This window comes from Embleya sp. NPDC025285 (assembly GCF_055558835.1).
The window spans coordinates 1-111826 of the sequence record NZ_JBVHLU010000003.1 but is presented as its reverse complement, the minus strand read 5'-3'; the positions used below and the strand labels follow the sequence as shown (position 1 = coordinate 111826).

The 111826-nt window shown below is 72.6% G+C and carries 103 protein-coding genes, 2 pseudogenes and 1 riboswitch (1 of these 106 cut by a window edge); of the genes and pseudogenes, 57 read left to right on the top strand and 48 right to left on the bottom strand.

From position 1 onward, the window contains the following. The 4 genes from def to ACZ4FV_RS03270 form a co-directional block, all read left to right on the top strand. A protein-coding gene (gene def, locus ACZ4FV_RS03285; protein ID WP_395865728.1) for a peptide deformylase crosses the window boundary here: on the top strand, window positions 1-165 show its end. The gene continues 381 nt to the left of window position 1, outside the view; 165 of the gene's 546 nt are visible here — the last part of the coding sequence; the start codon falls outside the window, past its left edge; it ends in the stop codon at window positions 163-165. A gap of 6 nt (window positions 166-171) precedes the next feature. Then, window positions 172-1104, top strand: a complete 933-nt coding sequence (gene fmt / locus ACZ4FV_RS03280; RefSeq protein ID WP_395865726.1) for a methionyl-tRNA formyltransferase — start codon at window positions 172-174, stop codon at window positions 1102-1104. Continuing rightward, entirely contained in the window at window positions 1101-2504 is a 1404-nt protein-coding gene (locus ACZ4FV_RS03275) for an RsmB/NOP family class I SAM-dependent RNA methyltransferase (RefSeq protein ID WP_395865923.1), read from the top strand. The genes fmt and ACZ4FV_RS03275 overlap by 4 nt, the downstream gene beginning before the upstream one ends. A 295-nt stretch (window positions 2505-2799) precedes the next feature. Next, entirely contained in the window at window positions 2800-3501 is a 702-nt protein-coding gene (locus ACZ4FV_RS03270; protein ID WP_465321706.1) for a hypothetical protein, read from the top strand. A 167-nt stretch (window positions 3502-3668) separates the two neighbouring features. Here ACZ4FV_RS03270 and rpe read toward each other — a convergent pair whose 3' ends face one another. Then, entirely contained in the window at window positions 3669-4343 is a 675-nt protein-coding gene (gene rpe / locus ACZ4FV_RS03265) for a ribulose-phosphate 3-epimerase (RefSeq protein WP_395865723.1), read from the bottom strand. 188 nt (window positions 4344-4531) lie between these two features. Then, a riboswitch (FMN riboswitch) is annotated at window positions 4532-4675 on the top strand. Between the two features lie 164 nt (window positions 4676-4839). Between rpe and ribD the strand changes: the two genes are divergently transcribed. From ribD to ACZ4FV_RS03225, 8 genes are all read left to right on the top strand, one after another. Next, the gene (gene ribD, locus ACZ4FV_RS03260; RefSeq protein WP_395865921.1) at window positions 4840-5916 is read left to right on the top strand and encodes a bifunctional diaminohydroxyphosphoribosylaminopyrimidine deaminase/5-amino-6-(5-phosphoribosylamino)uracil reductase RibD; all 1077 of its coding nucleotides are present in this window, start codon (window positions 4840-4842) and stop codon (window positions 5914-5916) included. Window positions 5917-5919: 3 nt separating this feature from the next. Then, window positions 5920-6546 carry a riboflavin synthase gene (locus ACZ4FV_RS03255; protein ID WP_020549935.1) on the top strand — a complete coding sequence of 209 codons (627 nt, stop codon included), beginning with the start codon at window positions 5920-5922 and terminating at the stop codon, window positions 6544-6546. After that, the gene (locus ACZ4FV_RS03250; RefSeq protein ID WP_402232271.1) at window positions 6543-7205 is read left to right on the top strand and encodes a nicotinamide mononucleotide transporter family protein; all 663 of its coding nucleotides are present in this window, start codon (window positions 6543-6545) and stop codon (window positions 7203-7205) included. The genes ACZ4FV_RS03255 and ACZ4FV_RS03250 overlap by 4 nt, the downstream gene beginning before the upstream one ends. 29 nt (window positions 7206-7234) lie before the next feature. Continuing rightward, complete coding sequence (locus tag ACZ4FV_RS03245; protein ID WP_465321747.1) at window positions 7235-8569, top strand: bifunctional 3,4-dihydroxy-2-butanone-4-phosphate synthase/GTP cyclohydrolase II; 1335 nt, start codon at window positions 7235-7237, stop codon at window positions 8567-8569. A 192-nt stretch (window positions 8570-8761) separates the two neighbouring features. Continuing rightward, window positions 8762-9253, top strand: coding sequence for a 6,7-dimethyl-8-ribityllumazine synthase (gene ribH / locus ACZ4FV_RS03240; protein WP_395865718.1), 492 nt, complete (start codon window positions 8762-8764; stop codon window positions 9251-9253). Between the two features lie 57 nt (window positions 9254-9310). After that, on the top strand, window positions 9311-9574 hold the full coding sequence (locus ACZ4FV_RS03235) for a phosphoribosyl-ATP diphosphatase (RefSeq protein WP_395865716.1): 264 nt from the start codon (window positions 9311-9313) through the stop codon (window positions 9572-9574). An 83-nt stretch (window positions 9575-9657) separates the two neighbouring features. Continuing rightward, window positions 9658-10521 (top strand): ATP phosphoribosyltransferase, encoded by an 864-nt coding sequence (gene hisG / locus ACZ4FV_RS03230; RefSeq protein ID WP_402232268.1) that lies wholly within the window; start codon window positions 9658-9660, stop codon window positions 10519-10521. A gap of 69 nt (window positions 10522-10590) precedes the next feature. Continuing rightward, complete coding sequence (locus ACZ4FV_RS03225; RefSeq protein ID WP_395865712.1) at window positions 10591-11055, top strand: PH domain-containing protein; 465 nt, start codon at window positions 10591-10593, stop codon at window positions 11053-11055. A 36-nt stretch (window positions 11056-11091) separates the two neighbouring features. Here the strand turns inward: ACZ4FV_RS03225 and ACZ4FV_RS03220 are convergent, their stop codons facing one another. Both ACZ4FV_RS03220 and ACZ4FV_RS03215 read right to left on the bottom strand, forming a co-directional pair. Then, window positions 11092-12834, bottom strand: coding sequence for a pyruvate dehydrogenase (locus tag ACZ4FV_RS03220; protein WP_402232266.1), 1743 nt, complete (start codon window positions 12832-12834; stop codon window positions 11092-11094). A gap of 105 nt (window positions 12835-12939) precedes the next feature. Continuing rightward, a complete protein-coding gene (locus tag ACZ4FV_RS03215; RefSeq protein WP_395865919.1) occupies window positions 12940-14739 on the bottom strand; it encodes an AAA family ATPase in 1800 nt (599 codons plus the stop codon). Window positions 14740-15423: 684 nt separating this feature from the next. Here ACZ4FV_RS03215 and ACZ4FV_RS03210 point away from each other — a divergent pair. The 6 genes from ACZ4FV_RS03210 to ACZ4FV_RS03185 all read left to right on the top strand — a co-directional run bounded on the left by ACZ4FV_RS03210 (window position 15424) and on the right by ACZ4FV_RS03185 (window position 22109). Next, window positions 15424-16599, top strand: coding sequence for a PucR family transcriptional regulator (locus tag ACZ4FV_RS03210; protein WP_395865708.1), 1176 nt, complete (start codon window positions 15424-15426; stop codon window positions 16597-16599). A gap of 138 nt (window positions 16600-16737) precedes the next feature. Further along, window positions 16738-17847 carry a CaiB/BaiF CoA transferase family protein gene (locus ACZ4FV_RS03205; RefSeq protein WP_395865706.1) on the top strand — a complete coding sequence of 370 codons (1110 nt, stop codon included), beginning with the start codon at window positions 16738-16740 and terminating at the stop codon, window positions 17845-17847. 197 nt (window positions 17848-18044) lie between these two features. Beyond that, window positions 18045-18905 carry a DUF3050 domain-containing protein gene (locus ACZ4FV_RS03200; protein WP_395865705.1) on the top strand — a complete coding sequence of 287 codons (861 nt, stop codon included), beginning with the start codon at window positions 18045-18047 and terminating at the stop codon, window positions 18903-18905. A gap of 46 nt (window positions 18906-18951) precedes the next feature. After that, window positions 18952-20067: a M24 family metallopeptidase gene (locus ACZ4FV_RS03195; protein ID WP_402232262.1), complete on the top strand. Its 1116-nt coding sequence runs from the start codon at window positions 18952-18954 to the stop codon at window positions 20065-20067. Window positions 20068-20282: 215 nt separating this feature from the next. Next, entirely contained in the window at window positions 20283-21431 is a 1149-nt protein-coding gene (locus ACZ4FV_RS03190; protein ID WP_395865701.1) for an acyl-CoA dehydrogenase family protein, read from the top strand. A 186-nt stretch (window positions 21432-21617) separates the two neighbouring features. Next, window positions 21618-22109, top strand: a complete 492-nt coding sequence (locus ACZ4FV_RS03185) for a MarR family winged helix-turn-helix transcriptional regulator (protein ID WP_395865698.1) — start codon at window positions 21618-21620, stop codon at window positions 22107-22109. Window positions 22110-22225: 116 nt separating this feature from the next. Here the strand turns inward: ACZ4FV_RS03185 and ACZ4FV_RS03180 are convergent, their stop codons facing one another. Continuing rightward, window positions 22226-22597 (bottom strand): hypothetical protein, encoded by a 372-nt coding sequence (locus tag ACZ4FV_RS03180; protein WP_465321705.1) that lies wholly within the window; start codon window positions 22595-22597, stop codon window positions 22226-22228. Window positions 22598-22784: 187 nt separating this feature from the next. Beyond that, the gene (locus ACZ4FV_RS03175) at window positions 22785-23750 is read right to left on the bottom strand and encodes a hypothetical protein (RefSeq protein ID WP_402232256.1); all 966 of its coding nucleotides are present in this window, start codon (window positions 23748-23750) and stop codon (window positions 22785-22787) included. A 150-nt stretch (window positions 23751-23900) separates the two neighbouring features. On the opposite strand from ACZ4FV_RS03175, the gene ACZ4FV_RS03170 reads away from it, so the two are divergent. Beyond that, window positions 23901-24341 (top strand): Lrp/AsnC family transcriptional regulator, encoded by a 441-nt coding sequence (locus ACZ4FV_RS03170; RefSeq protein ID WP_395865692.1) that lies wholly within the window; start codon window positions 23901-23903, stop codon window positions 24339-24341. A 198-nt stretch (window positions 24342-24539) separates the two neighbouring features. Further along, entirely contained in the window at window positions 24540-26162 is a 1623-nt protein-coding gene (locus ACZ4FV_RS03165) for an amidohydrolase (RefSeq protein WP_465321704.1), read from the top strand. A 56-nt stretch (window positions 26163-26218) separates the two neighbouring features. Here the strand turns inward: ACZ4FV_RS03165 and yczE are convergent, their stop codons facing one another. Then, window positions 26219-26902, bottom strand: coding sequence for a membrane protein YczE (yczE, locus tag ACZ4FV_RS03160; protein ID WP_465321703.1), 684 nt, complete (start codon window positions 26900-26902; stop codon window positions 26219-26221). A gap of 102 nt (window positions 26903-27004) precedes the next feature. On the opposite strand from yczE, the gene yczR reads away from it, so the two are divergent. The 4 genes and pseudogenes from yczR to ACZ4FV_RS03140 all read left to right on the top strand — a co-directional run bounded on the left by yczR (window position 27005) and on the right by ACZ4FV_RS03140 (window position 32633). Beyond that, on the top strand, window positions 27005-28492 hold the full coding sequence (gene yczR, locus ACZ4FV_RS03155) for a MocR-like transcription factor YczR (RefSeq protein WP_402232252.1): 1488 nt from the start codon (window positions 27005-27007) through the stop codon (window positions 28490-28492). Between the two features lie 835 nt (window positions 28493-29327). Next, complete coding sequence (gene lnt / locus ACZ4FV_RS03150; RefSeq protein ID WP_395865685.1) at window positions 29328-31091, top strand: apolipoprotein N-acyltransferase; 1764 nt, start codon at window positions 29328-29330, stop codon at window positions 31089-31091. Continuing rightward, window positions 31088-31843 (top strand): annotated as a pseudogene (locus ACZ4FV_RS03145) (polyprenol monophosphomannose synthase); the annotation flags it as partial. The gene lnt and the pseudogene ACZ4FV_RS03145, both read left to right, overlap by 4 nt. 229 nt (window positions 31844-32072) lie before the next feature. Next, on the top strand, window positions 32073-32633 hold the full coding sequence (locus tag ACZ4FV_RS03140; RefSeq protein WP_395865683.1) for an FxsA family protein: 561 nt from the start codon (window positions 32073-32075) through the stop codon (window positions 32631-32633). Between the two features lie 150 nt (window positions 32634-32783). Here the strand turns inward: ACZ4FV_RS03140 and ACZ4FV_RS03135 are convergent, their stop codons facing one another. The 5 genes from ACZ4FV_RS03135 to ACZ4FV_RS03115 form a co-directional block, all read right to left on the bottom strand. Further along, on the bottom strand, window positions 32784-33158 hold the full coding sequence (locus ACZ4FV_RS03135; protein ID WP_395865681.1) for an RNA polymerase-binding protein RbpA: 375 nt from the start codon (window positions 33156-33158) through the stop codon (window positions 32784-32786). Window positions 33159-33509: 351 nt separating this feature from the next. Continuing rightward, window positions 33510-36029, bottom strand: coding sequence for an ATP-binding SpoIIE family protein phosphatase (locus ACZ4FV_RS03130; protein ID WP_465321701.1), 2520 nt, complete (start codon window positions 36027-36029; stop codon window positions 33510-33512). A 198-nt stretch (window positions 36030-36227) separates the two neighbouring features. Further along, the gene (locus tag ACZ4FV_RS03125; RefSeq protein WP_465321700.1) at window positions 36228-37808 is read right to left on the bottom strand and encodes an ATP-binding protein; all 1581 of its coding nucleotides are present in this window, start codon (window positions 37806-37808) and stop codon (window positions 36228-36230) included. Between the two features lie 98 nt (window positions 37809-37906). Next, window positions 37907-38101 carry a DUF2304 domain-containing protein gene (locus ACZ4FV_RS03120; protein WP_395865676.1) on the bottom strand — a complete coding sequence of 65 codons (195 nt, stop codon included), beginning with the start codon at window positions 38099-38101 and terminating at the stop codon, window positions 37907-37909. 23 nt (window positions 38102-38124) lie between these two features. Continuing rightward, window positions 38125-38475: a hypothetical protein gene (locus ACZ4FV_RS03115; RefSeq protein ID WP_395865675.1), complete on the bottom strand. Its 351-nt coding sequence runs from the start codon at window positions 38473-38475 to the stop codon at window positions 38125-38127. 321 nt (window positions 38476-38796) lie between these two features. On the opposite strand from ACZ4FV_RS03115, the gene ACZ4FV_RS03110 reads away from it, so the two are divergent. Further along, window positions 38797-39255 carry a flavodoxin family protein gene (locus ACZ4FV_RS03110; RefSeq protein WP_395865673.1) on the top strand — a complete coding sequence of 153 codons (459 nt, stop codon included), beginning with the start codon at window positions 38797-38799 and terminating at the stop codon, window positions 39253-39255. A gap of 119 nt (window positions 39256-39374) precedes the next feature. On the opposite strand, the gene ACZ4FV_RS03105 is transcribed toward ACZ4FV_RS03110, so the two are convergent. Then, window positions 39375-40697 (bottom strand): hypothetical protein, encoded by a 1323-nt coding sequence (locus ACZ4FV_RS03105; protein WP_395865671.1) that lies wholly within the window; start codon window positions 40695-40697, stop codon window positions 39375-39377. 331 nt (window positions 40698-41028) lie between these two features. Here ACZ4FV_RS03105 and ACZ4FV_RS03100 point away from each other — a divergent pair, with 331 nt between their 5' ends. Next, window positions 41029-41700 carry an SDR family oxidoreductase gene (locus ACZ4FV_RS03100; RefSeq protein WP_395865669.1) on the top strand — a complete coding sequence of 224 codons (672 nt, stop codon included), beginning with the start codon at window positions 41029-41031 and terminating at the stop codon, window positions 41698-41700. Here the strand turns inward: ACZ4FV_RS03100 and ACZ4FV_RS03095 are convergent. Beyond that, window positions 41669-42199 (bottom strand): GNAT family N-acetyltransferase, encoded by a 531-nt coding sequence (locus ACZ4FV_RS03095; RefSeq protein WP_395865667.1) that lies wholly within the window; start codon window positions 42197-42199, stop codon window positions 41669-41671. The genes ACZ4FV_RS03100 and ACZ4FV_RS03095 overlap by 32 nt on opposite strands. A 114-nt stretch (window positions 42200-42313) precedes the next feature. Between ACZ4FV_RS03095 and ACZ4FV_RS03090 the strand changes: the two genes are divergently transcribed. Next, window positions 42314-42718, top strand: a complete 405-nt coding sequence (locus tag ACZ4FV_RS03090) for a PPOX class F420-dependent oxidoreductase (protein ID WP_395865665.1) — start codon at window positions 42314-42316, stop codon at window positions 42716-42718. Window positions 42719-42810: 92 nt separating this feature from the next. Here ACZ4FV_RS03090 and ACZ4FV_RS03085 read toward each other — a convergent pair whose 3' ends face one another. Continuing rightward, window positions 42811-43287, bottom strand: coding sequence for a GNAT family N-acetyltransferase (locus ACZ4FV_RS03085; protein WP_402232244.1), 477 nt, complete (start codon window positions 43285-43287; stop codon window positions 42811-42813). Window positions 43288-43492: 205 nt separating this feature from the next. Here ACZ4FV_RS03085 and ACZ4FV_RS03080 point away from each other — a divergent pair, with 205 nt between their 5' ends. Further along, complete coding sequence (locus tag ACZ4FV_RS03080) at window positions 43493-44227, top strand: DedA family protein (RefSeq protein WP_395865660.1); 735 nt, start codon at window positions 43493-43495, stop codon at window positions 44225-44227. Between the two features lie 18 nt (window positions 44228-44245). Here ACZ4FV_RS03080 and ACZ4FV_RS03075 read toward each other — a convergent pair whose 3' ends face one another. Continuing rightward, window positions 44246-44479: a hypothetical protein gene (locus ACZ4FV_RS03075; RefSeq protein ID WP_395865658.1), complete on the bottom strand. Its 234-nt coding sequence runs from the start codon at window positions 44477-44479 to the stop codon at window positions 44246-44248. Between the two features lie 263 nt (window positions 44480-44742). On the opposite strand from ACZ4FV_RS03075, the gene ACZ4FV_RS03070 reads away from it, so the two are divergent. Then, the gene (locus tag ACZ4FV_RS03070) at window positions 44743-45720 is read left to right on the top strand and encodes a helix-turn-helix transcriptional regulator (protein ID WP_395865656.1); all 978 of its coding nucleotides are present in this window, start codon (window positions 44743-44745) and stop codon (window positions 45718-45720) included. Window positions 45721-45774: 54 nt separating this feature from the next. Here the strand turns inward: ACZ4FV_RS03070 and ACZ4FV_RS03065 are convergent, their stop codons facing one another. Further along, on the bottom strand, window positions 45775-46617 hold the full coding sequence (locus ACZ4FV_RS03065; protein WP_395865654.1) for an ABC transporter permease: 843 nt from the start codon (window positions 46615-46617) through the stop codon (window positions 45775-45777). Between the two features lie 16 nt (window positions 46618-46633). Beyond that, on the bottom strand, window positions 46634-47419 hold the full coding sequence (locus tag ACZ4FV_RS03060; protein WP_395865653.1) for an ABC transporter ATP-binding protein: 786 nt from the start codon (window positions 47417-47419) through the stop codon (window positions 46634-46636). Window positions 47420-47498: 79 nt separating this feature from the next. Here ACZ4FV_RS03060 and ACZ4FV_RS03055 point away from each other — a divergent pair, with 79 nt between their 5' ends. Both ACZ4FV_RS03055 and ACZ4FV_RS03050 read left to right on the top strand, forming a co-directional pair. Continuing rightward, the gene (locus tag ACZ4FV_RS03055; RefSeq protein ID WP_395865651.1) at window positions 47499-48245 is read left to right on the top strand and encodes a TetR/AcrR family transcriptional regulator; all 747 of its coding nucleotides are present in this window, start codon (window positions 47499-47501) and stop codon (window positions 48243-48245) included. A gap of 73 nt (window positions 48246-48318) precedes the next feature. Continuing rightward, the gene (locus ACZ4FV_RS03050) at window positions 48319-49368 is read left to right on the top strand and encodes a lactonase family protein (RefSeq protein ID WP_395865649.1); all 1050 of its coding nucleotides are present in this window, start codon (window positions 48319-48321) and stop codon (window positions 49366-49368) included. Window positions 49369-49435: 67 nt separating this feature from the next. Here ACZ4FV_RS03050 and ACZ4FV_RS03045 read toward each other — a convergent pair whose 3' ends face one another. Next, window positions 49436-49882 (bottom strand): MarR family winged helix-turn-helix transcriptional regulator, encoded by a 447-nt coding sequence (locus ACZ4FV_RS03045; RefSeq protein ID WP_395865647.1) that lies wholly within the window; start codon window positions 49880-49882, stop codon window positions 49436-49438. 170 nt (window positions 49883-50052) lie between these two features. Here ACZ4FV_RS03045 and ACZ4FV_RS03040 point away from each other — a divergent pair, with 170 nt between their 5' ends. Continuing rightward, window positions 50053-51324 (top strand): MFS transporter, encoded by a 1272-nt coding sequence (locus tag ACZ4FV_RS03040; RefSeq protein ID WP_402232238.1) that lies wholly within the window; start codon window positions 50053-50055, stop codon window positions 51322-51324. 64 nt (window positions 51325-51388) lie between these two features. Next, window positions 51389-52222: an aldo/keto reductase gene (locus ACZ4FV_RS03035; protein WP_395865642.1), complete on the top strand. Its 834-nt coding sequence runs from the start codon at window positions 51389-51391 to the stop codon at window positions 52220-52222. An 8-nt stretch (window positions 52223-52230) separates the two neighbouring features. Here ACZ4FV_RS03035 and ACZ4FV_RS03030 read toward each other — a convergent pair whose 3' ends face one another. From ACZ4FV_RS03030 to ACZ4FV_RS03015, 4 genes are all read right to left on the bottom strand, one after another. Beyond that, window positions 52231-52872: a nucleoside/nucleotide kinase family protein gene (locus ACZ4FV_RS03030; RefSeq protein WP_395865640.1), complete on the bottom strand. Its 642-nt coding sequence runs from the start codon at window positions 52870-52872 to the stop codon at window positions 52231-52233. A 68-nt stretch (window positions 52873-52940) separates the two neighbouring features. Next, window positions 52941-53396 carry a nuclear transport factor 2 family protein gene (locus ACZ4FV_RS03025; protein ID WP_395865639.1) on the bottom strand — a complete coding sequence of 152 codons (456 nt, stop codon included), beginning with the start codon at window positions 53394-53396 and terminating at the stop codon, window positions 52941-52943. Window positions 53397-53464: 68 nt separating this feature from the next. Further along, complete coding sequence (locus ACZ4FV_RS03020; RefSeq protein ID WP_402232236.1) at window positions 53465-53740, bottom strand: hypothetical protein; 276 nt, start codon at window positions 53738-53740, stop codon at window positions 53465-53467. A 123-nt stretch (window positions 53741-53863) separates the two neighbouring features. Then, window positions 53864-54916 carry a questin oxidase family protein gene (locus ACZ4FV_RS03015; protein WP_395865635.1) on the bottom strand — a complete coding sequence of 351 codons (1053 nt, stop codon included), beginning with the start codon at window positions 54914-54916 and terminating at the stop codon, window positions 53864-53866. A 138-nt stretch (window positions 54917-55054) separates the two neighbouring features. On the opposite strand from ACZ4FV_RS03015, the gene ACZ4FV_RS03010 reads away from it, so the two are divergent. The 3 genes from ACZ4FV_RS03010 (at window position 55055) to ACZ4FV_RS03000 (ending at window position 57691) form a co-directional block, all read left to right on the top strand. After that, window positions 55055-55663 (top strand): superoxide dismutase, encoded by a 609-nt coding sequence (locus tag ACZ4FV_RS03010; RefSeq protein WP_020549884.1) that lies wholly within the window; start codon window positions 55055-55057, stop codon window positions 55661-55663. 133 nt (window positions 55664-55796) lie between these two features. Next, the gene (locus ACZ4FV_RS03005) at window positions 55797-56444 is read left to right on the top strand and encodes a helix-turn-helix transcriptional regulator (protein WP_395865633.1); all 648 of its coding nucleotides are present in this window, start codon (window positions 55797-55799) and stop codon (window positions 56442-56444) included. Between the two features lie 278 nt (window positions 56445-56722). Then, window positions 56723-57691, top strand: coding sequence for an NADP-dependent oxidoreductase (locus ACZ4FV_RS03000; RefSeq protein WP_465321697.1), 969 nt, complete (start codon window positions 56723-56725; stop codon window positions 57689-57691). Window positions 57692-57710: 19 nt separating this feature from the next. On the opposite strand, the gene ACZ4FV_RS02995 is transcribed toward ACZ4FV_RS03000, so the two are convergent. After that, window positions 57711-59249 (bottom strand): class I adenylate-forming enzyme family protein, encoded by a 1539-nt coding sequence (locus ACZ4FV_RS02995; RefSeq protein ID WP_465321696.1) that lies wholly within the window; start codon window positions 59247-59249, stop codon window positions 57711-57713. Window positions 59250-59430: 181 nt separating this feature from the next. On the opposite strand from ACZ4FV_RS02995, the gene ACZ4FV_RS02990 reads away from it, so the two are divergent. From ACZ4FV_RS02990 to ACZ4FV_RS02965, 6 genes are all read left to right on the top strand, one after another. Continuing rightward, complete coding sequence (locus tag ACZ4FV_RS02990) at window positions 59431-60258, top strand: isocitrate lyase/PEP mutase family protein (protein WP_395865626.1); 828 nt, start codon at window positions 59431-59433, stop codon at window positions 60256-60258. 132 nt (window positions 60259-60390) lie between these two features. After that, a complete protein-coding gene (locus ACZ4FV_RS02985; protein WP_395865915.1) occupies window positions 60391-60792 on the top strand; it encodes a pyridoxamine 5'-phosphate oxidase family protein in 402 nt (133 codons plus the stop codon). A gap of 103 nt (window positions 60793-60895) precedes the next feature. Continuing rightward, window positions 60896-61510, top strand: coding sequence for a DJ-1/PfpI family protein (locus ACZ4FV_RS02980; RefSeq protein ID WP_395865624.1), 615 nt, complete (start codon window positions 60896-60898; stop codon window positions 61508-61510). A gap of 577 nt (window positions 61511-62087) precedes the next feature. Next, window positions 62088-62507: a hypothetical protein gene (locus tag ACZ4FV_RS02975; protein ID WP_465321695.1), complete on the top strand. Its 420-nt coding sequence runs from the start codon at window positions 62088-62090 to the stop codon at window positions 62505-62507. A 55-nt stretch (window positions 62508-62562) separates the two neighbouring features. Next, entirely contained in the window at window positions 62563-63624 is a 1062-nt protein-coding gene (bioB, locus tag ACZ4FV_RS02970; RefSeq protein WP_465321693.1) for a biotin synthase BioB, read from the top strand. 29 nt (window positions 63625-63653) lie between these two features. Then, window positions 63654-65012: an adenosylmethionine--8-amino-7-oxononanoate transaminase gene (locus ACZ4FV_RS02965; RefSeq protein WP_465321746.1), complete on the top strand. Its 1359-nt coding sequence runs from the start codon at window positions 63654-63656 to the stop codon at window positions 65010-65012. A 131-nt stretch (window positions 65013-65143) separates the two neighbouring features. Here the strand turns inward: ACZ4FV_RS02965 and ACZ4FV_RS02960 are convergent, their stop codons facing one another. Next, window positions 65144-65851: a FadR/GntR family transcriptional regulator gene (locus ACZ4FV_RS02960; RefSeq protein ID WP_465321692.1), complete on the bottom strand. Its 708-nt coding sequence runs from the start codon at window positions 65849-65851 to the stop codon at window positions 65144-65146. Window positions 65852-65995: 144 nt separating this feature from the next. Here ACZ4FV_RS02960 and ACZ4FV_RS02955 point away from each other — a divergent pair, with 144 nt between their 5' ends. Further along, window positions 65996-67264, top strand: coding sequence for an MFS transporter (locus ACZ4FV_RS02955; RefSeq protein ID WP_465321691.1), 1269 nt, complete (start codon window positions 65996-65998; stop codon window positions 67262-67264). Between the two features lie 74 nt (window positions 67265-67338). Here ACZ4FV_RS02955 and ACZ4FV_RS02950 read toward each other — a convergent pair whose 3' ends face one another. The 8 genes and pseudogenes from ACZ4FV_RS02950 to ACZ4FV_RS02915 form a co-directional block, all read right to left on the bottom strand. Further along, window positions 67339-69234: an ABC transporter ATP-binding protein gene (locus ACZ4FV_RS02950; protein WP_395865616.1), complete on the bottom strand. Its 1896-nt coding sequence runs from the start codon at window positions 69232-69234 to the stop codon at window positions 67339-67341. After that, on the bottom strand, window positions 69231-70964 hold the full coding sequence (locus ACZ4FV_RS02945) for an ABC transporter ATP-binding protein (protein ID WP_395865614.1): 1734 nt from the start codon (window positions 70962-70964) through the stop codon (window positions 69231-69233). The genes ACZ4FV_RS02950 and ACZ4FV_RS02945 overlap by 4 nt, the downstream gene beginning before the upstream one ends. Window positions 70965-71419: 455 nt before the next feature. Then, window positions 71420-71629: a hypothetical protein gene (locus ACZ4FV_RS02940; protein WP_395865611.1), complete on the bottom strand. Its 210-nt coding sequence runs from the start codon at window positions 71627-71629 to the stop codon at window positions 71420-71422. Between the two features lie 126 nt (window positions 71630-71755). Next, window positions 71756-72676 carry a branched-chain amino acid transaminase gene (locus ACZ4FV_RS02935; protein ID WP_395865609.1) on the bottom strand — a complete coding sequence of 307 codons (921 nt, stop codon included), beginning with the start codon at window positions 72674-72676 and terminating at the stop codon, window positions 71756-71758. Window positions 72677-72987: 311 nt separating this feature from the next. After that, window positions 72988-74370: an aminotransferase-like domain-containing protein gene (locus tag ACZ4FV_RS02930; protein WP_402232221.1), complete on the bottom strand. Its 1383-nt coding sequence runs from the start codon at window positions 74368-74370 to the stop codon at window positions 72988-72990. Window positions 74371-74443: 73 nt separating this feature from the next. Continuing rightward, window positions 74444-74842: pseudogene (locus ACZ4FV_RS02925) on the bottom strand (SDR family oxidoreductase); the annotation flags it as partial. Window positions 74843-75155: 313 nt separating this feature from the next. Continuing rightward, window positions 75156-76028, bottom strand: a complete 873-nt coding sequence (locus ACZ4FV_RS02920; protein ID WP_395865605.1) for a PaaX family transcriptional regulator C-terminal domain-containing protein — start codon at window positions 76026-76028, stop codon at window positions 75156-75158. 38 nt (window positions 76029-76066) lie between these two features. Next, window positions 76067-76729 (bottom strand): GNAT family N-acetyltransferase, encoded by a 663-nt coding sequence (locus ACZ4FV_RS02915; protein ID WP_395865603.1) that lies wholly within the window; start codon window positions 76727-76729, stop codon window positions 76067-76069. A 161-nt stretch (window positions 76730-76890) separates the two neighbouring features. On the opposite strand from ACZ4FV_RS02915, the gene ACZ4FV_RS02910 reads away from it, so the two are divergent. Next, window positions 76891-77931: an alpha/beta hydrolase family protein gene (locus tag ACZ4FV_RS02910; protein ID WP_465321689.1), complete on the top strand. Its 1041-nt coding sequence runs from the start codon at window positions 76891-76893 to the stop codon at window positions 77929-77931. A gap of 13 nt (window positions 77932-77944) precedes the next feature. Here the strand turns inward: ACZ4FV_RS02910 and ACZ4FV_RS02905 are convergent, their stop codons facing one another. Further along, window positions 77945-78367 carry a MarR family winged helix-turn-helix transcriptional regulator gene (locus tag ACZ4FV_RS02905; RefSeq protein WP_465321688.1) on the bottom strand — a complete coding sequence of 141 codons (423 nt, stop codon included), beginning with the start codon at window positions 78365-78367 and terminating at the stop codon, window positions 77945-77947. 254 nt (window positions 78368-78621) lie between these two features. On the opposite strand from ACZ4FV_RS02905, the gene ACZ4FV_RS02900 reads away from it, so the two are divergent. Continuing rightward, window positions 78622-79722, top strand: a complete 1101-nt coding sequence (locus ACZ4FV_RS02900) for an alkene reductase (protein ID WP_395865597.1) — start codon at window positions 78622-78624, stop codon at window positions 79720-79722. Window positions 79723-79733: 11 nt separating this feature from the next. On the opposite strand, the gene ACZ4FV_RS02895 is transcribed toward ACZ4FV_RS02900, so the two are convergent. The 3 genes from ACZ4FV_RS02895 to ACZ4FV_RS02885 all read right to left on the bottom strand — a co-directional run bounded on the left by ACZ4FV_RS02895 (window position 79734) and on the right by ACZ4FV_RS02885 (window position 83727). Further along, window positions 79734-80171 (bottom strand): CBS domain-containing protein, encoded by a 438-nt coding sequence (locus ACZ4FV_RS02895; protein WP_395865595.1) that lies wholly within the window; start codon window positions 80169-80171, stop codon window positions 79734-79736. Window positions 80172-80787: 616 nt separating this feature from the next. Beyond that, window positions 80788-82569 (bottom strand): LCP family protein, encoded by a 1782-nt coding sequence (locus ACZ4FV_RS02890; protein ID WP_465321686.1) that lies wholly within the window; start codon window positions 82567-82569, stop codon window positions 80788-80790. 465 nt (window positions 82570-83034) lie between these two features. Further along, window positions 83035-83727, bottom strand: coding sequence for a TetR/AcrR family transcriptional regulator C-terminal domain-containing protein (locus ACZ4FV_RS02885; protein WP_402232207.1), 693 nt, complete (start codon window positions 83725-83727; stop codon window positions 83035-83037). A 147-nt stretch (window positions 83728-83874) separates the two neighbouring features. Here ACZ4FV_RS02885 and ACZ4FV_RS02880 point away from each other — a divergent pair, with 147 nt between their 5' ends. The 3 genes from ACZ4FV_RS02880 to ACZ4FV_RS02870 all read left to right on the top strand — a co-directional run bounded on the left by ACZ4FV_RS02880 (window position 83875) and on the right by ACZ4FV_RS02870 (window position 86857). Further along, entirely contained in the window at window positions 83875-84291 is a 417-nt protein-coding gene (locus tag ACZ4FV_RS02880) for a cupin domain-containing protein (protein WP_395865589.1), read from the top strand. Further along, a complete protein-coding gene (locus ACZ4FV_RS02875; RefSeq protein WP_402232206.1) occupies window positions 84288-85736 on the top strand; it encodes an MFS transporter in 1449 nt (482 codons plus the stop codon). Before ACZ4FV_RS02880 ends, ACZ4FV_RS02875 begins: the two co-directional genes overlap by 4 nt. Window positions 85737-86173: 437 nt before the next feature. Further along, a complete protein-coding gene (locus ACZ4FV_RS02870; protein WP_395865585.1) occupies window positions 86174-86857 on the top strand; it encodes a L,D-transpeptidase in 684 nt (227 codons plus the stop codon). A gap of 71 nt (window positions 86858-86928) precedes the next feature. On the opposite strand, the gene ACZ4FV_RS02865 is transcribed toward ACZ4FV_RS02870, so the two are convergent. Next, entirely contained in the window at window positions 86929-87777 is an 849-nt protein-coding gene (locus tag ACZ4FV_RS02865; RefSeq protein WP_395865583.1) for a helix-turn-helix domain-containing protein, read from the bottom strand. A gap of 153 nt (window positions 87778-87930) precedes the next feature. Next, complete coding sequence (locus ACZ4FV_RS02860; protein ID WP_465321745.1) at window positions 87931-88263, bottom strand: TetR-like C-terminal domain-containing protein; 333 nt, start codon at window positions 88261-88263, stop codon at window positions 87931-87933. On the opposite strand from ACZ4FV_RS02860, the gene ACZ4FV_RS02855 reads away from it, so the two are divergent. After that, window positions 88257-89210, top strand: coding sequence for a helix-turn-helix transcriptional regulator (locus ACZ4FV_RS02855; protein WP_395865581.1), 954 nt, complete (start codon window positions 88257-88259; stop codon window positions 89208-89210). The two genes, ACZ4FV_RS02860 and ACZ4FV_RS02855, sit on opposite strands and share 7 nt — an antisense overlap. A gap of 232 nt (window positions 89211-89442) precedes the next feature. After that, window positions 89443-90993 (top strand): PucR family transcriptional regulator, encoded by a 1551-nt coding sequence (locus ACZ4FV_RS02850; RefSeq protein WP_465321683.1) that lies wholly within the window; start codon window positions 89443-89445, stop codon window positions 90991-90993. Between the two features lie 712 nt (window positions 90994-91705). Here the strand turns inward: ACZ4FV_RS02850 and ACZ4FV_RS02845 are convergent. After that, on the bottom strand, window positions 91706-91930 hold the full coding sequence (locus ACZ4FV_RS02845; RefSeq protein ID WP_078974137.1) for a hypothetical protein: 225 nt from the start codon (window positions 91928-91930) through the stop codon (window positions 91706-91708). A gap of 484 nt (window positions 91931-92414) precedes the next feature. Beyond that, window positions 92415-93542 carry a uroporphyrinogen-III synthase gene (locus ACZ4FV_RS02840; RefSeq protein ID WP_395865577.1) on the bottom strand — a complete coding sequence of 376 codons (1128 nt, stop codon included), beginning with the start codon at window positions 93540-93542 and terminating at the stop codon, window positions 92415-92417. Window positions 93543-93858: 316 nt separating this feature from the next. On the opposite strand from ACZ4FV_RS02840, the gene nirB reads away from it, so the two are divergent. Then, the gene (gene nirB, locus ACZ4FV_RS02835) at window positions 93859-96369 is read left to right on the top strand and encodes a nitrite reductase large subunit NirB (RefSeq protein WP_395865909.1); all 2511 of its coding nucleotides are present in this window, start codon (window positions 93859-93861) and stop codon (window positions 96367-96369) included. Next, a complete protein-coding gene (gene nirD, locus ACZ4FV_RS02830) occupies window positions 96366-96773 on the top strand; it encodes a nitrite reductase small subunit NirD (protein WP_402232199.1) in 408 nt (135 codons plus the stop codon). Before nirB ends, nirD begins: the two co-directional genes overlap by 4 nt. A gap of 58 nt (window positions 96774-96831) precedes the next feature. On the opposite strand, the gene ACZ4FV_RS02825 is transcribed toward nirD, so the two are convergent. Next, a complete protein-coding gene (locus ACZ4FV_RS02825) occupies window positions 96832-98271 on the bottom strand; it encodes an FAD-binding oxidoreductase (protein ID WP_465321680.1) in 1440 nt (479 codons plus the stop codon). Window positions 98272-98562: 291 nt separating this feature from the next. Here ACZ4FV_RS02825 and ACZ4FV_RS02820 point away from each other — a divergent pair, with 291 nt between their 5' ends. The 3 genes from ACZ4FV_RS02820 (at window position 98563) to ACZ4FV_RS02810 (ending at window position 102198) form a co-directional block, all read left to right on the top strand. After that, window positions 98563-99885 carry a nitrate/nitrite transporter gene (locus ACZ4FV_RS02820; protein WP_395865569.1) on the top strand — a complete coding sequence of 441 codons (1323 nt, stop codon included), beginning with the start codon at window positions 98563-98565 and terminating at the stop codon, window positions 99883-99885. A gap of 393 nt (window positions 99886-100278) precedes the next feature. Continuing rightward, entirely contained in the window at window positions 100279-101166 is an 888-nt protein-coding gene (locus ACZ4FV_RS02815) for a TIGR03854 family LLM class F420-dependent oxidoreductase (RefSeq protein WP_395865568.1), read from the top strand. Window positions 101167-101541: 375 nt separating this feature from the next. Beyond that, window positions 101542-102198, top strand: coding sequence for an ester cyclase (locus ACZ4FV_RS02810; protein ID WP_395865566.1), 657 nt, complete (start codon window positions 101542-101544; stop codon window positions 102196-102198). 181 nt (window positions 102199-102379) lie between these two features. Here the strand turns inward: ACZ4FV_RS02810 and ACZ4FV_RS02805 are convergent, their stop codons facing one another. From ACZ4FV_RS02805 to ACZ4FV_RS02795, 3 genes are all read right to left on the bottom strand, one after another. Continuing rightward, on the bottom strand, window positions 102380-102802 hold the full coding sequence (locus ACZ4FV_RS02805; protein ID WP_395865563.1) for a hypothetical protein: 423 nt from the start codon (window positions 102800-102802) through the stop codon (window positions 102380-102382). 264 nt (window positions 102803-103066) lie between these two features. Beyond that, a complete protein-coding gene (locus ACZ4FV_RS02800; RefSeq protein ID WP_395865561.1) occupies window positions 103067-103738 on the bottom strand; it encodes a response regulator transcription factor in 672 nt (223 codons plus the stop codon). Next, window positions 103738-104961 carry a sensor histidine kinase gene (locus ACZ4FV_RS02795; RefSeq protein ID WP_402232195.1) on the bottom strand — a complete coding sequence of 408 codons (1224 nt, stop codon included), beginning with the start codon at window positions 104959-104961 and terminating at the stop codon, window positions 103738-103740. The genes ACZ4FV_RS02800 and ACZ4FV_RS02795 overlap by 1 nt, the downstream gene beginning before the upstream one ends. A gap of 434 nt (window positions 104962-105395) precedes the next feature. Here ACZ4FV_RS02795 and ACZ4FV_RS02790 point away from each other — a divergent pair, with 434 nt between their 5' ends. Beyond that, window positions 105396-105713 carry a type II toxin-antitoxin system PemK/MazF family toxin gene (locus tag ACZ4FV_RS02790; RefSeq protein WP_395865557.1) on the top strand — a complete coding sequence of 106 codons (318 nt, stop codon included), beginning with the start codon at window positions 105396-105398 and terminating at the stop codon, window positions 105711-105713. 69 nt (window positions 105714-105782) lie between these two features. Here ACZ4FV_RS02790 and ACZ4FV_RS02785 read toward each other — a convergent pair whose 3' ends face one another. The 4 genes from ACZ4FV_RS02785 to ACZ4FV_RS02770 all read right to left on the bottom strand — a co-directional run bounded on the left by ACZ4FV_RS02785 (window position 105783) and on the right by ACZ4FV_RS02770 (window position 111366). Further along, a complete protein-coding gene (locus ACZ4FV_RS02785; protein ID WP_465321676.1) occupies window positions 105783-107204 on the bottom strand; it encodes an ATP-binding protein in 1422 nt (473 codons plus the stop codon). Continuing rightward, window positions 107201-108910, bottom strand: a complete 1710-nt coding sequence (locus tag ACZ4FV_RS02780; protein ID WP_395865554.1) for an FAD-dependent oxidoreductase — start codon at window positions 108908-108910, stop codon at window positions 107201-107203. Before ACZ4FV_RS02780 ends, ACZ4FV_RS02785 begins: the two co-directional genes overlap by 4 nt. A gap of 193 nt (window positions 108911-109103) precedes the next feature. After that, complete coding sequence (locus ACZ4FV_RS02775; RefSeq protein WP_395865552.1) at window positions 109104-109781, bottom strand: response regulator; 678 nt, start codon at window positions 109779-109781, stop codon at window positions 109104-109106. A 79-nt stretch (window positions 109782-109860) separates the two neighbouring features. Continuing rightward, a complete protein-coding gene (locus ACZ4FV_RS02770) occupies window positions 109861-111366 on the bottom strand; it encodes a sensor histidine kinase (RefSeq protein ID WP_465321675.1) in 1506 nt (501 codons plus the stop codon). 96 nt (window positions 111367-111462) lie between these two features. Here ACZ4FV_RS02770 and ACZ4FV_RS02765 point away from each other — a divergent pair, with 96 nt between their 5' ends. Then, window positions 111463-111732, top strand: coding sequence for a hypothetical protein (locus ACZ4FV_RS02765; protein WP_395865548.1), 270 nt, complete (start codon window positions 111463-111465; stop codon window positions 111730-111732). Window positions 111733-111826 lie beyond the last annotated feature (94 nt).

Sequence of the window (111826 nt, the reverse complement as noted above, 5' to 3'; positions counted from 1 at the left end):
ATCCAGCACGAGACCGACCACCTCGACGGCATCCTGTTCATCGACCGGCTCGACCGCGAGCAGCGCAAGGCCGCGCTCCGCGCGCTGCGCGAGGCCCAGTGGGCCGGGCAGGCGCCGCCGCAGGTCAAGTTCTCCCCCCACGGCACCTTCGGGAAGGCCCTCTAAACCCCCATGCGCCTAGTCTTCGCCGGCACCCCCGAGGTCGCCGTACCCGCACTCGAAGCCCTGCTGGAATCCCGGCACGAGGTGGTCGCCGTCGTCACCCGACCCGACGCCCCCGCCGGCCGGGGCCGCAAGCTCGTCGCCAGTCCGGTGGCCGAGCGTGCCGCCCGGGCCGGGATCGAGATCCTGCGCCCGACCAAGCCGCGCGACCCGGAGTTCCTGGCCCGGCTCGCCGAGATCGCCCCCGACTGCTGCCCCGTGGTCGCCTACGGCGCGCTGCTGCCCAAGGCCGCGTTGGAGATTCCCGCGCGGGGCTGGGTCAACCTGCACTTCTCGCTGCTGCCCGCGTGGCGCGGCGCGGCGCCCGTGCAGCACGCGGTGCTCGCGGGTGACGACATCACCGGCGCGTGCACCTTCGACATCGAGCAGGGCCTGGACTCGGGCCCCGTCTACGGCACCGTCACCGACGAGATCCGTCCCACCGACACCAGCGGCGACCTGCTGGAGCGGCTGTCCCGCTCCGGCGCGCGGCTGCTGGTGGCGACCATGGACGGCATCGCCGACGGCAGCCTGGAGGCGCGCCCCCAGCCGCCGCACGGCGTCACCCTCGCGCCCAAGCTGACCGTCGAGGACGCGCGCGTCGACTTCACCGCGCCCGCCCTGCGGGTGGACCGCGTGGTGCGCGGCTGTACGCCCGCCCCCGGCGCCTGGACCACCTTCCGCGGCGAGCGCCTCAAGCTCGCCCCGGTGCGTCTGCGCGGCGGCGACAACGCGCTGGCGCCCGGTGAGATCGCGGTGGAGAAGAAGGTGGTCCGGGTGGGTACCGGCAGCCACGCGATCGAACTCACCCAGGTCCAGCCCCAGGGCAAACGCATGATGGCCGCCACCGACTGGGCCCGGGGCGCACACCCCGAGCCCGGTGAAACCCTCGGCACGAACTGAGCACCGTGACCAACGCCCCCGCCGCACGCCCCTATCGCCGCCCGCGTCCCGACGCCGCGCGCCTGGCCGCCTACGACGTCCTGCACGCGGTCGGCGAACGCGACGCGTACGCCAACCTGGTGCTGCCCGCGCTGCTGCGCGAACGCAGGATCATCCCGCGCGACGCCGCCTTCGCGACCGAACTCGTGCACGGCACGCTGCGCCGCCAGGGCACCTACGACCAGATCGTGGCGGCCTGCACGGACCGGCCGATCAAGGAGATCGACCCGCCGGTGCTGGACGTGCTCGCGCTCGGCGTGCACCAACTGCTGAGCATGCGCACCCCCGTGCACGCCGCCGTCTCGGCGACCGTGGAGCTGGCCCGCGCGGTCCTGGGCGACGGCCGCGCCAAGTTCGTCAACGCGATCCTGCGCCGGGTGTCCAAGCAGGACCTGGAGACCTGGCTGCGGCAGATCGCGCCGCCCTACGACGAGGACCCCGAGGGCCACCTCGCGGTCCTGCACTCGCACCCGCGCTGGATCGTGCAGGCGCTGTGGGACGCGCTGGGCGCGCGCGGCAACCCGCACGACCGCGCCGCGATGGAGGCGCTGCTCGCCGCCGACAACATCGCCCCGGTGATCTCGCTGGTCGCCCGCCCGGGCCGGGTCGAACTCGCCGAACTCCACGAGGCCGGCGCCACCCCCGGCCGCTGGTCCCCGTACGCGGCCACCCTCCCCGAGGGCGACCCGGCCGGGATCAAGGCGATCCGGGACGGCCGGGCCGCGGTCCAGGACGAGGGCAGCCAATTGGTCGCCGTCGCGCTGGCCAACGCCGAGGTCGAGGGTGCCGAGAGCCGCTGGCTGGACCTGTGCGCGGGCCCAGGCGGCAAGGCCGGCCTGCTCGCGGCGATCGCCACCGGGCGCGAGGTCTCGCTGCTGGCGGTCGAGCGCCGACACCACCGCGCCCGGCTGGTGCGCAACGCGATCGGCCACCTGACCCACCATCAGGTGATCACCGCCGACGGCACCCGGCCGGCCTGGCAGCCCGGCAGCTTCGACCGGGTGATCGCCGACGTGCCGTGCAGCGGCCTGGGCGCGCTGCGCCGCCGGCCCGAGTCGCGCTGGCGCCGCAAGCCCGAGGACATCCCCGAACTGGGCGAACTCCAGCGCGCGTTGCTGCGCAGCGCGGTGGCCGCGGCGCGACCCGGCGGGGCGATCGCGTACGTCACCTGCTCACCGCATCCGGCGGAGACGCGCGTGGTGGTGGACGACATCCTGCGCGCGGGCGAGGCCGAGCTGGTCGACGCCCGGCCGCTGTTCCCGGGTGTGCCGCACCTGGGCACCGGCCCGGACGTACAACTGTGGCCGCACCTGCACGGCACCGACGCGATGTACCTGGCGCTGCTGCGCCGCACGGGCTGAGCACCCGAGGGCCGGCCGGCCGGCGCTTCGCACCCGAGAGCCCGGGCCGGCCGGCGCTTCGCCACGCGCGGATCGGGCCGGCGCGAGGCCCGGGCCGCCACCCACGCGGGCGCCTGTTCACCCACACGCGTCAAGCGATCACCCGTACGGACGGGTGACCCGTGGCTGAATTCGGTACAAGCGGGGCATAACGGCGAGAGCGGTCATCACTTTCGGCTCGGCCGCACCGGTCTCCCTCGGGTCCCAGGAAATCCGAGGGCGACCGGCAGCCGCCACCGCAGGAGCCGCCGCACCCATGTCCACGCTCGCCCCCAGCACCCCGCGCCCCGGCCTGCTCGCCCGCACCGGGGGAGCGGTCCGCGGCGAGTGGGGCAGACTCACCTCGGTTCCGATACGCGAGTTGCGCGCGCACGGCGTGTGGGCGATCCCGCTCACCTGCTGCACGGTGCTGCTGACCCTCGGCTTCTGGCTCGCCTGGCGCACCGCGTGGGGCGGCGACGTGGTGAGAGCCCTGGGCGGCGTGAGCGCGGGCATCCCGCTGCCGCTCGCGCTGCTGCGCACCCCCGTGTCGCTGTTCGTCCCGGCGCCGGACCTGCCGGTGTGGGGCGCCCTGATCCAGGTGCTGATCCTGTTCGGACTGGCCGAACTCGACCTGGGCGCACGGCGAACCCTGGTGATCGCGTACCTGGCCACCCTGTGCGGCACGCTGACCGCGCGGGTGATGATCGCGCTCGGCCCGGACCACCCGCTGGGCATCGACGCCCGACACGGCGACGTCCTGGACACCGGCCCCTCGGCCGCGGTGGTGGGCCTGGTGGTGTGCATCGCGATGGTGCGCCGCGCGCCGATCCTGCTCGCCGGCGTGTGGATCCTGATGATCGTCGAGGTCGTGGTCAAGCCGAACCTGGCCGGCCGCGAACATATCGCCGCGATGGCCGGCGTCGCCGTGTGCACCTGCGCCTACCTGGCCTGGCAACGCCGCAGCGCACCCGCCTGACGCCGGCGCGCGGAAAGGGCCTCCCGCCCCGGCGAGGACGACGAGAGGCCCAACCTTCACTCTTTGTGACGAAGCCCGCGAGGCCCCGGGTGCCCCACGCCGAGGTCGAATCCCGCAGCCCTGTTCACGCAGCGCAACGGGCCGGCGGAAGCGACACCACATCCGCCCTAGTGAGCGCAGCGCTCCGCGGCCCCCGCGGCCAGCGCCCGCAGCCGGTCCACCGCCGCCCCCGGATCACGCCCGTCGAACACCGCCGACCCCGCCACGAACACGTCCGCGCCGGCCTCCGCGCACATCTCGATCGTCTTCGCGGACACCCCGCCGTCCACCTGCAGCCACATCTGCAGGCCGTGCTTGGCGATCAACTGCCGGGTCCGGCGGATCTTCGGCAGCATGATGTCCAGGAAGCTCTGCCCGCCGAAACCCGGCTCGACCGTCATCACCAGGAGCATGTCCAACTCCGGCAGCAGGTCCTCATACGGCTCGATCGGCGTGGCCGGGCGCAGCGCCATCGACGCCCGCGCGCCCTTGGCCCGCAGGTCCCGAGCGAGCTTGACCGGGGCGGTCGCGGCCTCCACGTGGAAGGTCACGCTGCCCGCGCCGGCCTCCGCGTAGGCGGGCGCCCAGCGGTCCGGGTCCTCGATCATCAGGTGCATGTCGATGGGCGTGTCGGTGGCCTTGATCAGGCTCTCGACCACGGGCAGGCCGATGGTCAGGTTGGGGACGAAGTGGTTGTCCATGACATCCACGTGGAGCCAGTCGGCGTTGCGCACCTGCGCGACCTCGTCGGCGAGGCGGGCGAAGTCGGCGGACAGGATGCTCGGATTGATCTGCACGGTCATGCGCACAGAATCTCATCGCCGCCACAGTCCTTCGGCACCGCCTTCGGCCCCCAAGCTGACGACACGTCAGATCATCCACGCCGCAGTCGTGTTCCGGTATACGAACGCACCGTGACGGACGGCACAGGTTGCCCAAGGTCAACGTTGTCGGCCGTCGTGGCACACTTCGAGGTGTACGAAAGTCACGTACGCGCGCTCCGGGGTCGGTGAAAATCCGAACCGGCGGTTACAGTCCGCGACCCGGTCGACGCCCCGCACCCGTGGAGCGACGGCCGGCTGAACCGGTGGAATTCCGGTACCGACGGTCAAAGTCCGGATGGGAGGCAGCGCGCGGCGAGCGACTGCGGCGTGTTCGCGTACCCTCGGTGCGCCCTCATCCCCGCACGTCACTTCGTCGTGCCGTCCTGCCCGAAAACACCCCGGTGCCCCGCGTCGAATCGCGAGGAGGCACGAGGTGCAGGGCAACACCACCCCGCCGGTCGACGAGACCGCCGCGATGCGCCGCGCCATCTCGCTGGCGAGCCGCGCCCTCGGACACACCAGCCCCAATCCCGTGGTCGGCTGCGTCGTGCTCGGCGTGGACGGCACCGTGGTCGGCGAAGGCTTCCACACCCGCGCCGGCGCCCCGCACGCCGAGGTCGAGGCACTGCGCGCGGCGGGATCCGCGGCCCGCGGCGGCACCGCCCTGGTCACCCTCGAACCCTGCTCGCACACCGGCCGCACCGGCCCGTGCACCCAGGCCCTGATCGACGCCGGCATCCGCCGGGTGCGCTACGCGGTCGCCGACCCCAACCCGGCCGCGTCCGGCGGCGGCGCGGTGCTGCGCGCGGCGGGCGTCGACGCCGAGGGCGGCCTGTTGGCCGCCGAGGCCGAGGCGGGCAACCGGGCCTGGCTGACCGCGACCCGACTGGGCCGCCCGCACGTCACCTGGAAGTACGCCGCAACCCTGGACGGCCGCAGCGCCGCCGCCGACGGCAGCAGCCGCTGGATCACCGGCGCCGCCGCCCGCGCGGACGTGCACACCCTGCGCGCGAGCGTGGACGCGGTGCTGGCCGGCTCCGGCACCCTGCTCGCCGACGACCCGCACCTGGCCGTCCGCGAGGTCCCCGACGTCCGGCAGCCGCTGCGGGTGATCGTGGACACGCACGCCCGCACCCCGGCGAACGCCCGGGTCCTGGACGACGCTGCGCCCACCCTGATCGCGGTCGGACCCGACGCGGACGCCGCCCACCTGCCCGAGGCCGCCGTACTGCGCGTGCCGCGCGCCGACGCCGGCCTGGACCTGCCCGCGTTGTTGAAGGAGCTGTACGCGCGCGACGTACGCGCCGTGCTGCTCGAAGGCGGTCCGACCCTGGCCGGCGCGTTCGCCGCGGCCGGCCTGATCGACACCGTCGTGGGCTACCTCGCCCCCGCTTTGCTCGGCGCCGGGCCCGCCGCCCTGGGACCGGCCGGAATCGGCACCATCTCCGAGGTGTTGCGACTGGACGTCGACGACGTCGCGCGCCTTGGCACCGACATCCGCATCACCGCCCGCCCCCGGCCGGAATCCGCCGGCCGAACGAAGGAGTCCTGACGCATGTTCACCGGAATCGTTGAGGAACTCGGCGAGATCGTGGCCATCGAGCGGCTGACCGACTCGGCCCGGATCACCATCCGCGGCCCCGTCGTCACCACCGGCGCCCGGCACGGCGACTCGATCGCCGTCAACGGGGTGTGTCTGACCGTCGTGGACGACAAGGTCGACCCGGTCGAGGCCACCTTCACCGCGGACGTGATGCAGGAGACGCTGGACAAGTCGAGCCTGGGCGCGCTCACCACCGGCGCGCGGGTGAACCTGGAGCGCCCGATGGTGCTCGGCGGACGGCTCGGCGGCCACCTCGTGCAGGGCCACGTCGACGGCACCGGCGAGATCCTCGCCCGCACGCCCGGCGAGGAGTGGGAGGTCGTGGAGATCGCGCTGCCCGCGCACCTGGCCCGCTACGTGGTGGACAAGGGCTCGATCACCGTGGACGGCATCAGCCTCACCGTCGTGCGCGCGCACGACGCGAGCTTCACCGTCAGCCTGATCCCGACCACGCTCGCGCTGACCACGCTGGGCGTCAAGACCGTCGGCGACCCGGTCAACCTCGAGGTCGACATCATCGCCAAGTACGTCGAACGGCTGGGCACACACGGGCTCGGTACACAGGTGAGGGCATCGTGATCGGCTGGCTCAACGACGCCGCGTTCACCGTCGCCGACAAGCCGGTGCCGTGGTCCGACCTGCTCGGCCAGATCGCGTCGCTGGCCACCGTCGGGCTCGCGCTGCGCCGCAACCTGTGGGCGTGGCCGGTGCAGATCCTCGGCGCGGCACTGCTGATCGCCGCCAACACCTCGGTGCACCTGGGCGGCAGCGCGATGCGCAACGTCGTCATCATCATCGCGGCCGGCTACGGCTGGTGGCGCTGGGCCCGCGGCCGGCGCGACACCGGCGAGGTGCAGATCCGCTTCGGGACCGCCCACGAGCGCATCGCGCTTCTCGCGGTGATGGCGGCCGGCACCGTCGGCTTCGCGCTGCTGCTCGAGCGCACCGGCATCTCGTGGGCGCCGTGGCCGGACGCGTACATCTTCGTCGGCTCGGTGGTGGCGATGCTCGCCCAGGCCCGCGGCCTGTTCGAGTTCTGGCTGGTGTGGATCGCCGTGGACATGGTGGGCGTGCCGCTCGCCGTGCAGCACGGCCTGGTGTTCAGCGGACTGGTCTACGGCGTCTTCTTCGTGATGTGCGTCGCCGGACTCGTCGACTGGTGGAACCGCTCCCGGCGGTACCGGGACAACGGGGCTGCCCGTGTGGCAGATCGGCACCTGGAAGGGGCAACGGCGTGAAGACCAGCAGCGAAACCACCGACATCGAGGTGCCGGCGCAGAAGGCGGCGCCCGAGGCCGCAGCGGAGGAACTGGTGCTCGACTCGATCGAGGACGCGATCAAGGCGATGGCCGCCGGCGAGGCGATCGTGGTGGTGGACGACGAGGACCGCGAGAACGAGGGCGACCTGATCTTCGCCGGCGAACTGGCCACCCAGGCGCTGATGGCGTTCATGATCCGCTACTCCTCGGGCGTGGTCTGCGTGCCGATGCGCGGCGCCGACCTGGACCGGCTCAAGCTGCCGCCGATGACCGCCGTCAACGAGGACCGCAAGGGCACCGCGTACTCGGTCTCGGTGGACGCCAAGGACGGCGTGGACACCGGCATCTCGGCGGCCGACCGCACGCACACCGTGCGCCTGTTGGCCGACCCGGACACGGTGGCCGGCGAGCTGACCCGGCCCGGCCACATCTTCCCGCTGCGCGCGGTCGAGGGCGGCGTGCTGGTGCGCCCCGGGCACACCGAGGCGGCCGTGGACCTGGCCGAACTGGCCGGCCTGGCGCCCGTGGGCGTGATCTGCGAGGTGGTCAACGACGACGGCACGATGGCCCGGCTGCCGCAGCTGGTCCCCTTCGCCCGCGAGCACGGCCTCAAGATCGTCACCATCGCCGACCTGATCGCCTACCGGCGGCGCACCGAGCGCACCATCGAGCGGGCCGCGGAGACCCGGCTGCCCACCGCGCACGGCACCTTCCAGGCGATCGGCTACCGCAGCACCGCCGACGGCGTCGAGCACATCGCGCTGGTGGCCGGCGACATCGGCGACGGCGAGGACGTGCTGGTGCGGGTGCACTCCGAGTGCCTGACCGGCGACGTGTTCGGCTCGCTGCGCTGCGACTGCGGCCCGCAACTGGAGGCCGCGCTGGAGCGGGTCACCGCCGAGGGCCGCGGCGTGGTGTTGTACATGCGCGGCCACGAGGGTCGCGGCATCGGGCTGATCCACAAGCTCCAGGCCTACCAACTCCAGGACGCCGGCCACGACACGGTGGACGCCAACCTGGAACTGGGCCTGCCCGCCGACGCCCGCGACTACGGCACCGGCGCGCAGATCCTGGTCGACCTGGGCGTGCGCTCGATGCGCCTGCTCACCAACAACCCGGCCAAGCGCGCGGGCCTGGAGGGCTACGGCCTGGAGATCACCGGCCGGGTCGCGCTGCCCGTGCACGCCACCGCGGACAACCTGCGCTACCTGCTCACCAAGCGCGACCGGATGGGGCACGACCTGCCCTGGCTGGACCCCTCCGACGAGGCCGCGACCGCGCCCTCGGTCGGCGAGGTCGCCGAGGTCGTCGACGCGAAGGGCCACGCGGTCAGCACCGCCTGACCGACCGCGGCCTCACCCGTATCGGTGACACGCGCGCGGCACCGTCCCCGCCGCGCCGATAGGTTCGACCCGCGCGAACCCGTTCGACCCGCTCCACCGGCGAACCCGATGCACCACACCGGCGCACGACTCGCCGTACTCCACCACCGCAATCAGGCTTCCAGCCGTTCCAGCCGAAGGACACCGACAGACATGAGTGGCGCAGGAGCCCCGAAACTGACCGTCGAGGGCTGCCGTGACCTGCGCGTGGGCGTGGTCGCCGCGCAGTGGCACACCGCCGTGATGGACGGACTCGTGGACGGGGCCCTCAAGGCCCTGAGCGAGCTGGGCATCACCGAACCCACGCTGATCCGCGCCCCCGGCGCGTTCGAGCTGCCCGTGCTCGCCAAGGCGCTGGCCGGGAGCGGCCACGACGCGGTGGTCGCGCTGGGCGTGGTGATCCGCGGCGGAACCCCGCATTTCGAGTACGTGTGCTCGGCCGCCACCGACGGCCTGACCCGGGTCGCGCTGGACACCGGCGTTCCCGTCGGCTTCGGGCTGCTCACCTGCGACACCGAGGAGCAGGCCCTGGACCGGGCCGGCGTGCCCGGCTCGCGCGAGGACAAGGGCCGCGAAGCGGTGGAGGCGGCCGTCGCGACCGCGATGGCGTTGCGTACGCTCTCCGAACCGTGGCGTTCGGCCTGATCGAGGCAACCGACGAGTCGTTCGCGCCACGCCACCCACAACCACGCGATGGGCACCATGAAGACGTTTGAACAGCTTTTCGACGAGCTGCGGGCCAAGGCGGCCTCCGGCCAGGAGGGCTCGCGCACGGTCGAGCTCGTCACCGCCGGTGTGCACACGATCGGCAAGAAGGTCGTCGAGGAGGCCGCCGAAGTGTGGATGGCCGCCGAGCACGAGGGCGCCGACCGCACCGCCGAGGAGATCTCCCAGCTCCTGTACCACCTGCAGGTGATGATGGTCGCTCGCGGCATCTCGCTGCAGGACGTATACGCTCACCTGTGACATCCGCCGTCCCCGGCCCGTCGTCCGGGCCGGGGACGCAGCCGTACCGCAACCTCGTTCGGCACCTCCCGAAGGGTCATTCCATGCTGCGCATCGCCGTCCCCAACAAGGGTTCCCTCTCCGAGCCTGCGTCGGCGATGCTGCATGAGGCGGGCTACCGCCAGCGCAAGCACTCCAAGGAACTGGTGCTGACCGACCCCGACAACAACGTCGAGTTCTTCTTCCTGCGCCCGCGCGACATCGCCATCTACGTCGGCTCCGGCCGGCTCGACGCCGGCATCACCGGGCGCGACCTGCTGATGGACTCGGGCGCCGAGGCCGAGGAGATCCTGCAACTGGGGCTGGCCCCGGCCACCTTCCGCTACGCCGCGCCCGCCGCGCTGGCCCGGGAGCTGGACGGGCAGGGCAAGAAGGGCCTGGCCGGGCTGCGGGTGGCGTCCTCCTACATCGGGATCGTCGAGCGCGACTTCGCCGACAACGGCATCGAGGCCGCCGCGCTGGTCAAGCTGGACGGCGCGGTGGAGACCGCGATCCAACTGGGCGTCGCGGACGTGATCGCCGATGTCGTGGAGACCGGCACCACGCTCGCGCAGGCGGGTCTGGAGGTGTTCGGCGAGCCGATCCTGCGCTCGGAGGCGGTGCTGATCCGCCGGGCCGGCGCGGAGACCTCGGCCGCGCTGGAGCAACTGGTCCGCCGGCTCCAGGGCGTCCTGGTCGCGCGCAGCTACGTGATGATGGACTACGACATCCGGGTCGAGCGGGTGGAGGCGGCGGTCACGCTGACCCCGGGCCTGGAGTCGCCCACGGTCAGCCCGCTGCACAACGAGGGCTGGGTCGCGGTGCGCGCGATGGTCCCGCGCAAGAACGCCCAGCAGATCATGGACGACCTGTGGGAGATCGGCGCCCGCGCGATCCTGGTCACCGGCATCCACGCCTGCCGTCTTTGACACCCGGTCGGTCCGTCCCCGCCGCGCGGGCTGACCGACCACCCTCACCCCCCGGAGAACCGTCCCGCCATGAGCGCCAGCACCCCCGCCGCCGACCTTCCGCGTACCTGGTACGCGAAGCGCAGTCGTCTCATCACCGCCGTGCTCGGCGTGGTCATCCTGGTCGGGTTGTGCGTGCTGGCGCTGATGTTGCCGGAGAAGGGCGGCTGGGGGTTCGGCTCGCGGATGGGGGTCGCGCTCACCGGCGTGCTCGGCCTGGCCGCGATGCTGATGCTCGGCCGGCCGAAGGTGGTCGCGGCATCGAGCGGGGTGACCGTGGTCAACCTGCTGCGCACCACGCACCTGGAGTGGGCCCAGATCGTCCGGGTCTACCTGCGCCAGGGCGACCCGTGGGCGCAGATCGACATGTCCAACGGCGACACGCTGGCGGTGATGGGCATCCAGACCTCCAACGGCAAGGCCGACGCGATCACCGCGACGCGCGAGCTCCGGGCCCTGGTGGACAAGTACGGGACGGCCGCCGAGGCGCGCTAGGCGCGCCCCGCCTTCGACGCCGCCCGGCCCGCCCGGTCACGGCCTCGGCACGTTGCGCAGGTTCGACCTGGCCATCTGGACCATCCGGCCGACGCCGCCGGCCAGCACCGTGCGCCCGGCGCTCAGGGCGAAGCCCTGGATCTGCTCGGCGGTGATCTTCGGCGGGATGGACAGCGCGTTGGGGTCGGTGACGATGTCCACCAGTGCCGGACCCTGGTGCGCGAACGCGTCGCGCAGCGCGCCACGGACCTGCTTGGGCTTTTCCACCCGCACCCCGAACGCGCCCGCCGCACGCGCGATCGCGGCGAAGTCCGGGTTCTTGTTGGTGGTCCCGAACGGCTCGAGCCCGGCGACCATCATCTCCAACTCGACCATGCCGAGTGACGAATTGTTGAACAGCACGATCTTCACCGGCAACGCGGACTGCACCAGGGTCAACAGGTCGCCCATCAGCATCGAGAAGCCGCCGTCCCCGGACATCGACACCACCTGCCGGTCCACGTCCAGGAACTGCGCGCCGATCGCCTGGGGCAGCGCGTTGGCCATCGAGCCGTGCGAGAACGAACCGATGACCCGGCGCCGCCCGTTCGGCGTCAGGTAGCGCGCCGCCCACACGTTGCACATGCCGGTGTCGACGGTGAAGATCGCGTCGTCGGCGGCCTCCTCGTCCAGGATCGAGGCGACGTACTCGGGGTGGATGGGCACGTGCTTCTCCACCTTGCGGGTGTACGCCTTCACCACGCCCTCGAGCGCGTCCGCGTGCTTGCGCAACATCCGGTCCAGGAACCTGCGGTCGGTCTTGGCCCGCACCATCGGGGTCAGCGCGCGCAGCGTCTCGCGTACGTCGCCCCACACCGCCAGGTCCAGCTTCGTGCGCCGGCCCAGGTGCGCGGGTCGTACGTCCACCTGCACGGTGGCCACGTCCTGCGGCAGGAAGGCGTTGTACGGGAAGTCGGTGCCCAGCAGGATCAGCAGGTCCGCCTCGTGCATCGCCTCGTACGCGGCGCCGTAGCCCAGCAGTCCGGACATGCCCACATCGAAGGGATTGTCGTACTGGATGTGCTCCTTGCCGCGCAGCGCGTGTCCCACCGGCGCGTTGATCCGGTCGGCGAAGGCCATCACCTCCTCGTGCGCGCCCGCCGTGCCCGCGCCGCAGAACAGGGTGACCCGCTCGGCCTCGTCGATCATCCGGGTCAGCGTGGCCAGGTCCGCGTCCGCCGGGCGCACCGTCGGGAGCGACGTGGGCAGCGCAACCTGATGGGCCTTCTCCGGCGCGGGCTTGTCCGCGACATCGCCCGGGAGGGTGACCACCGACACCCCGCCCAGGCCCACCGCGTGCCGGATCGCCGACTGCAGCACCCGCGGCATCTGCTCGGGGGTGCCGATCATCTCGCTGTAGTGGCTGCACTCGACGAACAGTCGTTCGGGATGCGTCTCCTGGAAGAACGCGGTGCCGATCTCGCCGCTGGGAATGTGCGACGCGAGCGCCAGCACCGGGGCGTGCGAGCGATGCGCGTCGAACAGGCCGTTGATCAGGTGCAGGTTGCCCGGGCCGCAACTGCCCGCGCACGCGGCCAGCGTGCCGGTCAGTTGCGCCTCCGCGCCGGCCGCGAACGCGGCCACCTCCTCGTGCCGTACGTGCACCCAGTCGATCGCGGCGTTGCGCCGCACCGCGTCCACGATCGGATTGAGGCTGTCGCCCACCACGCCGTACAACCGGCGCACCCCCGCCTGGGCGAGGATGTCCACGAACTGCTCGGCGACGCTCTGCTTGGCCACGGGAGACCCTTCCGTCCGGCTCGTCCGGCGGCCCGGCGCGCGCTGCCGCGCCCGCCCGACGGTCGAAAAGCGATGATCGGTTAGCCCTACCCGTGCCTCGCCCGGCTATCCCCGGCCGTCGGCCAGATCCCCGTATGCCTGGAAGAGGTCGGACAGGCGCAGCGTGGTCAGCTCGGCCAGGTCCGGACCCTCCGCCAGCTCCACCAGCCGCACGTCCCGGTACATGCAGCACTTCTCGTACAGGGTGCGGACGAAGCGGGCGTTGCCCAGCTCGTCGATCCAGCCCTGTTCGCGCACGTGGCCGGTGATGCTGCGCAGCTCGGCCGCCGCGTCCTCGTCCCACGTGTCGCCGCCGACGGCCGCCATCACCTCGGCGATCCGGGCCAGATCCTCGGCGCCGTAGGAGGGGAACTCGACCCGGGTGGTGAACCGTGACATCAGGCCCGGGTTCGAGGTGAGCAGCCGGTCCATGCCCTCCGGATAGCCGGCCAGGATGATGACCAGCCGGTCCCGGTCGTCCTCGGCCCGCTTGAGCAGCACCTGGAGTGCCTCGTCGCCGTACGCGTCGCCCTTGGAGTAGCCCACGTTGGTCAGGCCGTACGCCTCGTCCACGAACAACACGCCGCCCAGCGCCGAGTCGATCAACTCGCCGGTCTTGACCGCGGTCTGGCCCAGGTACTCGCCGACCAGGTCGGAGCGCTGGGCCTCGACCAGGCGGTCGCTCTCCAGCAGACCCAGCGCGGCGAAGACCCGGCCGAGCAGCCGGGCCACGGTGGTCTTGCCGGTGCCGGAGGGGCCGGAGAAGACGAAGTGCCGCTTGGGGGCCTGCGCGGGCAGGCCCTGCGCCTCGCGCAGCCGGGCCATCCGCATCTGCGCGGACAACGCGCGCACCTGGCGTTTGACCGGCTCCAGGCCGACCATCGACTCCAGTTCGGCCAGCACCAGCGCGAGTTCCTCGGGGGCGGCGGCCGGGCGCATCGGCGCGGATCGGCCGGCCGCCCGGACGTCCGCGTCCGGCTGCGATTCGGCGTCGGCACCGTCCGGGACCGGGTCCGGCTCGCGCTCGACCTCGGCGGCGGGCGGTGGCCCGGCCGGCGGGGGAGCGGTCGCGGGTATCGGTGGCAACACGTCCGGCAGCGGTCCCCGGCCGACCACGGGACCGGCCAGGCGCGCGGTCATCCCGCCGTACTCGTCCAGTGGTTCGCCGGCCGCCAGCGAGGACAGCCGTGCGGCGGTGTCCATGAACGAGGGATCCGCCTGGTGCACGGCGCGGTACAGCGGCAGCGCGGCCGGGGTGCGGCCGGTCTCCTCGTACGCGCGCGCGAGCCAATAGCGCAGCTCCTTGCGCTGCGGGTGCTCCGAGCGGCAGCGCACCAGGGCGGTGGCGAGCACCTGTTCGGCCTTGGCGTACAGACCCAGTCGCACCCGGGCCATGCCCGCGAACAGGCCCGCCTCGACGCCGAGCAGCGCGTCGTCGTCCAGCCCTGCGGTGTGTCGGAGCAGTTGTTGCCAGTCCTTGCCCAGATAGGCCCGGCAGGCCAGGAGGAACCGGGTGGCCGCGTCCTGTTCGGCGGGCGGGCACAGGGCCAACGCCGCGTCCAGCTCGGGCAGATGGCGCCCGTCCAACCAGTGCGAGGCGTGCGCGAGGGCCAGGTCGCGCGGGGTCTCCAGGACCAGTTGCACCCACCAGCCCAGCCAGTACCAGGAGTTGAGCGGCCGGCCGTATTTCGCGCGTTGCTCGCCGAAGCGTTCTCGATGGGTGTGCATGGCCACCACCGCGGCGGCCACCTCCACCTTGAGCGCGTGCAGCCCCAGCCACGCGTCGGCCATGCCCGGGTCGGTTTCGACCGCGGCCCGGAACTGCACCTCCGCCTGGCCGTATTCGCCGGCGACGTAGGCGTCCATGCCGCGCAACCAGGCCAGTTCGGCCGGGCTTCCGGTGCGTGCGCCACGATCGGTCTGTCCCACGGTGGACCCCCCTTCCCCCGGCCGGTCCTCTCCGCGTGCCCGTGTCCCCGAGGGGACTTCGAGAGGATGTCGGCCCGCTGCCGATGAATCCCGGTGCGTCCATTCCGCCCGATCGGCGACGCCCCTTAGAGCCTCTCCCGTTCCGCTGCCCGTCACGCCGTCTCGTGCGAGGCGGTCACGGATGGTGTCCGCTTCGCCACGCGTTCGTGTCCCCGCGCATCGTACCGAGCGGGGCCCGGCAATCCGAGGGGCGAACGGTATTTGGGGTGGTGAGTGCCGCCGTCGGGCGTGTGCCGGTGGTGAGGCGGGGGCCCGCGGATCCGCGGGGCGGGTGCCGATCGACCCGGCGCGGTACGAGGAAGCCTCCGGCCGCGGGGGAACGACCGGAGGCTTCGTCTCGCGCGGGGTCGGCGGGGGTTCCGACGCTGCCGCTGGACCGCAAGCTATGGCGATCCGGACACAACGGTCAAGGACGCCACGCCGGGAAATCTCCGGACGGAACGTGATCTTCGTGAAACGGTCCCGATCAGGGATCGTGCGCCCCGCGCACTCCGGGTGTGCACTGCCCGCGCGCTCTCCATGGTGCTGACGCGCTCGTGTTCGTAACGCTACGGTCGGTATATGGGCAACCTCGGGGACGCGGGCGGAACGGCAGCCGGGGGCGAGCCATCGCTTCGTCCCGGTGACAAGAGCGGTGGCGGGAGCGGCCGCGCGGCGGTGGCGGGAGCCGCGCCGCGACGGCTGCCGCCGCGGCGCCGCAAGGCGGTCGGCGGCGGGACCAGCGCACCGGAGCCGGGACTGATGCCGAGGGCTCGGGTCGCGGGGGCGTCGACGGCGTGGGACGCGGACGGCGACCCGCGGCCGGTGCCCGCGCAGGCAGGACCCGCCGCGCCGACCGCCGCCCCCGCCGCCGCTTCCGCCGCAGCCGCCGCTCCCGCGAAGGTCGGGCGTCAGGCCGGGCGTCCGCTCGTGGAGACCGCGATCGGCCTGGCGGGCCGGCTTGCGCAGGCCGCCTCGGACGTCAAGTACCGCAGCGACCTGATGCGCGATCTGCTGACCGGGCGCAGCACCGACCTCACCGGCTGGACCGCGCTGCCCAGCGGCCCGCTCCTGGTCGTGGTCGCCGAGCCCGATCCGCCCGCGGCGAGCGGCGACCCGCGGGCGATCCGGGCCGGTCAGGAGGCGCTCGCCCTGGCGTGGTCCACGGCCCTGGGCGCCCGTGCCCCCGAGGCGGCCGTCGCGGCGTACCCGCGCGAGGTGGTGGTCCTGCTCGGCGCGCCCGACGACGGCCAGTCCGCGCGTGTGGTCGCCGAACTCGCCGCCGTGGTGCACGCCGACTGCGGCACGGTGATCCGTTCGTTCACCACCGGCATCAGCCGCCCGGCGGACTCCCTGGACGCGCTCCCGGCGGCGTACGAGCAGGCGCGGCGCGCGGTGACGGCGGGGCGGCGCATCCACGGACCGGGCGCGGTGGCGGACTTCGATCAACTCGGCGTCTTTCGCCTGTTGAGCCTGATCCCGGACCCGAGCGAGCTGGACCGCTTCGCGCGTGAGGCGTTGCGCTCGCTCGCGCATCCACGCGATCCCGAGGCGGCGGACCTGCGCAACACGTTGCAGGCGCTGCTGGACACGAACCTGAACGTGGCCGAGACCGCCCGCAGGCTCTACGTGCACTACAACACGCTGCGCTATCGCATCACCAAACTCGAGCGCCTGCTCGGGCCGTTCACCCAGGACCCGCACCTGCGGCTGAATCTGATGATCGCGCTCCAGATCGTGCGCATGCAGGGACGCTGACCCCGGTGGGCGGGCGGGTGCGCCCGGCGCGCCGATCCCGGCGTGGGCCCGGCGCAACGGGCCGGCCCGAGCGGGCGACACGGCGCGGGCGTTCTGCTTGACTGTGCCAGGCAATTGGGCGTGGCGTGGGGAGTGGGCATGGGTGCGCTGGATGGCGTCAAGGTGGTCGAGTTGGCCGGGATCGGGCCCGGGCCGTTCGTCGGCATGATGTTGGCGGATGCCGGGGCCGGTGTCATCCGGGTGGATCGGCCCGGTGGCGCGACGATGCCCTCGATGGTGGTCGGGCGCGGCCGGTTGGGCACGCTGGAGGTCGATCTCAAGGATGTCGCCGCGCGGGACTCGGTGTTGCGGCTGATCGAGGGCGCCGACGTGCTGATCGAGGGCTTTCGCCCCGGCGTCACCGAGCGGCTGGGACTGGGCCCGGACACCTGCCTGGAGCGCAACCCCGCGCTGGTCTATGCCCGGATGACCGGCTGGGGCCAGCACGGGCCGCTCGCGCCGCGGGCCGGGCACGACATCAACTACATCTCGATCTCCGGGGTGTTGCACTCCTTCGCCCGCGCCGGCGAGCGCCCGGTGCCGCCGCTGAACCTGGTCGGCGACTACGGCGGCGGCGCGATGTTCTGCGCCTTCGGCATCCTGGCCGCGCTGCTGGCGGCGCGTACGACCGGGCAGGGGCAGGTCGTCGACGCGGCCATGACGGACGGCTCGGCGACGCTGAGCGCGTTCATCCACGGGATGCGCGGACTCGGCGGCTGGGCGCAAGACCCCGGCGGCAACCTGCTCGACACCGGCGCTCCGTTCTACGACGTGTACACCACCGCCGACGGTCGCCACCTCGCCGTCGGTGCGATCGAACCGCAGTTCTACGCCCTGCTGTTGGCCGGTCTCGGACTCGCCGACGAGGACCTGCCCGGGCAGAACGACCGGGCCGGCTGGCCGCTCCTGCGCGAGCGCTTCGCCGCCGTGATCGCCGGCCGTACCCGGGACGAGTGGACCGCGGTCTTCGAGTCGACGGACGCGTGCGTGACCCCGGTGCTCACCTGGGACGAGGCCGCCGAGCACCCGCACAACCGGGCCCGGGACACCTTCGTGCGCCCCGACGGCACCCTCCAGCCCGCGCCGGCTCCCCGGTTCTCGGGCACGCCCTCGCTCGTCGGCGACGCCTCCGGCCGTCTGGACGCGGCCCTGCTTCAAACCTGGGGGCTGACCCCGGACGAGGCCGCGAAGCTTGCTCCCGAGGGCTGAGGGGCGCAGGACCCGAAGCCCACCGGAAGCCCCCCGAACTCCACTTGAAACCGTGGTCGTTCGGCCGTCCTCGCGCGCGCGGCGCGCATCATGGCACGCCCGTGTCACGCGCGCCGGGTATTGCGCGACAAATGTTTCGACGCGTAGCGCTCTCTCTACGATCGGTAGCCGCAGCCGCCGACCACACGCGAGGAACCATGGACCCCACCACGCTCACCGGCAACATCGGCACGATCGACACCACCGTTCCGCAGGCGCGCGCGACAAACGCCGACCCCATCGCGCGGCTGCTCGGCGAGACCGCCCCGGTGCGACAACGCGTGCTCCGGCACACCGTCTACCGCGACCTCACCGACCTCACCGCCATCCGGGTGTTCATGGCGCACCACGTGTTCGCCGTCTGGGACTTCATGTCCCTGCTCAAGAGCCTGCAACGGCACCTGACCTGCGTGGAGATCCCGTGGGTGCCGCGCGGCGACGCGGAGATCCGGCGGATGGTCAACGAGATCGTGCTCGGCGAGGAGAGCGACACCACCTCCCTGGGCCCGCTCAGCCACTTCGAGCTCTACCTCGCCGCGATGGACGGGGCCGGCGCCGACACCCGACCGGCCCGCCGCTTCCTGGGCCTGCTCGCGGACAAGGTCCCGGTGCCCGAGGCGGTCGCCGCGTGCGGGGCGCCCGCCGGGGCCGCCGCGTTCGTCACGCGCACCTGGCAGGTGGTCGAGCACGCGCCGCTGCACTGCGTCGCCGCGTCCTTCGCGCTCGGTCGCGAGGAACTCATCCCGCGCATGTTCGACCACCTCACCGCGCTCGACGACGTGCACGCGGGCCGGCTCGCGGTGTTCGGCGAATACCTGGCCCGGCACATCGAGGTGGACGGCGACGACCACGGCCCGATGGCGCTGCGCCTGCTCGGCCGGCTGTGCGCCGCCACCCCGGACCCGGCCCGCGCGTGGCGCGAGAGCGCGGGCACCGTCACCGTCTCGCTGCGCGCCCGCGCCGACCTGTGGGACGCGGTGCGCGCCGCGATCGACGCGGCCCGTACCGCAGCCGGATGAAACGCGGCCTTGCCCGGAGCCGTGTGACGTGTCATATGTTGGGCGCGTGACCCACGACGCAGCCCCGCACCCCACAGACCGCCTCGGCCGCGCCCAAAAGGCCGCCGCCGACGCGGGACTGGACGCCCTGCTCATCTCGCCCGGCGCCGACCTGCGCTATCTCACCGGCTACGAGGCGCTTCCGCTGGAGCGCCTGACCTGCCTGGTGGTGCCCGTCGGCGCCGAACCCTTCCTCGTCGTACCCGGCCTGGAGAAGCCCGCCGCCCTCGCGTCGCCCGCGGGAGAGCTGGGCATCGACGTGGCCGGCTGGGGCGAGACCGAGGACCCGTACGCGCTGATCGCGGGCCGACTGCCGCGCGGCGTGGCCCGGGTCGGCCTGGACAACCACATGTGGGCGGAGAAGGTGCTCGCCTTCCGCGCCGCTCTGCCCGCCGCCGAACAGTCGCTCGCCGGCGACGTGTTGCGCGAACTGCGGATGCGCAAGTCGGCCGCCGAGGTGGAGGCGCTGCGCCGGGCCGGCGCGGCGATCGACCGGGTGCACGCGCGCGTGGGCGACTGGCTCCGGGCGGGCCGCACCGAGCGCGAGGTCGGCGCGGACATCGCCGACGCGATCATCGCCGAGGGCCACGTGCGGGTGGACTTCGTGATCGTCGGCTCCGGCCCCAACGCCGCGAGCCCGCACCACGAACTCTCCGACCGGGTGATCGAGACCGGCGACGTGGTCGTCGTCGACATCGGCGGCACCACCGCCGACGGCTACTGCTCGGACGAGACGCGTACCTACAGCGTCGGCGAACCGCCCGCCGAGTTCCGCCGCTACTACGACGTGCTCGAGCGCGCCCAGGCCGCCCAACTCGCGGCGGTCCGGCCCGGGTTGACCTGCGAGCAACTCGACGCGGTCGGTCGCGACATCATCACCGAGGCGGGCTACGGCGAGTACTTCATCCACCGCACCGGTCACGGCATCGGCATGGAGAGCCACGAGGACCCGTACATCGTCCAGGGCAACACGTTGCCCCTGGAGCCGGGCATGGCCTTTTCGATCGAGCCCGGCATCTACCTGCCCGGTGCGCACGGCGCACGCATCGAGGACATCGTGGTCTGCGGCGAGAGCGGCGCCGACCCGATGAACGTGCGTCCGCACGGGTTGGCCGTGCTGTAGGGCTGTTCGTGGTGGCACCGGCCGCGGCCCGCCGCGCGCGAACCCGGATCCGGCCGCGGCCGGCCGGCGTTCGGGGCGCGGGCCGCGTCGGTGTCGGACGCGGGCGGGGGTGGCGCCGTACGATCGTGCGCAACGGCCGGGGGGCGAACCCCACCCGGTCCGCCGCCGGCCACCGCCGGGCCCGGCCACATCCGGACCGCACGGAAGGACGTCCCATGGCCCTGACGCGCACTCTGCCCACCGACGAGTCCCGTGCCCTGCTCGACCTCACCCGGGAGATCACCGCCCGCGAGATCGCCCCTCGGGCCGCCGCCGACGAGGCCGCCGGACGCTTCCCGCGCGAGGTGTTCGCGACCCTGGGCGCCGCCGGGTTGTTGTCGCTGCCGTACGCCGAGGAATACGGCGGCGGCGACCAGCCGTACGAGGTCTATCTCCAAGTGCTCGAGGAACTCGCCGCCGGCTGGCTGGCGGTCGGCCTCGGGGTGTCGGTGCACACGCTGGCGTGTCACCCGCTCGCGACCTTCGGTACGCCGGAGCAACGGGCCACGCACCTGCCCGCGATGTTGTCCGGCGACCTGCTCGGCGCGTACTGCCTGTCCGAGCCGCACTCGGGCTCGGACGCCGCGGCGCTGAACACCAAGGCACTGGCCGCGACCGACGGGTACGTGCTCACCGGGACCAAGGCGTGGATCACGCACGGCGGGGTGGCCGACTTCTATACCGTGCTCGCCCGTACCTCGCCCGACGGCTCGCGCGGGATCAGCGCGTTCCTGGTCGACGCCGACACACCGGGCCTGTCCGCCGCCGCGCCCGAGCACAAGATGGGAATGCGGTCCTCGCCCACCGCGCAGATCCACCTCGACGGCGCCCGGGTCGCGGCGGAACGGCGGATCGGCGCCGAGGGCCAGGGTTTCCCGATCGCGCTGGCCGCGCTCGACTGCGGCCGATTGGGCATCGCCGCGTGTGCCACCGGCGTTGCCCAGGCCGCGTTGGACCTGGCGAGCGACTACGCCAAGAACCGCTCGCAGTTCGGCGGTCCGATCGCCGACAAGCAGGGCATCCGCTTCATGCTCGCCGACATGGCCACCGCGATCGAGGCGGGCCGCGCGCTGTACCTGTCCGCCGCGCGACTGCGCGACGCGGGCCTGCCGTTCGGCCGCCAGGCGGCGATGGCCAAACTCTTCTGCACGGACGCCGCGATGCGGGTGACGGTCGACGCGGTGCAGGTCCTGGGCGGCTACGGGTACACCACCGACTTCCCGGCGGAGCGATACCTGCGCGAGGCCAAGTGCCTGCAGATCGTCGAGGGCACGAATCAGATCCAACGCATGGTCATCGCCCGGGACTTGCTGCTGAACGGATGATCCGGGGGCGCCGGCCGGCGGGCGGCCCGGGGCCGGGGTGGGTCGGCGCCGGGGAGCGGGCTGCTCGGCGCGGGGCGGATTGTGGCCTTTCGGATCGGGCGGCGGGGGTCGGGTACGGTTGCGTGATCCGGGGGATCGCGCTTCGCATCCGAAGCCGCGCGAGTCGAGGACGAGGAGGCGGCGGGCGTGACGACGGAGCGTACCCCGGGGGCCTCGGCCGAGGACGGCCTGAGCACGGACGAGGCGATTCGGGCCATGTTGTTGTTGATGCCGAGGGTGGCGGCCCGGCTCAAGCGCACCCGGATCCCCGAGCGGTTGCAGTCGATGAACCTGGCCCCGCGACACCTGTCGCTGCTGGCCTACCTGCTCTTCGACGGCCCGATGTCGGTCAACCACCTGGCCGCGCGGCTCGAGGTGGCCCCGACCACGGTCAGCCTGATGGTCAGCGACCTCGGCCGACAGGGCGTCCTGGAGCGGCACACCGACCCGAACGACCGGCGCCGGTCGATCGTGGCGATCACCGAGGACCCGCAGACCCGGACCGCGATCGAGAGCTGGCTGGCGAACGGCGCCGACGCCTGGCGTCGCGCGTTCGACCCGCTCTCACCCGAGGATCGGGCGATGTTCGTGCGGACGATGGGCGCCTACGAGGGCGGGGCCGTCGGCGACGGGGAGTGAGCGGTGCGGTCGACCGGCTTCCCACGCGGCGCGGGAGGGCAGGCGGCCCACGTGCGCATGCGGTCGGCTTCGAAGGCGGTCGGATCGATGCCCGGGCCCGGAGCGGACCCGGTGGCTCACAACGTGTGCGAGAACGGCTGGGCCCGCCAGTCCAGGCCCGCCGGCAACACCGTGACCGCGGGCCGCGGCAGCGGCTCGGGCGTCGCGGAGCCGGCCCGGTCGAGCGAGTCCCCGAACACCGCGCCCGAGCCCGGGCACGAACGTATCCCGAACGGATCCCGCGCACTGGGGCACACCGCGTGATCCGGCACCGTCGCCCCGTCAGGGGCCAAGTCCACGACCAGCACGACCGCACACTCCGGGCATGCCCGACGCGCGGTCGCGGCGCCGGACGGGTCCCCGTCCGGCTCGAACTCGAACGCGTCGTCGAAGTCCGTGATCGGACCGCGCGCCCCCTTACCCGCGGGCACGTCTACGGCGATACTCATGGGGCTCCCCCTGTCGCCACAGCGCCGCGGTGACGGCGCGCTCCGCCGACGATAGTGCGCCCGACCGGAACGTTGCAGTACTCATCCGAGCCCAATTCGCGCGACGCGCGAAACGGATGGCATCGCCACCGGCCGAGTCGGCGCGCCGTACCGCGCCCGCGCCCCGGTCGGCTCGCGCCGAACACGCTCACACCCGCGTGCCGTCCGCGGCCTCCGCCCCCGCCACGGGCTCGAACTCGACCGCCCGGCGCAACTGCTCCAGCCGATAGGGAATCGGCTCCCATCCCGGCCGCCCGGCCATGTCCACGTTCAACTGCACCACCGTGCGCGTATAGGCGCGGGCGAGCCCGCGCGGCATCAGCGGCATCCCGACCGGTCGGCGCCGGGAGTTCCCGTCCCGATCCGGCACCCCGGCGTGGTTGCCCCGTACCGACACCCACACCGCGGCCACCGACCCCTGTACGTGCCGCACCAGTTCCTCGCGTACGTCCAACCAGCGTGCCAACGCCGCGCGGGTGGGGCCGGAGAGCGGCAACACCTCGGTCACCGCCGGGTTGACCGAGCGCGCCTGCGGGCGCCGCACGATGCGCACCGTGCGCTCGTCGGGCGCCAGGTCGGTCAACCGCAGCGCGCACAACTCGCCCGCCCGGGCGCCGGTGTCCAGAACGACGCCGATCAGCGCGAACAGCCGGACCCGGCCCGGGTCGGCGCCGGAGCGATCGGCGTGCGCGGTCAGCCAGTCCAGCAGCAACGAGCGCTGCCGGGCGCCCACCGGCGGCTTGAGGTCGGGCATCGCGGGGCGTTCGGGCAAGGCGATCGGCACCGATCCGGCCCGGGCCAGGATCTCCAGACAGTCCATCCGCACCCGAATGCTCGCCGTCGTCGAGACGCCGTCGCCGGCCACCGTGCGGGTGCGCAACCGGCCGCTGCCCGCCAACTCCAGATAGCGCCGCATCGGATCGGCGGACAGCAGTGCCGCGAGCGAGGCGCGCGCCTCGGGCGGGAAACCCTCCTGGACCAGCGCCCGACGCAACTCGCCCACCACCCACCGCAGTTGCCGAGCCCGGGCGGCGGAGGTGTCGGCCCGCGCGGTGACCCGAAGCAGGGCACGGTCGAGCTGATCGAGCGCGGGAGCACGGTCCTGGTCGGCCATGGGGGCACTGTAACCACGGCCACCGACGATCAACCCCGATCGCCAACCGCACCGGTGCCCGCGCCGCGCCCCGCCGCCCGCCGGGCCGCCGAAGGTCCCCGAACCGCCCGCACGGCGCCACGCGCGGTCGCCATGCCATAGGTTCATCGTGTGGAGGACCTCGACCGACAGATCGTCAAACTGCTCCTGCTCGACGGGCGGATGAGCTACACCGACCTGGGCAAGGCCACCGGCCTGTCCACCTCGGCCGCACACCAGCGTGTGCGCCGACTCGAACAACGCGGGGTCATCCGCGGCTACGCCGCCGTGGTCGACACCGAGGCCATCGGGCTGCCGTTGACCGCGTTCATCTCGGTCAAGCCGATTGACCCCAGCGCCCCGGACGACGCTCCCGAGCGCCTGGCGGACCTCGAGGAGCTGGAGGCGTGCCACAGCGTGGCGGGCGACGAGAGCTACATCCTCAAGGTCCGCGTCGCCACCCCCGGCGACCTGGAGACGCTGCTGGCCCGGATCCGGCTCCAGGCGGGCGTGTCCACCCGTACGACGGTGGTGTTGTCGACGCCCTACGAGGCCCGCGCGCCCCGATTCTGAGCGGATCCGCCCGCGCCGAACCCGAATCAACCGCCCGAGCGATCGCCGGCGGACCGCCCGCGCCGATCCGGGGGAGCGCGCGGGGGCGGCCGTCGACGAAGCAGCCCGGACCCGAGCGGGTGTGCGCGGCGCGGGTCACACGCCCGAAGGGGTGACCTCCGGCTCGGGGTTCGATCCGGGCGGGCCACACTGGTGCCCATGACCACGCTCCTCCTGCGCAACGGCGCCGTGCACAGTCCGGCCGATCCCTTCGCGACCGCCATGGTCGTCGAGAACGACACCATCGCCTGGATCGGCGCCGAGGGGGCCGCCGCGGCCCATGTCGACGCCGTCGACGCGGTGCTCGACCTCGCGGGCGCCCTGGTCACCCCCGCGTTCGTGGACGCGCACGTGCACGCCACCGCGACCGGCCTCGTGTTGACCGGCCTGGACCTGACCGGCGCGCCCTCGTTGACGTACGCGCTCTCGGCGCTGGAGGACCACGCCAAGCGGCGCGGCCTGTACGGAGCCGGCCACGTGCTGCTCGGGCACGGCTGGGACGACAGCGCGTGGCCCGAGGGACGGCCGCCCACCCCGGCCGAGTTGGACCGGGCCACCGGCGGCGCCACCGTCTACCTCTCCCGGATCGACGTGCACTCCGCGGCGTGCTCGCCCGCGTTGCTCGCGCTGGTCCCGGGCGAGCACGGCGACGCGCCCCTGGCGGGCACCGTGCACCACGTCGCGCGGGCCGCCGCGAACGCCGCGCTGACCGCGGCCGATCGAGTCGCCGCGCAGCGGGTCGCGCGGGCCCGGGCTGCGGCGCTGGGCATCGGCACGCTGCACGAGTGCGGCGGGCCGGAGATCGCCGGCGAGGCCGACTTCCGGGCGCTGCTGGCCCTGGCCCGGGACGAGGCCGGCCCGGACGTGGTCGGCTACTGGGGCGCGCTCGCCGCCGACGCCGAGCACGCCCGCACGCTGCGCGCCGACCTGGGCGCGCACGGACTGGGCGGCGACCTGTTCATCGACGGCTCGCTCGGCTCGCACACCGCGTGCCTGCACGCGCCCTACTCCGACGACCCCGGCGCCGGCACCGGCCTGACCCACCTGGCGGCCGAGCAGGTCGCCGAGCACCTCGCCGCGTGCACCCAAGCGGGCATCCAGGCCGGCTTCCACGCGATCGGCGACGCCGCGATCGGCGCGGTCACCGCCGCCGCCCGCGCGCTGATCCAGGGCCCGCACGGCGCGGCCTTCCGCGCGCTGCGACACCGCGTCGAACACGCCGAACTGCTCGACGCCGAAGCCGTCGCGGCCTTCGCCGAACTGGGCCTGACCGCCTCCGTACAGCCCGCCTTCGACGCCGCGTGGGGCGGCCCGGACGGCATGTACGTCCGCCGTCTGGGCGCCGAACGCGCCGCGCTGATGAACCCGTTGGCCGCACTGAGCGCCGCCGGTGTACCGCTCGCGTTCGGGTCGGACGCACCGGTGACCCCGCTCGACCCGTGGGGCACGGTGCGCGCCGCCGCCTTCCACCGCACCCCGGAGCAACGCATCAGCGTGCGCGCCGCGTTCGCCGCGCACACCCGAGGCGGCCACCGCGCGGTCGGCCGGGACGACGCCGGCGTCCTGGTGCCCGGCGCACCCGCCACCTACGCGGTGTGGGACACCACCGAACTGGTCGTGCAGGCACCGGACAGCCGGCTCTCCGGCTGGTCCACCGACCCGCGCTCGGGCACCCCGGGGCTGCCCGACGTGGCCCCCGACCTGCCGTTGCCGCGCTGCCTGCGGACGGCGGTGCGAGGCACCGCGGTGTACACGGCCGAGGGAGCTCTCGACCAGGCGTGAGCACGATCGCGGACGCCGACCCCGGAGCGGCCCCGGGGTCCGTCCCGGGACCCGCCCTAACCGGCCGGGGCCGGCTCCGGCGTCCCGTGCCGGCCCGGCCCGGCCGATCCCGCCGCCCCCGCCGCGCCGGGCCCGGCCTCGGCCGCCCGCGGTCGCTCCGGGACGGTCAGCAGGGGCAGGAAGACCTGCACCAGCGGCCCGATCGCCAGCGCGTACACCACGGTGCCCAGGCCGATCGACCCGCCCAGTACGAAGCCCACCGCCAGCACCGTGACCTCGATGCCGGTCCGGACCAGCCGCACCGAGCGGCCGGTCCGCCGCACCAGCCCGGTCATCAGGCCGTCCCGGGGCCCCGGGCCCAGTCGCGCGCCGATGTAGGCGCCGCCGGCCACCGCGTTCAGGACCACCCCGAAGACCAGGAAGGCCGCTCGCCAACCCAACGCTTCCGGCGTGGGCAGCCACCGCAGCGACGCGTCCACCGCGATGCCGATAACGAACACGTTGCTCACCGTGCCCAGGCCCGGGCGCTGCCGCATCGGCCACCACAGCAGCAGTACCGCGGCGCCGACCACGATCGTCACCACGCCGAAACTCCATCCGGTGCGCTCCGCGAGGCCCTGATGGAACACGTCCCACGGATCCAGGCCCAACTCGGCCCGGATCATCAGCGCCATGCTGAACCCGTAGAGCGTGAGCCCCGCATACAACTGGACCAAGCGCCGGACCCACGACCAAGCCACCGTGCACCTCGTTCTTTACCGGACTGCCAAAAAAGAGCCAACGGTGAAAGAATCGCCGACACCGGATCACGGATCCATAGCCAATTCGACAGGAGTGGACTGATGAGCGCGCCTCACCTGACCGTCAGCAGCACCCGCCTCGCCGACCTCCTGCACCCCTGGACCACCACGACCCAGTCCGCGGCGCGCACCGGGCCGGCGTACCGCACGCTGGCCGATCGCATCCGCGCGCTGCTCCTGGACGGTCGGATCCCGCTGACCGCGCGCCTGCCCGCCGAGCGCGGCCTCGCCGACCGACTCGGCATCAGCCGCACCACGGTCGCCGCCGCGTACGAACTCCTGCGCACCGACGGCTACCTGACCAGCCGGCGCGGCTCCGGCAGTTGGACCACCCTGCCCGGCACGCACACGGAGATCCCCACCAAGGGATTGAGCCCGAGCACCACCACCGGCGTGATCGACCTCGGCGTCGCCGCCCTGCCCGGCCCCGGCCGGGCCCTGCACCAGGCGGTCGCCGACGCCACCGACTCGCTGCCCACCTACACCACCGGCCACGGCTACCTGCCCGGCGGCCTGCCGGTCCTGCGCGACACGCTGGCCCAGCGCTACACCCGGCGCGGCGTACCCACCACGCCCGACCAGATCCTGGTCACCCCCGGCGCGCTCGCCGCGGTCACCCTGGTCCTGCGCACGCTGGCCGGCCCCGGCGACCGGGTCGCGGTGGAATCGCCCACGTACGCCAACGTGCTGGACGCCATCCGGCAGGCCGGGAACCGGCTGGTCCCGGTGCCGATGACGGACACCGGGTGGGACCCGGAGACCTGGCGCGACACGCTGCGCACCGCCGCGCCCCGACTGGCCTACCTGATCCCGGACTACCAGAACCCGACCGGCCACCTCGCCGACGCGGGCATCCGACGCACCCTGGTGGACCTGGCGCGCAACACCGGGACCACGCTGATCGTCGACGAGACGTGCTTCGACCTGGCCCTGGACATCGACCCGAGCGACCGGCCGCTGCCGATGGCCGCGTTCGACCGGACCAACAACGTGGTCACCATCGGCTCGACGTCGAAGACCTTCTGGGGCGGGTTGCGGATCGGCTGGATCCGGGCCACCCCGGACCTGGTCCGGCGGATCGCGGCCACCCGCGCGTCCTTCGACGTCGGCGCGCCGGTGCTGGACCAACTGGTCACCCACCACCTGATCACCGACCACGAGGACACCATCCTGGAGAGCCGGCTGCCCGCGCTGCGCACCGCCCGAGGCGCCCTCGCCGACGCGCTCACCGACCGCCTGCCGAACTGGACCTTCGCGATGCCGGTGGGCGGGCTGTCGTTGTGGGTGCGCACCGACGGGACGTCCAGCCTGTCCCTGACCGAGGCGGCGGCGCGCCACGGCGTGCGGATCGCGGCGGGCACCCACTTCGGCACCGACGGCACCTTCGAGCACCACGTGCGACTGCCGTACGCGCACGATCCGGCGACGCTGACCGAGGCGATCCGCCGGCTTGCCACGGCGGTGGGGGAGACCGAGCGCAGCCGACCCGGCGCCTACGCGGGCTTCTCCGGAGCACCCTGCGTGGCCTGAACCGAGGTGCCGGCGGTGACCGGATGCACCGATGTGGGTGAACGTAAGCCGGGGTCTCGCTCGCGCGTCGGGCCCCGACCCGTGTACAACAACCCGGGAAGCCCGCAACGCGCGACACGCCGACGTCCCCGCCGCCCCGACACCGGCCGGGAACGGGCCGGCACCGGCTCACGATCGGGTCGGGTCCGGATCGCGATCGGGGGCGCGACGCACGTGCGCAAGGGGTGCGGAAGCCGCGAGGAGACCCATTAGGGGAACGATTGCGCCACCTGGTGGGCGCACACCACCCACACCAGTGGCGCACCACCCCGGGTCCTGACCTGCACCGATACCGCATCCGTGCAGGTCAGTGCGATGTTGACACCGCGCCCGCATCGCCCAGTACGTTCGACCCGGTCCACCGCAGGACGACCGGCAGGAGAACACCCTCCCCGAGCACGCGCACGCCTCCGGGCCACAGGTGGCACAGCCACCGGGCGCCAGGTCCGGAACCGACGTGACACGTGCCCGGGAGGCCGCCCCACGCGGCCACGAACGGCAGAGCGGCACCCGTGCAGCCGCCCCGCCGGACGCGAGCACACCCCGCGCCGGAAGGTGAGACCGCGGCAGAGCCCGGTCGCCCAGTAGACAACGACCACCGCGACCGACAGCCAGCCGGTCCGGGGCCGGCCCGAAGGGCGACCGAGCTCCCGCTGCCCCCACCGCACTGTCGAGAACGATCCGAAACCGCTCACCCACCTCGAACGTTGTAACGTCACTGCATCACCCGACCGGCGCAACTCCGTGCCGAAGCCGGCAGCAGTGATCAGCGACGACCCAGCGAGGGGGCCCCACGGTGCCGCAGCTCGACAGCGCCACAGTGCCCGAGGGCGCCCCGCCCCCGGTCTCGGCGCCCGCCCGCAGGCGGCGTTTCCGACGCACCCGGGCCACCGCCGTGAGCATCTACCGCAAGCCCGCCCGCCCGGCCTACGCGCTGATCAGCGGCCTGCTGCTGGCGCTCGCGTTCCCGCCGTACGACATCTGGCCGCTGAGCGTGCTCGCGGTCGCCGTGCTCACCGTCGCGGTGCACGGGCAACGCACCCGCACCGGCTTCGGCTACGGCCTGCTGTTCGGCCTGCCGTTCATGTTGTGGCTGCTCAAGTGGCTGCGCGTGGTCGGGCCGGACGCGTGGATCGTGCTGTCGGTGGTGCAGGCGCTGTACATCGCCGCGTTGGCCGCCGCGCTCACCCTGATCGGCCGACTGCGGTTGTGGCCGCTGTGGACCGCGTGCCTGTGGGTCGCGGAGGAACTGGTGCGCGACCGCGTCCCGTTCGGCGGCTTCCCCTGGGGTCGACTGGCCTTCGCCAACACCGCGACGCCGTTCACCCCGATCGCCGCGCTCGCCGGCGCACCCGGGGTGACCTTCGCCGTCGCGCTCACCGGCGCCCTGCTCGGCTGGGCCGGGCTGCGCCTGTACGCCCGATACACCGCGTCCGCGGACGAGATCGCCGAGTCGGGCCCCGAGGTCGCGCGTACGCCGCGTGCCGCCGTGCCGCTCGCCCTGGGCGCCATCGGCCTGGCGATCGCCATCCCCGCGAGCGCCTACGCGGTCCCCATCCCCACCGAGGGCGACGCCGCGGGCCCGGACAGCGCGACCATCGCGGTGATCCAGGGCAACGTCCCGCGCACCGGCCTGGACTTCCTCGGCCAGCGGCGCGCGGTCCTGGACAACCACGTCCGCGAGACCCACAAGCTCGCCGCCGACGTGCGCGCGGGCAAGGTCAGGAAGCCCGAACTGGTGATCTGGCCGGAGAACTCCTCGGACCTGAACCCGTTCGAGGAGCGCGACGCGTACGTGGCGATCGACGGCGCGGTCAAGGACATCGGCGTCCCCGTGCTCACCGGCGTCCTGGTCGCCGGCCCCGACGCCACACACATCCAGAACCAGGGCATCGTGTGGGACCCGGTCACCGGACCCGGCGCCTCCTACACCAAGCGCCACCCGGTGCCGTTCGGCGAGTACATCCCGATGCGCGAACTGCTCACCAAGTTCATCAGCCGGCTCGAACGCGTCCCGCGCGACTTCTACCCCGGCAAGACCGTCGGCGTCATGCAACTGGGCCCGGCCCGGATCGGCGACGTGATCTGCTTCGAGATCGCCTACGACAACGTCACCCGCGAGGCGGTCACGCACGGTGGCCGGGTGCTGGTCGTGCAGACCAACAACGCCACCTACGGCCGCAGCGGCCAGCCCGAGCAGCAACTCGCGATGTCCAGGCTGCGCGCGATCGAGCACGGCCGCGCGGTGCTCATCGCGGCCACCTCCGGGATCAGCGCGATCGTCATGCCGGATGGAAAAGTGGTCGAACGCACCCGCGAATTCACCGCCGACACGCTGGTCATGGACGTGCCGCTGCGCGACGACCGCACGCCGGCCACCCGACTCGGTTCGGCTCCCGAGTGGATCCTGGCTATCGTCGGTCTTCTCGCCTGCGCGTACGGCATCCTCCGCCGTCGGCGCCAGGCCCGGACAGTCAACACCCCCGGCATCCAGCCGACCACAGCCGACGCCGGCGTCGACACCCTCGCCGACGCCAACGCCATCAAGGAGATGATGTGACCGACAGCGAGCAGACCAGCTTCGCCGACCTCGGCAAGGTGCTCGTCATCATCCCCACCTACAACGAATCGGAGAACATCGAGCCGATCGTCTCCCGCCTGCGGGCCGCCGTGCCCGACGTCGACGTGCTGATCGCCGACGACAACAGCCCCGACGGCACCGGCGACATCGCGGACACCCTCGCCGAGCACGACCCGCACGTCCAGGTCATGCACCGGGCCGGCAAGGAGGGTCTGGGCGCCGCCTATATCGCGGGCTTCCGCTGGGGCATCGACCGCGGTTACGACATCCTGGTGGAGATGGACGCCGACGGTTCGCACCAGCCCGAACAACTCCCGCGCCTGCTCGAAGCGGTACGGGACGCGGACCTGGTGCTCGGTTCGCGCTGGGTCCCCGGCGGCGGCGCGGTCAACTGGCCCGGACACCGCAAGCTCATCTCCAGGGGCGGCAGCACCTACTCGCGCCTGATGCTCGGCGTCGACATCCACGACGTCACCGGCGGCTTCCGGGCGTTCCGCAAGGACACCCTGCTCGGCATCGGTCTGGACGAGGTCGCCTCCCAGGGCTACTGCTTCCAGGTGGACCTGGCCTGGCGGGCGATCCGCAAGGGCTACCGCGTCCTGGAGGTGCCGATCACGTTCATCGAACGCGAGCGCGGCAACAGCAAGATGAGCAACTCGATCGTCGCCGAGGCGCTGTGGCGGGTCACCGCGTGGGGCGTCGGCCGTCGGGTCGGCAAGTACCCCGACGAAGCCACCCCGGAGGCGGCGGCAGGCATCGAGGGCGGCGCCGAGGGCGCGAGCAGGGTCGACAGCGCGCGCGAGGGCCACGACGCGCCGGGCACCGGAGCCACCGGCACCGCGGGAGCCACCGGAGCGGTCGATACCGCCGAATCCGCCGGATCTCCCGACACCGCCGAGGCCGCCGACACCTCGAGCACTACCGGCACCACCGGTACCACCTCGCCGAGGAAGTGATCGCGTGAGCACCCCGCTGCGCCGAGCGGCCACGCTCCTGCCGATCGTCGCCCTGCCACTGGCCGAGATCTACGTGATCAGTCTGGTCGGCAGCGAGATCGGCGCGGGCCGGACGTTCCTGCTGATCCTGGCCGGCGTCGCGCTGGGCTCACTGGTGATCCGCTACGAGGGCCGCCGGGTGCTGACCCGGCTGCGCGAGCTCGGTGAACAGGCCCAGCGCCAGAGCCAGAGCGACCCGACCGTGCTCGCGGCCCAGGGCAAGGAGGCGACCAAGGCCGCCGCCGACGCGGGCGTGGTCATCCTCGGCGGCATCCTGCTGATCATCCCCGGGTTCATCACCGACGCACTGGGCCTGCTGTGTGTGCTGCCGTTCACCCGGCCGCTGATCCGGCGCCTGATCGGCACAGTGGTGGCCGCGAAGGTGGCCAACAGTCCGAGGTTCTCGGGCGCGGTGCGGGACGCCCGGATCCACCGCCCGGACGGCAAGATCGTGCGCGGCGAGGTGATCGATCCGGACGAGCGCCGCGACGACGACCCGCCGGCGCCGCCGCGCGAACTGCCCTGAGGCTTCGGGGCCCCGCGACCTCGAGGGCGGCGTTCGCAGACAGCACGACGCCCGGGGCGCCACGATCGTGAGATCGTCGGCGCCCCGGGCGTCGGTGCCACCTGTCGACGGGATCCGCACGCGCCCGGAGCGGGCTCGCGCGGTGCTCGCTCAGGCGCTCTTGCGGTTGTTGCGCGGATCGTGGTGGAGATTGATCCCACCCGACCGCAGTACGGCGAGGCGCTCGGCGAGGACCTCTTCCAGCTCTTCCCGGGTACGCCGCTCCATGAGCATGTCCCAGTGCGTACGTGTGGCCTTGTTCTTCTTCTCCTCCGGCGGCGCGCCATCCACCAACTGCGCGATGGCACCGCAGCTGCGGCACTCCCACGTCGAAGGGATCTCCGCCTCGACGGAGAACGGCATCTCGAAGCGGTGCCCCCGGGGGCAGTCGTATTCCACGGTGCGACGCGGCGCCAGATCGATACCGCGATCGGTCTCGTAGCTGGTGGCGCCAAGGCGTGTGCCGCGGAGAGCTCGCTCACTCATGAATCGTGCCTCCTGGCTTGTCAACCCACATCGACAGGTCTTGCTGTCTCGTCCGATTGCAGAACGCGTGACGGGCCCCGAAGATTCCCGACCGAGGGGGCGGAGGGGGCGATCGGGGGCCGTGACGGTGAGTAGCTACCCGAAAACGGATGATTCACCACATCGACGGTGGAAAGTGACATAAAACTCGCCTGAACGGCCCGGGGTCGCCGAGGGTACGCCTGCCCGGAACGCGCGCCGCCACGCACAGCGAATGCGCGCCGACCCGAGCGGCCGGTGTCGGGCGACCGCGCCCGGTGCGGGTGGTAGGGGCGTGGCGGGTGGGTTCGCCGACCGGGGCCGTGGTGGGCCTCAACGATCGCGGATCTCGGCCCAGACGATCTTCCCGGTGTCGGTGGGACGCACGCCCCAGTCGGTGGTCAGGCCGGCCACGATGCACAACCCCCGGTGCCGCTCGTCGTGGCCGGGAGAGGCGATCTCCTTGGGCAGTCGGCCGTCGTGGTCGACCACCTCGACGATCAGCCGGCCCGGGTGGTGCCGGAGCCTGAGCTCCATCGGGGTGCGGGCGTGCTCGGCGGCGTTGGAGACGAGTTCGGTGACCACCGAGCAGGTGGTGTCGCTGTGCTCGGCCAGCTCCCAGCGGCCCAGCGTGGCGCGGACGAAGTCGCGGGCCTCGCGCGCGGAGCGCGGCGTGGGCGGCAGGTCGAGGCCGGCGGTGCGCTCGACGCTGTGTCGGGCACGGACCAGCAGCAGCGCGACGTCGTCGGGTTCCTGGCCGGTGAGCATGGTCTTGGCGAGCAGGTCGGCGACGTCGGCGACGTTGTAGGCGCCGCCGGTGGTGCTGTCGATGTGCTTGGTGAGTTCCTGCAGGCGGTCGGTGAGCGAGGCGTCGTGCGATTCGACCAGGCCGTCGGTGTACAGGAGCAGTTGGTCGCCGGTGTCGAAGCCGACCACCGCGTCCTCGAACGCGGTGCCGTCCAGGCCGAGCGGTACGCCCAGGTCGTCCTCCAGGAGTTCGACCTTGCCGTCGGCGCCGATCAGGGCCGGTGGCAGGTGGCCGGCGTTGGACCAGTGGATGGTGGCGTCGCCGGGGTCGTAGACGGCGTACACGCACGTGATGATCTGGTCTTCGCCGCCGAGCCCGGTCACCAGCCGGTTGAGATGCCGCATGACCTGCGCGGGCGGCAGGTCCATCACCGAGTACGCCCGTACCGCGGCCCGGAGTTGGCCCATCACGGCGGCGGCCTGCAGACCTCGACCCATCACGTCGCCGACCACCAGGGCGATTCGGCCGGCGGACAGCGGGATCACGTCGAACCAGTCGCCGCCCACCTGTTGGCCCTTGGCGCCGGGCAGGTAGCGGAAGGCGATGTTGAGTTCGTCCAGGTCGGGCGGGACCTGCGGGAGCAGGCTGCGCTGGAGTTCGACGGCGGTGTCGCGCACGCTGCGGAACAGCCGGGCGTTCTCGATCGCGGTGGCCGCCTGCGCGGCGATGCCCAGGGCGAGTTGTTCGTCGCGTTCGGTGAACACGTCGGCCCGGGTATGGCAGAAGGAGAAGGCGCCCAGGTCCTCGCCGGTCGCGGTGGTGACCGGGATGGTCAGCAGGCTGCGTACGGGGGGCTGTCCGTCGGGGCTCACCCGGTAGGGCAACAGGTGTGTGGCGGCGGGGTCTTCGGTGAGGTCGCCGCGGCGCACGGTGGCCGGCGGGGCGGCGGTGGTCTGCGGTCGGCTGCGCGCGGCGAGGGAGGGTCGCGGTCGGGGCAGGCGGTCGATCAGCGTGGGGTCGGGGCTGGTGACGGCGTAGCGGGTGTCCGCGACGCCGCCGGTGTCGTAGTCGATGTAGCGGAAGATGCCGTGCTCGGCGGCGATCACCGAGGTGGCGGCGTCGGTGGCGGCTTGCACGAGGCGTTCGAGATTGAGCTCGCGGGTGAGTTTCTGGCCGACGCGGTAGAGCGTCTCGACGATCCGGGTCTCCTGGTCGAGTCGGCGCTGTTTGTGGGCGAGTTGCTCCTGCTGCGAGCGGACCCGGTCGCGGGCGTCCTCGGCGACCAGGGCCTGTTGCGCGGTGGTGCCCTCGTGGGCGGCCAGGAGTTGTTCCAGGGCGTCCAGGCGGGCGGCGGCGACGTGCGTGGTGGGGGTGGGCCGGCCGGGGCCGCCGGCGAACAGGGGCGCGGTGTTGAGCGGGAGCAGGGCCAGGCGGGTGGACACCGCGACGGTGCGGAAGAGTTCGGCGATCCGGGCCGGAACGTGGACGCGGGTGAACATCAGCACGGTGAACAGTTCGCCGTCGGGGAGCTTGCCGGCGTAGCCGACCACGGATTTTATCCCGCTCGCCCGGATGAACTCCTTGTCCGGGACGGCGCTGCTGGTGAGCGCGTCCGCGATGTGGTGGATGTCGTGCCGGTCCCATTCGTTGTCGGTGGGCAGCGGCCCGGCCACGATCTCCTCGGCGGTGACCCCGAGTTGCTCGAGCATGGCGCTGATCATCGGCGCCCGGCGGACCGCCTCGGCGCTGGGGAAGGCGACCACTTGGTGGTGCCGCGAGCGGGTGCGGTCACGCCAGTCCGGGTGGTCGCCGGTGGTGGCCAGCAGGGTCAGGCAGCGCAGGTCGGGGTGCGGCGTGAGGCCGGGCTGCCGGCGCAGCGCGCACTGTTCCAGGTCGGGGGTGAGGTTGCGCCAGGGCATGGTCTGGAACAGGCGGGCGAGGACGAGTTGGGGTTGCCCGGTGAGCGGGTCGCGGAAGGTGGTGCGCAGGTGTCGCACGATCGCGCGGGCCGCGTCCTCGGTGGTGGCCGAATCGGCGGTGACCTGGCGCAGTTCGGAGCTGCACACGACCATGTCGCTGACGGTGAAGTTGGCGAGGTCGAACACTGGGCGTCCACGTCCTCCGTGGGGGTGCGGGCCCCCATCATGGCGCGAGGGTGCGGGCGGAGTGGTGCGTTTTGGGTATTTGGTGGTGACGTGACCATGCGTCGAGGCCCCCCGAGCGCGGCTGCTCGGGGGCCTTCGCGAGGGTGGACGCCGGGTCGGCGCGAGTCGGCGCGGGTCGGCGCGGTGCCGCGCCCGGGGTCAGCCGGTGGGCTCGGGCTCGCGTTCGGGGGCCTTGGCGAGCGAGATCGCGGGCGCGTCGACGGGCAGGGTGTCGGTGTGCCGGGGGAGCAGGGCGAGCAGGCGCTCGCGCTCGGCCTCGGGGGTGTCCTCCTCCAGCGGGTCGGGGGTGTGCGGGATCTGGATGCGCACCACGGGGCCGTTGCCGATCCGGATGTAGCCGCGGCCGGGGGGCATGCTCTCGCCGCCGGAGACGCCGGGGGCGGCGCCCAGGACGGTGTACGTGGTCTCCGGGTCCAGCGGGCCCAGCACGACGCGGGTGTGCGTGTCGGCGATCAGCGCGGGGCGCAGTCGGTCCAGGTGGGTGGGCCGGGCGCTGGTGATCACCCCGACGTGTGCGGCGCGGCCCAGGCGCAGCGGGAGGTCGAGCAGTTCCTGCGGGTCGGTGCTGCCCTGTCCGGCGGCGAGATCGCTGAGTTCGGTGATCTCGTCGAGGATCAGCCACAGCGGTCGGCGCGCGTTGTCCGGTACCGCGGTGCCGTATTGCTTGGCGTGGGTGACGGCGGCGATCCGGCGTTCGGTCTCGTGCCGCAGCCAGGTCAGCATCTCCAGCGCGCCGTGGTAGCCGGTCTCGATCCGCAGGATGTTGCGGCGACCGGCCAGGCAGGCGTAGTCGCCGGAGCCGCTGCCGTCGATGATCACGATGTCGCCGTCGCGGGCGGCCTGGAGGGCGATGGTGCGCAGCAGGTTGGACTTGCCCGCGCCGGGGGCGGCGACGGCGAGCAGGTGCGGGTCGGTGCTGCGGTGGCCGGTGCGCCAGATGACCGGCGGGAGTTGCCGGATGGTGTCGTCCACGCGGATCGGGACGCGGCGGTTGGTGCTGCCGGCGTCGGTGACGCCGAGCAGGATCTCGCTCGGCGCGGTGATGAAGTGTTGCGCGGGCACGGCCGAGGGCAGCGGGGGCAGCGCGGCGACGGTGAGGTGGTTGTTCTCGGTGTCCCAGTCGTAGAGGTACTCGCGGCCGCGGCCGGTCTTGGCCTGGAGCACACGTTCGATTCGGGCCCGGGCGGTGGGGTCGTCGTCGGTGAAGTACGGGCTGTAGGTCAGTTCGAGGCGGGTGATCCGGTCACCGTCGAGTTCCCAGTGCCGGAAGGCGTTCTGGTACGGGCCGCCGGGGTGGAAGAGGCGGGCCGGGTCGTGGTCGTCGGCGAGATAGGGCACGAGGCCGTTGTAGACGGCCTGGAGTTTGACGTCGGTGGGGTCGGGGGCGGGCTCGGCGGGCGGTTTCTCCCCGCGGCCGAGCCAGGCGGCGCCGGCCAGGATCAGCAGCAGTGCGATCAGCGGGGCGTAGGGCAGGAAGTAGAGAGCGAGCAACACACCGGCGACACCGGCGACACCGGCCTTGCGCTTGTCCGCCGAAGCGCTCTTCCACCACGCGCGCGCCCACGCGAGTTGTCGGTTCAGCCCTCGGCTGAGGGTGAACACGGGCGAGAACGTGTCGCGGGTGTGGTGGTGGATGCGCTGGGCGCGCGTGCGGGTGTTGCCGATGCCCTCCTTGGCGCGCTGGGCGATGGTGACGAGGGACTTGGGGCCGGGGGACATGCGGTCTCCGTGAGGGGTTGGTACGGGTAGGCGGGAGGCCCCGGTTCGGGGGGACGAGCCGGGGCCTGGGGCCTTGCTGCGGTGGGGGACGGGCGCGGTCAGAAATTGAGGCCGCTGAGCAGGTTGGCGATGCTGTTGCCGCTCGCGGTGATGTGTGGGGCGATCGAACTGCCGGCCAGGTAGAAGCCGAAGAGGGCGCAGACGAGGGCGTGCGGGATTCTCAGCCCGTCCTTGCGGAAGAAGACGTAGGCGATGACGCCGAGCAACAGGACGCCGGAGATGGACAGAACCATGGGTGCTCCTTCGGGCGGTGCACTCAGTGTGTGAGGTGCGGGGTGAGGATCCCGGTGCGGCCGAGGCCGTACAGGATCAGGACGGTGGCGCCGAGGCGCCCGGGGGTGGACAACGCCCAGAGGGCGGCATGGAGGGCGATCACCAGGGGGAGGGTGGCGATCGCGTACACGGTGTGGAAGGTGCGCGATTGCGGGGTGCCGGCGCGGGTGGCGGGGGCCAGGGTGCGGCGGACGACCGAGACGAGGGTGGGCGCCGCGGGGGCGGCCGGGGCGGGGGCTTGGTCGGGGACGGGGGTGGGGCCGGCTTCGGGATTCGGGTCGGTGGGGGACGTGCCGCGGGGGTCGGGCAGCAGTCGCTTGTGGATCAGGCGCATGTGGGTGCTTCTCCCCGAGGTGCCGGCCGGTCGGCCTATCGGTGCAGTACTCAAAGTGCTCTTATCGTTACAAATGGTGCACATCTGTCAAAGCATCAAACGGGTGGAATCGCCACGATTTTCCCGAGGGTCCACTCGCATGGGTGACGTGATGAACCTGTTTGCCCAGGTGGGATCGCGGGTCGCGACCCGCCGGCGGCCGACGGGGCGGCGTCGCGGCACGATCGACGTGATGTCGATTTCCCGACGAACTCACCCATCGGAGTGGCGGTCGGTGGGCGGGTCGTTTCGGCTCCGGCCCGGTTCTGGCAGCGTGAGGCCATGGCCATCCTGCTCGTGGTGCACCACACGCCCTCGCCGACGCTCGCCGAGATGCTGGAGGCGACCCTCGCCGGCGCCCGCGACCCCGAGATCGAGGGCGTCGAGGTCCGGGTCCGGGCCGCGCTGACCTGCTCGCCGGTCGAGGTGCTGGAGGCGGACGGCTACCTGCTCGGCACCCCCGCGAACCTGGGCTACATGTCCGGCGCTTTGAAACACTTCTTCGACGGCGCCTATTACCCGTGCCTGCACGAGACGGTGCGCCGACCGTACGGGCTGTACGTGCACGGCGGCAGCGACACCACCGGCGCGGTGCGCTCGGTCGAGTCGGCGGCCGGCGGATTGCAGTGGAAGCGGGTCCGCCCGCCGGTGGAACTGGCCGGGCCGGTCACGCGCGACGCGCTGGCCGCGTGCACCGAACTGGGCGCTGTGGTGGCGGCGGAACTGATGGACGCGAACTGACGCGGGTCCGGGCGGGCTCGTGGTGGTCCGGGGCTCGCGCCGGCCGGCGGGAGAGGCGGGTACCGCCCTCGGGCCCGCCCCGAGTGACGGCCGCTCGGGTCCCCGTACGCCGGGGGGTGTCAGTTCGGGCGGGCCCAGTGCGGCGGGTGGGTCCGGGCGGTCTCCAGGGCGGAGGCGGTGGGTCGCTCGACCGTGTCGGGGACGGCCTCCAGCGGGATGGACAGGGCCCGGGCCCAGGTGCGCCGCCAGCCGAGGCGGCGCTGGGTGCGGGCGGCCTCCCGACGGGCGCGCGCGGTGGCGCGGCGGGCGATCTCGGCGCGGGCCAGCGCCTGGCTGCGCAGCCACAGCGGGCGCGTGTGCAGGAGCTCCTCGACGTAGGCGGTGGTCCACTTGTTGCTGCGCGGACGCAGGTCCAGGACCAACTCCACGGGCAGCCCGAAGAGTTCGGCGACGGCATCGTCGGTGAGGTGGTCGATCACCGCCTCGGCGGCGCGGCAGACCGCCTCGGCGCGCCGCTGCTGGGCATGCCACTCGCGATCCAGCCAGCGGGTGACCGCGGCGCAGGCGTGTTCGAGTTCGCGGTCCGCGTGCAGTTCCAGCAGCCAGTTCGGTGGGTCGGTGGCCAGTACGTGCAGCAGGTCGGCGCTGACGTGCTGGTCGATGGACGGGACGCGGTGCGCGATGTCCTCGGCCGGCACGCCCAGCGTCGCCCACACCCGATGCGGCCGGGCGAGCGAACGCAGCGCGGTGATCGCGCGCGGGGTGGCGGCGGCGAGCAGGTCGGCGATCTCGCCCGGCTTGTAACGGCACTGGGCGCCGATCTCGGCGATGTCGCGCACACGCGGGTCGCCCATGAACCTGCGCAGCCGGGCGGGCGCGGTGCCGTGCAGCCGGGCCAGCGCGCACGCGAAGGCGATCACGTCGGCCGGGTCGGTCTGCCGGTCGGGGGCCAGGGTCGCGAGATACCGGCGCGCGTTGTGGGCGCGCTCGCGGTTGTGCGCCCGGGTGGCGGCGGCCTTGCTCGCGGCCAGCGAACGGGCCACCCGGCGGGCCGCCTCGCGCAGTTCGCGGTCGGCGGCGATGTGCGGGGGCAGGGTGTCCACGTCGGCGGTGCGGTAGTAGCGCACCTCCGACTCGCGGCCGTAGCGCAGGACCCGCACCCGGTCGACGACGGGCAGCCCGGCGGCCGGTGCGATCCGGCGGAAGCACTCCCGGCTGATGCCGAGGCGGTGCGCGGCCTCGGTGGCGGTCAGCGGCTCTTCGCGGCGCAGCGCGGTGAGGAAGGGGACGGGGTCGGCTGCGGCGCGGGCGACCGCGTCGGCGTCGAAGGTGCCGTCCTGGTGTTGTGCGAGCAGTCCGGTACGGGCGGCGAGGCGGACCTGACGGGGGACGAGCCCCAGCGCCTTGCCGACGCGCGCCGCACCGATGCCTCCTCGGGTCACGACCGGCCCCTTCCGTACGGGTGACACCGAACGGGGCGACGATAGAACGGCTGCGGGTCGCGAGGGAGGGCAAAGGGCGAAATCCGCCCGATCGTGCGGGGAAGCGATAGGGCAGGTTACGGCAAATGGGGGACGGTGGGCGGGTTCGTCGGGAGGGTGCCGGCGGAGTGTCGCAAGCCGGGCGCCTCGGGCCGGCGGCGGCCGGCGCGAGCGTCGGTGGCGGGCGCCTTCGATCGTGTCGATCGGTGGTGCGCAGCCGAACAGTGGAACCTGATCGTGTCGCGTGGCCAGGCCGGCGCATGTCCTGGTTCGTGACCTTACGGTCGGATACATGCGTATTGTCATCGCGGGTGGACACGGAAAGATCGCACTTCGGCTGGAGCGGCTGCTCGCCGATCGCGGACACACGGTGGTCGGGTTCATTCGCAACCCCGACCACGCGAACGACCTGGTCGCGGCCGGGGCCGAGCCGGTGGTGTGCGACCTGGAACGGGCGCCGGTCGAGGAGGTGGTCGAGCACCTGGTCGGCGCGGACGCGGTGGTGTTCGCGGCGGGCGCCGGGGCGGCCGGCACCCGGGAGCGCACGATGACGGTCGACTACGGCGGCGCGGTGCTGCTGGCCGACGCGGCCGAGGACGCGGGCGTACGGCGCTACGTGATGGTGTCCTCGATGGGCGCCTCGACCCGCCCGCCCGCCGACACCGACCCGGACTTCGCCCTCTACCTCAAGGCCAAGGGCGAGGCCGACGAGGACCTGCGCTCGCGCGGCGCGCTCGATCTGACCGTGCTGCGCCCGGGGCGGCTCACCGACGACCCCGGCACCGGGCTGATCGCGCTGTCCGAACGCGAAGGTCGGGGAGCGATCCGCCGCGACGACGTGGCGGCCATCGTGGCCGAACTGCTCGACGAGCCCGGCACGATCGGCAAGACCCTGGAGGTGGTCGGCGGCGACGTGCCGGTCGCCGAGGCGGTCAAGTACGCGGCGGCGAAGCCTCGCCCGTGAGGTCCAGCGCCATCAGCACGTCGTCGACATAACGTCCGCCGAGCAGGAACTCGCCCTCCAGCACGCCCTCGATCCGGTAGCCGCAGGCCAGGTACAGCGCCCGCGCGGAGGCGTTGCCACCGAGCACCCGCAGGGTGATCCGCCGGGCCCCGCGTCGGCGCGCCCGGGCCTCGGCGGCCGCGAGCAGCAGTCGGCCGACCCGGCGGCCCTGATGGTCGGGATGCACCGCGAGCCCGTTGACGATCTGCACGTGGCCGGAGGCCGGGCACAGTGTGGAGCGCTCCAGCAGCACGTAGCCCACGACGAGGTCGCCCTCGTGGGCGACCAGGGTGTCGCGCACGTGCTCGGCGCTGCGGAAGAAGACCTTGTCCGCCGCCCAGCGCGGCGCGGGGGTGACGTCGGGGGACCACGTGAGGTGGTCGATCTCGGCAAGACTCGTACCGTCGGCCTCGGTCGCGGGGCGGACCTGGACGCGGGTTTCCTCCGATGTGCGCGACATCCGATCATCGTCCCACCCGGGGCCGGGCGCCGGGCAGATCGGGTCGCGGACGATCTTGACGACCGCTTCGTGTGCGCCGCGTCCGCGCCGCGTACGCGCCCTAGACTCGCGCGCATGACTTCGCCCCGGGTGCCCGAGGACCTCGATCGTCTCGCGGCCGGCAAGTACGTCCTGTTGACCACGTTCCGCCGGGACGGGCGCGCGGTGGCCACGCCCGTGTGGGTGGTCCGCGACGGCGCCGCGCTCGGGGTGTGGACGGCGCGGGACTCCGGCAAGGTCAAGCGCATCCGCAACGACGGGAAGGTCACCGTCGCGGCGTGCGACGCGCGCGGGAACCCGCGGGGCGCGGCCGTGCCGGGACACGCCTCGCTGCTGGACGCCGCCGGGACCGAGCGGTATCGGGGACTGATTCGGCGCAGGTTCGGGGTGATCGGGCGGTTGACCCTGTTCGGCAGCCGACTGCGGCGCGGGGCGGCCGGGACGATCGGCGTCCGGATCGAGTTGGGCGAGCGGGAGTAGGACCGGGGTCCCGCCCCGGGAGCACCGATCGGGCCGTCGCCGGGCGGTGCCCGCCGAGGTGTTGCGGGTCGACGGTCGCGCGGTGGGCGGTTCTACGGTCGAAGGGTGAGCTTGAAGCCCACGTGCGAGTCGGTGAAGCCGAGGTTGCGGTAGAAGCGGTGGGCGTTCTCGCGGGTGCCGTTGGAGGTGAGCTGGACCAGCGTCGCACCGCGTTCGCGGGCACGGTCGATGGTCCAGTGCATCAGGATCGTGCCCAGGCCGCCGCCGCGCTCGCTGCCGGCGATGCGTACCGCCTCCACCAGGGCCCGCGTGGTCCCGCGCTGGGACAGGCCCGGAATGATGGTCAACTGGAGCGTGCCGATCACCGTCCGCTCACCCGTCGCCGGGTCCGGTCGGGTCATCACGACCAGTTCCTGGTTCGGATCGGCCGTCACCCGCTCGAAGGCCGCCAGGTACGGCGTCAGGTCCTCCTGCGAGTCCCGCCCCGAGCCGAGGGCGTCGTCGACGAGCAGACCCACGATGGCCGAGATGTCGTCCCGGCCCGCCGGCCGGATTTCGATGTCGTTCATGACGCCCAACGTAGAGGGAGCCTCCGCCGGCCATCCGTCCGGTCCCGGGCGCGGCGTCGGGGGCGGTCGGTGACGGATGACTAAGGTCACCCGCGTACGGCCAGGGGAGTAGGCGGGAATTCGGCCGCGCGCAGGATCCGTTGACACCATTGAGGGCGGATGCTTGTCAGGCCACATGGCAAGCGGCCTAACGGGGAGGTTCCACGTGGATGCCGTGCACGAGTGGGTGGAGCGGTTGGGTGATCTACCACCCTCGTACGCCTATGTCGTGATCGCGCTGGTCGCCGTCGTCGAGACCGGTCTGCTGCTGGGCGTCTTCGCGCCCGCCGAACCGGTGCTGCTGCTGGCTGGGCTGCTCACCTCCACCGGCCACTTGGCGCTGGTCCCGGTGTTGATCATCGCGACCGCCGCCGCGCTCGTCGGGGACACCCTCGGTTACCTCTCCGGCAGACATCGCAGCGAACGCATAAGGACCGGACGGCTGGGTCGCCGGGTGGGCGAGCACCGCTGGGAACGGGCCGAGGAGATGTTCACCCGCGGTCGCGGCGCCGGCGGCGTGACCGTGATGCTGGGTCGCTGGGTCGCGTTCGCGCGAACCCTGCTGCCGCGACTCGCCGGCGCGGCGGGCATGCCCTATCGGCGGTTCGCGCCGTGGAACGCGGTCGGGATCCTGGTGTGGGTGCCGGGCTCGATCATGCTGGGCCGCCTCGCGGGCAGCGCGTACCCGTCGGCGGCGAGCGTTCCCGGTTGGATAGGGGCCGCGATCGTCGCGATCGGTATCGTCGCCGGCATCGTCACCTACGTGCGCCGGCGTCGGCGTCGCAAGGCCGAGGAGAACCGTTCCTCGGCGTTCGGGGACCCCGCGGCCAAAGGGCCGGGGGGTTCGCGGCGTGATTTCGCCGGTGCGACGGCGGCGGTCCGCGAGGACAGCGCCGCCTGATCCGGGCGCCGCCGGCGGTCAGCCGCGCAGTGCCGTGTCGCCGTGCTTGGACACGTGTTCGTCCAGCGCGGCGAGAGCCCGGGTGACCTCCTCGTGCGAGCCGCCGGCGCGCTGCTCCTTCCAGTACGCGGAGCCGAGCTGCTTGAGCAGTGCGGACGCGTCCCGGCCCACCTGGACCTCCTCGACCTTGTGCTTGCCGGTGTTCATCGTGTCTTCGGCCATCTTCCTGGCCTTGTCGAGGAAGCCGCTCATCGCGCCGTTCTCCGTTCCCGTTCGGGACGGACATCGCTGCCGCCCCGAGGTCGCTGCCGTACCGGGATCACCGTCCGCAACGCGGCGTAGTCCCGCCGAGATCATTCGATGATCGATCAACGAATGGCACGGATGCGAAGATCCCGAACGGAAGTACACCGATTCGGCCGGGCATTTCACTCGTTCGGCACTGACGGCGGTGCCCTCCCACGCCCCTTCGGGTACCTGCCGATTCCCGTCAGGTATGCGCGACACTGGCGATCATGCGCGCGAGCCGACTGCTGACCATCCTGCTGACCCTGCAGACCCGGGGCCTGGTCACCGCGACCGAGTTGGCCGAGCAGTTGGAGGTGTCGGTCCGCACCGTCTACCGCGACGTCGAGGCGCTGGGCGCGGCGGGGGTGCCGGTCTACGCCGAACGCGGTCCGGCCGGTGGCTACCGTCTCCTGGAGGGTTTCCGGACCCGGATCAACGGGCTCACCCAGGACGAGGCCGACGCGCTCTTCCTGGCCGGACTGCCCGGGCCCGCGGCCGAGCTGGGGCTGGGCGCGGTGGTCGCGTCCGCGCAGCTCAAGGTGCAGGCGGGACTGCCGGCCGAGTTGCGCGATCGGGTCGGGCGGGCGCAACTGCGTTTCCACCTGGACGCGCCCGGCTGGCATCGCGAGGCGGACCGCTCGCCGGAGCTGGCCCGGATCGCGGGCGCGGTGTGGACCGACCGGCGGATCCGGGTGCGCTACCGGCGCTGGGCGGGTGAGGTCACCCGCGATCTGGAGCCGTACGGCCTCGTGCTCAAGGCGGGCGCGTGGTATCTGGTGGCGCGCACCGTGCGCGAGGGCGAGCACCGCGACCGCACCTACCGCGTGGTGCGGATCGAGGAGCTGGACGTGCTCGACGAGATGTTCGAGCGAGATCCGAGCTTCGACCTGCCGGCCTACTGGCGGGCCTGGTCGCAGGACTTCGTCGAACAGTTGCGCCCGATCCTCGCGGACGTGCTGGTGACCGAGGACGCGCGGGCGATGGTGCGGCACCTGTTCGGCGCGCATGTCGCGGACACCGTGGAGGCGAGCGCGGGCGAGCCGCTGCCGGACGGCCGGGTCCGGGCCGACTTCCCGATCGAGACGATCGAGGTGGCCGTGCCCGAGTTGCTGCGCCTGGGGCCGCAGATCGAGATCCTGGGACCTCCGGAGCTGCGCGCGAGAGTGGCCGCCGAAGCACGCGCGACGGCGGCGCGGTACGCGTGAGCGCCCGCGCCGCCGTCGGCGCGGTGGGTCGAGGTCCATGCCCCGACCGGGGGGTTACGCCCCGTTCCGGCGGAACAGACGTACGGCCAGGGCGACCGAGACGGTGGCCAGCGCGAGTGCGGTCAGCACGCCCGTCCCGACCGTGCCGCCGTAGTCGCCCACGAACGCGGACCGGACCGCCTGCACCTGGTAGCGCAGCGGATTGGCCCGGGACAGCCCGTCCAGCCAGCCCGGGGCGAGCGACATCGGCAGCAGGATGCCGGACAACAACATCACCGGCAGGTTCACCGAGTTCACCACCGGCGCGAACTCCTGCGGACTGTCCACCCGCATCGCCAGGGCATAGGACAGGGACGCGATCGAGGCGGTCATCAGCGCGACGAAGCCGAACCCGATCAGCACGCCGACCAGCGGCGCGCGCAGCCCGAACGCCACGCCGACCAGGACCAGCAGCACGGATTGGGCGAGCAACTGCACGATGTCCTTGAGCACGCGCCCGAGCAGCAGCGCGAGTCGGCTCACCGGGGTCACCCGCATGCGCTCCACCACGCCGTGCTGCTTCTCGATCAGGATTGCGAAGCCCGCGAACGCGGCACTGAACAGCCCGAGTTGCACCAGCAGGCCCGGGACCAGGGTCTGCCACGAGTCGCCGTCGCCGCCGAGCGGGACGTCGCGCAGCAGCGGGCCGAACAGGATCAGGAACAGCAACGGTTGCACGAGCCCGAAGATCAGGCCGATTCTGCTCGCGACGGTCTGCCGCAGGTAGCGGCCGAAGATCAGGAGCGTGTCGGCCGCGAGGGCGGAACCGGCGGACGGCGCGGCCGGCGCGACCCGGCCGGTCGGTGTGGTCGGGTCGGCGGGCGCCGAGGAGGTCGACGGTGCGGACGGTGTGGTCATGGCTACCTCGGCCGGATCAGACGGCGATCGGAGTCTCGCTCGGCGCGGGGGTGCGCCGACCGGTGATGGCGATGAACGCGTCCTGGAGCGAGGCGTCCGGGGAACCCGCGTACTCGGTCTTGAGCGCGTGCGCGCTGCCCTGGGCGACGATCCGGCCCCGGTCGACCACCACGAGCCGGTCCGCGAGCGCGTCGGCCTCGTCGAGGTAGTGCGTGGTCAGGAAGATCGTGGTGCCCCACTCGTCGCGGATGCGCCGGACCAGGTTCCACAGGTCGACCCGGCTGCCCGGGTCCAGACCGGTGGTCGGCTCGTCCAGGAAGAGCACATCGGGGCGGTGCAGCAGGCCCATCGCCAGGTCGAGCCGGCGTCGCTGGCCGCCGGAGAGCGCCGCGCACGGACGGTCGAGCAGGTCGAGCAGGTCCAGGTCGGCGGCCAGTTCGGCGGCCCGGGCCCGGGCGTCCGCCTTGTCCAGGCGGTACAGCCGGGCCTGGGTGGTCAGCTCCTCGCGCACCGACACGGCCGGGTCGACGCCGCCGGACTGCGCGACGTAGCCGATCCGTCGGCGTACGCCCGCCGGGTCGCGCAGGAGGTCGTGGCCGGCCACGACGGCGCTGCCGCCGGTGGGCGCGAGCAGCGTGGTCAGCATCCGCAGGGTGGTGGTCTTGCCGGCGCCGTTGGGGCCGAGGAAGCCGAGGATCTCGCCCGCCGGGACGGTCAGATCGATGCCGCGGACCGCCTCGACGGTGCCGCGCTTGGTGCTGAAGGTCCGGGTGAGCCCGGTGGTGTGGATGACCGGTGTCATGGCCCTACCGAAACACAGTCGATTCAATTTTGCAATGACCCCAAAATTTGAGTGCCACCATGAAGGCTAGGATGGCGGTATGACGGAGTCGGAACCCGCCGAGGGCCTGCGTGAACGCAAGAAGCGCCGGACCCGCACGCACATCTCGGACGTCGCGACGGGCCTGTTCCTGGAGCGCGGGTTCGACGCGGTGACCATCGCCCAGATCGCCGAACTGGCCGAGGTGTCGGTGAACACCGTCTACAACTACTTCCCGGCCAAGGAGGACCTGTTCTTCGACCGCGAGGCCGAGGCGGTGGACCGACTGGCCCGCATCGTGCGCGAGCGCGAACCGGGCGAATCGGCCACGCGCGCGGTGCTCGGCGCGCTGCGCCGCGACATCGAGACACACTCCCCGTACGCGGGCCTGGTCGAGGGCTACGAGCGGTTCGCCCGGGTCATGCACGAGTCGCCGGCGCTGATGGCCCGGCTGTGGCGGATGCAGCAACTGGGCGCGGACGCGCTCGCGCTGACCCTGGCCGAGGAGGCGGGCGCCGCGCCGGGCGACCCGGTGCCGGCGCTGATCGCGGGCCAACTGGCCGGGATCCAGCAGGCGGTCTTTCGCGACATCGGTCGACGGATCGCCGCCGGGGGCGGCCCGGAGCCGGCGGTGGAGTACGCGCTGGCGCAACTGGACGCGGTCGAATCGCTGCTCGGGGCCCAGGTGTTGGGCTACGCGGTCCGCGCGCGGGATTCGGCCGGGCCGGTCCCGGCGACGGGGTGTGCCGGCGGCGGCGTCGGGGAGGAGCATGACATCGGCGGCGACGGGGCGATCGATCCGCGATGATCTGCGTGGTCGGCGCCGCCGGGCTCGGCCGACGGATGCTCGGCCGTCACAGGCCAGACAACAGGAGAACCGTGTGACCTCACCAAATGCTTCCGACCGACGCGGACCGCTCGTGTACGTGGGTGCGTACACCCCCGACATGGAGGGTCGCGGCACCGGCATCACGGTGTGCCGACAGGACCCGGCGACCGGGCTGCTCGGCACGCCGTCCGCGGTGATCCCCGCGATCTCGCCGTCGTATCTGGCCCGGCACCCCTCGGGTCGCTTCCTGTACGCGGTGAGCGAGCGCGGCGGCGAGGGCGCGGTCGGCGCGTACTCGGTGCAGGACGAACGGCTGGTGCCGTTGGGCGAGGTGTCCACGCTCGGCGCGGGGCCGTGTCACCTCGCGGCCGATCCCACCGGGCGGTTCATGGTGGTGGCCAACTACGGCGGCGGCAGCGTCACCGTGCACCCGATCGCCGACGACGGCACGCTGGGCGAGGCGGCGACGCACGTACGGCTGACCGGATCCGGGCCGGTGCGCGACCGGCAGGCGTCCTCGCACGCGCACCAGGTGACCTTCGCGGCCGGCGGCGAGTGGCTCGTGGTCTGCGACCTGGGCTCGGACACCGTGTACCACCTGCGCTTCGACGCCGAGGCGGGCACCATCGCCGAGGGTCCGAAGGTGACCCTGCCGCCCGGCACCGGGCCCCGGAACATCGCCTACGGGCCCAACGATCTCGCGTGGCTGGCGGGGGAGTTGAACGCGACGGTCACGCCGCTGCGCAGCGACCCGCGCACGGGCGCGCTCACCGTCGCGGGCAAGCCGTTCGAGCTCTCCGCAGGCGAGGGCGCGCCGTCCGGGATCGTCGCGGCGGCGGACGGGCGCTTCGTGTACGTGGCGAACCGGGGGCCGGACACCGTGTCGGTGCTCGCCGTGGACGGTGCGGAGTCGACCCTGGTCGAAGAGGTGCCGACGGGCGGTGCCTGGCCGCGGGACCTGGCGCTGGTGGGCGACGTGCTCTACGTGGCGAACCAGCGCGGCGACACGGTCACCGGGTTCCGCCGCGACCCGGAGTCGGGACGGCTCACGGCGCTGGGTGTCGCGCTCGGGACCGGGAGCCCGACGAGCGTGCTGGCCTAGCCGCTCACGAGACAATCCCGTACGCCGGACGGACCGAGCTCTCGGCCCGTCCGGCGCGCGGACCCGACTACAGGCCCAGGGACTTGACCGCCGCGACCAAGGGGGCCAGGTCGGAGCGCTGTTCGGCGTCCGCGAGGGATTCGCGCAGCGCCTTGTCGTGGGTGGGGCGCGCGGCGCCGAGTAGATCGCAGCCGGTCGTGGTGACCTCGGTGTAGATGCCCCGACGGTCGGTGTCGCACAGGTAGCGCGAGAGCAGGCCGCGCTCCTCCAGGCGGGTGACCAGGCGCGTGGTGGCGCTCTGGCTCAGCACCACCGCGTCCGAGAGTTCGTTCATCCGCAGGTGGTAGCCGTCCTGCCGGTTCAACACGTCCAGGACCGAGAACTCGCGCACGCTCAGGTCGTGTTCGGCCTGGAGCGCGCGCTCGATGTGCGCCTCGATCCGATTGTGCAGCGCCGCGAGCGCGCACCAGCCCTGCGCGAGCGGCGGTTCGACGGCCTGCCTTTGTTGTCCCATGCGCTCAGGATACCCCCGAAGCGAAATAGCCCGCGTTTGCATTGATCGGCGTCTGCAAATATTGTCGACGCTTGTAGTCATCGGGAACGCGGCGTTCGCGCCTGCCGTCCGCGCCGGCTCCGCACCGGCTCGTTCCCACCACTCGCAGCACTCCTCGAAAGGGGTACTCCGTGCCTCTCGCACTGCTGGCCCTCGCCATCGGGGCCTTCGGCATCGGGACCACCGAATTCGTCATCCTCGGCCTGTTGCCCGAGGTCGCGGGCACCTTCGACGTCTCGATCACCACCGCCGGGCTCCTGGTCAGCGGCTACGCGGTCGGTGTGCTCGTGGGCGCCCCGCTGATGACCGTCCTGGGCACCCGGGTCTCGCGCAAGCGCATGCTGATCCTGCTGATGGCGCTGTTCGTGCTGGGCAACGCGCTGACCGCGCTGGCCCCCGCGTTCGGGGTGATCATGCTCGGGCGCGTGGTCGCCTCCTTCACCCACGGCGCGTTCTTCGGGATCGGCTCGGTGGTGGCCGCCGACCTAGTCGCACCGGAAAAGAAAGCCGCCGCGATCTCCACCATGTTCGCCGGCCTGACCCTGGCCAACGTGCTCGGTGTGCCGCTGGGCACGCTGATCGGCCAGTCGGTGAGCTGGCGGCTGACCTTCCTGCTGGTCGCCGCGCTCGGCGTACTGGGCGCGGTGGGCATCGCCCGGCTGGTCCCCGAGCAGCCCAAGCCCGAAGGTGTGCACCTGCGGCACGAACTCGCGGTGTTCCGCAACGCGCAGGTGCTGCTCGCGATGGGCATGACGGTGCTCGGCTTCGGCGGCGTGTTCGCCGCGCTGACCTACGTCAAGCCGATGATGACCGACGTCGCGGGGTTCTCCGAGGGCGCGGTCACCTGGCTGCTCGCGGTGGTCGGCCTGGGCATGCTGGTCGGCAACTGGGTCGGCGGCCGGCTGGCCGACCGACACCTGATGCCGTTGCTGTACGGCTCGCTGCTCGCGCTCGCGGGCGTGCTGGCGCTGTTCACCGTGACCGCGCACGACAAGGCAGCGTCGGTGATCACGCTGTTCCTGATCGGCGCGCTCGGCTTCGCCACCGTGCCGCCGCTGCAGAAGCGGGTGATGGACAACGCCGCCGGCGCGCCGACGCTGGCCGCCGCGGTCAACATCGGCGCGTTCAACCTCGGCAACGCGATCGCCGCGTGGCTGGGCGGCCTGGTGATCGACGCGGGCCACGGCTACGAGTCGGCGAACTGGGTCGGTGCCGGTCTGGCGCTGGGCGCACTGGCCCTGGCGGTGGTGGCACACGGCCTGGAACGGCGTGCGCCGACCCGCTCGCGCGTGCCGGCCGCGCACGTCCCCGGTGTGCGGACCGCGCTCAGCGGGCAGAGCGGGCAGGGTGACTCCGTCGTCGCGGATCGAGCGGCCGAGCGACCCGCTCGACTCCCCGGTTGACGCGCACCGCGCACCCCCGCCCCCACCCCCGCACCCCGCCCCCTGACGAAGGACGATTCGAACCATGAGCGCCACCCCCGTGCCCGACATCACCCTGAACAACGGCGTCACCATCCCGCAGCTCGGCTTCGGGGTCTTCCAGGTCGAGAACGACGAGGCCGGCGAGGCCGTGGCGACCGCCCTGGAGGTGGGCTACCGGAGCATCGACACCGCCGCGGTCTACGGCAACGAGGCGGGCGTCGGGCGGGCCCTGGCCGCCTCCTCGGTGCCGCGCGAGGAGGTGTTCGTGACGACGAAATTGTGGAACACCGCCCAGGGATACGACTCGACCCTGGTCGCGTTCGACGAGAGCGTGGGCAAGCTCGGCCTGGACTACGTGGACCTGTACCTGATCCACTGGCCGACCCCGAACCGGGACCGCTACCTGGACACGTGGCGGGCGTTCGAGAAGCTGCTCTCCGACGGCCGGGTGCGCGCGATCGGCGTGTCCAACTTCCAGCCCGACCACCTGACCCGACTGCTCGAACACACCGCCCTGTTGCCCGCGGTCAACCAGGTCGAGCTGCACCCCTACCTCCAGCAGGGCAAGGTGCGCGGCTACGACCGGGCGCACGGGATCGCGACCGAGGCGTGGAGCCCGCTGGGCCAGGGCGGCGACCTGCTCGAGGACCCGGTGATCGCCGAGGTCGCCGGCGCGCACGGCAAGTCGGCCGCCCAGGTGGTGCTGCGCTGGCACCTGCAACTGGGGAACATCGTGATCCCCAAGTCGGTCACGCCCTCGCGGATCCGGGAGAACTTCGAGGTGTTCGACTTCGAGCTGACCGCGGACGAGCTGACCGCGATCAACGCCCTGGACCGGGGCGGGCGGATGGGACCGGACCCGGACACCCTCAACTGAGCCGCGGCTCAGCGGCGTTCCGGCTCCACCAGTGCCGGGTGCGCGGGATGGTCGTAACGCACCAGCAGGTCGGCCTCGGTCGCGGGCGCGATCTCCTCGGCGTAGCGGGCCAGCGCCGGCAGTGTCCACGCCTGTTCGTCGGGAGTGCGCCGGCGCAGCGCGCCCGGGGACAACCACAGGTGCACGCTCAGGTCCAACGGCAGCCCCTTGCCCAGCAGCAGCGGCCCGTCCAGGAGCAACACCCCGCCCTCGGGCAGCGTGGTGTACGCGGCCCGGGTGGCCCGGTCCCGGGCCGCGTCCCACAGGCTCGGCAGGACCCGACCGGTACCGCCCGCACCCAGCGGGTCCAACACCTCCCGGCGCAACCCGGCGTCGTCCAGCCAGCCCCACAGGTAGGACTCCGCGTCGGTGTGCCCGTACTCCAGGCGCACCGACGCGGGGCGCAGGAAGTCGCGGGCCCGCACCCGCAACACCGGCCGGCCGAGCAGCCGCAGCGGGTCGACCAGCGCGTCGGCCAGGACGCCGGGTTCGGCCGCGTCCGCGCCGTCGACGGCGACCCGCGTCCACGGGCGGTCGCCCGCGCGACGGGTGATCGCGTCGACGAGTTCGTCCACCAGGCCGGCCGGAGTGACCGGTCGCGCGCTCACCATCGGCGGACCCGCCGCGGCCCGTTCGGTTCGATCATGGTCACATTCTCGGCCGACCCGGGTGCGCGCCCTCAGTCGCCCCGCGGCTCGCGCTCGAGCGTCGCGTCGACGGTGATCCAGTCCGGCGGCATGTACGGGGGCGTCTTCCAGAAGATGTCCAGTCGGACGATCAGGCCCTCGTCGTTCAGTTCGAGGTAGTTCGCGAACCGCATCACCAGCAGGTCGTCCTCGGGGGCCGGGCGGATCGACTCGACCGCCTCGTTGAACGCGTACCGGCCGTCCTCGCTGAGGAAGGTGAACCGGGAGCGCAGTTCGTGCTGCGCCATGCGGCCGGTGACGGTGGAGACGAAGCGCAGGTAGGCCTCCTTGCCCTCACAGGTGTCCTCGGCGTTGTCGCGCATCCCCACACGTACGAAGTCGTCGGCGAGCGTGGACGCCACCAGGTCCCAGTCGTGCGTGTCCACGCCCTGCCAGAAGTTCTCGACGGTGCGCCTGCGGGCTTCCAGGTCGTGCTGTTTCTCGGTCATGGGCGGACGGTAGTGCGGGTCGTGATCGAGATCCAGAGATATCTGACGGTCCGTCAGTACGAAAGGGGCTACCCGACGGGCAGCGCCGGCATCCGCGGCGCCGGTACGTCGGGCATCTGCACGTTCGGCGGCGGGACCTCGACGAAGCCGCCGGAGATGCCCTGGTGCACGCCGACCACGGCGGGTCGCAGTTCGCCCAGGACGAAGTCCTCGTCGACCTGCCCGAACCGGCTGGTCTCGCTGGTCAGGGTGTCCGCGCGGCCGTCCGCGAGCGCGGGCGCGGCAGCCGCGAGCGCGAGCAGGCCGGCGGTCGCGGCGGTGGCGAGGAGTGTGGTGACGCGCATGGGATCTCCGTTGGTCGGTGCCCGTACGCGGTGTGCGTACGGGCACCAGCGAACGGAACCCGATGCTCCAGGTGGGGGAACCTCACTCGAACGAGGGCGTGTCGCGGGCCGTGGCCCGCCCGGTCACCCGCGCGGCGGCGTCACCAGGCCGGCCGCGAGCACGCCGGCGGACAACGCGCGCGAGTCGCCGGAGCGCGCGTACACGTCCACCGCGGTGTCCACGAGCTTGATCACGTGTTCGTCGCCGTGCGCGTGCGCGAGGTCCATCGCGTCGACCGGATCGCCGGCCGGCGCGGGCGTGCCGGGCGCGTCCTCGCGGGCCATGTACACCGCGAAGACCGCGCCGGCGGTGGCCCACGCGGCCTGGTACGAGGGGATCCACAACTCGGGCGGCAGCGCGGGCAACACGCGCAGCACCGCACTGGGGGCGGTCACGCCGTGCACGTTCATCACCGCGTTGCCGTGTCCTCGACGCAGGTAGCGCAGGGTGGCCGCGTGCACCGTGTCGGCGAGCAGCGCGCGGGCCTCCTCGGGGGTGCCGGCCGGGCGCACCGACAGGGTCGCGGTCAGCCACTCGTCCCAGCCGGCCAGGAAGGTCAGCCGCCGGCTGATGTGGTCCTTCTCGCCCACCGGCAGCGGCGGCACCGCGTCCAGCGCCTCGAACGGCGTGCGGCCCCCCGCGAGCCGCGGCAGTTCGGGCAGGGCCAGGTTGCTCGAGGCGAAGTACGCCATCGCATGCGCGAACTCGGCGAGCCGGACCGGGCTCTCGCCCGCGTCCAGCAGCGCGCGGACCGCGTGTCCGACCCGGATCACACCGTGCGTGGCGCCGCCGGGCAGCCCCGGGAGCAGCCGCGGCCACCACAGCGCGAGCACCTCGCGCCACGGCCGTTCGGCGATCTCGTCGACGAACAGCGCGATCCAGTCCCCGTCGCGGGCGTGGTCGCCCAGCGCCTCACGCCACGCGTCCTTGGCGATCCGCTCGGTCGGGCGGGTCGGCGGTTCCAGCCGACGGGTGTAAACGTCCAGCCAAGCGGGCACGGCTTCCCACTGGCCCGAGTGCACGAGCGCCTCGACGGCCATCGGTCCGTGATTGGACAACTTGTCGTCGAACTCGGAACCGGTGCGATGCAGACGTTCGAACGCTTCGTCCAAGGTTTCGGCGGCCTGCTGATGCATCGTCGACTCCTTCGGTGTGTTTCGAGTGGACCGGGGGGCTCCGGTTAGGACAGTTAAGTCTTGCCTAACTTGCCCGACCTCCGGCGAGAAGCATAGGGTCGAGTACGTCACCGCAACCACTGCGCAGGAGGAACTCCCGTGGCCGACACGGTCTACACGCTCCCCGACCTCACCTACGACTACGCCGCCCTGGAGCCGCACATCAGCGGCGCCATCATGGAGCTGCACCACGACAAGCACCATGCTGCGTATGTGACCGGCGCCAACACCGCCCTCGAGCAGATCGCCGAGGCGCGTGACAAGGAGGCCTACGGCACCATCTCCAAGCTGGAGAAGGACCTGGCCTTCCACGTCTCGGGCCACGTGCTGCACAGCCTGTTCTGGACCAACCTCGGCCCGACCGGCAACGGCGAGCCCACCGGTGACCTCGCCGAGCAGATCGGTGTCGACTTCGGCGGCTTCGAGCAGTTCCGCGCGCACATGACGCAGACCGCGATGACCGTGCAGGGCTCGGGCTGGTCCGTCGCCGCGTGGGAGCCGCTCTCGCAGCGCATCGTGGTCACCCAGGTCTACGACCACCAGGGCAACATCCCGCAGGGCACCGTGCCGCTGCTGGCGATCGACGCGTGGGAGCACGCCTTCTACCTCCAGTACAAGAACGTGAAGGCGGACTTCTTCAAGGCCGTGTGGAACGTCTTCAACTGGGACGACGTCGCGACCCGCCTCGCCGCCGCCAAGGGCGCCTGAGGAACGGCGTTCGGTCCAGGGTCGCGCGGGTGTTCCCCGTGCGGCCCTGTCCGACGTCGGCGAGCGTGCCGGCGCCGCCGGCACGCGTGGGAGTACGCACTCGGGGACTCGGGGTGGACGAGAGGGGCGAGCGGTGACCGAGCAGGACGCGTTCGCACTGTTGCCCGAGACCCGGCGCGAGATATTGCGGCGCCTCAAGGGCGCGGGCGAACTGCGCGCGGAGGAATTGGCCGACGCGGTCGGGATGACCGCGAGCGGCATGCGCCAGCAACTGGCCGGACTGGTCGCCGAGGGCTACGTGACGCACCGGCAGGTCCGACTCGGACCGGGCCGGCCCAAGCACGTGTACCGGCTGACCGCGGCCGGTGAGAATCTGTTCCCCCGGCGCTACGGCGACCTGGTGGGAGACCTCCTGGAGACCGCGCAGGCCGAGGAACCGGGTTTCGTGGACCGGCTGTTCGACCGCCGACGCGAGCGGCGCCTGGACCGGGCCCGGGCCCGGACGACCGCGCCGGAGCTAGCCGACCGGGTGGCCGCGATAGCCGCGATCCTGGACGAGGACGGCTACCTGGCCGCCGCGGAGCCGTTGCCGGACGGCGGCGGATGGCTGATCGTCGAGCAGAACTGCGCGATCTTCGACGTGGCGGTGCGGTGCGGCACCGCGTGCTCCTCGGAACTGGCCTTCCTGCGGGAGGCGTTGCCGGACACCGAGGTGCGGCGGGTCAGCCACATGGTGGCGGGCGCGCCGCATTGCGCGTACGAGATCCGTCCGGTCGAGTAGCGGGCGAGTTCGGTCGATCGGGGCACGGTGGGCTCTCGACGCCCTTCGGTTGCGGCTCTCGGTCGGTTCTCGGTCGCCGCTCCCGGTTGTCCCTCGGCCGGCCCTCGATCGCAGCTCTCGGGCGCCTTCGGGTGCTCCCCTCGGTTGGCCCGATCCTTGCGGTGATTGGCTGTCCGGCCGGTAGGTGGGCGGTCGGCGGATCGGCACGCTGGGAGCGCGTCGCCGATCGCCGGCGGCCGAGGCGGGGCCGACCCGTCGAGAGGGTGAGGAGCACGGCCATGACCGAGACCACCGACGCGCCGCGGATGCGGGCGATCAGCCAGGACGTCGCCGGCGGGCCGGATGTGTTGCGGCTGGTCGAGGTGGCTCGGCCGGAGCCGGGGGCGACCGAGGTGCTCGTGCGGGTACAGGCCACGAGCGTGAATCCGGCCGACTGGAAGACCCGCGAGCGGGGTGTGTTCCGAGACGGCACCGAGCCGCCGTTCACCCTCGGCTTCGACGTCGCCGGGGTGGTCGAGGCGGTCGGCGCGGGAGTGACCGTACTCGCCCCGGGCGACGAGGTGTTCGGCATGCCGCGTTTCCCGCACCCGGCCGGCGCGTACGCCGAGTACGTCACCGCGCCCGCCCGGCACTTCGCGCTCCGTCCGGCCGGTCTGGACCCGGTACGGGCCGCGGCGCTGCCGCTCGCGGCGCTGACCGCGTGGCAGGCGCTGGTGGACACCGCGCATCTGCGGTCCGGGCAGCGGGTGCTGATCCACGCGGCGGCCGGCGGCGTCGGGCACCTGGCCGCCCAGATCGCCAAGGCGCGCGGCGCGTACGTGCTGGGCACCGCGAGCGCGGCCAAGCACGAGTTCCTGCGCGGGCTGGGTGTGGACGAGCCGATCGACTACACCCGGGTGGACTTCGCCGAGACGGTGCGGGACGTGGACGTGGTGCTGGATCCGATCGGCGGCGCGTACGCGGCGCGTTCGTTGGCGACCCTGCGCACGGGCGGCACGCTGGTCTCGATCGTGCCGCCGGACGACACGTTCCCGGTCGCGCGGGCCCGGGAAGCAGGCGTGCGGGCGGTGTTCATGCTGGTCGAACCGGACCTCGCGGGGCTGCGCGAGATCGCCGCGCTGGTGGCCGCGGGTCGGCTGCGGGTCGAGGTCGCCGCGACATTGCCGCTGGCCGACGCGGCGAAGGCGCACGAACTCGGCGAGCGAGGGCGCACAGTCGGGAAGATCGTGCTGACGGTGGCCGACTGATCCGCGTGCCGAGGTCGGGTCAGCGGCCCGTCGGGGTGTCCTCGGCGAGTCGTGCGCGCAGGGTGGGCTTGCTGACCTTGCCGGTGCCGGTGACCGGGAGGGCGTCGGTGAATACGACGCGCCGCGGGACCTTGAAGCCCGCCAGGTGTGCGCGGCACAGGTCGACGAGGGTGTCGGGATCGATCGAGCGTCCCGACACCGGGACGACGACCGCGACCACGCGCTCGCCCCACCGGGTGTCCGGTTCGCCGACCACCGCGACGTCGCGGACGTCCGGGTGCGCGCGCAGCACCGCCTCCACCTCGCGTGCGCTGACGTTCTCGCCGCCGGTGATGATCACGTCCTTCTTGCGGTCCAGGACGTACAGGTAGCCCTCGGCGTCGAGCCGGCCCAGGTCGCCGGTGCGGAACCAGCCGTTCGCGAATTCGCCGGTGTCCGTCTGCCAGTAACCGTCCGCGACCTGCTCGGACCGGACCGAGATCTCGCCGGTGGCGCCGGTCGGCAGCGGCCGGCCGGCGTCGTCGACGATCCGGATCTTCACGCCCGGGCCGGGTCGACCGGCGGCGGCGAACAGCTCGGGCCGGTGGTCGGCGGCGCTCAGGAACACCGCGTTGCCGGAGAGTTCGGTCATGCCGTATCCCTGGCCCAGAGCGCAGCCGAGCAGGCGGTCCACCCGGCGGATCAGCTCGGGGGTGATCGGCGAGGCGCCGTAGCTGATCGCGCGGATCCGCTCGCGCAGCCCGTCGCCGGTGCGGACGTGATCCAGCAGGGCGTCGATCATGGTCGGTGCCAGCGACAGGTTGGTGACGTCGAACCCGCTGACCACCGAAGCCAGTTCGGCCGGGTCCCAGCGGTGCAGGACAACCACCGGGCGGCGCGCGATGTGGTGGGCGGGTACCTGGTAGCCGGCCACGTGGGCGAGCGGGAAGGGGGTCAGCACGACGGTGTCGGACTCGACCGGTCGGCATGCGAGCGAGCCGCGCATCGCCGCGATCAGGCTGCGGTGGGTCAGCCGCACACCCTTGGGCCGGCCGGTGGTGCCCGAGGTGAACAGCAGCCACGTCAGTGCGGTCTCGTCGCCGGCGGCGGTGAACTCGGCCCCGTCCGTGGCGGTGTCCGCGACGGCTTCGCCCAGTTCCAGGGTCGAGCCCTCGGGCCGGTCGAGCCGGGCGGTCAGGTCGGCGTCGCCGAGCAGCAGTTCCGCGCCCGAGCGGGCCAACTGGTCGGCCCACTCGCGCGGGTGCAGCCGGGGATTGAGCGGGACCAGCACCCGGCCGGCCCATGGGACGCCGTAGTAGGCGGCCACATACTCGGCCCGATTGTGCGCGAGGATCCCGACCCGGGCACCGGGTGAGGTCCGCCGCGCGACGCGGGCGGCGAGCGCGCGGGAGCGGTCGGCCAGCTCGGCGAATGTCCACACGGTGTGCGCGCCGGCGGGCGCGTGGGAGGTGGGCGCGCCGGATGCGCCGGGCGTGCGGGGGGTGTGCGCGGGGACGATCAGGGCGATGCGATCGGGCACCTCCCGAGCCGCGTCGACCAGGATCTCGTGCAGCAGCATCGGGCCTCCCTCGTTCTCGCGGGGACGCTATCGCAGGCGCGGAGCCGGAACTCGAACGGGTGACCGGGCGATGGGCGTGCCGATCGGGCATGTCGCCCGCCCGGACGTCGCGAATGCGGCAGGATCGGTGGGGTTCGGCCGCGTTCGGCGCGGTCGCCGTCGACTCGGAGGGGCACGCTCGATGAGCACTACGCACCAGGCCGCCAACGCCGATCGCTTCGCGGAGTTCCGGGCCCTGCACCAGGCCGAGGCACCGCTGCTGTTGCCCAACGCGTGGGACCACGCCACCGCGGCCGCGCTGGTCGAGCGCGGGTTCGCGGCGATCGGGACGACGAGCCTGGGGGTGGCGATCGCGGCCGGCAAGCCGGACGGCGTCGGCGGGACGCGGGAGGAGACGGTACGCCTCGGGGTGGGCATCGCGCGGCTGCCGGTGCCGGTCAGCGTCGACATCGAGGGCGGCTTCGCCGAGCGCCCGGAGCACGTCGCGGCGTTGGGCGTCGAGCTGGTGCGGGCCGGGGTGGCCGGCGTCAATATCGAGGACGGGCGGGCCGACGGCTCGCTGACCGACGCGGACCACCAGGTCGCGGTGATCGCCGCACTCAAGGAGGCCGCACCGACGCTGTTCGTCAACGCGCGCACCGACACGTACTGGGCAGGCGGTCCGGGCGCCTCGCTCGACGAGACGACGCGGCGGATCCGGGCGTACCGGGCGGCGGGCGCGGACGGCGTGTTCGTACCCGGGCTCCAGGACGAGGCCGCGATCGAGACCCTGGTGGGCGCCACCGACGCGCCGCTGAACATCCTGTACAGCCCGACCGGCCTGTCCCGGGCCCGGCTCGCGAAGCTGGGGGTGCGGCGGATCAGCACGGGTTCGCTGCTGTTCCGGGTCGCGGTGCAAAGCGCGGTGGATCTGGCCTGGGCGGTCGCGCACGACGAGGAGGCGGCACCCGCCGGTGCGCCGACGTACGCGCAGGCGCAGGCGATGTCGGAGGTCTATCGGGCCGACTGAGCGCTCGGCCGGGGCGGGCCGGCCGATCGCGGAGTGCGTGGGTCGCGGGCGGTGGACGTCATACTGCTGGTCGGCGGGCCGGGAGCGGCCCGGCTCGACCCGGCAGGCCCGATCGTGAAAGACCTGATCTCGATGACGCTGCACGTTCCGCCGTCCACCACCCCGGATTTCCAGGCCTTTTGGCAGGAACGACACCTGTGCCTGCTGGTCACCCACCGTCCCGACGGCACGCCGCACCTGGTGCCGGTCGGCGCCACGTACGACCACGTGTCCGGGATCGCGCGGGTCATCTCGGACGGCGCGAGCAGGAAGGTCCGCAACGTGCTGGCGGCGGGTCCGGGTGCCCGGGTCGCGATCTCCCAGGTGGACGGGAGGCGCTGGTCCACGCTCGAGGGCGGCGCGAGGATCGCCGGTGACGCCGAGGCCGTCGCCGAGGCGGTCCGGCGGTACACCGAGCGCTATCGGGAGCCGCGGGTGAATCCGAATCGTGTGGTGATCGAGATCGTGGTGACGAGGCGGATGGGGACGGTGTAGCTCGCACACGCATCGGGGCGCCCGGCCGTCGGGGCGTAGCCTGCCGGGGAGTGCGGACGTGCCGATGGAGTGCGGACGTACCGATCCGAACGGGGATGCACCGATGATTCAGGTTGCCGTGGTCACCTTCGACGGCTTCAACGAACTGGACAGCTTCGTGGCGGCGGCCATCGTCAACCGCTGCCGCAAGGACGGCCTGACGGCGTACATCACCACGCCCGCCCCGACCGTCACCTCGATGAACGGCGTCGAGATCACCGGGCAACGCCCGCTCGACTTCATCCCCGAAGCCGACGTCGTGCTGATCGGCAGTGGCATCAGGACGCGTGACGTGGTCGCCGACGACGCGCTCCTCGCGGCGCTGCCCCTGGACCCGACCCGTCAGCTCATCGGCTCCCAGTGCTCGGGCGCCCTGGTCCTGGCCCGCCTCGGCCTGCTGACCGACCTGCCCGCCTGTACGGACGCGACCTCCCGCCCCTGGGTCGAGGCGGCCGGAGTCGAGGTCCTGGACGCCCCGTTCCACGCGTCCGGCAACATCGCCACGGCCGGCGGCTGCCTGGCCTCCCAATACCTGGGCGCCTGGGCCATCACCCGCACCCTGGGCGAGTCCCACGCCCGCGCCGCAATCGACTACGTGGCGCCCGTCGGCGAAAAACAGACCACGGTCGACCACATCTTCACCGTCCTCACCGCAGCCGAACCCCTGACCACCACCTGACGGCCCCCGCGCCCCGAGCGCGGTCGGCCACGCTCCCGCGCCCCGCGCGTAGTCGGCCGTCGTGCCGCGCTCGCCCTGCGGGCACCCAGCCGCGCTCGGGCGACTCGCGCGTTCCGGCGACCCACGCGTGGTCTGCCTCCGGGCCGGCCCCGCGCGTGCCCAGCCGCGCCCCGCGACTCGCGCGTAGTCGGCCACCGGGCCGCGACCCGTGCGTGCGTACCTTGCCGCTCCTGCCGCCGCGCCCGTCCCCGGCGGCCCGTTCCCGCCCCGCCTGTCCCGGGCCCGTCCGTCCCCGGCCCGTGCGTCCTCGCTCGCTTGTCCTCGACTCGCGCGTCCGGCCCGTCCGACCTCGATTCGGTCGTCTCGGGCCGCCCGTTCCCGAGCACTGGTTCCGGCCCGCGCGTGGCCGCCCGGCCATCCCCGATCCCTTGTCCCGGTTCGCTCTTCCCCGGTCCGTGCGCCCCGGGCCGTCTGACCGCGACCGCCCCTCCCGCCCAGCGGCCCGCCCGGTTTCGACTTCCGCGCCTCCAACCGCTCGTCCCCGATTTTTGCCCGGCCCGGGCTCGCGCGTGGTCGGGTGCGCGTCCTCGCTCTGCGCGACCCACCCAGCCCGACCCCGGCCGCGCGTTCCCGATTGATCGACCCCGGCCGCGACCCGTGTGCTCGGCCGACCGGACCCGACCCGTGCCCGCTCCCCGCGTTCCCCGCGTTCGCCGCGTTCGCCGCGTTCGCCGCGTTCGCCGCGTCCGCCGCGTCCGCCGCGTTCGCCGCGTCCGCCGCGTTCGCCGCGTTCGCCGCGTTCGCCGCGTTCGCCGCGTTCCCCGCGTCCGCCGCGTCCGCCGCGTCCGCCGCGTTCCCCGCGTCCGCCGCGTCCGCCGCGTCCGCCGTGTTCCCCGTGTTCGCCGCGTTCGCCGCGTCCGCCGCGTCCGCGGTCTCCGTGCATACCAGGTATGGGTGGGTGGGGTTTGGGGGAGTCGGGACAAATGCTTGGGGGTGATCTTGTGGGGTCGGGGGATTGGGGTGGGTGCCGGGGGCGGGCGAGGGTGGGGCGTATGGACTTGGATCTCGATGAGTTGACGGCGAAGGCATTGCGGCGGGAAGTACCCTCCCGGGACGAGGCGTTGGCCGTTCTGGGCGGAGCGCACGAGGTACTGGACGTGGTGGCCGCCGGGGCACGCGTGCGCCGGCACTTCTTCGGCCGGCGGGTGAAGCTGAACACGATCATCAACATGAAGAGCGGGCTGTGCCCGGAGGATTGCTCGTACTGCTCACAACGGCTCGGGTCGGCGGCGGAGATCCTCAAGTACTCGTGGATCACCCCGGAGGAGGCCGCCAGGACGGCCGATCAGGCGCTTCAGGCGGGGGCGAAGCGAGTGTGCCTGGTGGCCAGCGGGCGAGGGCCCGGCAACCGGGACATCACCCGGATCGAGGACACCATCGCCGCGGTCAAGGAGGGCAGCCCGGACGTGGAGATCTGCGTCTGCCTGGGTCTGCTCGCCGACGGCCAGGCCGAACGCCTCGCTGCGGCCGGGGCGCACGCGTACAGCCACAACCTCAACACGAGTGAGGCGCGGTACTCCGACATCTGCTCCACGCACACCTTCACCGATCGCACGGACACCCTCCGACGCGCCGGTACGGCGGGTCTGTCGCCGTGTTCCGGGGCCATCTTCGGGATGGGTGAGTCGGATTCCGACATCGTCGATCTGGCCTTCGCGCTGCGCGAGTTGGATCCGGACTCGGTTCCGGTGAACTTCCTCATCCCGTTCAAGGGCACGCCGCTGGCGGAGAACTGGGAGCTGACCCCCGAGCGTTGCCTGCGCATCCTGGCGTTGTTCCGCTTCTTCTTCCCCGATGTCGAGGTGCGGTTGGCGGGTGGACGGGAGATCCATCTGCGGAGCATGCAGCCGCTCGCGCTGCATCTGGCCAACTCGATGTTCCTGGGCGACTACCTGACCAGCGAGGGCCAACCGGGCGCGGACGACCGGCAGATGATCGCCGACGCGGGCTTCGTGATCGAAGGTGCCGACGAGCAGACCCTGCCGGACGCCCGGCACGACCTGGTGGTGATCCGCCGCCGGGGCGCGGGCAGCGACCTTCCGCCGAACGCGTGAGGGCCGACAGCGGGGGCGGCCCGGACGCGATGGCGGGCGTCGGTGGGCAGGCCGCATCGGGGACCGAGTACCCGGACCCGGCGCCGAACCGAGCCGGGCGGGCGGACCTGACCCCCGGTGAACTGCTCGACCTCGACCGTGAACACGTGTGGCATCCGTACGCGCCGATGCCCGGCACCGGACGCCCGCTGCTCGTCGAGTCGGCTGCGGGAGTTCGCCTGCGGTTAACCGAACCGGTGGGTGGCGTCGGCGAGTTGGTGGACGGCATGTCGTCGTGGTGGGCGGCCGTGCACGGCTACGCGCATCCGGTGATCGACGCGGCGATCCGCGAGCAGATGGGGCGCATGAGTCACGTCATGTTCGGCGGCCTCACCCACGAGCCCGCGATTCGACTGGCACGCACCCTGGTCGAGATCACCCCGGAGCCGCTGCGGCACGTCTTCCTGGCCGACTCCGGATCCATCTCGGTGGAGGTCGCGATGAAGATGTGCCTCCAGTACTGGCGGGCCCGAGGTCGCGGCGACAAGCGGCGCCTGCTCACGTGGCGCGGCGGGTACCACGGCGACACGTGGCATCCGATGTCGGTGTGCGACCCGGAGGGCGGGATGCACCGGTTGTGGCAGGGGAGGTTGGCCGAGCAGGTGTTCGCCGACGCACCGCCGAGCGGGTTCGACCCGGCCTACGTCGAGCACCTGGACGCGCTGCTGACCCGTCACCGGGACGAGGTCGCGGCAGTGATCGTCGAGCCGATCGTGCAGAACGCGGGTGGCATGCGCTTCCATCCCCCGGAGTACCTGCGCGCGCTGCGCGACCTGTGCACCGCCCACGACGTGCTGCTGATCTTCGACGAGATCGCCACCGGATTCGGCCGCACGGGCGAGCTGTTCGCCGCCGACCACGCCGGCGTCAGCCCCGATGTGATGTGCCTCGGCAAGGCGTTGACCGGCGGCTACCTGAGCATGGCCGCGACGTTGTGTACGGAGGAGGTGGCGGCCGGCATCGCCGCCGGCGAGTCCCCGGTCCTGGCCCACGGGCCCACCTTCATGGGCAACCCGCTGGCCGCCGCGGCCGCGAACGCCGCGCTGGGCCTGCTGCTCGACCAGGACTGGCGGGCGAACGTCGGCCGCATCGAAGCCGGTCTCGCCGAGGGCCTGGCCCCGGCCCGCGCGCTCCCGAGGGTCGCGGACGTGCGGGTCCTGGGTGCCATCGGCGTCGTCCAGCTCGACCATGAGGTCGACATGGCGACGGCTACCCGGGTGGCGGTCGAACACGGCGTCTGGCTCCGGCCGTTCCGCGATCTCGTCTACACGATGCCGCCGTACATCACCTCGGACGCCGACCTGCGACGGATCACCGCCGCCGCCAACGCCGTTGCCGCGGTGGCCTGATCCCGATCCCGATCCCGATCCCGATCCCGATTCCGACCCCGAGCGCGTGCGGGGCATCCACGTCCCAGGCCCCACCGGGTCGCCCCGCACGCGCGACCCACCCCGCGCGGATCGGCAGGTGCCCATCGAGCCTACGAGCCGGTTCCCCTCGGTGACCGCACCGCGTGCCAGTCGTGGGTGTCGGTCAGGTTGGCGTCCGCCTGCCGGGCGGCCTCGACCGGGTCGCGCTCGCGCAGCGCCCGCAACAGGTCCTCGTGGCCGCCCGGATTCGCGCCCTGGTAGTCGGGGTCGGTCCAGGAACCGGCCACCGACTCGCGCACCGGCCCGGACAGGTTCCGGTACAGCTCGGCCAGCAGGGGATTGTGCGCCGCGTCGGCAACACCGAGATGGAACTCCCAGTCGGCGGCCAGCCACGCCTCGAAGTCGCGCTCGTCCCACGCGGCCCGGCGCCGGCGCAGCGCGCCCTCGAGCACGGTCAGGTCGGCCTCCTCGGCGCGGATCGCGGCGAGTCGGGCGGCCTGGAGGTCGAGCGCCTGGCGCACCTCCAGGACCTGCCCGATGTCGCTGCCGCCGTACAGCCGCTCGACGGCGCCGGAAAGCTCGCTGACCGCGCGCACGTAGGTGCCGTCGCCCTGGCGCACGTCGAGCAGGCCCGCGTGCGCGAGTGCGCGGACCGCCTCGCGGACCGTGCCCCGGGCCACCTGGAGTTGGGTCATCAACTCCGGCTCGGGCGGGATGCGGCTGCCCACCGGCCAGTCGCCGGAGGTGATGCGCTCCCGCAGCCGGGCGATCACCTCGGCGGACAGCGCCGGTCGGCGCACCGATTCGAGGCTGCTCATCGGGCGGGCTCCTGACCTGGGACGTCGACGCGACCTGCGACGTCGAACCGAAACAGGACCAGGATACATCCGATGATCGGACGTCACTCGATGTCAACTCTCCGTCACCTGGACAGGATTCATCAGACGTCTTACCTTTGATCCATGACTTCCGCAGCCTCCGTAGCCGCCGGCGCGCCCCTGGCTTCGACCACCGATCCGGCCGGTCGTACCCGTGCCGCGTGGCTGGCCGGCGTGGGCATCGTGCTGATCGCGTTCAACCTGCGGCTGGGCATCAGCAGCGCCGCCGCGCTCCTGGAGGCGCTGCGCGACACGCTCGGCTTCGGCTCGGTGACCGCGTCGCTGCTGCCGACCCTGCCGACATTGTGCTTCGCCGCCGCCGGGCTGACCGCGGCACCGCTGGCCCGCCGGTTCGGCACCGAACGAGCGGTCCTGGTGGCGCTGTTCGCGCTGGCCGCCGGGCTGGGCATCCGGGTCGTGCCGACCACCTGGGCGCTGCTGACCGGAACCGTACTGGGCATGTCCGGCCTGGCCGTGGGCAACGTGTTGCTGCCCGCGTTGCTGCGCGCGCACTACCCGCACCGCGTGTCGGTGCTGACCGGGGTGTACACCACGGTGATGGCGCTGGGCGCGACGCTGGCCGCCGCGATCGCGGTGCCGGTGGCGGACGGCCTGGACTCGCCGTCGCTGGGGCTCGCGGTGTGGGCGCTGCCGGCCGTGGCCGCGCTGCTGGTGTGGTCGCTGGTCCGGGCGCCGCACGCGCTCACTGCCAAGGCCGGCCCCGCAGCGTACGTGTCGCCGTGGACGATGGCGCGCACCCGGCTGGGCCGACTGGTCACGGCCTACTTCGCGCTCCAGGCGCTGAACTGCTATGCCCTGGTCGGCTGGTTGCCGACGCTGCTCTCGGACGAGGGGATGAGCAGCGGCAAGGCGGGCGCGATGCTCGCGATCACCCAGGGGGCGGGCATCCCGGCGACCTTCGCGCTGCTCGCGTTCGTGCGGGCCACCGGGCGGCTGCGGCCCGCGTTCGTGGTGGTGTCGGTGAGCATGCTGATCGGCTTCGTCGGCCTGCTCGTGGCCCCCGTCGCGCTGCCCGTGGTCTGGGCGGCGGCGGTCGGCCTGGGCTTTTGCTCGTTCCCGCTGGTGCTTTCCGTGATCGGCGGCAGCGGCACCGGCGCCGCCGAGACGACCGCGCTGTCCACGCTGGCCCAGTCCCTGGGCTACGCGGTCGCCGCGACCGGCCCGTTCGCACTGGGCCTGATGCACGGCGCCACCGGCGGCTGGACGGTGCCGATGGCCGCACTCGTGGTCACCGCCGTCGGCCAACTCCTGGTCGGCCTGGTCCTGTCCGGCAACCGCGGCGCGCACGCCGCGCCCGAACCGGCGCCACGATCCGCCCGATCCGCCGGCTGACCGCGGAACCGCAGGAAGCGCGCGGATGCCCGAGGTACGCGACCTCGGGCACCCGCGTGGCGGGTTCGGCCGATCTAGAGGATCTCCGCCGCCGGCTGGGCGAACTGCGAGGCGTACAGCCGCGCGTACGCCCCCTCGGCCGCCAACAGCGTCTCGTGCGTGCCCTGTTCGACGATCGAGCCGGACTCCATCACCAGGATCACGTCCGCGTCCCGGATCGTGGACAACCGGTGGGCGATCACGAAGCTGGTCCGGCCCCGGCGCAGCGAGTTCATCGCCTTCTGGATCAGCACCTCGGTGCGGGTGTCCACCGAACTGGTCGCCTCGTCCAGCACCAGGATCTGCGGTTCGGTCAGGAACGCCCGTGCGATGGTGAGCAGTTGCTTCTCGCCCGCGCTGAGGTTGCCGGCCTCGTCGTCGAGCACGGTGTCGTACCCGTCCGGCAGGGTGCGCACGAAGCGGTCGGCGTGGGTGGCCCGGGCCGCCGCGACCACCTGCTCGCGCGAGACGTCGCCGACGCCGTACGCGATGTTGTCCGCGATCGTGCCGCCGATCAGCCAGGTGTCCTGGAGCACCATGCCGATCGGGGCGCGCAGATCCTCGCGGGCCATCGTGGCGATGTCCACGCCGTCCACGGTGATCCGACCGCCGGTCACCTCGTAGAACCGCATCAGCAGGTTGACCAGGGTGGTCTTGCCCGCGCCGGTGGGACCGACGATGGCCACCGTCTGGCCCGGGTGCACCTCCAGGTCCAGGTCCTCGATCAGCGGCTTGGCCGGGTCGTACCGGAACGAGACGCCCTCGAAGGCGACGTGCCCGGTCACCTTCTCGATCCGGGCGGGCGGCTCCGGGTCGGGGGACTGCTCCTTGGCGTCGAGCAGCGCGAACACCCGCTCGGCCGAGGCGACGCCGGACTGGAGCAGGTTGGCCATCGAGGCGACCTGCGTGACCGGACCGTTGAACTCGTACGAGTACTGGATGAACGCCTGGATGTCGCCGAGCGTCATCGCGCCGGAGGACACCCGCAGGCCGCCGATCACCGCGATCAGCACGTAGTTGAGGTTGCCGACGAAGGCCATCGCGGGCTGGATCAGGCCGGAGATGAACTGCGCCTTGAAACCGGCCGCGTACAGCGCCTCGTTGTGCTTGTCGAAGACCTCGGCGGACTCCTTCTGCCGACCGAACACCTTCACCAGCGCGTGTCCGGTGTACATCTCCTCGATGTGCGCGTTGAGCTTGCCGGTACTGGACCACTGCTTGACGAACTGCGGCTGTGCGCGCTTGCCGATCAGCATCGTGACCAGGATCGAGGTGGGCACGCTGATCAGCGCGACGAGCGCGAGCAGCGGCGAGATCCAGAACATCATCACCAGCACACCGACGATGGTCAGCACCGAGCGCACGATCTGGCCCATCGCCTGCTGGAGGGTCTGCGCGATGTTGTCGATGTCGTTGGTGGTGCGCGAGAGCACCTCGCCGCGCGGCTGCTTGTCGAAGTAGTTCAGCGGCAGCCGGGACAGTTTGGTCTCGGCTTCCTCGCGCAGCCGGTAGGTGGTGCGCTGGACGATCGTCGCGGTCAGCCGGCCCTGCACGAAGGCGAACAGCACCGAGCCGACCACGACCGCGAAGGTGGCCAGCAGGATGGTCCGCACGTGCCCGAAGTCGATGCCGTCGCCGGCGACGCCGGTGAAGATCGCGTCGGTGGCCTTGCCGAGCAGCCGCGGGGTGAGCACGGCGAGGCCGACGCCCGCTATGCCGCACATGAGCAGGGCGTACAGCCGGGCGCGCTCGGGGGCCATCATGCCCAGCAGGCGGCGACCGGACGCCTTGAAGTGCATCGACTTCTCGGTCGGCGCGCCGCCCATCATCCGCGCGGCCGGTCCGCCGCCGGGCGGCGGACCGGGGCGGCGTTGCGGGACGGCGGCCTCGGTCGAGTCGCCGGATTCGGTGGTCTCCTCGGTGGTGGTCACGCCGCCTCCTCCTCGGTGAGCTGGGACAGCACGATCTCGCGGTAGGTGTCGTTGCCGGCCATCAACTCGCGGTGCGTGCCGGTGCCGACCACGCGGCCCTCGTCGAGTACCACGATCCGGTCCGCGTGCCGGATGGTGGCCACGCGCTGCGCGACGATCACCACGGTGGCCTCGGCGGTCTCCTCGACCAACGCCGCGCGCAACGCCGCGTCGGTGGAGTAGTCGAGTGCGGAGAACGAGTCGTCGAACAGGTAGATCTCCGGCTTGACCACCAACAGCCGGGCGATGGCCAGGCGTTGTCGCTGGCCGCCGGAGACGTTGCCGCCGCCCTGGGCGATCGGCGCGTCCAGTTGCTCGGGCAGTGCCTCGACGAACGCGCGGGCCTGTGCGATCTCCAGGGCCCGCCACAGGTCCTCGTCGGTGGCGTCCGGGTTCCCGTAGCGCAGGTTGGAGGCGATGGTGCCGGAGAACAGGTACGGCTTCTGCGGCACCAGCCCCACCGTGCGGGACAACAGCGCGGGGTCCAACTCGCGGGTGTCCACGCCGCCGACCAGGACCGCGCCGCCGGTCACGTCGAGCAGGCGCGGGATCAGGCTCAGCAGCGTGGTCTTGCCGGCGCCGGTGCTGCCGATCACCGCGGTGGTCTCACCGGGACGGGCGATCAGGTCGATGCCACGCAGTACCGGCTCCTCGGCGCCGGGGTAGCAAAAGCTCACGTCGCGCAGTTCGAGCCGGCCGTGCGCGTGCAGCGCGGTCACCGGCGCCTCGGCCACGGTCAGGCTGGTCTCGGTGTCCAGCACCTCGGCGATCCGGTCCGCGCAGACCGACGCGCGCGGGATCATCATGGTCATGAAGGTGGCCATCATCACCGACATCAGGATTTGCGCGAGGTAGCTGAGGAAGGCGACCAGCGCGCCGATGTCCATCGAGTCGGCGCCGATCCGGTGGCCGCCGATCCACACGATCACGATCGCCGAGGTCTCCCACACCAGCAGGACCGACGGGTACATGAAGGCCATCAGCCGGCCGAGCGAGAGCGACACGTCGCGGATCTCGGCGTTGGCGTCCGCGTACCTGGCCTGTTCGTGGCCGTCCCGGCCGAACGCGCGGATCACCCGGATCCCGGTGATCTGCTCGCGCATGATCCGGTTCACGTTGTCGATCCGGCCCTGCAGGACGCGGAACAGCGGCGGCATCGCACGCACGATCCAGCCCACGGCCAGGACCAGCGCGGGCACGATGATCAGGAACAACAAGGACATCGGGACGTCCTGGTTGACCGCCATCAGGATGCCGCCGAAGCACATGATCGGCGCGGACACCATCAGGGTCAGCGCGAGCAGGGCCAACATCTGGACCTGCTGCACGTCGTTGGTGGTGCGGGTGATCAAGGATGGCGCGCCGAACTCGCCGACCTCGCGCGCGGAGAAGGTCTGCACCCGGTTGAACACCGCCGCGCGGATGTCGCGCCCCACGCCCATCGCGATCCGCGCGCCGAAGTACACCGCGATCGCCGCGCAGACGATCTGGACCAGGGTCACCCCGATCATCGCGGCGCCGACCCGCAGGATGTAGCCGGTGTCGCCCTTGACCACGCCGTTGTTGATGACGTCGGCGTTGAGGGTGGGCAGATACAGGGTGGCGAGCGTCTGCACGAGTTGCAGCAGCACCACCAAGGCGATCGGTTTGGCGTACGGGCGCAGGTGCGCGCGCAGCAGGCGGATCAGCACGAGGTCCTCTTCGGGTCGGAGGAGTACAGCCGACCTGGGGCACGAGCCGTACACGGGCGCGGGGTGGGCCCCGTGCGGGGCACCGGACCCGGGTGCGGGTCGAGGGCGCGGCGCCGAGGCGGATTCCGTCCTCGACCGTAGTGCCCATCGATGGGGTGGTCGATCGGATTGTGCCGACCGGTCGGTCGATGCCGCGCCGAGTCGGCGGCTGCGATCGAAGAGGTGTGCATGGTGGTTCTCCCCGAGTGCGATCCAAGGTGGCGAACACGGCCCGTCGGCGGTGGTTCGGGCGGCGTAAGAACACCCTAGAATTTCAAGTTGACTTGAGGTCAAGGTCGACGATCCGGACGTGTCGATGCCCTCGGGCCGTCGACGACCCTTCGGAACCGTACACAGCGAAACGGCCCGTCCACCCCGAGGGGTGGACGGGCCGTTTCGGTGCGAGTCGCGAAACGTCAGTCGATCGCGACGAACGAGTTCGTGGAGTGCCACACGGCGAAGTCGCCGCCGTGGTGGCCGCAGCCGTCCGAGAACTTCACGCCGGAGCTGGTGTGGTGACCGACCACGAGGCCGTCGTCGTGGCCGCCCGCCTGAGCGGTGCCGGCACCGGCGAAGGCGAAGAGCGCGGCGCCGGCAACGGCGATCAGCGAGGTACGGAGGCGCATTGTCATCTCCCATGAAATGTGGGTGAGCGGGACGTAAATCCTGATATCCACAAAATCACAGCAATATGGGTAAGTTCGCCCATTAGGGGCGTGTCGTGCGCTCGTTACGACCCGTTCGGCCCGTCGTCACTGGTGCACGAGGGTGAGCCAGTGCGCGTACCGCTCGTCCGTGCCGGTGATCGCCGCGGTGTAGGCGTCCTGGATCTTCCGGGTGATCGGCCCGGTGGCCACTTCGCGGTCGTCCAGCGAGGCCACCGCGACCACGCCCGCGGCCGTGCCGCAGACCATGATCTCCTCGGCGGTGTACAGATCCGAGCGGAGCAGGTTCTCGGTACGGACCGCCAGACCCAGATCCGCGGCCAGGGTGAGCACGGTGTCCTGGGTGATCCCGCGCAGCGCGCCGGCGCTCGGCGGCGGGGTGAACAGCACGCCGTCGCGCACCGCGAAGACGTTGGCCGCGCTGCACTCGCTGACGTAGCCGTCCGCGTTGAGCAGCAGCGCCTCGTCGTAGCCCGCCCGCAGCGCCGCGGTCTTGGCCAGCGCCGCGTTGAGGTAGCCCGCGGTGGCCTTGGCCGCGGGCGGCAGCGCGTTGGGGTCGTTGCGCCGCCACGAACTGGTGGCCAGGCGGATGCCGCGCTCGGCCGGCGCGTCGCCGAGGTAGGCGTGCCACTCCCACCCGGCGATGCTCACCTCGACCGCCATCTCGGGCCGCAGGGCCGGACCCATCTCGCCGTAGCCGATGTGCGCGAGATGGCGCAGGTAGCACTCGGAGTGCCCGTTGGCCGCGATCAGTTCCAGCGTCGCGGCACGCAGTGTGGGCAGGTCGTAGGGCAGTTCGAAGCCCACGATGTGGGCGCTCTCGCGGAACCGCCGCAGGTGGTCGTCGAGCCGGAACACCGCGGGGCCGCGCGGGGTGAGGTGGGCCCGGGTGCCCTCCAGCACGCCGGTGCCGTAGTGCAGTCCGTGACTGAGGACGTGCACCTTCGCGTCCGCCCACGGCACGAGCGTGCCGCCCATCCAGATCCGGTCCGCTTCGGTCAGTGCCATTGCTGCTCCCGCCCTCGTGCGCTCGTGCGTGGTCGCCTTCGGCCGCGGGCGCCGTGCGGCGCCGCCGTCGGGCGTGCTCGACAAGTGGATCACCGAGAGACACTTCGATGGGCCACTTGATGAGTGGCACATTAGCCCGATCGCTATTGGTCCACTAGTGCCGATCCGCCATCCGGACACGCCCGAGCCGCCCCTCGGCGCGGGCCGGGGGTGCGGGCCGGGGGTGCGGGCCGGGGGTGCGGGCGGGCGGCTTACCGGACAAGGGAGTTCATCACCGCCCGGAACGGACCCGGGCCCGCCCTGGTGCGGCACTAGCGGACCCGACGGGCCTCGCGCCAGGCCGCGGACAGGAGTTCGACGGCCTGGGACAGCACCGGTTCGGGCCACGCGAAGCTCAGGCGGATGTGCTCGGCGGCGGTGTCCGGGTCCGGCGCGAAGACGGCGCCGGGGGAGACCGCGACGCCGTGGCGAAGGGCGCCGGCGACGAAGTCCTCGCCGTCCACGCCGGGCAACCGGGCCCACAGGGACAGGCCGCCGCTTGGCAGGGTCCACTCCCACTCGGGCAGGTGCCGGGTGAGTTCGGCGGCGAAGTGGTCCCGGCGGGCGGCGAGCGTGTCGGCCCAAGCGCGGACCCGCCTCGGCCGGTCGGGGTCGCGCAGCAGGTGGATCGCGAGTTGCTGGTCCAGCGTGGAACAGGCCAGGTCGGTACGCTGCTTGGCCTCGATCAGCAGGGTCCGCACGGAGGTCGGCGCAGCCACCCAACCCAGCCGCAGACCGCCCCACGTGGTCTTGGACAGCGAACCCAGGCACACCGTGCGCTCGGGCAGGTGTTCGGCCGCCGAGGCGACCGGCCCGTCGGCGAGCTCGGCGAGGGTGCGGTCCTCCACCAGCAGCGCGCCCTCCTCGGCGGCCACCCGGGCGACCGCCTTCGCCCGCCGGGCCGAGACCATGGCTCCGGTCGGGTTGTGCACGGGCAGCGAGAACGCGTACGCGGGTCGATGCCGGCGGATCGCCGCCCGCAACTCGTCCGGATCGAAGCCGTGCCGATCGCCCGGCACCGGGATCGCCTCGGCGCCGAAGCGGTACGCCGCGGCGAGCATCCCGGGATAGGTGGTCGGCTCGACCAGGATCCGGTCGCCGGGCGCGAGCAGCGCGTCGGCGACCAGGTGGATCGCCTGCTGCGCGCCCGAGGTCACCACGATGTCCTCCGCGCCGAACCCCGCGGGCAACGCGTGCGCCGCGACCAGCGCGCGCAGTCGCGGGTCGCCGGCCGGCGCGTACCCGTCCTGTGGTCGGGCGTCGAGCAGGTCCTCCACGCGCAGCGCGGTGTCCGGCAGCAGCGAGGCGTCGGGTACGACCGCCTTGGCCAGGTCGACCACGATGGCGCCCTCGCGCAGCCAGCGGGAGAAGGTCGGCCGACCGCCGGGACGCACGTACGAGCCGCTGCCGTGGCGCCGTTCGACCAGGCCGATCCGGTTCAGCGAGAGGTAGGCCGAGGCGACCGTGCCGCGACTGAGCCCGAGTGCCTCGGCGAGCGCGCGCTCGGACGGCAGCCGGGTCTCGGCGAGCAGGTCGCCGCCCTCCACCAACTCGCGCAGCGCGTCGAACAGCCGCTCGCCGCGCGAGCGGCGCTCGTTGCGCCGGGGGCGCCCCATGCGCTCGGCGACCACGACCGCGAACTGCTCGACCTCCACGACCACTCCCTCGACCCACGTTCCCTCGGATGGCTCGACGATATGGGGTCGCGCGGGCTCGGCACGCCGCCCGCTACCACGGCAGCGGGTGGGTGTCCCGGAAGAAGCCGCCGGTAGGGCCGTTGTCGGGAAGGGTCGCCGCCCAGACGATGCCCGCCGCGCCCGCCGCGACCGGGCGCCCGCCCGGGCCGCCCATCTCGGTGGCCACCCAGCCCGGGCAGATCGCGTTGACCAGGAGGCGGTCCGGGCGCGGTTCGGCCGCGAGCATCCGGGTGGGCGCGTTGAGACCGACCTTGGAGATCGTGTACGCGGGCGTGCCGCCGCCCATGTTGGTCAGCGACACGGCCTCGCTGCTCACGTTGACCACCCTGGGATGGGCCGAGCGGCGCGGCAGCGGCAGGAACGCCTGCACCGTGCGCCAGGGCCCGTACAGGTTGGTCTCGCCGGCCTGGGCCACCACGTCCAGGTCCGCGTCGGTCGCGCGCTGCCAGGTGTCTTAGGTGATCGCGGTGTTGTCGACCTAGCTTCGCGGCGCGTGGGTTCCTTTTGTCCTCAAACGCCGGACAGGCTGATTGTGGATGGGCTTGGTGAGTTTGCTGGACTTTTGGGGTGTCCTGGGTGTCCTCAAGCGCCGGACGGGCCGGAGGGGTTGGGTGAGCTTCATGGATGCGCTGCGGTTTTCGGGTGCCCTCAAGTGCCGGGCGGGTTGAGTTTGGGTCGGCTTGGGGCGTGTGCTGGGGTTTTGGGGTGACTTCGAGCGGGGGTGGGGGCGAGTTTCGGGTTGGTTAGAGGGGGTGGGGGTCGGGTTCGTATAGGCGGTATAGGCGGCGGGTTGTGTGGGTGTGGTCTCGGGCCGTTACCGCGTTCCAGGCTCGGGAGAGGAGGTTGCGGGCCTGGTGGCCGGGCCAGGGGGTGGGGAGGAGTTCCGGGGGGAGCAGGGGGTCGGGTTCCATTGCTCGGCTGAATTCGACGGTCAACTCGACGCCGATGGTGAGTAGTTCGACGTCGTCGATGTCGGCGTTCGATTCCAGGCGGGCCAGTCTGGGGCGGGTGGTCTCGATCAGGCGCTCGTAGCGCTCGGCCAATTCGGTGAGCGGCCACAGGTGGGCGGCCAGTTCCGTCGGGCGATCGAGCGGGCCGATGCGCAGGTCCCGGCTGGTGAGCAGGGTTACCGCGTCCGATACGCCCAGGCGGCCCGCCTCGGCCGAGACCAGGTCGGTCCACTCGTTCGCGGACACGTACAGGCCGCCGTGCAGCGCCGCGCCGCCCAGTCGCAGGATCGCGTCGCGCAGCGCGTCGCGCGCGGATCGCGCGGACTCCGGGATCGCGAACGCGACCAGTCGCCACGTGCCGTCCCACGGTTCCAGGCCGCGATCCTGGCGGAACGCGTAGCGGACGAACTCGACGTTGGGTTCGATGGTGCGCAGGGTGTCCTCGGACGCGCTCAGCACCGCCTTGCGACCACGACCGTGATGGGTGAACCGCCCCTCGGCGATCAGGCGTTTGACGCACAGCCGCACCTGCTGGTCGGTCATCCCGAGCTCGCCCGCGACGGTGTACAGCTCGCCCGCGTCCACGCTGCCGTCCGGCCGCACCAGCGCGTACACGAGGGTGCGGGTCGGGATCTCGACCGGGTCGACTCCTGGCGTTCCTGGCATGGCCCGAGCATACGAGCGCGCGGGGCGGCCCATCCCGCTCACCCGCGCGCGGGCGTCGAGGCGGGCCCGATTCTGCGGATCATGGTGGTCACGGCCCCGAAGCCCAGCAATGGGCGCAGGTAGGGCGTGTGCTCGGTCCTGGTCGCGACGAAGCCGTGTCGTTCGTAGAGCGCGCGGGCACGCGGGTTCACGTCGATCACGTCGAGCCGGATCCGTCGGCAGCCGAGTTCGCGGGCGAGCACGGCCACCTCGTCCAGCAGCAGGCTGCCGATGCCCGTGCCGCGCTGCGACGGGTCGACGGCGATCCCGTCCATGACCAACTCCGATGACCCGGGCCTGCGTTCGAGCAGGGCCAGGATGGCGACGCGGTGCAGGCCGCCGAGTCGGCCGTACGCCCGCAGCACATCGCGCGCCGTGCCGCCGGTGAGGCCATGGCCACCGTGCGTGTAGCCGGCCAGGCCGACCAGTACGCCGTCCCGGGTCGCGGCGATCGCGCGGTCCGCGTGCAGGTGCTCGGCGATGAACGCCGTCCCGGCCTCGGCCGGGCCCAGCGCGGTGCCCAGCTTGCGCCCGAACGCCTCCCAGTACAGCTCGGCCGCCCGCCGGCGCGCGTCGGGCGGCAGGCCGCGGCGGATCAGCAGCGCGCCCGGGTGCCGGTGATCCGAACCGCGTCGATCGTTCGGCTCGCTCGCCTGGTCCATCGCTGCCTCCGGGTGGTGGGTCGTCCTCGGCGTCGTGGTCGATCATGCCGGGCATCCGGAGACAGCATACTTGAAACGTTCGTTTGACAGACGAGCGTTTGCAATTCGATAGTTATTGCGGATGAGGGTGCGATACGCAGCCGGATGAAGGAGACGAAGGCATGAAGCTCGGATCGGTTGTTCGACGCCATCGCGGGCTCACGATCGGCGCCGCGATCGTCGCGCTGCTCCTGTTGGTCGGCCTGGGCGCGGTGGTGTACGCGGACCGTGCGAACACCTACGACCTCGACGAGGAGCGGATCTCCTTCCGGGACGGCGCGCAACGGCTGGACGGTGTGCTGGCCAAGCCCACGCGCGGGCGCGGTCCGTACGGGCTGGTCGTGTTGGTGCACGGCGACGGGCCGAAGAACGCCACCAACGACGGGTTCTACCGGCCGCAGATGGAGGCGTACGCGCGGGCGGGCTACGCGACGTTGTCCTGGACCAAGCCCGGAGTGGACGGCGCGCCGGGGAACTGGCTCGACCAGAGCATGGAGGACCGCGCCCGGGAGACCGAGGCGGCGATCGCGTGGAGTCGCTCCCGGCCGGACGTGGACCACGCGCGGGTGGGCCTGTGGGGTGCCAGTCAGGCGGGTTGGGTGTTGCCGAAGGTGGCCGCGCGCACGCCGGACGTACGGTTCCTGATCGCCGTCTCGCCCGCGATCAACTGGTTGCGTCAGGGCCGCTACAACCTGCTCGCCGAACTGCGCGCCGAGCACGCCTCGGCGGAGCGGATCGAGACCGAGGTGCGGCGCAGCGACGAGACCCGACGGCTGCTCCAGGAGGGGGCGAGCCACGAGCGGTACCGCGCGGCCCTGGGGGACGCCGCGGACATGCCGGCCGACCGGTGGGCGTTCGCGCGCAGGAACTTCGCCGCCGACGCGAGCGCGGACCTGGCCGGGGTGCGGGTGCCGGTGTTGTTGATGCTCGCCGGGCACGACGTGAACGTGGACGTCGCGGAGACCGAGGCGGAGTATCGCCGACTGCTGGGCGGGCGGGCCGAGTTGACGGTCCGGCACTACCCGGGCGCGGCGCACTCGATGGTGGAGAAGGACATCGAGGACTCGCGGATCGACACCTGGTTCACGGCGGTCTTCGCGCCGCGTGACCTGTTCGCCGCCGGGTACCTCGGCGACCAGCGACGCTTCCTGGCCGGGCGCTGAGCACCGCTTCGGGTCAGAGGGCGACCGGGATCGCGCCCAAGGCCGTCGTCACCTCCGCCAGGTGCGGATCGGCGGCGGCCTTGGCCAGTGCGGCGGTCAGCGCCTCCGCGTAGGTGGCGTCGGCCTGGGCCAGCCGGGTGCGCCCGTCGTCGGTGATCACCGTGTATACGCCTCGGCGGTCCTTGGGACACAGGTCGCGTCGGGTGAGTCCGTCGGTTTCCAGGCGGACCGCGAGGCGGCTGACCGAACTCTGGTTCAGACCGATCGAATCGGCGAGTTCCTGCATGCGCAGCTCGCCGTCGGGCGCGACCGAGAGCCGGGAGAGCGCGCGGTACTCGGACAGGCCGATTCCGTGCCGCCGTTGCAGCGTCCTGCCGAGGTCGTGCTCGACGCGCGCGTGCAGTACGACGACCTGTTCCCAGAGTTTCGCGTCCATGGCCCGTCCCCTTTCGCCGTGTGGGCGAGTCGCCCGTGCGGGCGGGTCGCCGGTTCGGTGGAGTCCCGGCGGCCGGTCCGGCGGAGCGTACGACCGCTGTTGACAGCAGGTTACATGCAGTGCCAGATTATGCATGCACAAGCAAACAATGTATGAGCATACACCTTCCTGATGTACGCGGATCGAGGTCACCGTGCTCGACCGCCGGCCCCGACCCCACCGAAACCGATCGACCCGATGGAACGGATGACGCGTTGACCTCTCCCACCGCCACCGCGAACCCGCTGCTGACCCCGCACCGGCGCGGCCTCCTGGACCTGCCCAACCGGATCGCGATGGCCCCGATGACCCGGGGCCGCGCCGACGACACCACCGGTGTGCCGAGCGAGCACGCCGCCGCCTACTACACCCAGCGCGCCGGCGCCGGGCTACTGATCACCGAGGGCATCTCGATCCACCCGCTCGGCAAGTCCGGCCCCGGCATCCCGGGACTGCGCACCGACGAACAGGTCGCGCGCTGGCGCGAGATCACCACCGCCGTGCACGACGCGGGCGGCCGGATCTTCGCCCAGCTGTGGCACGTGGGCCGGATGACGCACCCGGTGACCCTGGACGGCACGACGCCGACCGCGCCCTCGGCGGTGCCGATCACCGAGGCGCCGATCTTCACTCGGGACGGCCTGCTGCCGCACGTGACCCCGCGCGCACTGACCCTCGCCGAGATCGAGGAGGTGATCGCGGCGTTCGCGCGCGGTGCGCGGCGGGCGATCGAGGCCGGGTTCGACGGCATCGAGATCCACGGCGCCAACGGCTATCTGTTCCAGCAATTCCTGGCCGAGAACACCAACCTGCGCACCGACCGCTACGGCGGGTCGCGGGAGAACCGGCTGCGCTTCGTACTGGAGGTGGTGGCCGCGGTCACCGCCGAGATCGGCGCGGACCGGGTGGGCCTGCGCATCTCGCCGGACAACCCGGAGAACCAGATCCGCGAGGCGGACGCGCGCGGGACCTACCGGGCCCTGGTCGACGCGCTCGACCCGCTCGGCCTGGCCTACCTGCACGTGCTGGAGCGTGGCGACTACGCCGCCCTCGCGGATCTGCGCCCGCGCTGGACCGGCACGCTGATCGCGAACCACAACGGTCCGACGCCGGTCGACCCGGCGACGGCCGAGCGGTTGCTGGCCGCCGAACTGGCCGACGTGGTGGCCTTCGGCCGGCTGTTCATCAGCAATCCGGACCTGCCCGCGCGGATCGCCGAGGGGCTGCCGTTGGCCCCGCCGCCGGTGGCGGACGTGTACGGCGGGGGCGCGCGCGGCTACGTGGACTACCCGGCGGCCTCGGGCGCGGCCGGTTAGGCGTCCGGGCTTCAGGCAGCAGCGTCGAGCGGGCCGCGCTCGCCGGTGAGCACGGTGCGCAGCACGTCCGGGGTGAGCAGGCCGACGGCGCGACCGGCCTCGTCGGTCACCGCCCACACCCGCATGCCCCGGGCACGCATGGTGGCCAGCGCCTCGCCGGCGGGCATCTCCGGCCGGGCGAACGGGCCGCCGTCGTGCGTGATGTTCCCGATCGGCGTGCGCGCGGTGTACCACGAGCGGTTCTGGTACGGCGCGAGCTGCGCCCGGCGCACGACGCCGAGGCAGCGGCCGTCCTCGGCGTGCAGGATCACGTGGTCGGCGTCGGCCACCCGGATGATGTCGACGGCCTTGTCGACCATGGTGTTCACGTCGATCCGCAGCTCGGCCGGCCGCATGGCCTGCGCGACGGTGAGCGGACCGACGGGGCGATGGTGGGGTATGGCGGTCATCGTGGGCACCTGGTTTCCAGTCGTCCGGATCCGGGGTTCGCACCCGGGTCGCCGGTGGTTCGGGTCATGGGGGACCGCGGCCGGTGGGGACCGGTCGCGGGTCGGACCGTGCGCGCACCGTCTTCGGACGACACGCCCCGGCGGGGCGGCGGAAGTTCGGCGCTGAAGCCACCCGGGACGCGGCCGGCGCGCGACGTCGAACCTGCCGGGAACGGGCCGGGAAATACCGGCGTGCCGGGGCTCGACGCGGGCGTGACCGCCTGCGGTGGATGGCGACGCGAGAGTCGCGATGGCGCTGTGCGCTCGGTCGGCGGGCGAACCGCGGTCGCCGGAAACCCGGTTCACCAGTCCTGCGGATCCGGCCGCAATGGCCGACGTCCTCGCCCACCGAGGACGGCGTCGGCGCGCAGGCCGACGTACGACATGTCTTCGGTAGGGCCACCTTACCGTCTTTTTGACGTCTTTCCGACGGGCGGTCGACCCGGCGTCGGGACGATTGGGGGTGAACCGGCTTAATCCGCCCCACAGTTCGGGCGTGCCGGCGCCGCCGAGTCGGGTACCGGCGCCGGCCGAGGCCCCGAATCGCTCGGCCTGGGCCGGTGCTCCCCGGCGGTTGCTACCAGGTGTAGATCGGTTTGCCGTTGCGGTCCTTGGCCTCGGTGTAGACCTTCATGCACGCGCCCTCTTCGGAAGCGTTCAGGGCGGAGGAGCCCTTGGGGAGTTCACCAGCCGGCGGGGGCGGCGGGGCGGACGGCGGTGCCGAGGGGGTGCTGCTCTTGCCCGCGCCCTTGAAGGTGGCGCCGGAGCCCCAGTCCGCGCCGATCTGCACCGTCACGTGGGTCGCGTTCGGCTGGGGGGACAACGCGGTGGCGGGCAGGCCGAGCGCGTCGGCGACGGCCTGCGCCTGGACCTGGTCCTTGGCCGGGAAGATCACCGCGCTGGTCTGTCGCTTGATCGGGTTCGGGTCCTTCGTGGTCTTCGTGAAGCCCTGTGCGATCAGGCCCTCCGTGACAGCGGTGGGCAGGCTCGTCCTGGTCGTGCCGTTGACCACGGTGATCCGGATCGCGGCCTTGTCCACCGCGGGCGGCGGGGGCGGTTGCGGTGCCGAGGGCGGCGCGGTGGTCTCGGTGCCCGCCGGCGGGCCGTTCTTGTCGAACGCGACGTCGGAGCGGACCATCTTGAACAACGTCTCGGCGGACGCGGCCGGGACCAGGTGCTGATCGGGGGCCTGTGGATCCGCGTCGTGCGGCATCGTGGTCATGGTGATCCGGTTGGTGTTCACCTTGTTCAGCGTGGTCGCCAACGAGGTGAGCTTCTGGATCCCGTTGAGGCCGTCGTCGACGGTCAGCGACCTGGTCGCGGCGTCGGCGACCTTGAACAGTTTGATCGGGTTGGTGATGGTGCTGTTCGACTTGAGCGTGCGCACCATCGAGTTGAGGTACATGTGCTGCGCGTGGGTGCGCCCGACGTCGCTGCCGTCCTCGAAGGCGTGCCGCGTACGCAGCCACTTGAGCGCGTCCTCGCCCTGGATCTTGTGCGTGCCGGCGGTCAGCCGCAGATGCGAACCGATCACGTGCCGTTCGCCGTTGACGTACTCGACCGCCTCGTCCTGGATGTTCGACTGCACGCACACGTCGACCCCGCCGACCGCGTCGGCCATCGAGACCACGCCGGAGAAGGTGACCATCATGAAGTGATCGATGTGGACCTTGGTGAGCAACTGCCACGTGCCGACCACACAGCCGGGCCCGCCGCGACCGAGGCTCTCGTTGATCGTGGCGTTGATCGGCGGGAACTTCTGCTTGGTCTTCGGGTCGGTGCAGGCCGGTATCGCCACGCGGGTGTCGCGCGGGATGCTGATCACCGACGCGTTGCTGCGGTCCGCCGAGACGTGCAGCAACATCTGCACGTCCGCCCGCGGCGCGCCGCCGTCGCAGGCGCCACCGAGCTTGCAGTCGGTCGGGTCGTTCCGGCCGTCCGAGCCGATCATCAGGATGTTCATCGGGGTGCGGCCGAACTCGTCGGGCGCCTCCTTGGGCACGTCCACGTCGCTGGTGTTGAGCTTGCTGTGCTTGATGTTGGCGTTGAGCTTTTGATAGATCACGTAGCCGGTGATCCCGAGCGCGACCAGCACCAGCGACATCACCAGCGCGGTGATCTTGAGCTTGCGGAAGCGGCGCGGCTTGCCGTGCCCGGTGCCCTTGGCCCGTCGGGCGGCCCGACCGCCCGAGGCGTCCTCGCCTCGGCGGGCGCGCGGTACGGCGGGCGCTTCGTCGGCGGGCTCGGCACCGAGTTCCTCGCCGTCCGCCGCGGGAGCGGTCGAGACCGCGTCGGAGGAGGGTGGTCGCGACGCGTTCGCGCGCCGACGGCGACCACCGGACTCCGGTGCGGAACTCAAAACGACCCCCGAGAAAGATGTCGTCGAACCGATGCCGCGTTGCCGCGGACTGGCTCGACACCGTACCGGGCGGCCGGAACGGACCGAACAGGTGCCGGCCGCACGTCGTCGTGACGGCGGCCTCCTCGGAAACGGACGGCTTCGCGCACAGGTTGGTTGCGGCGCGGACGATCGGTTCCGGTATGGCATGGGTCACGGCGCGGCGCGCGTGCCGCGCGGGGCGGGAAGCGGTGGCGAACGACAAGGACGACGCCGCCCTCGGGGGGAGGGGGCGGCGCCGTCGTTCAGGCGTCGGTGAGCGGGATCACCTCTCGGCGGGGGGCACGCCGCGACTCCAGCCGAACGGTAATTCGCGGCGGCAAAGGTTGGGCCCGGGGACACCCGTTCACCGACTGTTCGGTACAACGAGCGAACGCCGGCCACCATTCCCGGACATAGCGGTTGATCTTCCGATCACGTCTTCGATCACGTCCCCTCCGGCCCCGAAGACGGGTTCGGGCGCGGGCCGGCCGGGTGCGCGTCCAGGCCCGCGATCAGCAGGTCGAGACCGGCGTGGAACTCGGTCTCGGGCGTGCTCTCGGCGGCGGCCCCGGCGATCTCGATCAGGTACGGGAAACGGTCGGTGGGCAGCGCGCGGGCCCGGTCGGTGATCGCCCGGACGTCCTCGTCCGGCGCGATCGAGAGCGGGCCGGCAAGTTCGGCCTGGGCGAAGCCGGTGACGAAGCCGGTCACGGCGCGGAACGCGTACAGCAGGTCGGCCCCGCGCCGGCCGCTGCGGGCGAGCGCGCGCAGCAACGCCTCGCCGTGCGCCAGCGTGGACCCGTCGGTGATCCGGCGGGTGAGGATGAGCGGGATGACGTCCGGATGGGCGCGTACGGCACGCCAGTTCGCTTCGGCGAGCCGGCGGGTGTCGACCCGCCAGTCGTCGTCCTCGGCGTGCTGCTCGTCGAGAGCCGGCAGGGCGTCCGCCATCACCGCCTCGACGAGCAGCCCCTCCAGGCCCTCGCGCCCGTCCACGTAGTTGTAGATCGTCATCGCCCCGGTGCCCAGCGCCGCGGCCAGGCTGCGCATGGTCAGCGCACCCAGGCCGTGTGCGTCCACCAGGGTCAGGGCCGCCGTGCGCAGTTGCTCGCGGCTGAACTTTCGGGGCGCGGGCACGATGCTCCTCCTTGACTTACGTACAACGTACGTGTTCGATGGGCGTTGTTCACGTACAGAGTACGTCAACGCGGCTCCGGCGGCTCGCGCCGAGCCGGACGGGCGCGCCCGGATGCGCCCGATTCCCTTTTGTGGCAAGGAGCTTCGATGACTCACATCGATGTGTTCGAGGACGCCCTCCGGTTGGCCGAAGGCGGCCGGATCAGCGCCGGGGAGCGCCGGATGAGCGGCGCCGACGGTGCCGACGGCGTCGATCAGGGGTGGCAGTTGGCCGCCTTCCATGTCGAGACCGACGCCGACCTGCACGCCGACCACTGGGAGATGCATCCCGAGTCCGACGAGGTGGTGTGCGTGTGGACGGGCGCGCTGCGGATCGTGCTGCGCGCCGAGGAGGGCGCCGGTGAGGAGTCGCCGGTCACCCTGCGGGCCGGCGGCGCGTTCGTGGTGCCGCGCGGGCGTTGGCATCGACTCGAGATCGAGGAGCCCGCCGATCTGATGTCGATCTCCCGGCGCTCCGGCACCCGCCTGGAGCGGCGGGCCGGGCGGGCGGGGGAGCGGGCATGACCGGGACGATCGAATCGGCGGCCGTTCCGGTCCGGATGCCGCGTGCGACCCGGATGTTGCTGGTCGTGGTGCTGACCGTGCAGTTCACCGTCGCGCTGGACATGTCCGTGGTCAACGTGGCCCTGCCGGACATCCGCGACGATCTGGGCTTCGGCGCGGACGGGCTGCCGTGGGTGGTGAACGCGTACGCGCTGAGCTTCGGCGGGCTGCTGATGCTCGGCGGCCGGATCGGTGACCTGGTCGGGCGCCGTCGCACACTCCTCGCGGGCCTGGCCGTGTTCGGCCTGGCCGGTCTGGGCGGCGGCCTGGCCACCACGCCCGGCGCGCTGATCGCCGCCCGCGCGGTGCAGGGGATCGGTGCCGCCGCGCTCGCGCCGGTGGCGTTCGCGCTGATCACGGTGACCTTCCCGGCCGGGCCCGCGCGGTCCAGGGCGCTGGGGTTGTGGGGTGCGACGGCCGCGGCGGGCGGTGCCTTCGGAGTGCTGATCGGCGGGCTGCTCACCGAGTCGGTGGGCTGGCAGGCGGTCATGTTCATCAACGTGCCGATCGTCGCGTTCGCCATGTTCGCCGCGCGCGGACTGCCGGCGGATCGACCCGTGCCCGGCGCCACGCCCAGGCTCGACCCGGTCGGCGCGCTCTTGGTCACCGCGGGTGCGACCACATTGGTGCTGGGCGTGGTGCGGGCCGAGCGGCAGGGCTGGGGATCGGCCGTGACGATCGGTACGCTCGCCGCCGCCGCGGTCCTGCTGGCCGCCTTCGTTCTGGTCGAACTGCGGGTCGCCGAGCCGCTGTTGCGGATGGGGTTGTTGACCCATCGGCCGGTGCTGGGCGCGAACCTGTTCATGATGCTGCTGTTCTCCGGCCAGTTCGCGGCGTTCTACTTCACGTCGTTGTATCTCCAGCAGGTGCTCGACTACGGACCGGCCGCCGCCGGCGCGGCCTTCGTGCCCTTCTCCGGCGGGATCGTGATCGGCTCGGTGCTCGCCACCCGGACGATGGCCCGGATCGGCCCGGGACGGCTGCTCGCACTGGGCGCCGTGCTCGCGGCGGTGGGCTTCGGCTGGTTCGGGCTCGCGTTCGACGTCGACGGCACCTTCCTGCGCTCGATCCTGGGTCCCTCGCTGGTCGCGAGCATCGGTGCGGGGCTGTGCTTCGTGCCGCTGGGCACCGCCGCGACCGCGGGAGTCGCCGCGCACGAGGCCGGGATGGCCGGCGGACTGATCAACAGCTCGCGACAGATCGGCGGTTCGATCGGCCTGGCCGGGCTGGTCACGCTGGCCGCGTCGGTGATCGGACCGGACGGCGGCGGGTCCGAGCGCGAACTCGCACACGGGTACGCGGTCGCGCTGGAGACGGCGGGCGGGCTGCTCGTGTTGGCCGCAGTGGTCGCGCTGGTCCTGGTGCCGGCCAAACTCGGGGGTGCGCCCGCCGGCGAGCGGGGATAGCCGCCGGGGCGGGAGCAGAGCCGGGCGCCCGGTGGTGTGTCGGTGGCGGCTTCGCTCGGCTCCCGGCCGGGGTCACGAGGGGGCCTCGGCGTTCGGCCCCGCCCCGGGCCTGTCAAGTGGACTCCATGGACGCCTTGTTGCGTCGGTCACAGGCGAACCAGTCGGCTGCATAACGTCTTTCGGGCGGGGTCGGCCGCGCCGCGCGATGCTCGTCGGCGCGGGCCGGCCGCGAACTCGACGGCCCTCCCACGTATATCGCTGCTTTCCACCGGGTAGCGTCGGGTCGTCGTGACCAACCGGTACGGCGACAAGCGTGCGTCGTTGTCGACTCCGCGCCGGACCGACCGAGCGTGGAAGCCTGCGTACCCGCCGGCGACCGGCGTACGGGCGTGCCGCACCAGGCTGCGGGCGAGCGTACGACGCGAAGGGGAGAGCCGATGAGTGTATTCACACGTACGTGCCGGCGAGCGGGGGCGGTGGCGGCCGCGACCGCCGTGGCGGTTCCGCTGACCGTCGCCCTGGCCGCGCCCGCGAGCGCGGCCCCCTCCGCGTGTACCGCGCGGACCGGGCCGTATCAAAGCCAGGTGGAGAAGGCGTTGGGGCTCAAGGTGGACGGCCGGCAGTCCACCGCCGACTGCCGCGCCATCCGTACCTATCAGGCGCAGAACGGCATCCGCCCGGCGGCCGGCTACGCCGGGCCCGTCACCTACGGCGTGATCAAGCGCAAGGCCGGCGGCGGGGAGGGCGGTTGCCCGACCGATGTCGGTCGGATCGCGTGCGTGGACCTCGGCCGGCAGGTCAGTTGGATCCAGGACGGCGCCAAGCAGGTCTACGGCCCGGTCGCCATCCGCTCCGGGCGGGACGGCTTCGAGACCCGCACCGGCCTGCACAAGGTCTACTACCGCGCGATGAACCACTGGTCGACGCTGTACGACGTGGCGATGCCGTACAGCCAGTTCTTCGACGGCGGCATCGCGTTCCACGCGATCGACGGTTCGGTCACGTCGCCGCCCGGCTCGCACGGCTGCGTCAACATGCGGCCGGCGGACGCCCAGGCGTACTGGGGACTGCTGCACACCGGCGACGAGGTGTACGTGTACGGGAACAAACCCGGTACCTGACGGGCCGGTTCGGGTCGTCGGCCCCGGTCGCCGGTCGGCCGGGCGAGTGTGCCCGGTCCCGGCGGGCGCGGTCAGACCGCGCGCAACGCGCCCGGATGCCGGCCGGTGAGGTGGTCCAGGGCCGCGGAGGTGGGCTCGTCGAACGGGAGGTAGACGACCAGGGTCTGGTCGACGTCGGCCAGGTCGAGGATCTCGCGTTCCAGGCGTAGTTCGCCCGCCTCGGGGTGGGCCAAGTGCTCCACGCCCACCCGGCGCGGCGGCGTGGCGGGCGCGGCCAACCGCTCGGTGAACGCGGTGCCCGCGGTGACGGCCATGCCGTCGAGGAAGTCCTGCACGTGGGGATCGCCGAACGAGGACGCGAACCGCAGGATCGCGGCGTGCTCGTCGGCTATCCGCTCCCAGTTCGGGTAGGCCGCGCGTGCTCGCGGATCGGTGAACACGTAGCGCGCGAGGTTGGGTTCCTCCTCGTCCAGGATGCCCAACGGACGGGCGAGCCGCTCGTACCCGTTGGTGAAGGCAAGCACGTCGCCGAGCCGGTTGACCAGCAGCGCGGGGGCCGGTTCGAGCCGGTCCAGGAGCGCGCGCACCGTGGATCGCACGGTCCGGGCGGGCGGTTCGCCGCCCGTGCACGGGAACATCTCGCCGGTGGCGGCCTTGGCCAAAAGGCGCACGTGCACGCGCTCGTCCGCGGTCAGCCGCAGCGCGTCGGCCAGCGCCGCCAGCACGTGGCCGGACGGGCGGCGGTCGCGGCCCTGCTCCAGCCGCGCGAGGTACTCGGCGCTGACTCCGGCGAGGGTCGCCAACTCCGACCGGCGCAGGCCCGGGGTACGCCGCCGGGCACCGTCGGGAAGCCCGACGTCGGCGGGCTTGACCGCCTCGCGGCGGTCGCGGAGGTAGGTACCAAGTTCGTTCTCGCTCACGGCCCGCAGTCTAGGGCGCGCGCAAGCCCCGATCGTGGCCCCGGTGCTGCCCGTCTGGGAACGGGCTTCCTCGGCCCCGGCCGACCGAGCACGGTGGGCGGGGTGTCGGCCGCGTCCCGGTCGGACGATCGGCGGACGCGCGCGGGCCGGTGGTCAGTTCGGGTCCGCCGCCGGTGTGGCCGAGCCGATCAGGGCCGCGGTGGTCGCCGAGGTCAGTCGGTCCAGGTGGTCGGCGGTGAGCGGGGTGCGGGTGACCGCCAGGCGCCAGTAGAGCGGCCCGACGATCAGGTCCAGTGCCAGGTCGACGTCGACGCCCGGCGGGAGTTCGCCGCGTGCGCCCGCGGCCCGCAGCACGGCGGTGCCGATCCGGCGCTGGGTGCCGTGCAGCACGGTGTCCAGGCGCCTCGCGGGGTGAGCGACCCGCGCCGCACGGGGTGCGCCGGCCGCGGGCGAGCGGGTGAGGGAGCATCCTGGGTGGTGTGAAATCCGATCGACTGCTCTCCATCCTGTTGCTCCTGCAGACTCGTGGCCGGGTACCGGCGGCCGAGTTGGCCGAGCGGTTGGAGGTGTCGACGCGGACCATCTACCGCGACGTCGAGGCGCTGTCCACGGCCGGTGTGCCGGTCTACGCCGAGCGCGGTCGGCACGGCGGGATCTCGCTGCTGCCCGGGTTCCGGACCGACGTCACCGGGCTGACCTCGGACGAGGCGCGTGCCCTGTTCGTGCTCGCCGAGCAGGGCACGCACGCGGCACTGGGCCTGGACGGCGCGCTCGGCTCGGCGCTGCGCAAGGTGATGGTCGCGCTGCCCGCGCCACATCGGCCCGCCGCCGAGGAGATGACCCGCCGGGTGCTGATCGATCCACAGCGGTGGATGTCCGGGCCGAGTCCGGCGGTGGACGTGGCCGCGCTGCAGGACGCGGTGTTCGCGGACCGGCGGCTGCGGATCCGCTATCGACGCAGCGGCTCGACCACGCCGCGCACATACACCGTCGACCCCTACGGGCTGGTCGCCAAGGCGGGTACGTGGTACCTGGTCGCGGATCGCGGTGGGACGCCGCGGCTGTTCCACACCGATCGGCTCACCGGGCTGACCGTCACCGAGGACCCGGTGCGCCGTCGGCCCGGGGTCGAACTGGCCGAGGTGTGGCACGCGTTGCGCCGAGGCATCGACGAGCAGCCGGTGGCGGTGCGGATCCGGGCCCGGGTGCGGCGGACCCGGGTCGACATGTTCGTCCGGATCGTCGGGGCCTGGCTGACCGGGCCGCCGGCGGATCACGACGACGAGTGGGTGACGGTCGAGTTGGGGTACCCGGCACTGAGCGCTGTGCGCCAACTGCTCCAGTTCGGCACCGACGTGGAGGTCCTGGATCCGCCGCAGGCGCGCACGGCGATGGTCGAGACGGCGGCGGCGATCGTCGGCGCGTACGGATGAGATCCGCGCGAGCGTCCCGGGCGCGGGCCGGTCCCGGAGGAGGCCCTGTACGCCTCGCGCGCGCTTCGGTCGGCGGGGGTGCGGGCCCTTCGGGTCGGCGCCTTTTCGGGGGCGGAGGTGTGGGGAACCGGCGGAAGCGCCGTGTCCGCATCGCTCCGTGTTCATACGATCATCGGAACACGATGAACGAAGGCTTGGGGGCACGGCGGTGCGGGTCGAGGATCTGTTGGGCATGCCCGAGCTGCGATTGGCCCTGTTGGCGGGTACGGAGGGACTCGCTCGCGAGGTGCTTCGGGTGTCGGCCGCCGATCCGGTCGACCCCGGCGGGGGCACGATCGCCGGCGAACTCGTGGTGCTGCGCGCGGGCGGATACGGGGTCGACGGCGCGGTACCGGTGCGGGCGCTCGTGGCGGGCGGTGCGGCGGCGGTCGTGGTGTTGCCGGAGGCGCGGGGTGGGGTGGATCGGGTCGAACCGGCTCCCGACGAGGTGCCGTACGCGCTGGTCGAGGTCTGTGGGCAAGCCGGCCTCCCGCTGTTCCTGGCCCCGATCGGGGTCACGGCGGTGCGGATCGCCGAGGTGGTCGCGCACCGGGTCGCGGTCGAACGCGGGCCGACCACGGGACACCTGTCCGGTCGCCAGCGCCGGCTGATCACGGCGCTGGCCGAGGGGGCCGACACCCAGGACCTGCTGGATCTGCTCGCCCGCGAACTCGGCGCACCCTGCCGGGTGTCGACGCCGGCCGGCCGCGTCCTGGCGAGCGCGACGGGGAGTGGGCCGGCGCGGGGGCCGGCCGTGGCGGGCGACGTGGTGGACGCGGTCGAGACGGTGCGCGGCGCGCTCGCGGCGGAGCGGCTGCCGGCACTGATCGAGGGCGAGACGGTGTTCGCGCTCGGTCGGGGGCCGGCGTTCGCGGGATACCTCGTGTGTGCCGGGGACCGTACCGACGACGAGGCCCTCGCGCAGGCCGCCGACCTGCTGCTGCTCGGCGGCGCCCGGCGTGCGGAGCGGCTCGCCGTGGAGCGCGCGCACGCGTGGGAACTCGTCGACCTGGTCGAGTCGGACACGGCCCCGGACGCGGTCCGGGCCCGACTGGGCGCGGCGGGGATCGGACCGGACGCGGCGCCGATCGTGTGTTGTGCCGCGGGCGACGGGGCCGACCCGGCGGTCGGGCGGCTGGTCGTGGACCTGATCGAGCGGGTGTTCGCGGCGGATCCGGCGACGCGATGGGTGGTGGCCTGCGGCAAGGCCGAGTCGGTCGTCTTCGCGTCGGCCGGGACCGGGGCGGGCGCGGCGGCCCGGATCGCCGAAGAGTTGGAGCGGGCGGCGCACTGGTGGGAACCACTGCTCGGGTCCGAGCGGGTCGCGATCGGCATTGCCGGGACGTCACCCACGTGGGCGACGGCCTTGGCCGAGGCCAGGGGCGCGCGGGACATCGCGTGGGCGCGCCCCGGCCGGCTCACGGTGGCCGCGGGCCCGGGGATCGACGCGTACCCGGCGCTGTTGGCGGCCGTACCCGGGCCCGTGCGCAGCGCGTTCGCCGATCGGGTCCTGGGCGGCCTGCGGGCGTACGACGCCGAACACGGCACCGACCTGATCGGCACGCTCGCCGCCTTCCTGGCCGCCAACGGGGCCTGGCAGCGCTGCGCGGCGATGCTGGACGTGCATGTCAGCGCGCTGCACCAGCGGATGGGCCGGGTCCGGGACCTGACCGGCCGGGACCTGTTCTCGGCCCGGGACCGGGTGGATCTGCTGCTGGCCCTGGAGAGCGACCCCGGCTGCTGAGACCGGCCCCGGGACGAGGGCGGCGGCGCGGTCGGGAGTGGGACGAGTGCGGTGGGACCGCGGGGACCGGGCGGGCGTGGCGGTGCTGCCGGGCCGGGGCGAGTGCGGTGGCACGGTCGGGAGTGGGACGGGTGCGGTGGGACCGCGGGGACCGGGACGGGTGCGGCGGTGCTGCCGGGCCGGGGCGAGTGCGGCGGCGCGGTCGGGAGTGGGACGGGTGCGGTGGGACCGCGGGGACCGGGGGGCGTGGCGGTGCTGCCGGGCCGGGGCGAGTGCGGTGGCACGGCGGGGGCTGGGACGAGGGTCGCGGTCCCTGCCGGGGCCGGGGCGAGCGTGGTTGCACGGCGGGGGCCGGGGCGGGTGCGGCGGTACTGCCGGGGCCAGGGCGGGTGTGGCGGTGCTGCCGGGGCCAGGGGCGAGTGCGGTGCTACTGCCGGGATCGGGGGCGAGCGCGCTGGCACGGCGGGGCCGTGACGGGGCTGCGGTTCCTGCCGGGGCCGGGGCGAGCGTGGTTGCACGGCGGGGGCCGGGGCGGGCGTCGCGATGCTGCCGGGGCAGGGCGAGTGGGGCTGCACGGCGGGGCGGGCCGGGGCGGGCGTCGCGGTGTTGCCGGGGTCGGGGCGAGTGCGGTGGCTCTGCCGGGCCTGGGCGCGGACCCGTGCGGTGGCTCCGTTCGGCCGGGCGCGGGTCCGCGTGGATGTGGCGTCGGGGGTTACTTGGCGCCGCTGTCCTGGAGGTCGGCGAGCGACGCGGCCCAGCGGAAGTACTTGTTGCGGCCCAGGTCGCCGATGGTGGTGATCTTCAGCGAAGCCAGGTGCTCCGCGTGCGCGTCGGTGATCCCGGCCAGTCCGGCGACGGGGGCGGCGAGGACTTCGCTCAGGGTCTTGTTCTCGTAGGCCTTGTCGAGCAACTTGTCGAGATCGGCGGTCACGGGCATGCGTGCTCCCTGTGGGATCGAGGCGGCTGACATCCGCGTTCGGCACCCATGCTGCGTCGGGCTTGTCATGAATTCCGACATTTGCCGCGTTGTGCGTGTCGCCCGCCGCGGGACGCGTCGACGCTCGACGGTCCGGCGTCGGAGCCGGCGCTCCAGGGGTGCGAGCGCGGCCAGGATCAGCACCGCGCACAACAGCGGCAGTGGTACCGGATGCGGCAACGGCCAGATGCCACCGGACATTTCGGGTGCGGCCCATGGCGTCACGTCCATGACGCCATCATGGCGCCATAGTTACGCCATGGCAAGCCTGGTTGACTCCATTCGTGACGTCATGTGACCCGGTTGGTCTCATCGGCGGTAGGGACGCCCGCCGATTCGGGGTGCGATCGGTGGCGCCGTGGATGGCCGTGGATGGCCGTGGACGGCGGTGGATGGCGCACGATCGCACGGACGCGACGGTGTGCCCGCCGGGTGCGAGGCGCGCTCAGCCGGTGACGCTGAGCCGGTAGCCGCGCTTGGTAACCGTCTTGATCAGGCCCTTGTGCGGGCCCAGCGCGGTCCGCAGGCGGGCCACGGCGGCCTCGACCGCGTGCTCGTCGGCGCCGGCCCCGCGCCAGACGCGACGCAGCAACTCCGCGCGGCTCAACACCCAGCCGGGCTTCTCGGCCAGCGCGCGCAGGACCGCGGCCGGAACCGGGGACAGCGAGATCACGCCGCCGCGCACCAGCACCGCGTTGCCCTGGATGATCAGCCGTTCGGTACCGGTGTCCAACTCGCGCCGGACCCGTGGGGGCAGCGTCTCGGTGACCGTGCGCACCAGCGAGCCCAGCCGTCCGCGTTCCGGCCAGACCGCGGGCACACCCTCGTCCAGCAGCGGCTTCGCGCAGATCGAACCGATGCACACCGGCAACACGTCGGTCCGCAGCGCCGCCAACACCTCCTCACGCCGCCCGAGTTCGCCGGCCGTCTCCAGGAACGCGCCGATCGCCGGCGCGCTGGTGAAGGTCAGCGCGTGCAGATCGCCGCGGATCACCTGCTCGACCAGGCGCCGGACCGCGGCCGGGTCCTCCGGCGGGCCCCACCGGTACACCGGCAACTCGATCACCTCGGCGCCACGCTCGCGCAGCGCCGAGGCGAAACCCTCCAGCGGCGCGCCGTGCTCCTGGATCGCGATCCGCCGCCCGCGCAGGTCCCGGGCCAGCAGCCAGTGCAGCAACTCGTCGTTGGCCTCCGAACCCGGCGAGTACATCTCGCGCAGCCCGGACGCGCGGACCGCCCCGGTGGCCTTGGGCCCCCGGCTGATCACCGTCGCCGCCGCGCAGGCCTGCCCCACCGCGTCCGCCCGCCCCCACCCCTCGGCCGCGTTCATCCAACCGCGCCAGCCCAGGCCGGTGGTGGCCACCACATAGTCCAGCGGCTCGACCAGACAGCGCTCGGTGGCCCGGCGCAACGCCTGGTCCTCGCGCAACGGGACGATGCTCATCGTCGGAGTGCCCACGACCTTCGCGCCCCGACGTTCCAGCAGCGCGACGAGTTCGTCGCGACGCCGGGCGGCCGTGACGCCGACCGTGAGCCCGACGAGGGGTTCGGCCGCGCCTGTACGAGTAACCATGTCGTGAGGTTGCCGGGTCGGCGTTACGGCGATGTTGCCGGGCGATCACCTCGGGGTAAGGCCTCGAACCGGGATGGGGCCCGATCGTGTCGCATTGCTCACCGCGTCAGCGGCGCCGAGTGAGCCGGCCGTACCGCTCGCGCAACATCGGGGACCAGGCTGCGTAACAGCGGCTCGGGAGGCTTCGGTGACGCGGTCGCCGGCCGGCGCGTCGGGCACGGCGACCCGCCGACCGTGCCCGCACCCTCGCCCCACCCCGAAGGAGTCCCTCGTGACCGACGCCAAGCAGACGCACGTGGTCCTGGTCGGCCACGGGATGGTCGGGCAGCGCTTCCTGGAGGCGCTCACCACGACCGGATCCGGACCACCGGGACCACGGATCACGGTGCTGGCGGAGGAGCCGCGGCGGGCCTACGACCGGGTGCACCTGACCTCGTGGTTCTCCGGGACCAGCGCGGAGGACCTGTCCATGTGCAGTGCGGAGTTCGCCGCCGAGCACGGGATCGACATCCGACTCGGCGACCCGGTGGAGACTCTCGACCGCGCCGCGCGCACCGTGACCACCCGGGCCGGTCACACCGTCGACTACGACACGCTCGTGCTCGCCACCGGGTCCTATCCGTTCGTACCGCCGGTGCCGGGCCACGACACGCCGGGTTGTTTCGTGTACCGCACGATCGAGGACCTCGAGGCGATCAAGGCCGCCGCCGAGACCGCTCGGATCGGTGTGGTGGTCGGCGGCGGACTGCTCGGCCTGGAGGCCGCCGGCGCGCTCGTCGCGATGGGCCTGGACACCCACGTGGTCGAGTTCGCGCCGCGCCTGATGGCGCTGCAGATCGACGAGGGCGGCGGCAAGGTGCTGCGCCGTAAGATCCAGGACCTGGGCGTGACGGTGCACACCGACGCGGGCACCCGGGAGATCCTCGACCGGGACGGCCGGGTCGCCGGCATGGTGCTGTCGGACGGCACGGAACTGGCCGCCGACCTGGTGGTCTTCTCCGCGGGGGTGCGCCCGCGCGACGAGCTCGCCCGCGCGGCCGGGCTGGAGATCGGCGAGCGCGGCGGGATCGTGGTGGACGAGTACTGCCGCACCGGCGACCCGCACGTGCTGGCCATCGGCGAATGCGCGCGCACGGTGGACGGCCGGGTGTACGGGCTGGTCGCGCCCGGCTACGCGATGGCCGAGGTGGCCGCGCGCGGGATCCTGGACGAGGTGCCCGACCCGACCGTGTGCTTCACCGGCGCCGACCTGTCCACCAGCCTGAAACTGCTCGGCGTGGACGTGGCGGGCTTCGGCGACGCGCACGGCACCGCCGAGGACTGCGTGGAGGTGCTCTACTCCGACGCGCAGGCGGGCGTGTACAAGAAGCTGGTGATCGGCGCCGACGGCAGCCTGCTGGGCGGCGTCCTGGTCGGCGACCCGGACGCGTACGGCGTGCTGCGCCCGCTCACCGGCGCCCCGCTGCCGGTGCCGCCCGAGCAACTGCTGATGCCCGCCGCGATCGGCGCGCCGGTGAAGTTCGCGCTGCCGGACACGGCCGTGGTGTGCTCGTGCCACGCGGTCACCAAGGGCAGCATCCGCGCCGCGGTGTGCGCGCCGGACCGGCTCGACCCGGCCGCCGTGCGCCGACACACCAAGGCCGGTACCGGTTGCGGCAGTTGCGTCAAGCTGGTGGGCACCATCGTCACCGAGGAACTGGCCGCCGCCGGCATCGAGACCGCGCGCGGCCTGTGCGAGCACTTCGACCGGTACACGCGCGCCGAGTTGTACGAGATCGTCCGGGTCAAGGGCATCACCACGTTCGCCCGCCTGATCGACGAACACGGCAGCAACCGAGGGCCGGACGCGGACGGCTGCGACGTGTGCAAGCCCACCGTCGGCTCGATCCTGGCGAGCCTGTCCGGCGGGCACATCCTGGACGGCGAACAGGCCGCGCTCCAGGACACCAACGACCACTTCCTGGCCAACATCCAGCGCAACGGCTCGTATTCGGTGGTACCGCGCGTCCCGGGCGGCGAGATCACCCCGGACGGCCTGATCACGATCGGCGAGATCGCCCGCGACTTCGGCCTCTACACCAAGATCACCGGCGGCCAGCGGATCGACATGTTCGGCGCCACCGTCGACCAACTCCCGCTCATCTGGCAGCGGTTGGTGGAGGCCGGCTTCGAGTCCGGGCACGCGTACGGCAAGGCGCTGCGCACCGTGAAGTCGTGTGTCGGGCAGACCTGGTGCCGCTACGGCGTGCAGGACTCGGTCGCCCTGGCGATCGAGCTCGAACTGCGCTACCGGGGCCTGCGTTCGCCGCACAAGCTCAAGTCCGCGGTGAGCGGATGCGCCCGCGAGTGCGCCGAGGCGCAGAGCAAGGACTTCGGGGTGATCGCCACCTCCGAGGGCTGGAACCTGTACGTCGGCGGCAACGGCGGGATGACCCCGCGGCACGCGGACCTGCTCGCGAGCGACTTGGACCACGACACGCTGATCCGCACGATCGACCGCTTCCTGATGTTCTACATCCGCACCGCCGACCGCCTGGAGCGCACCGCGCCGTGGCTGGAGCGGATCGAGGGCGGACTCGACCACGTGCGCGCGGTGATCATGGACGACTCGCTGGGGATCTGCGCCGAACTGGACGAGTTGATGGGTCGGCATGTGGCGACCTACGCGGACGAGTGGGCCGCGACCCTGGCCGACCCCGACCGGGTGCGCCGCTTCGTGTCCTTCGCCAACGCGCCCGGCACCCCAGACCCGACCGTGCGGTTCACCGCCGAGCGGGACCAGATCAAGCCCGTGCTGCTCGGGCCCTTGGAGGTACGCGGCCGATGACCGTCACCGAGACCATCACCCAGACCACCACCGAGACCGACATCGCCCGAACGGGCACGCGGACCATGGTGGAGATCGCATGCGGCACCGGCTGGGTCGCGGTCTGCCCGTACGACCGACTGATCCCGGGCCGAGGCGTCGCGGCGCTGATCGACGGCGAGCAGGTCGCGATCTTCCGGGACCGCACCGGCGCGCTGTACGCGCTCGCCAACCGGGACCCGTTCAGCGGCGCGTACGTGATGTCGCGCGGCATCGTCGGCCGTCGGGGAGAGGTGCCGACCGTGGCGTCGCCGATGTACAAACAGGTCTTCGACCTGCGCACGGGGGAGTGCCTGGACGAGAGCACCGCCCCGGACGGCACCCCCGCGGTGCTGCGCACGTGGCCCGTCCGCGCCCACGGGTGACCGACGACCGGTGGGATCACGGCCGGGCATCAGCCGCGATCCCACCGGCGTCGGAGGTTCAGCGCGAGGCGGGGTCCGGGTCGACGCCGCCGAGGTTGTGATTGCCGGCGAACAGGTTGCCCGGATCGTACGCCGCCTTGAGTTCGGCCAGGCGCGCCCGGGTCGACGGGTCGTACACCTCGGCGACCCGGTCCGGACCGGGCGCGACGCCGTCGCCGTAGACGAAGTTGAGGTTGCGGCCGAGGGACAGCGGCTTCAGGACGGCCTGGACGTCGGCCTGGAGCGCGCGGGCCGCGTCGAGATCGGCGCCGTCGATCATCGCCACGACCCGGACGATGTAGCGCGCGTCGCGCCCGCCGACCGCGTTGGGCACCGCCGGCTGCCGGGACAGCGCGCCGCCGAGGTGACGCACCTCGTGCATGACCATCATCGGCGCGCTCGGACCGGCGAGTTCGTACACCGCGCGCAACGCCTCCGGATCCAGGTCGCGGACCAGGACGTTGTCGCCGAGGTAGGCGTGCGGGTGGGCCGGGTCGTTGTGGATGGTGTGCGACCGGGCGTACGGCAGATCGGCCAGGTCGTCGACCAGGCGTGGTCCGACCGCGCGCAGCGGGGCCACCAGGCGCTCGCCGTCGGCGGCATCGCCGGTGTACACGATCTTGATGCTCGCGGTGTGTCGCCCGCGCAGCGGCGCCGGCACCTGCTCGATGTCGGGCAGGCCGATGAACGAGATCGACGAGGTGACCTGCTCCGGCACGTTCTCGGTCCAGGCCAGGTAGGCCGCGGTGGCGGCCTCCACCAGATCGGTGTCGAAGACCAGTGAGCCGCCGTAGACCCGGGCCACCGGCATCAGGTCGAACTCGATCGAGGTGACGATGCCGAAGTTGTCCCGGCCGCCGCGCAACGCCCAGAACAGGTCGGCGTCACCGTCGGCGGTGACCCGCCGCAGGGTCGCGTCGGCGGTGACCACCTCGATGGCCCGGACGTGGTCGGCCGCGTAGCCGAACTCGCGGGCCAGCAGGCCCAGTCCGCCGCCGAGCGTGTACGCGACCACGCCCACGTGCGGAGCCGAGCCGTTGAGCGGGGCCAGGCCGTGCGGCGTGCTCTCGGCGACCACCCGCTCCCAGCGGGCACCGGCCTGGGCCCACGCGGTGCGCGCCGCGGGGTCGACCCGGACCTCGGCCATCCGCCGGGTGGAGATCAGCACGCCGCCGGGGGACGCGTCCGCCGGGGCGTGTCCGGTGGCCCGCACCGACACGGACAGGCCGTGCGCGCGGGCGAATGCGACCGCGAGCCGGACGTCCTCGGCGTCCGCCGCGCCCACGATCACGTCCGGGCTCGGTCGAAACGCGGTCTGGAACCCGGACCGCTCGTCGTCGTAACCGGGGTCGCCCGGTGCGTACACGACCCCCTGGACCCGCGCGCCCAGCTCGGCGATCGCGGCGGCCCGGGACGCGTGGTCGTCTTCCGGCTTCCCGGCGGCGTTGTTCGCGGTCATCGGTGTCTCCCATCCTCGGGGACGCCACGTGTGCGTCCCGTGTTCGCTCTCTCGTCTTCCGTGGGACCCACTCTCGCTTGATAACTTGACATCCGCCGTCAAGTTTTCCGGCCGGTTCGCGGGGCCTCGGGTCGCCCGGTGGGCACCTGACGCCCGATTCCTCACATCACCCGATCGCCGGATTGAGCGAGATGTAGCCCGACCGACCGGGACGACGCACCGGGCGGAAATCTGGCATTCCTAGCGTGACGGAACGTCAGCAAGCACGCCCTCCCGGACAGGCAGGTCCCCGTGACGACAACCGTCAGCGCACCGACCCAGGCCACGCGCCCCCTCGACGACTGGCAGCCCGAGGACGAGATCTTCTGGGAGCAGGCGGGCGCCAGGATCGCCCGACGCAATCTGATCTTCTCGGTGCTCTCCGAGCACATCGGCTTCTCGGTGTGGAGCCTGTGGTCGGTCATCGTGCTCTTCCTCGGCCCGGCGTACGGGTTCGACCCGGCGCAGAAGTTCACCCTGACCGCCGTGCCGACCCTGGTCGGCGCCGCGATGCGGATCCCCTACACCTTCGCCGTGGCCCGCTTCGGCGGTCGGAACTGGACCGTGGTCAGCGCGCTGCTGCTCCTGCTGCCCACGGCGCTGATCGCGATCGTGCTGGAGCCGGGCGTCTCCTACAACACGCTGCTGCTCGTCGCGGCGGTCGCCGGAGTCGGCGGCGGCAACTTCGCCTCGTCGATGGCCAACATCAACGCCTTCTACCCGCAGCGGCTCAAGGGCTGGGCGCTGGGCATCAACGCGGGCGGCGGCAACCTGGGCGTACCGGCCGTGCAACTGGTCGGCCTCGCGGTGCTCGCGACCGCCGGCGCCGCGCATCCTCGGCTGCTGATCGCGGTGTACATCCCGCTGATCGTGATCGCCGCGCTGCTGTCCGCGCGGTACATGGACAACCTCCCCGGGTTGCGCAACGACAAGGGCGCGATGCGCGAGGTCGCCCGGGAGCCGCACACGTGGGTGATGTCGCTGCTGTACATCGGCACGTTCGGGTCGTTCATCGGCTTCGGGTTCGCCTTCGGTCAGGTGCTCCAGGTGCAGTTCCACGCGGAGTTCGCCACGCCCGTCAAGGCCGCCTACCTGACCTTCCTGGGGCCGCTGCTCGGCTCGCTGGTACGTCCGATCGGCGGCCTGCTCGCGGACCGCTGGGGCGGCGCGCGGGTCACCTTCTGGAACTTCGTCGCGATGGCCGGCGCCGCGCTCGTGGTCTACCTGGCGTCGCGGCAGGAGTCGCTCGGCCTGTTCCTGACCGGCTTCGTGCTGCTGTTCGTGTTCAGCGGCGTGGGCAACGGCTCGGCGTACAAGATGATCCCGGCGATCTTCGCGGCCAAACTCGGCCCGGGCCCGGCCGCGCGGCGCAAGTCCGGCGCGCTGATGGGCATCGCGGGCGCGATCGGCGCGCTGGGCGGAGTCCTGGTCAACATCGCGTTCCGCGAGTCCTTCCTGAACTCGGGCCGCGGCGACGCCGCCTACCTCGCCTTCCTCGCATTCTACGGCCTGTGCCTGGTGGTCACCTGGGCGGTCTACCTGCGGCCTTCGGCACGGCACCTGACCGGGGTGTAACGCCCCCGCCCCAGCCCCCGACCCCTCCCACACTCGCCCCCAAGCCCCGCTCGGCCCCCGGCACCAGCCCTGTGCCGAGCGGGGCTCCCCCGACCCACGTCCTTGCCCACCCCGACTCATCGGCAGCCCCACCCGGACCACCCTCGGCGCGTCAGCGCCCCCGACCCCAGCCCACCCCAGTGATCGACGCGCGAAGCGCGGAGAGCGGCGGAGCCGCAGAACTTGGGCTTCGTGACCCGGAGCGAAGCGGAGGGACACGAAGCCCCGAGCGAGGCACCGCTTTTTCTTGGAGGAGCGAAGCGGAGGAAAGAAAAAGCGGCGCCTCGCGAGCCGGCGACGAAGTCGCCCAACAAAAGCGGAGCCGGCGACGAAGTCGCCCAACAGACTTACTCCATGAAACTCCGTATCGGCGTAGGCATGAGCCCGCGCAACCCCGCCGACCCCGCGACGTTCGGCGAACTCGTCCGGCACATGGAGGACATCGGCGTCGACTCGCTCTGGCTGCCCGATCTGATCGGCGGCGACCTGCCCGACCCCCTCGTCGGCATCGGCTACGCGGCCGGTCGTACCGAGCGGCTCAAGCTCGGCAGCGGCGTCACCGTGCTGCCCGGCCGCAACCCGGTCGCCGTGGCCAAGGAGCTCGCCACCCTGGCCGCGCTCGCGCCGGGCCGCATCCTGCCGGTGTTCGGCGTGCAACACGCCACCGCGCGCGAACGGCCGCTGTTCCCGATTCCGGGCCCGCGCGGCGAGGTGATGGACGAGGCGCTCACCGTGGTCCGCCTCCTGCTCGAAAACGACGACGTCTCCTTCGAGGGCAAGTACCACAGTTACGAACACGCCACCGTGCGCCCGCGACCCACCCGGCCACTGGACCTGTGGCTCGGCGGCAGCGGCCCGAAGTCGCTGCGCCGGGTGGGTCGGCTCGCCGACGGCTGGCTGGGCGCCGCGCTCACCCCCGACGAGGCAGGCGCGGCCCGGCGCGCGATCGAGGCCGCCGCGGCCGAGGCCGGGCGTACCGTCGACGACGACCACTACGGGATGAGCCTGGTGGTCGCGTTCGACGGGGCTCCGGGCCGCGAGTTCGGGGCCTTGCGGCGGCAACGACCGGACGTGGACCCCGCCGAGCTGGTGCCCACCGGTTGGGCCGCCGCGCGCGAGCTGATCCGGCAGTACGCCGATGTCGGGGTGAGCAAGTTCGTGGTGCGGCCGGCCGGTCCACCGCTCTCGTGGACCGCGTTCCTGAACGAGTTCGCCACCGAGCTGTTGCCGCTGGAGACGTGAACGATCTTGCCGTACCCGCGAACTGACGCTCCGTAAGCAAAATATTGCGCACACTCGGGCCTGCCGGAATCGTACGGCCGGCCGAGCGGTCGGGAACCCCGGACCGCCGACCGGCCGCCCTTGCTCCTCGCGCCCACCTGCACCGCAGCGTCGGTCGACACGTGAACAGTCCCCGTATGCCCGGGAGTCGGTCCTGCCCTCCGATTGGCCGGATTCCGTACCTCGACACCGATCGAATCCGGCCGGCCGTCGCGCGGCGGCCGCCGCGACGGAGGGTTGCGCCCGGTCTGACAGTCAGTCAGGATCGCCCCCGTTCCCCTCCGGACGGCGCGCGCCACCGAGCGCTGCCGCCGGCAACGAAGGATGGAAATACACGTGTCGACTTCCCCCGCGACTCCGCTCTGGCTTCAGGGACGGGACGCCGTCGTTGCCGCCGCGGCACCCGGCGACTGGCGCGAAGAGGCCCCCGACTACCACCTCTCGCACACTGTGATGCCGGGCCAGCGCAGCACACGGCACGCCCCCGACTCGCTGGAGGCGATCGTCGAGAGCATCGTGCAGGTCTTCGAAATGGAGGTCTCGCACAAGAAGGACCCCAAGACCTGGGTCTCCATGGTTACCGAGCGATTCCGCACGAACGTCAACGGCGGCCCGTGGGCGAGCGCGCAGGACATCGTGGACCGAGGCAGCTACAACATCCTGATCGGCGACAGCATCTTCTACTCGCCGGGCGGGGAGAGCTTCGAGTCCTCGCACCACATCTTCCACACCGCGTTCCCCGAGGGCTTCTACTGGGAGGTCCTCGAAGTCCTGTCCCCGCCGCCCGTGGTTGCCTTCAAATGGCGGCACTGGGGCAGCTACACCGGCGAGTACAAGGGCTTCCGGCCGAACGGCGAGACCATCGAGATGTTCGGCATGAGCGTGGCCAAGGTCAGCGACGACCTCAAACTCGTCGAGGTCGAGCACTACTACGACCCCAACAGCTTCCTCGCCCAACTCACCGGCGGCTGCCCGGTCGCCCACGGAAGCTGACCCCACCCGACCCGCCGGACACCGAAGCCGAAGCACACCCCACCAGCGCCCGGGTGCCGAGCCCCTCCCCAACCCCCACCCGGCACCCGAGCCTGGGCTCTCGCCCCCTCGGCCCGACGCGTCGCGAATTCGCGCCCGGGTTCGAGCGTGTGGTCGATCGTCGGTGGGCTCGTCTGGCGGGTTACAGGCGGGGGGTGCGCATGCGGGTGAGGCGGCCGCCCTCGGTGGGGGTGGTGTCGCCGGTGTCGACCGTCAGGGAGCGGTAGGTGCCGGGGACGGTGGCCACCCAGAAGCGTTCGGCGAAGATCGTTGCCGGGGCCGGGAGTGTGAACCGGCCACGCCGGAACTCGACTCGCGGCGGTACGCCGTCGTTCGGCAGCACACCCCACGCGAGTGCCCACGACGGCTCGCCGCGCCCGGAACGCAGCGCGCCGCGCAGCAGCGTGCGACCCAGTGTGGTCCCGGCCACGGCCACGTCGATCAGCCGGTACCCCGTGTAGACCTCGAGCGCCGGTCGCCCGCGCGACCCCTTGCCCACGCGCATCGTGCAGTCGCTCAACCGCAGGTAGAGCTCGGTACTCGACTGCTGTAGGACATCGCTCATGGCGCGCTCCCCCGTTCGAAGCGCCCGATGGGACAGTCCCTCGGGCCCCACCAGGATTCGCTGTGGGGGCGGTCCCGCGCATCCACTGAACGAACCGTTTCCGCCGCCTCGCGTACTCCCTCTGTAGGACGGAGAAACCTTTCCCGCCTCACCCGAGCGAGCGAGTGACCGGCCCGCGCACCGTTCGCGCGAGCATGCGGGTCGTGTCCGAAACGGTCGGGCGGACTCCGTGGGCGCGCCGCCCGCGCCGCCGGTACAGAGCCTTCAGGCCGTACCCGGAACGGCCAGCCCGGTCTCGTACGCGCAGATCACCGCGTGCACCCGATCCCGCAGCCCGAGCTTGCCCAGGATGCTGCTGACGTGCGTCTTCACCGTGTGTTCGCTGACCACGAGCGCCTCGGCGATCTCCGCGTTGGACATGCCCAGGGCCAGGCAGCGCATCGTTTCCCGCTCGCGCGTCGTCAACACCGCGAGCCGCTCGGAGGGTTCGGCCGGGGCCTCCGTACGGGGCAGTCGGCGGGTGTAGTCGGCGATCAGCCGCCGGGTCACCGACGGCGCGAGCAACGCCTCGCCGCTCGCCACCATCCGCACCGCGTGGACGAGGTCGTCCCGCCGCACGTCCTTGAGCAGGAAGCCGGCCGCGCCCGCGTACAGCGCGTCGTAGACGTACTCGTCCACGTCGAACGTGGTGAGCATGACGATCCGACACGCCGGTGCCTCGGCGGAGACCGTGCGGGCCGCCTCTATGCCGTCCATCCTGGGCATCCGGATGTCCAGAAGCAGTACGTCCGGGCGGTGCGCGCGAACCGCCTCGATCGCCTCCACGCCGTCGCCCGCCTCGGCCACCACGCTGATGTCCGACTGCGCGTCGAGGATCATCGCGAAGCCGCTGCGCACCAGGCCCTGATCGTCGGCCACCACCACGCGGATCGACATCACGGAGCCCGTACCGCGTCGAGCGGGATCCGCAGCGCGACCTCGAAGCCCGGTCCGGTCACCCGCGGCCCGACCGTCACACTGCCACCGCACGCGCTCGCCCGTTCGCGGATGCCGACCAACCCGTGTCCGCCGCCCGGGCGCGGCCGCCCGCCCCGGCCGTCGTCGGTGATGGTGATCCTCATCGTGTCCTCGCCCCATTCGAGCCGCACCGTCACCGTGGTGGCCTGTGCGTGTCTGACCGTGTTGGTCAGTGCCTCCTGGACGACACGGTACGCGGCGATCTCCGCATCCGAACGCAGCGGTCGGCGCTCGCCGATGCTCTCGTACACCACCCGCAGGTCGGTCCGGCCGACCTCGGCGACCAGGTCGGCGATGTTGGCGACGGTGGGCTGCGGGGCCCGGGCACCGGCCTCGGCGTCCTCCTTGAGCGTGCCCAGGATTCGGCGGAGCTGCACCATCGCGTCGCGCCCCGCGTCGGCGATCGCGTCGAACGCGGCCTCCGCGCGAGCCGGATCGCTGCGCACCACCACCGGGCCGGCCTCGGCCTGCACGGTCATCAGGCTCACCGCGTGCGCCAGGATGTCGTGCATGTCCCGGGCTATCCGGGCCCGTTCCCGCGCGGCGGCGCGGGCCACCTCGGCGTCGGCGCGGCGGATCTCCAGGTCGCGCTCGTGCTCCAACCGCCGGGTGCGCTCCTCGATCCCGGCGATGTACGCGGTGCGGTGCCGGGTGGCCAGGCCGAAGGCGGCGGCCGCGGTCAGCGCCAAGACGTCGAAGGTGGCCTGTTGCGAGGGCTGATGCTTGGCGTACTCGACGGTCAGCGTGATCGGCAGGATCATCGCCGCGACCGTGATCCGCTCCCAGCGCCGGCCGAGCGCGAAGACCGTGTAGATCGCGATCGTCATGCCGAACTGGAACGCCTGCCCGGGGCGATGGTGCAACGAGGCCGGGACCGCGAACATCGCGACCACGCACGCCACCACGAACGGCCGCCGGCGCCGCCAGATCAGCGGGATCGCCGTACCGGACAGCAGGAAGAACCCGATCCGATACGGCGAGCGCCAGGCGACCAGGAACGGCAGCGACACCATGAACTGCACCATCAGCGCGATCAGGATGTCCACGAGTCGCGGATCGGTCCGCCGCAGGATGTCCAGCGTGTGTTTGGCCCGGTCACGGACGTGCCGGTCGGCGCCGCGCTCGGCGGGATGGTCGGACATGCGGCCTACTCCAGGGTGGTGTGTACCGACAGTGTCGCGGGTGATCGTCCATCGCCGCCTCGCTCGCGCGAGGGATACGCGCGGAAGGCGCGAGCGTCTCGCGACAGGCCCGCCGAGTGTTCCCGCGAGGCCCGCCGAGTGTTCCCACGAGGCCCGCCGAGTGTGCGTGCGAGGTCCGCGAGCGTTTCCTCCGGACCCCGCCCGGCCCGTTCGGCCGATGCCCACCCAAGTGCGCCGCGCCCCCGGTGAATCGGGCGAATCGCTCCGCCGGCGGCGAACGCGCACCCCGTTGGCAATTCCGGTGGCGTCGCGTCTGGTACGACTGGTGCCATGGCTACCGGCAACCGCTTCGTCCCCGACCCCGACCGTCCGACGCCGGCAGCGCGTCGCGGCCTGCCGGCCATCGCCGTCTCGGGCCGGACAGGGGCGGAGCCGTGCGGCCGCTGAGGCGCGGCCAGGTGTGGACGATCCCCACCGTCGGCCGCGACCGCACCTTCATGATCGTGCAGAACGACCACGTCGCCGCACTGCACCCGGGCGCCGCCCTGTGCGCGCTGGTGGACACCATCGGCGACCGGCAGGAGTCGCTGGTCACGGTCCGGATCACCACGCCGGTCAACGGCGTCGTGCTCGCTCCCGACCTGTACACGTCCCGGCATCGCCGGTTCGAACAGGGCACCTATCTCGGCGATGTCGCGCCGGACGAGATGGAGCGGGTCGACGTCGCGCTGCGCGCCGTCCTGGGTCTGTGAGGCAGTCGGTGACGTCGTCGGCGCATCCGACGGCCGGCACCACCCGGGACGGCGCGCGGCCGGGCCGCGCTATCTGGGCAGCGTGATCCGAAACGTGGTGCGCCCGGGTTCGGAGTCGACCGTGACCGTGCCGTCGTGCCGCTGGACGATGATCCGGTAGGAGATGTCCAGGCCCAGGCCGGTGCCCTCGCCGAGTGCCTTCGTGGTGAAGAACGGCTCGAAGATCCGGTCCTGGATGTCGGGCGCGATGCCCGACCCGCTGTCCTCGATCTCGATCACCACCGACGCCGCGTCCGCGTGGGCCCGCAGGGTCAGCGTGCCCTTGCCGCCCATCGCGTCCGCGGCGTTGTCGATCAGGTTGGTCCACACCTGGTTGAGCTCGGCCGGGTACGCCTGGATCTTCGGCAGGTCCGCGGCGTACTCGCGCTCGACCCGGATGTCGCGCAGCGGGCCGGCCAACATCGCCACCGTGCTGTCCAGGCCCTTGCGCAGGTCGGTCTCCTGGTACGGGGCCCGGTCCATCTGGGTGTACTGCCCAGCGGCGGCCAGCAGTTCGGTGATCCGGCCCAGCGCGTCGGCGACCTCGTCGAGCAGCGCCTCGCCCTCCAGGTTGGCGGCGAGCCAGGTCAACCCCGGGCGCGCCGCCGGGCCGAGCGCGGCACCCGCGTCCCGCGCCCAGTCCTCGTACAGGCCCACGTTCACGAACGACGGCGCCGTCTCGTACGCGTCCGCGATGTCCAAGTCCTCGAAGACCTCGGCCACTTCGTCGGTCCGATCGGAGAACTCCAGCGGGCGCAGCCGAGGCGCCTCGCCGGCCCGGTGCGCCAGTACCTCCTCCTGTAGGCGCTCCAGCGCCGCCAGCGCCTCGGCGCTCGCGCCCGTGCGGGCCAACTCGGCCCGAGCCGAGCGCAGTTCGCCCAGTCGGGTGCGCAGGTTCGCGGCTGCCCGCTCGGCCGCCGCGGCCGGGTTGCCCAACTCGTGGGTGAGCCCGGCGGTGAGCGTGCCCAGGGCCACCATGCGCTCGCGCTGCCCGACCGCCGAGCCATTGCGGCGCGCGCCCAGGAACATGCCCGCGACCAGGTGCGCGGCCATCGGGAACCACTCGGTGAAGGCCTGCGCCAACTCGGCCGCGGGCAGCACGAAGAAGGTCGAGTCGACGTGCGTGCGCGCGGTGTTGCCGTACGCGTGCACGGCCGGTGTCGCGTCGTCGTCGCCGTCCAGCGCGAGCGCGGCGCCGACGTAGGCGCCGCGCATCGACGAGCGGTGCACCTCCAACTCGCCGCCGCGCACCATCCGGTTCATGGTGACCTCGCCGGAGAGCAGCACGAAGAAGCACTCGCCCGGGTCGCCCTCGTGGTACAGCGTGGTGTTCGCCGGGAACGCCTTGACCTTGCCGTGCGCGCACAGCCAGTCCAAGTGCTCGTCGGCGAGCTTCTCGAACAGGAAGAGCGTGCGCAGTTCCTCGGGCGGCAACACGTCGCACACACTCATCGCGAGCCCTCCGTCGCCGGGATCCGGGTGTTCAGGGTGTCCAGGTAGCGGTGCACCAGCATCACCGTCATCGCGCCCTCGCCGACCGCCGAGGCGACCCGCTTGACCGAGGCCGCGCGCGAGTCGCCGGCGGCGAACACGCCCGGCACGGCGGTCTCCTGGACGAACGGCGGTCGATTCCAGCCGTCGAGCTCGCCGTCGCAGTCGTCGAGGAGTTCGCCGCCGGTGAGGATGTAGCCGTCCCGGTCGCGGCGCACGCCGCTGCCGTCCAGCCACGCGGTGCGCGGGCTGGCGCCGATGAACACGAACAACCACGACGCGGGCACCGTCTCCTCCTTGCCGGAGTCACGGTCACGCAGGGTGAGTTCGCGCAGCCGGCCGGTGCCGTGCGCGTGGGTGATCTCGGTGCGCACGCGCACCTCGACGTTGGGGATCTGCGCCAACTGCTCGATCAGGTAGTGCGACATGGACGCCTCCAGGCCCGCGCCGCGCACCAATATGATCACTCGGCGGGCATAGCGGGCGAAGAACACCGCGGCCTGACCCGCCGAGTTGGCCGCGCCGACGATGTACACGTCCTGGTCGCGGGTATCCGGGCCGGTGGTCAGCGCGGCGCCGTAGTACACGCCGCGGTCGGTGAGCTCGGCCAATCCGGGCGCCTCCAGGGTGCGGTAGGACACACCGGTGGCAAGCACGATCGCGTGGCCCCTGGCGACCACGTCGCCGTCGCACGAGATGGTGCGCACCTCGCCGTCCACACCCAGTTCGGTCACATCGCGCGTACTGACTATCTCGGCGCCGAACTTGAGCGCCTGACGACGTGCCCGGCCGATGAACTGCGATCCGGAGATGCCGTCCGGGAAGCCGAGATAGTTCTCGATCCGCGAACTCTGGCCGGCCTGCCCGCCGGTGGCCTGGCGCTCCACCAGCAGCGTGCGCAGTCCCTCGCTGGCCGCGTATACCGCGGCGCCCAGGCCGGCCGGGCCGCCGCCGACGATCACCACGTCGTACAGGTCGCCGGAGGCGGTCACGGACAGGCCGACGTACTCGGCCAGTTCGCCCTTGGACGGGCCGCGCAGCACGGTCGAGTCCGGCGCGATCACCACCGGCACGTCGGCCTCGGTGGTACCGGTCTCGCGCATCAACCGCCGCGCCTCGGCCTGGGTCACGTCGTACCAGCGGTAGGGCACGCCGTTGTTGGCGAGGAAGTCGCGCAGTTCGAAGGACGGCGCGGAGAAGCGTGCGCCGATCACCGTGGCCCAGCTCTCGTCCGGCACCGGCGCGGTCTCCCACGCGGTGATCAGCGAGTCCAGGACCGGGTACAGGCGTTCCTCCGGTGGATCCCACGGCTTGAGCAGGTAGTGGTCGATGTCCACGTCGTTGATCGCCCGGATCGCCGCGCCGGTGTCCGCGTAGGCGGTCAGCAGCACCCGTTTCGCGCGTGGGTAAAGGTGTGCGGCCTGTTCCAGGAACGCCACGCCGTCCATCTGCGGCATGCGCTGGTCGGCGATCAGCACCGCGACCTGCTCGCCCCGCTCGTGCAGTTCGGCCAGCGCCTCCAGGGCCTGTGCGCCGGATTCGGCGCGCACGACGCGGTGTCGGTCGCCGTACTGTCGCCGCAGGTCACGGGCCACGGCGCGGGACACGGCCGGATCGTCGTCGACGGTGAGCAGGACGGGCTTGTCCACGGATTTCCTCACGGGCATGGGCGGAAGACGGAAGGGAGCCACTGCCCGGAACCGGCCTCGACCATGCCCCGGACAGCGCGCCCGCCACGTTATCCTCTCGCCGAAACCCGCAGGTGGAGAGTGTCCGCGCGGGTCCGCCGCGACCGGGTGGGCCCGGCGCCGGGCGATGCGGTGCGCGAAGGCGGCGGTCCCGCGGGTGTCGCCCCGCGGCTCAGTCGACCATGCCCGCCTCGTAGGCCACGATCGCGGCCTGAACCCGGTTGCGCACCCCCAGGCGGGCCAGGATCGCGCTCACGTGCGTCTTGACCGTGCCCTCGACCAGGTGCAGTCGACGGCCGATCTCCGCGTTGGCCAAGCCGGCGCCGACCAGCGCCAGGACCTCCCGCTCGCGCGCGGTCAGCAGCGCCACACGCGCCCCGGCGTCCACCTCGCGTGCGGGCCGGCCCGGGACGATCCCGCTGATCACCCGCTTGGCCACCTTCGGGGACAGGTACGCGCCGCCCTCGGCCGCCGCCCGCACCCCCGCGATCAGTTCGCGGGGATCGCCGGACTTGAGCAGGAAACCGGTGGCGCCGCTGTCCAGCGCGGTCGCGATGTACTCGTCCTCACCGAACGTGGTCAGGATCACCACGGCCGTGCCCGGTACCGCGCGGCGCAGTTCGGCGGTCGCGGCCAGGCCGTCCAGGTTCGGCATCCGGATGTCCATCAGCACCACGTCCGGGCGCCATCGCCGGGCCTGCTCGATCGCCTCGCGGCCGTCGGCGGCCTCGGCCACCACCTCGATCCCGGGGTCGGCGGTCAGCACCATCCGCACGCCGGTGCGGATCAGCCGCTCGTCCTCGGCGATCAGGACCCGGATGCTGGTAGTGGACTGCTCGGTGGTGCTCAACGCGGTGGCTCCTCGGGTGGGTGCGTGGACGGGGTGCGGTGGGGTGCGTGGGATGGGATGGATCGGGCCGGCCCGGTCGTCAGCGTGTGTCGTCCCGGTCGCGTCGCTGTTCGAGCGGCACGTCGTCCTTGGCGACCAGCACACCGCGGACGAAGCACAGGCGGAACAGCCGGCTCGGCAGGAAGTCGCCATTCGTGTAGTACTCGCACGCGGCGCCGGTCGGGATCGGCGGTTCCCGCTCCGGGCGTTGGTCGCTCGGGTCGTCCGGCAACATCGAGGCCAGTTCGGCGCGGGTCTGGCCGATCCGCATCCGGTCGAAGTCGCCCGGCGCCACCGCCTCGCCCTGGGTGGTCAGCGCGTACGCCGATCCGGCGAGCAGCACGCCCGCGCCGGTCCACACCAGCGCCTTGACGAACCGGCGGCGGATGCGCCGACCCTGTTCCACGTGGCCGGCGGTGTCCGGACGGGCCGGCGCGGCGTGGTGCGGGAGGTGGGCCAGCACCCGGAACCCGTCCGCGTCCGGCTCCGCGGTCAACGTGCCGCCCAGGAGTCGGGCCCGCTCGCGCATCCCGACCAGGCCGTGGCCGCTGCCGACCGGCGCGGACTCGGCCGGACGCGGGGCGGGCCCGTTGGCGACCTCTACGGTGGTGCGCTCGCGGCCGTGGGTGACCGTGATCCGCACGACCGCGCCCGGCGCGTGCTTGGCCGCGTTGGTCAGCGACTCGCGCACGATCCGGTGCAGCGCGAGATCGACCATCGGCGGCAGCGCGGCCGGCTCGGCGGTCGGCTCGACCGTGTGGCGGATCACCATGCCCGAGGCGCGGCAGCGCGCGACGAGGGTGTCCAGGTCCTCGTGCACCGGGTCCACCGGCGCCGGTTCGTCGCTCTCCCGCAACACGCCGATGATCTCGTGCAGCCGCTCGGTCGCCGCGCCCGCGCCCGCCCGCAGTTCGCCGGCCCGCTCGCGCTGCGCGTCGGTGAGCGTCGCGTCGAGTTCGAAGGCTGCGGCGCGCAGGGCGATCAGGCTCAGGTCGTGGCCGAGCGAGTCGTGCATGTCCTGGGCGATCCGGGCCCGTTCGCGCAGCCGGGTGCGCTCCTCGACCAGGTCCCGCTCGCGTTGCAGCCGTGTGGCCTGTTCCCAGCCGCGTCGATGCAGCGCGAGCCACTGATAGCGGTAGCGCCCGATCAGCCAGGGCATCGCCGCCAGGCCCAGCAGTTCGGCGGGCAGCACCGAGAGTTCGGCCGTGTTCGGCGACTCGAGCCAGGCCCCGAGCGCGGCCGGCACCAGCACCGAGACCAGCCGCCACGGCAGGCCCGGTCCGTCCGCGGAGCGCCGCCCGGCCAGGAACGCGGCGAGGGCCACGGCGGCGTAGCAACGGGCGTCCTGCTGAGCAAGGAACACGGTCAGCGCGAGCGCGGCGGGCGGATACGTCCGGCCCAGCACGGCGCCGCCGACCAGGCAGATCGCGAGCGTCGCGGCGTGCGTGGCGGACAGCGGCAGTGGTGCGTTGACGGTCAGCATGCCGATGCCGAGCAGGGTCCACAGGGCCAGGTCGGCGGCCCAGGCGGCGGGGGTGGTGCGCATGGTTGCGACGGTATCGACCCGCAGGGTCGCGACACCTCCGTCGAAAGTCGTGTGCCATGTCTGCCGGCGCACGCCGAACATGCCTAACGTGGCGCTATGTCCGAGAAACGACGCCGCCCGCACCGCGAGACCGTCCAGGCCCTCGTCGGCGTGGCCGTGATCGTGATCGGCTTGGTGGCGACCCTCGTCCTGCACTTCACCCACGACTCGGACGGGCCGCGGCCGACCCCGGTCCCGGTGCCGATCAGTCCCACGGCGCCCGCGGTGCCGGGGTCGAGCGAGGTGCCCGGCGAGCCGGCGGTGCCGGGGGAGTCGTGTTGCACGCCGCCGCCGGGGCCGGTGGCTCTGGACGACGGCGCGCCCTGAGCTTGTTGTTTTACCTCGCTGAGGTCGCGGCCTGCTGAAATGCGGTGTTCCCGGGACAGCAGGGCGGCCGTCCCTCACGCTGCGAGATGTCGAG

Excerpts from the sequence above, each read along its gene's own strand:
- ACZ4FV_RS02955 (WP_465321691.1), top strand. The coding sequence starts at position 65,996 with ATGACTTCCGCAGCCTCCGTAGCCGCCGGCGCGCCCCTGGCTTCGACC.
- ribH (WP_395865718.1), top strand. The coding sequence starts at position 8,762 with ATGAGTGGCGCAGGAGCCCCGAAACTGACCGTCGAGGGCTGCCGTGAC.
- nirD (WP_402232199.1), top strand. The coding sequence starts at position 96,366 with ATGACCGTCACCGAGACCATCACCCAGACCACCACCGAGACCGACATC.
- ACZ4FV_RS03045 (WP_395865647.1), bottom strand. The coding sequence starts at position 49,882 with ATGGGACAACAAAGGCAGGCCGTCGAACCGCCGCTCGCGCAGGGCTGG.
- ACZ4FV_RS02800 (WP_395865561.1), bottom strand. The coding sequence starts at position 103,738 with ATGTCGATCCGCGTGGTGGTGGCCGACGATCAGGGCCTGGTGCGCAGC.
- ACZ4FV_RS02850 (WP_465321683.1), top strand. The coding sequence starts at position 89,443 with ATGCCCGAGCTGCGATTGGCCCTGTTGGCGGGTACGGAGGGACTCGCT.
- ACZ4FV_RS03190 (WP_395865701.1), top strand. The coding sequence starts at position 20,283 with ATGGCCCTGACGCGCACTCTGCCCACCGACGAGTCCCGTGCCCTGCTC.
- ACZ4FV_RS03205 (WP_395865706.1), top strand. The coding sequence starts at position 16,738 with ATGGGTGCGCTGGATGGCGTCAAGGTGGTCGAGTTGGCCGGGATCGGG.
- ACZ4FV_RS02780 (WP_395865554.1), bottom strand. The coding sequence starts at position 108,910 with ATGCCCGTGAGGAAATCCGTGGACAAGCCCGTCCTGCTCACCGTCGAC.
- hisG (WP_402232268.1), top strand. The coding sequence starts at position 9,658 with ATGCTGCGCATCGCCGTCCCCAACAAGGGTTCCCTCTCCGAGCCTGCG.
- ACZ4FV_RS03100 (WP_395865669.1), top strand. The coding sequence starts at position 41,029 with ATGCGTATTGTCATCGCGGGTGGACACGGAAAGATCGCACTTCGGCTG.
- nirB (WP_395865909.1), top strand. The coding sequence starts at position 93,859 with ATGGTCGGGCAGCGCTTCCTGGAGGCGCTCACCACGACCGGATCCGGA.
- ACZ4FV_RS02805 (WP_395865563.1), bottom strand. The coding sequence starts at position 102,802 with ATGAGCGATGTCCTACAGCAGTCGAGTACCGAGCTCTACCTGCGGTTG.
- ACZ4FV_RS03125 (WP_465321700.1), bottom strand. The coding sequence starts at position 37,808 with ATGTCCCCCGGCCCCAAGTCCCTCGTCACCATCGCCCAGCGCGCCAAG.
- ACZ4FV_RS02935 (WP_395865609.1), bottom strand. The coding sequence starts at position 72,676 with ATGGCACTGACCGAAGCGGACCGGATCTGGATGGGCGGCACGCTCGTG.
- ACZ4FV_RS02825 (WP_465321680.1), bottom strand. The coding sequence starts at position 98,271 with ATGACCGCGAACAACGCCGCCGGGAAGCCGGAAGACGACCACGCGTCC.
- ACZ4FV_RS03000 (WP_465321697.1), top strand. The coding sequence starts at position 56,723 with ATGACCGAGACCACCGACGCGCCGCGGATGCGGGCGATCAGCCAGGAC.
- ACZ4FV_RS02910 (WP_465321689.1), top strand. The coding sequence starts at position 76,891 with ATGAAGCTCGGATCGGTTGTTCGACGCCATCGCGGGCTCACGATCGGC.
- ACZ4FV_RS02840 (WP_395865577.1), bottom strand. The coding sequence starts at position 93,542 with ATGGTTACTCGTACAGGCGCGGCCGAACCCCTCGTCGGGCTCACGGTC.
- ACZ4FV_RS03030 (WP_395865640.1), bottom strand. The coding sequence starts at position 52,872 with ATGGTGAGCGCGCGACCGGTCACTCCGGCCGGCCTGGTGGACGAACTC.
- ACZ4FV_RS03180 (WP_465321705.1), bottom strand. The coding sequence starts at position 22,597 with ATGAGTATCGCCGTAGACGTGCCCGCGGGTAAGGGGGCGCGCGGTCCG.
- ACZ4FV_RS03085 (WP_402232244.1), bottom strand. The coding sequence starts at position 43,287 with ATGAACGACATCGAAATCCGGCCGGCGGGCCGGGACGACATCTCGGCC.
- ACZ4FV_RS03115 (WP_395865675.1), bottom strand. The coding sequence starts at position 38,475 with ATGCGCCTGATCCACAAGCGACTGCTGCCCGACCCCCGCGGCACGTCC.
- ACZ4FV_RS03090 (WP_395865665.1), top strand. The coding sequence starts at position 42,314 with ATGACTTCGCCCCGGGTGCCCGAGGACCTCGATCGTCTCGCGGCCGGC.
- bioB (WP_465321693.1), top strand. The coding sequence starts at position 62,563 with ATGGACTTGGATCTCGATGAGTTGACGGCGAAGGCATTGCGGCGGGAA.
- ACZ4FV_RS02795 (WP_402232195.1), bottom strand. The coding sequence starts at position 104,961 with ATGTCCGACCATCCCGCCGAGCGCGGCGCCGACCGGCACGTCCGTGAC.
- ACZ4FV_RS02980 (WP_395865624.1), top strand. The coding sequence starts at position 60,896 with ATGATTCAGGTTGCCGTGGTCACCTTCGACGGCTTCAACGAACTGGAC.
- ACZ4FV_RS03225 (WP_395865712.1), top strand. The coding sequence starts at position 10,591 with ATGAGCGCCAGCACCCCCGCCGCCGACCTTCCGCGTACCTGGTACGCG.
- fmt (WP_395865726.1), top strand. The coding sequence starts at position 172 with ATGCGCCTAGTCTTCGCCGGCACCCCCGAGGTCGCCGTACCCGCACTC.
- ACZ4FV_RS03215 (WP_395865919.1), bottom strand. The coding sequence starts at position 14,739 with ATGGACGCCTACGTCGCCGGCGAATACGGCCAGGCGGAGGTGCAGTTC.
- ACZ4FV_RS03055 (WP_395865651.1), top strand. The coding sequence starts at position 47,499 with ATGACGGAGTCGGAACCCGCCGAGGGCCTGCGTGAACGCAAGAAGCGC.
- ACZ4FV_RS03065 (WP_395865654.1), bottom strand. The coding sequence starts at position 46,617 with ATGACCACACCGTCCGCACCGTCGACCTCCTCGGCGCCCGCCGACCCG.
- ACZ4FV_RS03020 (WP_402232236.1), bottom strand. The coding sequence starts at position 53,740 with ATGCGCGTCACCACACTCCTCGCCACCGCCGCGACCGCCGGCCTGCTC.
- ACZ4FV_RS02915 (WP_395865603.1), bottom strand. The coding sequence starts at position 76,729 with ATGGACCAGGCGAGCGAGCCGAACGATCGACGCGGTTCGGATCACCGG.
- ACZ4FV_RS02895 (WP_395865595.1), bottom strand. The coding sequence starts at position 80,171 with ATGACCGCCATACCCCACCATCGCCCCGTCGGTCCGCTCACCGTCGCG.
- ACZ4FV_RS03070 (WP_395865656.1), top strand. The coding sequence starts at position 44,743 with ATGCGCGCGAGCCGACTGCTGACCATCCTGCTGACCCTGCAGACCCGG.
- ACZ4FV_RS02940 (WP_395865611.1), bottom strand. The coding sequence starts at position 71,629 with ATGCGCCTCCGTACCTCGCTGATCGCCGTTGCCGGCGCCGCGCTCTTC.
- ACZ4FV_RS03035 (WP_395865642.1), top strand. The coding sequence starts at position 51,389 with ATGAGCGCCACCCCCGTGCCCGACATCACCCTGAACAACGGCGTCACC.
- ACZ4FV_RS03060 (WP_395865653.1), bottom strand. The coding sequence starts at position 47,419 with ATGACACCGGTCATCCACACCACCGGGCTCACCCGGACCTTCAGCACC.
- ACZ4FV_RS02995 (WP_465321696.1), bottom strand. The coding sequence starts at position 59,249 with ATGCTGCTGCACGAGATCCTGGTCGACGCGGCTCGGGAGGTGCCCGAT.
- ACZ4FV_RS02870 (WP_395865585.1), top strand. The coding sequence starts at position 86,174 with ATGAGTGTATTCACACGTACGTGCCGGCGAGCGGGGGCGGTGGCGGCC.
- ACZ4FV_RS03165 (WP_465321704.1), top strand. The coding sequence starts at position 24,540 with ATGACCACGCTCCTCCTGCGCAACGGCGCCGTGCACAGTCCGGCCGAT.
- ACZ4FV_RS03110 (WP_395865673.1), top strand. The coding sequence starts at position 38,797 with ATGGCCATCCTGCTCGTGGTGCACCACACGCCCTCGCCGACGCTCGCC.
- ACZ4FV_RS03135 (WP_395865681.1), bottom strand. The coding sequence starts at position 33,158 with ATGAGTGAGCGAGCTCTCCGCGGCACACGCCTTGGCGCCACCAGCTAC.
- ACZ4FV_RS02965 (WP_465321746.1), top strand. The coding sequence starts at position 63,654 with ATGGCGGGCGTCGGTGGGCAGGCCGCATCGGGGACCGAGTACCCGGAC.
- ACZ4FV_RS03175 (WP_402232256.1), bottom strand. The coding sequence starts at position 23,750 with ATGGCCGACCAGGACCGTGCTCCCGCGCTCGATCAGCTCGACCGTGCC.
- ACZ4FV_RS02875 (WP_402232206.1), top strand. The coding sequence starts at position 84,288 with ATGACCGGGACGATCGAATCGGCGGCCGTTCCGGTCCGGATGCCGCGT.
- ACZ4FV_RS03270 (WP_465321706.1), top strand. The coding sequence starts at position 2,800 with ATGTCCACGCTCGCCCCCAGCACCCCGCGCCCCGGCCTGCTCGCCCGC.
- ACZ4FV_RS02815 (WP_395865568.1), top strand. The coding sequence starts at position 100,279 with ATGAAACTCCGTATCGGCGTAGGCATGAGCCCGCGCAACCCCGCCGAC.
- ACZ4FV_RS02985 (WP_395865915.1), top strand. The coding sequence starts at position 60,391 with ATGACGCTGCACGTTCCGCCGTCCACCACCCCGGATTTCCAGGCCTTT.
- ACZ4FV_RS03210 (WP_395865708.1), top strand. The coding sequence starts at position 15,424 with ATGGGCAACCTCGGGGACGCGGGCGGAACGGCAGCCGGGGGCGAGCCA.
- ACZ4FV_RS02880 (WP_395865589.1), top strand. The coding sequence starts at position 83,875 with ATGACTCACATCGATGTGTTCGAGGACGCCCTCCGGTTGGCCGAAGGC.
- ACZ4FV_RS03120 (WP_395865676.1), bottom strand. The coding sequence starts at position 38,101 with ATGGTTCTGTCCATCTCCGGCGTCCTGTTGCTCGGCGTCATCGCCTAC.
- ACZ4FV_RS03075 (WP_395865658.1), bottom strand. The coding sequence starts at position 44,479 with ATGAGCGGCTTCCTCGACAAGGCCAGGAAGATGGCCGAAGACACGATG.
- ACZ4FV_RS02905 (WP_465321688.1), bottom strand. The coding sequence starts at position 78,367 with ATGGACGCGAAACTCTGGGAACAGGTCGTCGTACTGCACGCGCGCGTC.
- ACZ4FV_RS02770 (WP_465321675.1), bottom strand. The coding sequence starts at position 111,366 with ATGCGCACCACCCCCGCCGCCTGGGCCGCCGACCTGGCCCTGTGGACC.
- ACZ4FV_RS02990 (WP_395865626.1), top strand. The coding sequence starts at position 59,431 with ATGAGCACTACGCACCAGGCCGCCAACGCCGATCGCTTCGCGGAGTTC.
- ACZ4FV_RS03235 (WP_395865716.1), top strand. The coding sequence starts at position 9,311 with ATGAAGACGTTTGAACAGCTTTTCGACGAGCTGCGGGCCAAGGCGGCC.
- rpe (WP_395865723.1), bottom strand. The coding sequence starts at position 4,343 with ATGACCGTGCAGATCAATCCGAGCATCCTGTCCGCCGACTTCGCCCGC.
- ribD (WP_395865921.1), top strand. The coding sequence starts at position 4,840 with ATGCGCCGCGCCATCTCGCTGGCGAGCCGCGCCCTCGGACACACCAGC.
- ACZ4FV_RS03200 (WP_395865705.1), top strand. The coding sequence starts at position 18,045 with ATGGACCCCACCACGCTCACCGGCAACATCGGCACGATCGACACCACC.
- ACZ4FV_RS02785 (WP_465321676.1), bottom strand. The coding sequence starts at position 107,204 with ATGAGTGTGTGCGACGTGTTGCCGCCCGAGGAACTGCGCACGCTCTTC.
- yczR (WP_402232252.1), top strand. The coding sequence starts at position 27,005 with ATGAGCGCGCCTCACCTGACCGTCAGCAGCACCCGCCTCGCCGACCTC.
- ACZ4FV_RS02845 (WP_078974137.1), bottom strand. The coding sequence starts at position 91,930 with ATGCCCGTGACCGCCGATCTCGACAAGTTGCTCGACAAGGCCTACGAG.
- ACZ4FV_RS03025 (WP_395865639.1), bottom strand. The coding sequence starts at position 53,396 with ATGACCGAGAAACAGCACGACCTGGAAGCCCGCAGGCGCACCGTCGAG.
- ACZ4FV_RS02920 (WP_395865605.1), bottom strand. The coding sequence starts at position 76,028 with ATGCCAGGAACGCCAGGAGTCGACCCGGTCGAGATCCCGACCCGCACC.
- ACZ4FV_RS03015 (WP_395865635.1), bottom strand. The coding sequence starts at position 54,916 with ATGCATCAGCAGGCCGCCGAAACCTTGGACGAAGCGTTCGAACGTCTG.
- ACZ4FV_RS03095 (WP_395865667.1), bottom strand. The coding sequence starts at position 42,199 with ATGTCGCGCACATCGGAGGAAACCCGCGTCCAGGTCCGCCCCGCGACC.
- ACZ4FV_RS02765 (WP_395865548.1), top strand. The coding sequence starts at position 111,463 with ATGTCCGAGAAACGACGCCGCCCGCACCGCGAGACCGTCCAGGCCCTC.
- ACZ4FV_RS03255 (WP_020549935.1), top strand. The coding sequence starts at position 5,920 with ATGTTCACCGGAATCGTTGAGGAACTCGGCGAGATCGTGGCCATCGAG.
- ACZ4FV_RS02960 (WP_465321692.1), bottom strand. The coding sequence starts at position 65,851 with ATGAGCAGCCTCGAATCGGTGCGCCGACCGGCGCTGTCCGCCGAGGTG.